The sequence below is a fragment of the Eubacterium multiforme genome, assembly GCF_030813415.1.
GTDB classification, from domain to species: domain Bacteria; phylum Bacillota; class Clostridia; order Clostridiales; family Clostridiaceae; genus Clostridium; species Clostridium multiforme.
The window spans coordinates 1-85,075 of record NZ_JAUSUF010000014.1 but is presented as its reverse complement, the minus strand read 5'-3'; the positions used below and the strand labels follow the sequence as shown (position 1 = coordinate 85,075).

The window sequence follows — 85,075 nt, the reverse complement described above, 5'->3', positions numbered from 1 at the left end:
TTCCTCCTCATTATCTAAACACACATATATATAATTTAATTTTTTCATTTTTATTAAAATTAAAAGGTTTTGAAATTTTTATTTCTTTTCCCTTTAACAGTTATTATTATATAATAGTAATTATCCGTTGTAAAGTCTTTTACAGAAATTTTTTTAAATAAAACTATATTCTAATTAAATATTGATTTTTAATTAATGCTATATTTTAAAATTAATATTATCCCAAAACATAACCTAAAAAAGCTGCTACACTATTTTTTCAGTGTAACAGCTCTATAGTTATTTTTGAAATTCTATATTCCTATATAATTTTTAAACTTCTCTTGTATAAAACTTTAACCATTCTCTTTCTTCATCAGTTAAGTGAGGAGCAATCTTTTTATAAACAAGTTTATGATAATTATTTAAATATAATTTTTCATCACGGTTAAGATCTTCTGGTTCTATAGCATCTAAGTCAATTGGTGCATATGTTACAGGATCAAAATACATGAACTGTCCAAATTCATTTTTGTTTCCTTTTCTAACAATAAGTTCATTTTCTGTACGAATTCCATATTCACCATCTAGATAAATACCTGGCTCATCAGTTATAACCATTCCTTCTTCAAATTGATGTGTTTCATGTTTAGATGGTACAATATACCACCTAAATCCAGTTGGTGCTTCATGGATATTTAATAAGTAACCAACACCATGACCAGTTCCACACTTAAAGTCTGTTTCAATATTCCACATAGGTTCTCTAGCTAAAACGTCTAGATTATAACCTTTACATCCATATAAGAATTTAGCTTTTGCTAAATTCATCATTGATCTAGCCACAGCTGTAAAGTGATGTTTAAGTTTTTCATCTACTTCCCCAAGGGCTATTGTCCTTGTAATATCTGTTGATCCTTCAAAATAATTTCCCCCAGTATCCATTAAAATGAAGCTTCCTTCTTTAAGTTCTACATCTGTTTCTGGTGTAGAAGTATAATGCATCATAGCTGCATGTTCTCCAAAGGCACAAATTGGATCAAAACTTTGCCATAAATAATTATCTTGCATTTTTCTAAATTCTTCTAGCTTATTACAAGCACTAATTTCTGTAATTTTTATTTTTCCTATATTTTTCTTTAGCCAATACATAAGTTTTGTAATGGCAACACCATCTTTTACATGGGCTTTTTCAATATTTTCAAGTTCTATAGGATTTTTAATAGCTTTAAATAATACAGTTGGATTATCCATTTGAATTTTCTTTGTATGTTCTGGAATATCTTTATATAATGCATAATTTATACGATCTGGATCTATAAGCACTACATCTTCAGCTTTAAATCCTTTAACATATTCATAAATATCATTATAAGGTCTTAAAACTACATTATTATTAGCTAAATTTTCTTTAACTTTTTCATCAAGTTTACTCTCTTCAATAAATAAATCTACTTTATCCATAGAAACAATTGCATAACAAAGAATTAATGGTGAATATCTAACATCATTTCCACGAATATTTAAAAGCCATGCTACATCATCTAATGTTGCAATAACATGATAATTAGCTCCTACTTCTTTCATTACATTCCTTACTCTTTCAAGTTTTGATGCTGTACTTTCACCAGAGTATTTTTCTTCGAGAAGAAAAACAGGTTCATTTGCTAATTTAGGACGATTCTCCCATACCTTATCTACAAGATCACAATCATATTTAACTGTAACATTTTTACTTGCAAGCTTTTGAACTAACTCTTCTCCTTCTTGCATTGCAATAAGACGTCCATCAAATCCTAATGTTCCTCCATTTGGCATATTTTCTTCTAAATACTCTAATATAGTAGGAACACCTTCATTACCCATTTTAAAAAGTTTAATTGTACTTCCTTCAAGTTGATAAGTTGCTTGTAAGAAGAATCTACCATCAGTCCAAAGTCCTGCTTCATCCTGTGTAATTACAACAGTTCCAGCATCTCCTGTAAATCCTGATACATAAGCTCTTGCCTTAAAAAATTCTCCTACATACTCACTTTGATGATTATCTGAAGAAGGTATAATATAAGCGTCTAAACCTTTTTCTTTCATAATCTCTCTAAGCTTTGAAACTATTTCTTTTTTACTTTTACTCATGTTAATTCCTCTCCTTCATAATTTATCGTTAAAGCTAATTAATTTACTAAAAAATTACTTAACATTGGCAACAAAAACTTTTTTAGTTTTTGTTGCCAAGAGGTTTTATCAAAGATTAATAGTTACATAACTACAATAAAATATTAATCATTTTCATTAAGCCATTCATTAAGAACCTTTATATATTTCTCATTTTCTTCCACAAAGGCCATATGACGACTAAATTCAAATAATTCCCATTTTGAATTTGGAATTTTATCATACATTGTCTTTGCAATAAGTGGTGAACAAAGATCAAGTAAACCACTAATAATTAAGCAAGGTTCTTTAATATTTTTAATTTCTTCTATGAAATCAAAGTTTTTCAATGTTCCAGATGGAGTAAATTCATTTTCTCCCCAAGCAGTTACATAAGCCTCTGTTCCTGAAACCTTTGGACGTCTTAAACATTCTGGCGAATTTTCATCTACAGGTCCTGCACAGTAGCGAAGCATAAATTCATCTTCAGCTTCCTGGTATTCTTTTGATGAATAATCATTGTTTTCTTCTGCTTTTTTAATAGCTTCTTGCATTTCTTTTGGAAGATATTTAATTCTTCTTCGCTGTTCTTTTTCCCACAATGAAGCAGCTGGTAAAGTGCTAGATAAAATATAACTTTTAATTCCCTTTGGTTTGTACTCACATGCATATTCAATTGCTTGCATTCCTCCCCAAGATTGTCCTAATAAATGAATTTCATCTAGTCCTAAATATTTGCGAAGTTCAATTAATTCTTCAATCCATGTTTTTGCACACCATAAATCAGGACGAGATGGAGTACTTGATAAACCACATCCTAATTGATCATACATAATAACAGAACGTCCATCTTCTGCAACTTTATCTAGTACTTCAAAATAATTATGAGTGGAACCTGGTCCCCCATGTAATAAAAGCAATGGCTTTTTATTTCCTATACATTCTCCAACTATACGATAATAGGTTTTATATCCTAAATATGGCATATAACCTTCAGTAATTTTCATAGATAAAATCTTCTCCTCTCTATTTACATTCAGGAACAACAATTATATCCTTTGTATATTTATTTAATACTTCACAACCATCTTCAGTTGTAATAACAAGATCTTCAATACGAACTCCTATACCTTCTTCTGTAAGATAAATTCCAGGTTCTACTGAAAAACATTGTCCTGGTTTTATAATATCTGTATTTACAGAAGATACATCACCAAACTCATGATCTTCTAAACCACAAGAATGACCTGTTCTATGTGTAAAGTATTTTCCATATCCCTTTTCTTCAATATAATTTCTTGCAGCTAAATCTACATCACACATTCTATTTCCTGGTTTTGCAGCTGCAATTCCTCTTAAATTTGCCTCTAAAACAATATCATAAATTTCTTTTTGTCTTTCAGAAACTTCTCCAATAAATACAGTTCTTGTCATATCAGAAGCATAATTTTTATATAATCCTCCAATATCTAAAATAACACAATCTCCATATTTTCCTTTTGAATCATCTGTTACATGGTGTGGATCTGCTGCCCCTTTAGCATAAGCTGTAATTGGATCAAAGGATACTTCATCAATTCCATGTTTTTTATAAATTTCACGTGTTTTTTCATTTAATTCCTTTTCAGTTAGACCTTTTACTACCCATGGAATTAACTCATCCATTACAATATCATTTAATCTTGAAGATTCCTTTAAAAGAGCAATTTCTTCCTCATCCTTAATCATTCTTACGTAGTCAACTATTAAAGAACCATTTACAAATTTACTTCCTCCACCAAGTTCTTGTAATCTAAGTAAGAATTTTGATGGCCATGTCTTATCTATACCCATAACTTTATCTTTTTCTACAAATTTAGATAAAATTTCAACTCCATCTTCAATATCGTTGTACCATACTATTTCTACTCCAAGATCTTTTTCTTGTGGAAACAACTCATTAATAATCATTTTGTGATTTCCATTAACATTTAAATATAATGCTAATAATCTTTCTCCTGGATAAATCCATTTTCCTGTTAAATAAAAAATAGATGTGGGATCAGAAATAATCATTTGTGGAATTTTATGTTCTTCCATTGATTTAAGTATTCTATTTAGCCTTTTTGTATTCATACTTATTCCTCCTAATTTAATTATTAAATAACAATATAATATTTTTTAAATATTAAAACTAAAGTATTTTCCACTGAACTTATTGTTATTGATTTTTATTTTCATTTTGTGATTCTTCATCAGGAATAACCAAACTATTAAGTTTCTTATCTAATAGCCAAAGAATAATACCAGCTACAATAGCAATAGCTGCAATTACAGAATATACAGTTGAAAAATCAAATTTTAATGTAAATTCATATATCCATCCATAAGATTTTCCTGCACAGAATATAGCAAGTATCCAAACGCTCATCATTGTTGCTAATAATCTAGGTGGTGAAAATTTACTAATAAATGAATTTCCAAGTGGTGAGAATACCATTTCACCTAAAGATAATACTATACCAAAAGCAATAATCCACCAAAGTGATGCAAGATGTTCACCTCTTGTATTATTTGCAACTACAAATATTATATAAGAAAAGCCTAATAATAACATACCTAAAGAAGTTTTCTTAAACATACTTAAATCCCCTTGAGGTCTCTTAGCTAATTTCATCCATAACTTACCAAGTACTGGTCCTAATATAATACAAACTAATGCATTTAATGAATCAAACCAGGATGTTGGCACTTGGAAACTACCTATCATCCAATTAGCAGCTGCATGATCTCCACCCCAGTAGAAATATACAGGCATAGATGCTAAATACCAAAATACCCAAAATATTATTGAGAAGAAAGATACTATAATAATAGCAACTACTCTCTTTTTTTCTATTGTTGTAAGTGGTTTCTTTTCTTCTTTTTCTTTCTCTTCCTTGCCTTCTTCTACTTTAAAAGGTTTCTTACCTGCTTCTCCTAAATATCGCCATCCAAAAATAAACCAGATAGCATCAATAAACATTATTATAGCGCAAATTAAAAAACAGAAAGAATATCCTCTATGTGCTGCAAGTACACCAATAATTGTTGTACCAATAAAAGAACCAACATTAACAAAGGAATATTGAACAGAGAATGCGGAATCTAATTGTTTGGGATCATGGAAAAGTCTACCTGTGATAGCATTTGTTTGACATTTAAATAAACCTGTTCCTATAGAAACCAAGACAATCATTAAATTCATCATAGCAGCACTTGAAGCCTGCCATCCAACTAAATAACCAACTCCCATTAAAGATAGACCAACAGGAATAAGATATCTAGCACCTATGAAACGATCTGAGATAATTCCACCAATTAAAGGTGCAAAATAAGTAAATGCAACTAAATTTGCAGACATTTTTGCTGCATCAGCTGTAGTAAGACCAAGCCCACCCTTTACTATGGCAGTTGCTACGAATATTGTAAGTAACCACTTTGATGAGTAGAATGCAAACCTTTCCAGTGTGAAAGCAAGTGAACATACGTAAAAGCCAAAAGGTCTTTTCTGTGTATTTTCCATTTTTCATCCCTCCTGTAAAAATTTAAATAATAAATATATATTAAAAACATATATTACCATTTCACTGAATTTAGTGTAATTGTTTACAAAGGTAAGTTAGCTTATTTCTACAAATTTATAATTTCATCATTAGGGTAATTACAAATTTTGCATTTTTATAGATTAAATAGAAATATTTATTGATTAAATTATATCACTTTCAAAAAAATTAACAAATTTTTCAATTATTTTAAATTTAAATTTATTTAGCTTAAATTTTATAAAAAATTAAAAAAGTGCTAAAATACCTATACATATTTAACATATTAGTAAATATAATGTATTAAATTCATTTTTTAATAATTTTAATATTTTATATTAATTTTCAATTAAAAATATTAATCAATAAAAAAATAAGCATAGAATCTATAAAAATATTAATAGATTCTATGCTTCATTTATATAAACTTTATTTAAAATTCTTTTATAATATTAATAAAATAAATTTTCTGTTGGATATTCTGGGTCACAAGTTATATCTATTCCAAGTTTTCTAAATGTTTGCTCGTCATTATTACTAATTATTGTAGTTGAGTGAGCTTGTGCTCCATTTAGCATTGGAAGCTTTTCTAGTGCAACTTGAGCCATTGGATTTGTAGCTGCACAAATACTTAATGCCATAAGAACTTCATCACAAGAAAGAGCAGGTCTTTTTGATGCTAAAGTTTCTCTTTTTAAGTTTATTATAGGGTTTAATATTACTGGAGAAATTAAATGAATACTATCATCTATATTTGCAAAATGCTTTATTGCATTAATTATAACAGCTGCTGTTCCTTCCATAACTTCTGAAGTTTTTCCTGTTAAAATCATTCCATCATCAAGTTCAATTGCAACTGATGGACAAATTTCTTTATCACTTTGAATCTTTTTAAGATGTTCAGATTTTTCTCTAGCCTTTATAACAACTTTTCTGTCATCTTCCTTTAAGTCTAATTCGCTCATTATTAATGAAACTCTTTGGAATGTTTCTTTATCAACATATCCCTTTTTGTATTCACAAGCTGTTTTAAAATATCTTCTTATAATTTCTTGTTTTGAAGCTTCCTTTACAACCTCGTCATCTGTAATTCCAAATCCAACTCTATTAACACCCATATCAGTTGGTGATTTATATACTGATTCTTCACCAGTAATCTTCTCAATTATTCTCTTAAGAACTGGGAAACTTTCAATATCTCTATTATAATTTACAGCAACTTTATTATAAGCATCAAAATGGAATGAATCTATCATATTAACATCTCTTAAATCAGCAGTTGCAGCTTCATAAGCAATATTAAGAGGATGTTTTAATGGAACATTCCATACTGGGAATGTTTCAAATTTTGAATATCCAGCAACATTTCCTCTCTTGTTTTCATGATAAAGTTGGCTTAAACATGTTGCAAGCTTTCCGCTTCCTGGTCCTGGTGCAGTAACTACAACAATTGGTTTACTTGTTTCTATATAAGGATTTTTTCCATATCCTTCATCACTTACTATAGTATCAACATCTGTTGGGTATCCTTTAGTTGATCTATGTTTATATACTTTAATTCCTCTTCTTTCAAGTTTATTTATAAATATTTTAGTAGCAGGTTGATCATCATATCTTGTTATAACAACGCTATTAACATCTAAATCATATGCTCTTAATTCATCAATTAATCTTAAAACATCAGCATCATATGTAATACCAAAGTCTCCTCTTATTTTGTTTCTTTCTATATCACCTGAATAAACACAAATTACGATTTCAGCTTTTTCTCTTAATTTATGTAACAATTTAATTTTGGCATTTTCATCAAAGCCTGGTAATACTCTTTTAGCATGAAGGTCTTGAAGTAATTTCCCTCCAAATTCTAAATATAGCTTATCATAATTATTAACTCTTTCTAATATGTACTTAGATTGTTCTTCTAAATATTTTTTGTGATCAAATCCTATCTTCATAATATCTCCTTTATCTAACTTAAAAATTATATATTATTTTATTTAACTTTAATTATATATTCTTTTATAACAAATTATATTATTGCACAAATCAATTCTAATGTAAATTTGTATATTATTAAAAATATCTTTTAATTTTTTTACAAACTGATAAAAGGAGCAAAATAACTTTATTTTACCCCCTTTTTTTGTTATTTTCTTTTTTTATTTACACTTCTTATATATAGGACTATTCTCATAAAAATACATAAACCAAAGAAGATTTACGAAAAAAATGTAATATATAGGTTCACCTGCCGTAAAGCCTTTTAAACCTATTAGAGATAAAAGTCCTAGAAGTCCTATATACTTGTGTTTATGATAATCCATAACACTCACCCCAAACTAAATATTTAATTATATTATATACATATTTAGGGATTTTTTCTATCTTTTATTAATTTTGTTTAAAAGTATATTTATACTCTGGGCGTCCAATATTTCCGTAATCTATTGTTACTAAAGCTTCATCTATACTCTCTAAATAATCTATATATTTTTTTATTGTTACATTACTTACTCCAGTTAATTTAGATATCTGTCTTATTGTCCAAAATTCTTTATTATCATTTCTTATAACATCATATATTTTATTTAGTGTATTCCTATTAATCCCCTTTGGTAATTCATTTCTTTTGCTATCAGAATTAATATCATTATACAGTCTATCTAAAGCACTTTGATCTAATTTATCTTCTCCAAGAAGTTCCCTCTTTTTATTATATTTATCAATTGCTTTTTTGAATCTATCAAATTCAAAAGGTTTTATAAGATAATCTATTGCACCATAGGCAAAAGCTGTCTTTATTTCTTCAGAATTATCTGCTGCAGTCATCATAATTACTTCAGTTAATATACCAATATCTCTAATATACTTTAAAATTTGTATTCCACTTTCCTTTGGTAAATAAACATCCATTAGAATTAAAGATACATCCTTTTCCTTTAAGATTTTTACAAGGTCTTCTTTATTAGAAACTGTTCCAACTACTCTAAAGCCATCAAGCATTTCAACATACTTTTTATTTATAAGAGCTACCATTGGATCATCTTCAACAATAACAACTTGCTTCATCTTATCACTTCCTTTTTATTATAATCTTAAATTTCTTATGTTTTCTATATTCCTTAATTTCTATACTTCCTTCATATAAGTCTACCCTTCCCTTAACAGTTGATAAACCTATACCACGCCCTTTTCCTTTAGAGCTTACTCCATTTTCAAATAGCCTATCTTTAATGTACTTGTTTATTTTATTACCATTGTCACTTACTTCTATTTCTATTTCTTTATCATTTTCATCTATAAATACCCTTACAGTACTTTCTTCTTCATTTTCACCACAGGCATCAAAGGCATTTTCTATAAGGTTTCCAAGTATAGTTATTAAGTCAATAGATGAAATATTACCATGTTTTTCTTCCATATAAGAACTTTTATCAATTATAAAATCTATATTTCTTTCCTTAGCAATTAACTTCTTACTAAGAAGCATTGCACTTATTAAATTATCCTTTATATTTGCTACAGTAGTTGAATTTTCTAAAACTTCCTTCTGACAATCTCCAATATACTTTTTAGCCTCATCATATTCTTCTAAATTTATTAATCCAAGTATTACATGAAGTTTATTTTTAAATTCATGAACATTTGCTCTAACATTTTTTAATACTCCATCAATACCTGTTATTTCCCTTGCTATTCTATTAATATTTTCACTTTTCACTAAAGTTATTACAGCCCCTAAATATTTCCCATTTTCCTTTATAAAACTTAAACTTGTAAAGACTTTTTCTCCTGATAAAGTTATCTCTTTCATCTTTACTGTCTTATGTTTATCTATATATGGAGATAATTTATTTATAAGTTCATCTATATTTAAATTATCAAACATTTTAAGACAATTATCATTTATCTCTAAAAGTTTATTTTCAGTATCTATTGCAATAACACCTTCTTCTATTGAATTTAGTATTATTTTCTTCTCGCTATAAAGTCTTGCAATTTCATCAGGTTCCATTCCAAACATTTCTTTTTTTATTTTCCTTGCAAAACTTTCTGAAAGAAAAATAGTTATAATCATTACTACAATAAACAGTAATAATGCAATAAGAAGAACCTTTCTAGTTACAGCCTGAACATCCTTTAAATACTTTCCAACCATTACAAAGCCAACTTGATGTCCATTATAATAAACAGGTTCAAAATATCTAACTGTAACACCCATAGACCCCTTCATAGTGGAATAATAACTACTTCCATATTTTATTACATCTTTATTATCTGGATTTACAAACTTTTTACCTATTTGATTTTTATCAAGATGTGAATACTTTTCTCCAGACATATCTCCAACAACAATAATATCTATATTGTCAAAGTTATTCACATAATTTTCTATATACTTTTCAATTGAAAGATCATTTTCTTTTTTGTATAGTTTTTTTTCTACTAAAGGAGTATTTGACACAACATAAGCAATTTCTTTTAAATCTTTTTTTATTTGACTATTTATATCTTCAACTCTAAGTTTCATAAAAAAAGCAAAGGTTAATACTAGTGGTATTGCAGCTATTAATATACTTCGCTTTCTAACTCTTGTTTTAAAACTCATGTTTACTCCTCCTTAAATATTATTTTGCATATTAGATTATACATATTAATATTAATTTCTACAAATAATTTTAAATAAAAATAGTCTCACTTAGTTAATTATTAACAAGTGAGACTACCTATTATACTATGCTATTGCATTTTTGCATTTATTTTCTGTTAAATATTCATTCATATTGTCATATGAAATACTAATCATATTTGTTAGGGCCTCATCTGTATATGATCCCATATGAGGAGTAAGTAATACTTTAGGGAACATTCCTATAAGTTTTTCTACATTCTTATCTTCGATTTCTTGTCCATTAAGATTCTTAAAGAATACTTTGCTTTCTCCTTCAAGTACGTCTGATCCAAATCCACCGATTTTTCCACTTTCAATACCTTTAACTATTGCTCCTAAATCTTGAAGTTCTCCTCTTGCTGTATTTATAAGAATTGCTCCATCTTTCATCTTTGAAATGAATTCATCATTTACAAAATGATAGTTAACATCCTTAATATATGGCATATGAATTGATATAACATCTGATCTTTCTAATAATTCATCTTCGCTTACAAATTCAACAACTTCCTTTGCTGCATCACTTTGGAATACATCATAAGCTATAACTTTAGCTCCTAAGCCTTTAAAAAGCTTAGCAGTTGTAAGACCAATTCTTCCAGCTCCTATTACTCCTACTGTACAATTTCTAATTTCTTTACTAAACATAGTAGCATCAATTGTAAAGTCTTTATCTTTAGTTCTATTAACTGTATATGCAGTATGTCTTAAAAGCATCATTGCAAGTGTTACAGCAAGTTCTCCTATTGCATTTGGTGAATATCCAGGAACTCTTGCAGATTTTAATCCAAGCTCCTTAACTGCTTCTAAATCTACATGATCAAATCCAACAGTTCTTGTAAGTACATATTTTAAACCATGCTTACTTAATAATTCTAAGTTTTGTCTATCAGCCATACAGTTACCTCTAACCATAATAGCTTCAGCTCCTATTGCTTCTTTTACATTTTCATGATTTAATCCCTTATTTACAAGTTTTAAGTCATATCCATATTTATTTAATTTTTTGAAAAATTCTACTTCTGTTTCCCTAACTCCGAAACAAACTAATTTAATTGACATATAAGTCATCTCCTTTTATATATTAAACAAATAATCCTAAGTTTTTAATAACTTCTAATACAACTATCCAACATGGCATTGCAAATACTGCAACTATTGTTGATAGTAATGAACAGTTTGATGAAAGAAGTGATTCTTTATCAAAGCTTATAGCATAAGCTGCTGCAACTGTAGCAGTTGGTGCTGCCATCATAATTACGATTGTAGCTAGTCCTACATATGAAACTGGTAATATTCCTGTTACATTTAAGATGTATAGTAATACGATATTTATTAATGGTACTATTATTACTTTTTGTATACTGTATAACCATGAATCCTTTGAAGACATTGCTTCTTTAAATGGAATAGTTGCAAGTTTAGCTCCTATTGCAAGCCAAGCAAGTGGTGAACATAATGCACTTAAATAAGTTAATGGTTTATAAAGCCATGGTAATGTTTGGTCAATTCTTAAGAAAGCATAGTTTTTAACTCCTGCCTTTGTAGCTACTGCAACTTGTGGTAGTGACTCTTGGAATAACCAAATAAATAATCCTAAAAATGTTGCAATAATAACTGGATTTAAGAACATAGTTTTTAAATTTTTCTTCATATTGTTCTTGTCCATTTTTACTCCAGACATTTTGATATATCCATATGAATAAAGGAATACTCTGTATGCTATGTTAAATATTGATGAGTACATAACTCCTATTGGTCCATAAACAGCTTGTACTATTGGTGTTCCAAAAAATGTTGTTGAACCAAATACTGTTAATACTCTTAATGCGTCTTGTTTATCACCTTTATATTTTGAGTAAATTAATTTAGTAACAATTATAAGTAATATATAAATTACAAATCCCCATATTAAAATGTTAATTCCTTCTTGCATGCTCTTCTTGTTTATATCTACAAGGAATGATTTTAATGCAAGGGCAGGGATTGCTACTGATAAAACTACCTTTGTTAATATTTTTGATGCTCCATCATTTATTATGTTTTTCTTTCTTAAATAAAATCCTAAGAAAATAATTGCTATTGATGAAAAAATTGCTCCAATAATTGCGTTGTCTGTTAACGTCTTTCCTAAAATGCTTAAGATATCCATTAATAAATTCCTCCTTTTGTTCTTATATAAATTTTAAATTTGTTTTGTTATTAATTTCACACTTATGTTATAACATTAACAATTAAACAACAATCATATTTAATTTTCTAAAGAGTTATTTAACTTAATTAAGTAAATCAATTGATATTTTCCACTTAATTAAGTTAAATAATTAATTTTTTCGTTAATTTATCATCAATATATGTTTTTTAAATAAAAAAAAGAGCTCTTATTGAACTCCTAATATATTTACTATAAAATTTTCTTCTAATTCTTTTAAAACTATATTTTTAATTTTAAATTTAGCTTTAGCATTTGTATATTCTAGTATTGGATCCGTTATATATGAAAGATCATCAAGATATAATTTTCTTCCACTAAAAATATTAATTACTACTTCCTTTTGCGAGTACAATGTTTTTAATTCACTTAAAATTTTATAAACTCCAATACCACAATCTTTAATAGGATTTTTTAAAGATAAATATACTAACCCATTAAAATTTTCAGAAGTTTTAACTAAAGATTCAATAAAAAACTTTAATGTTTCAATTAATAATATTTTTTCTTCTAAATCATTATTTCTATTAATTAATTCGTTATCTATAATTACATTTATATATTTATTTTTTTCACTAATTAAATTATTTATAAATTTGCCCCTAAATATGTCAGAAATTATAATTAAATTATCTTCTTCCTTTATTTCTTTATTGAAAATCTCTACTAAAAACTCTTCATTAATATTTGATATATCTATTATTTCTAAATTATATTTTTGAAAATTAACCTTAATTAAATTATAAAAACATATTACATTATCTTTTAATATTATCTTTTTTTTATAATTATTGTTTTTAATAGTATAATTCTTTATATTAAATTTACTTTTAAAATTATATAATATTTTTATATTATTCATAATAAGCCCCTTTTTATTTCATAAAAATATTTTACCATAAATTAGTTTTTTTAACACTTACTTTAAGGTAATGAATACTATAAATTACGTTACAATTACACTAAAAATATTTAGTTTTATTTAATCTAAAAGAAAAGATGTACAAGTAGGGAAATACTTGTACATCTTTATTAATCAAGGCATTTTATTTATTTTTATAGGTTTTAATTACTTTCTTTTCTTTCTTAAGAACATTCCACCAATAGCTGCAAGTCCAGCTCCTAAAGATAATCCTATACCTTCAAATCCTGTTTTAGGTAATTCATTATTAGAATCTTCTATTGAAGCATTATTTTTACTTTCCTTTGATTCTACATCATTAGTTACTTCATTATTATCTAATTTTTCTTCTTTAGCATTTTTGGCTTTATTTTCTTCTGACTTTACTTTATGATTTTCTACATTTTTCTTATTAATTTCTTCTGTATTATTTGATTTTTCTTCTTTATTATTTACCTCTTTACTATTAGTTTCCTTTGGATCTACTTTATTATCTTCATTATTAGGTTTAACATTAAGATTAGTATCTTTTTCTAAATCCTTCTTTGCTTCTTCTTTCTTTAATGCTATAGCATTTGCTGTATTTCTAAAGGCAAAATCTTTAATTATACCTCCATTTGATGTATATAATGTTTTAACAATTCTATATTCGTCTCCATTTTTCATATTTTTATCTTCATATGTACCATTTTTATCTGGCTTTTCTTCAATTGAAGTAACCATTAAAGTTATATATTTTCCATTTTTATCTTTCTTTTGTAGTTCTGTTTTTATAGTCCAATCAAATGATCTTTTATCTAAAACATCTTCTACCTTTTTCCCATTTAAAAACTTTTTGTATTCTTCAACATTATTTGGAGTTTTTTCTCTATCTGGTAATCTAAACCAAGCTAAAAGATCTAATATTGATAAATCGTCATTCCATGTTATAACATTATCCTTTGCTGTTACTTTTAGATTTGAAAATACTTTTTGTGGATTTTTATATAAAGCATTATTTTTATCCCATTCTTTTGATATATTTGGAAGCTTATTTATTTTATTTAAAGCTATCTCTAAACCTGTTAGCTTAGGATGACTTTCAATAATATTTTCTGGTATTTCAGTAAGTTCATTATCATTTAAATTTACTCTTTCTAAATTCTTAAGTGAATCATAAACTTCACTTGGTATTTCTTTTATGTAGTTTCCTGATAAATCTAAACTTCTTAAAAGCTTTAATTCTTTAAGTTCTGAAGGTACACTTTCTATTGAATTTTTAGCTAAATAAAGCCCTTCTAATTTCTTTAAATTGCCTATACTTTTTGGTAATTTCTTTATTTTATTTTCATATAAATATAATCCATTTAATGAATTTGTGTCCTTAAATATGTTTTCTGGAAGACTTTCAATCTCATTATTTGTTATTCCTATAGATTTCAATTTAGTTAATCCATCAAATATTCCTTCTGGTAATTCTTTTATATTATTAGTAGATGCACTAAATTCTGTCATATTTTTTAAATTTTTAAGTAGTCCTTTAGGTAAAGTCACAAGCCTATTAGCACATAAATTTAATCTCTCTAAATTTGTTAATTTATCAAATATTCCTTTTGGAAGTTCTTTTATGTTATTTCCATTTAAATATAGTTTTGTTACTCCACTACCTAAATTAGCTAATCTTGAAATATCTGTGATTTTTTTTCCTGATAAATCTATTTCGCCTGTGGCTTTGCTTAATTCCTCATCTGTAACAATTCCATTTTTATCTAAATCTAAATGATTATCAATTAAGGCATCATTTAAAACTTTTTCATCATCTACCTTAGTTTTATTATTTAAAAAACCTTTCCATCCTTTTTTAACTTCATTATTAAATACGAAGTCTAGTTTAGTATATTTATCAAAGTTTCCTATATCGCTTGCTTGTCCTCCCATAGCACTAACTAGTACTCCTGCTTTATGAGGCTTTAAATTATCTATTTCAATTTCAAAAAGTTTTTTAGTAGGTATTCCATCTTTATCTAACTCGCCATATGGAGTCATTATATTTTTTGTATACTTATTATTTATTCCAATAGTAAAATCATATAAATATTCTGATAATGCAATATTTAACAGACTTAATTTATATTTTCCATTTTTAACTGTAAGCTTAACATTTTTGTCAAAAGCTCCTTGAAGCATAGATGTTTCTGTTTTATTATTTTCTTTATATGCTTTAAATCCTAATGTATATTCTCCATCTTCTAATTTATCATTAATTGTAAGATTGATCTCTTTTTCCAAAGCATTACTATTGTTATTATTTTCTGAAGGCTTTACTTCCGGATTTGCTGCATCTTCCTTTTCAACTTTAGTTTCTAAAGATTTTTCACTTATAAGCTCACCAGTTTTTTTTATTTTTAAAAGAACATCTTTACAACCTTTTGATTTTATAATTACTTCATTCTCTTCCTTTGTCATCATTTCAGGATCTATTCCTATTCCATAATAATGTTTTCCCATAAAATCCTTTCCTAAAATTTTCTTATCATTTATAATTATTTCTTTCATATCCTTCAAATAATCATTCATATATTTTTTTGACTCTTCATTAGAAATATCATAACTTATTCTATATTCTACTGTTCCATATGCATCTTTTAATTCAGTACCTGTAATTTTTGGTGCATTGCTTAACTCGACATGGTTTACCTCTGTATTATTTCTATCCATTGGTGCTGCATAAGCACTTACACTTACTAAACTCCCACTTACTGCTGACACAACTAGTGCCATTGCTATTGTTTTCTTTAACATTTATATTCCCCCTTGTTTTTTTCCTATTTATATAAGCCTTTTGGCATAAAATAAATCTCATTTGTTTCTTTATTTTTATTTAATATTCCTTGTACTTTATAAACAGATTTTATTAAATCTTCATCTATTATTTCATCTGTTTTTCCACTTCTTATTATTTGTCCATCTTTCATTACCACTATATTATTACTATATTTTATTGCTTGATTTATATCATGAAGAACCATAACTACTGTTAATTTGTTCTTTTTGTTTAATTCTTTAATAGTTTCTAATATTTCAATTTGATGAAATATATCCAAATAAGTTGTAGGTTCATCTAAGAACAATATATTAGGCTTTTGAGCTAGAGCCATTGCAATAAAAGTCCTTTGCCTTTCACCACCTGACAAACTCATAACCATATTTTCTTTTTTATCTAAAAGTCCTGATTTTAAAATTGCCCAATTTATAATTTTAAAATCTTCTTCATTTAAACCTTCAAAATATCCCTTATGTGGCAATCTTCCATAACTAACAAGTTTTTCTACTGTAATATCATTTGGCACAGAATTATGTTGATAAACTGTAGCTATTTTTCTTGCAATTTCTTTATTATTTAACTTACTAAGATTTTTACCTTCTAAAAAAATTTCTCCACATTTTGGTTTATTCAAATTACAAAGTATACTTAGTAAAGTTGATTTACCACTTCCATTTGGACCTATTATTGTAGTAATTTCTCCTTTTTTTATTTGTAGACTTACATTTTTAAGTATTTCTTTATTACCTTCATAACAAAAACTTATGTTATTAGCTCTGATCATTTTAAATATCACTCCTTTTTAGAAGATATAGAAAAAATGGAGCTCCAATTACAGCCATTACTATTCCAACTGGTATTTCATAAGGTTTAATTATACTTCGCCCTAAAGTATCAGCTAAAAGTAATAATACTGAACCTAAAACTCCACTAAAGGGAATTAAATATTTATGATCTGAGCCTATAATAATTCTACAAATATGTGGTACTACAAGTCCTACAAAAGATATTATTCCTGCTATAGCAGTTGATATTCCAGCTAAAAAAACTGCTACAGTTGTTATAAGTATAATTTGAAAGGTTGAATTATATCCTAAGCTACTTGCATTTTTATTTCCTAATACTATAACGTTACAAGATTTGCTTAAAAGTATAGAAACTATTATTCCAACAACCGAATATCCAATTAATATTTTAAAATCTAGCCAAGATATTTTGGCTAAACTTCCTGCAAGCCACATTTGCATACTAGAAGCCCCTGGTCCTGCACATAATGTTACAATTACAGTTAATCCTCCAAGTAATGCATTTACAGCAGCTCCAGCTAAAACAATTCTAATTGGTGATAATCCATTTTTATAAGCCATTCCATATACAATTAAGCAGGAAATTGCTCCTCCTAAAAGACCAAATATAGGTCCAAGCTTAATTAATTTTGGTGCAAAAACTATTACTGAAACTACAACTAATGATGCACCTGAAGAAATTCCTGTTATATATGGATCTGCTAGCGGATTTTTTATTACTGATTGTAAAAGTACACCTGATATAGCTAAATTTGCTCCAACTAATACAGCTACAAAAACTCTTGGCATTCTAAGATCCTTAATTATTTCAACATTTCCACTTGGATTATCAGAAAATAATCCAAAAATAAGTTCTCTATAACTAATCTTTATACTTCCAATTTTTAAAGATATTAATACAGCTAAAGCTAGAAGTATTATGGCTATTGAAATATATATAAGTTTTGTTCTATTTTTAACTAATCTCATTTTATTTGTTCTCTCCATATAATATTTTGCCAAGAGTATTTAATGCTTCCATTACATTTAAATTTGCACTCATTCCAAAATATTCACTATCTAAATAAGTAACTTTTCCATTTTTTATAGCCTTTATATTTTTCCATGTTGGATCATTTTTAAATTTTTCTTTTGCAGAGTTTTTAGCCTCTTCTGGATTTCCATGAGTCATAACTAACACTAAATCTGGTTTAAGTTTTGTAATTTCTTCATTGTTATAAGTATAAAATGGTAACTTGTCTTCCTTAACTACATTTTCTCCACCTGAAATTTTTACTAAGTCACCTACATAGGACTTTGGACTTGCAACCATCATACTTCCTGGTGCTGAAAATACTATCATTACCTTCTTTTTACTTTTACTATCGCCTAATTTTTTCATTTCCTTTTCTTTATTTTCTAAATCTTTTAATATCTTTTCGCCTTCAGCTTTTTTAGAAAATCTATCACTTAGCTTAGTTATGCTATTTTTTAATCCATCTAAACTAGTTAAAGTTACAAATTCACTAGGTATATTATTATCCTTAAAAATATTTTTATAATCCTCTCCTAATGTATCAACAGATACAACAACACTAGGCTTTAATGATTTTATTACTTCTAAATCTGGATTCATTGGATTACCAACTTTAACAGCATCCTTCGTACTTTTTGGTAATTTATAACTAGTAGTTGGAACTCCCTTTAACTTTACTCCTAGTTTATCTAGTATTTGAGTTACAGCAACAGATGTTGCTACTACATTTTCACTATTATCCTTATCTTTTCCTTTGCTATCTTTAGCATCCCCTGAACAACCTACAAAGGCACAGGTCATTATTATTACTAAAGATAATAAAAAATATTTTTTTATTTTCATAAGTTATTTCCCCTTAACCTTTAAATGTTATTTTCTAAACTTCCTTATAACTATTCCCCCTATAATTCCAGCAATTATAACCCCTCCAAAAACAGCTCCATATTTAACTTTATTATTTGATTCATTAGCTTTTGGATCTTCACTTTTTGCTGCTTCATTTTTATTCATATTATCTTCTACCTTTTTTTCTTCCTTCTTTTCATTGCTATCTGCTTTATTTTCAGACTCTTTTTTTTCTTCCTTAGCCTTGTTTTTATCTGTTTCATTGTCTTTCTTTTTATTATCACTTGATTCTTTCTTATCTTCCTTTGAATCCTTTTTATTATCCTTTGATTTTGGTTCATCTATTTTTTTTATTAATTTCATTGTTTTCAAATTAGGAACAACTCCAAATCTAACATCTCTTCCCATAGGTTCAACATAGATTTTAGCTTCAATTTTAGAATTTATATCAGGTCCTTGAACTTTTAATGTTACTGTATTATTCTTTTTATCTCTTTTCATACTCTTTATAGAAGCTTCTTTTCCATTTATAAGAATTCTAAAATTTTTCATGTATTCAGCCCCTGAAAATCCTATAGTAAAATCTACTTTGTCTTTATAAACTTCTACCTTCATTTTTTTATTTGTATAAGTTCTTGCCATGGACATTCCAACCTCTGAATCATGTTTTACATTATTTTCGCATTCATAAATTCCAGAAGATATATTTTTATTAGCTGCATTAGCAACAGTAAAGCCGCTAATGCCTCCTATAAAGGAAAATGTAAATACTAAAAATCCTACAATTAATTGTTTTATATTCTTCACAAAAAATTCTCCTTTTATATTTTTATTTTCTCTTTGAAATAATAGATAATGCACCTAATCCTATAGCTCCTAACCCAGCTAATGCATTTCCTACAAAATCCATTCCAGTAGCAGGTAATTTATTGCTTATTCCAGATTCATTCTTTAATTCATTACCATTTACTTTATATTCTTTTTCAAACTTTAATGTATCCTTTAATAACTCAACTCCAAATTCAACATTTCTACCCATTGGTATTACAAAGCACTTTACTTTCATCTTTGAATCTAAATTTGGAATTTCAAATCTTACCTTTGTTATGTTTCCATTTCTATAAGTAATTTTATGATTAACTTTATTGCCATTTACATATATTTCATAATCCTTCATATATTGACCTCCTGTAAATGTTAAAGTTAAATAAGTTTTCCCATTTACTTCTTCAATTTGTGAAGTACTATCTAAATTTTTTCTTGCCATATCTATTCCTGTTTGGCTCTTATGAGTTACTTTATTTTTTATAGTATATAGTTTTCCTTTTATAACCTCTTCTCTTTTATCATTTCCCTTATCTGCTTTAGTTGAAGATGATTTATTTTCTGTTTTGTTATTTTGTTTATTTTCATTTTTTGAAGTGTTGTCCTTATTTTCTTCTGGCTTATTTGTAGAACCTTCTGATGAATTTATTTTTTTCAATGTATCTTCTTTTAATATTGTTTGGAAACTAACATCTTTATTCATAGCTGTTACAAAGGCTGATACAACAATTTTTGAATTTAAACTAGGTACTTCAAATTTTATCTTTCTATTATTTTCAGTAAAGTTTACATTTTTTCCGTTTACATTTATTTTTATATTCTTTAAAAATCCGTATTGAACTTTATCAAATTCTAATGTTGTATAAATTTTGCCATTTTTTATATTAACTTCACTAGTTTCCTTTAAAACTCTTCTCGCCATGCTATTTCCTATTTCAGCATTTCCGTTTCCTATGTATTTAACATCATTTTGTATTGAGTAATCCCCATCTTTTTCATTTTTATTATCTTTATTACCTTCTGATTTATCCTTTACAGTAACCTTTATATCTTTAGTTGAAACAAGTCCACCTTTATCTTCGGCTCTATAGGTAACTTTATATGTTCCACTCTTTACTGCTACTCCATCTTTTATAAAGCTTGTATCTCCTAAAACTTTAACTTTAATCTTTCCATCTTCCTTATCTAACGCTGTTGCATTAGATAATAAATCTATCTTATCTCCCTTTGAAACAGTTATGTCTTTTGCATTTATTATTGGCATTTCATTTATTGTTTTTAAGGTACTCATATCATTAACTACAAACATTTCAACATCTCTTCCCATTGCAGTTATAAACATTCCTATATGAATTTTAGATTCTGGTGATGGAACTTCAAACTCTATACTTTTATCATCCTTATTTTCTTTTATTTTTATATCTTTTCCATCAATGCTTACCTTGATATTTTGCATAAAAGAATATAATGCTTTATTGAAATTTAATTTCATATATGTTTTTCCATTTTTTATTGTTAATTTTGTAGTTTTTTCTAAAGCTCTTCTAGCCATACTTTCTCCAGTTTCGTTTCCTGGAGTTATATAGGATGTCTTATTCTCTACTTCATAAATACCACCTTTAAGTTGCTCCACTATCTCCTTGTTATGATTTAGTTCTGAAGCAAATGCACGTACTCCTGTTCCGCCACCTATAAATACTGATGTAACTAATGCAACTGCAATTAACATACTTGTTTTTCTTTTTATCATAAAAATAAATCCCCCTATCGTTTTTTCTTATTTGACATATCAGGAATAATAGTCAATAATATTCTTGATAATGATAATCATTTATGTTTTTATGTTAACACATTATTTATTTTTAGTTTTTATCTATATATAGTTTTTTTTAACTATATTTTATTTTTTTAAATAAATTTTAAAATTTTATTGAAAGGAGTTTCTATGGTTTTTATAAATTCTCTAATAAATGATTTTTATAGTTGCTGTTACTTACCTATATGTGTATTAGATGAAAATCTTAATACTCTTTGCAAATGTGGATATACTGGTGAATTAGAAGATATTCTTAAAGAAATTAATATGATAAAAAAATTAAAAAATTTTAATTTTGATTCTTTAAAAAATGCTGATGATATTACTTTTTTAGATTATCCTAAAGAAATAAAATTTGTAGTAACACCTTATTTTAAACATAATGATAAATCTATATGTTTTTTATTAGGCCCCTTTACATTTAAAGAAAATTATTGTAAATGTAAAATATCAACTAAAAATTTAACCTGTATAAAATATATATATGAATTACTAAATTTGATATTTAAAGAAACTATTAAAGTAACTACTAAAAAAACCTATTCCCCATATGTAAGAAGATCTTTAAGTTATATAAATGAAAACTATCAAAATCCAATAACAATAGATTCTATTTGTAATAACTTTAATATAAACAAAAGTTACTTTTGTAATATCTTTAAGAAAGAAACTAATTATACATTTACTAATTATTTAAATTATTTTCGGATTGAAAAAAGTAAAGAACTTCTTTTAAATACAGATTTATCTATATTAGATATTGCTTTAATGGTAGGCTATACAAATCAAAGCTATTATAGTACTATGTTTAAAAAATTTACTACAATAACTCCTATATATTATAGAAATAGCTCATTACATATTATATAAAATTTAATTAATTGAAACTACATAAATAAAAAAAGACAAAATAATAGACTTTATTAAAGCTATAAAACTTTATTAAAGTCTATTATTTTGCCTATATATTAAATATTTTCTTTATATCTTCTTCATTATAGTTAACTATTAATTCCTCTGGAAAATCTAATTCTTTTACTAGCTTTATACAGTTATCAAACTTTCCGATGTCATAACATATATGAGAATCACTTCCAAAAATAATTTTTGCCTTCATTTTTCTACATACATTTAACATTTCAATATCATTTTTTAAAGCACCAACTCTTGCTCCATTAGGCTTTAATGATGAATTATTAAGTTCTAATAAAACCCCATTTTCTTTAGCTTTTTTAACTACCATTTCATAATTTACAGGATACCTTGCATCATCTAAATGTCCTATTATTTTAACTTTATTATTATTCATTGCATTTATTACAGCCATAGTATTTTCTTCCCTATTACCTGGATTTATACAAGGAATATGAAGACTTGCTATTGCATAATCTAATTTATTTAAATCATATTCAGATAAATCTAAATTTCCTTGAAAATCTAAAATATTAACCTCAGCACCAACTAATATCCTAACTCCATTTACTTCCTTTGGTATAACCTTTAAATTATGAAAATGAAATATATGTGGACTTCCTGGCATCTTTGGTCCATGATCTGAAATACCTAAATATTTTAATTTTTTTAAACTTGCACTATCTATATTTTCCTTTACTGTGCTATATGCATGCCCACTTGAAATAGTATGAGTATGCAAATCTATTAACTCTCTCACTTAAAATTCCTCCTATGCTTCTATGTAAATATATTTTACCACAAAAAGTAATTTCAATAACAAAAGAGTTTTAAACTTTTATTTAATTAACTTTCTTCTAAAATTTTATTTTCATTGTTTACTGATAAACTTTTTTTATAAAATCTTATAAAAAATATTCCAGTAATAGTCGCTGCTAAAACATCTGCAAAGGGCTCTGCAAGTAGTACTCCCTTTAATTTATCTTGAACAATCATTGGTAATGTAAGTGCTAATGGTATAAGTAATATTATTTTTCTAAGAAGAGCTAAAAATAATGATATCTTTGCTTGTCCAAGAGCTAAAAATGTTTGCTGACATGCCACTTGTATTCCAAACATTAAAATTCCTGCAAAATATATTTTTATACTCCATGATGTTATCTTTATAAGATCTTCATTATTATTAAATATCATTACAAAAAATTGAGGTACTGTTAAAAGTAAAATCCACATAATACCTACATAACATAAACAACTTTTTATTAAAATTTTAAATGCACTTTTAACCCTATCTAACTTTTCTGCTCCATAATTATAACTCATAATAGGCTGTGCTCCCTGTGAAAGTCCAAGTAGTGGTAATAATACTATTTGCATTATACTACTCATTATAGTCATTGCTCCAATTGCAAGGTCTCCACCAAATTTTAAAAGCTGATTATTCATTATAATTATTACTAAACTTTCTGTAGCCTGCATAATAAATGGAGATACTCCAAGTGCCATAACTGGCAATAATATTTTTAATTTAGGCATTATATATTGTTTTTTTATTTTTAAAACACTTGTTTTTCCAAATAAAAATTTTAAAACCCATAATGCAGAAATAAATTGACCAAAAACTGTTGCAAGGGCTGCTCCTTTAACTCCCATATTAAAACCAAATATAAATATTGGATCTAATATTATATTTATTACTGCTCCCACCATAACTGTTACCATACCAATCTTAGCAAAGCCTTGAGTATTTATAAATGGATTCATTCCTAAAGCAATTTGAACAAATATCGTTCCTATTAAGTAAAATCCTAAATATTCACTAGCATATCCTATTGTAGCCCTGCTAGCTCCAAATGCCCAAAGCATAGGTTCTTTAAAAATTAAAAATCCTACAGTCATTAAAACTCCAATAATTATTAAAGCTCCAAAACTGTTACCCATTATTTTTTCAGCTTCTTTATTATTTGACTCTCCCATTTTTATAGCTGCAAGAGGTGCACCACCAACACCTATTAATGCACTAAAAGCTGAAACAATCATTATAATTGGAAAAGCTACTCCAACTCCTGCCATAGCTATTTCCCCATTTGGAATTCTTCCAATAAATATTCTATCAACAATATTGTATAGAACATTTACAATCTGAGCCATAATTGCTGGAAAAGCTAATTTAAATAATAGTTTTTTTACATTTCCCTCTCCTAAATCCTTAACCACATTCCCCATAAATTCTCATCCCTTTATAATTATTTTTTATATTTGTAAACGAATTTTGTTATTCTCTTTACAGCCTCCATTAAATCTTCCATAGATGCAGCATAACATGCTCTTATAAAACCTTCTCCACAATCTCCAAAAGCATTTCCTGGAACTACTAAAACTTTCTCTTCCATTAAAAGTTTTTCACAAAATTCATCTGAAGTCATACCTGTTTGCTTAATACATGGAAAAACATAAAGAGCTCCTAAAGGTTCAAAACAATCTAAACCCATTTTTCTAAACCCATTAACTAAAACCCTTCTTCTTCTATTATAATCATTTGCCATTTCTTTTACACTATCATCTCCATGTTTAAGTGCTTCAATTGCAGCATATTGAGCTGTAGTTGGTGAACACATAATTCCATATTGATGAATTTTTTTCATAGCATCTATTAAAACTTTATTTCCGCAAGCATATCCAAGTCTCCAACCTGTCATTGCATAAGCTTTAGAAAATCCATTTATTATAAGGGTTTTATCTTTAACCTCTTCAAATTCTGCTATTGATACATGTTCCTTATCATAAGATAATTCTGAATATATTTCATCAGACAGAATAACTATATCCTTATCCTTTAATACATCAACTATTTTTGATAGTTCTTCCTTTGTCATTATTGCTCCTGTTGGATTATTAGGAAAAGGCAGTATTACAACTTTAGTTTTTTCTGTAATTGCATTTTCAAGCATTTCTGGTTTAAGTTTAAAATCATCCTCTGCTTTTAAATTAATTACCTTTGATGTTGCTCCAGTAAAAGCAGTACATCCTTTATAAGCTACAAAGCTTGGTTCTGGTATTATAACTTCATCTCCAGGACCAACTAAAGCTCTAAGGGCTAAATCTATTCCTTCACTTCCACCAACAGTTACTAAAATTTCATCTTCTGCTCTATATGAAACTCCTATTTTTCTCTTCATATAATTTGAAATTTCTTCTCTAAGTTCAATAAATCCAGCATTTGAAGAATAATGAGTATGCCCCTTTTCTAAAGAATAAATTCCAGCTTCTACTACATTCCAAGGTGTTACAAAATCTGGCTCACCAACTCCTAAAGATATAACATCTTCCATTTCATTTATCATATCAAAATATTTTCTTATGCCTGAAGGGGGCATATTTTTTACATTATCTAAAATCATATTTTCCATTATCATATAAATATAGCCTCCCTATCTTCTATCTTCTTATCCTTAAATATTGTTCCATGGTCTTTATATTTTTTAAGAACAAAATGTGTTGCTGTTCCTTGAACATATTCTTGTACAGCAAGTTTTTCTGATACAAACATTGCAACTTCCTTCATAGTTTTTCCTTCAACAATTACTGTTAAATCAAAACCTCCTGAACTCATTAAATAACATGCATTAACATTTTTAAATTTATATATTCTTTCAGCAACTTTATCAAAACCTTGCCCTCTTTGTGGAGTTATTTTAACTTCTATTAGTGCTGTAACTGTTTCTTTACCTGTATTTTCCCAATTAATTAAAGTAGTATATCCTGCAATTATATTTTTTTCTTCATAATCTCTTATAGCATCTCTAACTTCTTCAACTGTTTTACCAGTCATTATAGCTATTTCTTCATCACTATATCTACTATTTTTTTCTAATACCTCTAGAATTTCTTCCATTTTCATTCCTCCTATATTAAATATATTTTTAAATAAAAAAAATCCTCATCCCCAAAAAGGGACGAAGATTATTAACAATTTCGCGGTACCACCCTAATAAGTAACTATATCACTATAAATACTCACTTAGTAAGAATACAAACATATTCTTCCCTCGTTAACGGGAGGTTACGGCTCTACTTAATTAAGTATATTTAAAATACTTAGTTCTCAATAGGCAATTCCAAGGCTGCTTCCATAAGGGATACTTACTAAAGTTACAGCAAAATCTTTAGCTCTCTTAAAGTATCTTTCTAATGTACTCTTCCTCTTCACAATTTTTTTACATTTATTATTTTCTATATTATATGACTATATTTTTATAAATTCAATAGTTTTTTTATTATTTTTATCCAATACCCCCTAAAATAATTCCTAAAATTATTATTATTATTGTTATTGAAACAAATCCGTATTTTGCAAAATAATAAAATTTATCTCCTAATTTCTTACTTCCTCCATTATTTATTTCAGCTAAAACATCCTTTTTATTTAATACATAATAAAATACTATCATTGTAATTAATGCTCCAATAGGAGAAAGTATTATAGTTATAAAATTAGTAAAATTATTAAAAACATTCATTTCTAAATCTAATGGAATTGATAATATAAATCCTATAATTGCAACTAAAGTTACACATTTTTTTCTGCTTATTTTTATTTGTGACATTAAAGCTTCACAAGGTCCTTCAAGCATTGCTATTGAAGAGCTTATTGCAGCTAAGAATACACTAAAAAAGAAAAATGCAGCTAATATTTGTCCTCCTGGTATTTTTGAAAATATAGTTGGAACTGTAATAAATAAAAGTGGTGGACCTGCTAATGGATCAAGTCCACAAGCAAATACTGCTGGCATTATTACAAATCCTGAAAGAAGTGCTGCAAGTGTATCAAAAATTGCTGTATAAATAGCAGTTCTTGGTATATTAAAGTTTTTTGGAGTATAACTTCCATAAACCACCAAACAACATCCAGTTAAAGAAACTGTAAAGAATGCTTGTCCTAATGCATTTACCCAAGTTTCTAATCTTAATAAATATTCCCATTTTGGTACTAATAAAAATTTAACTCCTTCAATGGCACCTGGTAAAGTTAAAGATCTAATAGCTAAAAGCAATAATATTATAAACATCATAGGCATAATTATTTTATTTATTTTTTCTATTCCTTTTACAACTCCAAAACAAACAATTAGTACTGTTATAAAAACAGCTAAACCATTCCATATAATTGTTTCAGGACTTCCAGCAAAACCTTCAAAATATTTAGGTAAATCAACATTTTTGAATTCTCCTGATGCACTAATAAAGAAATATTTTAATATCCACCCTACTACTACATTGTAAAACATAAATATTCCAAATAAGCCAAGTACAGGTATAATACCAATTAATTTTCCTCCAACTAATCCTTTTTTCTTAAAAGCTATTTTTGTACTTTCTAAATTTCCTCTTCCAAACATTCTCCCAAAAGAAAATTCAGTTATAAGCCCTGTTGTTCCAAGTACTAATACAAAGAAAAGATATGGTATTAAAAATACTGCTCCACCATTGCTACCCATCCTATAAGGAAACATCCATATGTTACCTAAACCTATTGCTGCACCTACACAGGATAAAATAAATCCTCTACTACTTTTAAAATTTTCTCTTTTACTCATTCTAATCCCCCCAAAATACAAAAATGCCACATAGATTATTCTATGTGGCAAAACAAAAGCCACATAGTATTCCTATGTGGCTTAATTATTACTTAATTTAGAAACTTAGCCACCATAGATACATCTCCCTTATGTTAAGGTCTGTATCTATGATGATTCACAAATACAAACCCTATCTAAAGTAGCTAAAGAAATTTATGTTATTTAATTTTGCTATATTTTTAGATATTGTATTCATAATCATCCTCCTAAGTTTTTTATGATTATATCATTTAAAACGTTAAATGTCTATACAAATAATATAATTTAATTCTATTTTTTAATATTTTTTCATTTTTAAGGATTTATTTTATTATTTTTAACTTAATAATATTTTATACAAAACTAAAGACTATAAAGCAAAAAACTTTATAGTCTTTATAATAGATAAATGATCAATTATCTACAGTTCCAAAAATCACTGCAATCCCAATCATCCCTGTCATCATCTCTATGACATTCTATTGTTTTGTCACAAACACAATTAGTTTTTTCTAACATTTCTCTAAGTTTTCTAATTAAACATTCAACTTCCTTAGTTCTTTCTTCAACTTGTTCATCTAAAAATTCAGCTTTTTCTTTAAACTTTTCAGATTCTTCTTGAAGACAAATTATTTCTCTTATCTTTTTGATAATGCAGTCTACTAATTTTAAATCTCTTTCTGACATTTCATCTAAGCATTTTTCTAATTTTTCACACTTATTTTTCTTTTTAGGTTCACAGCAACACTTATTACTTCCTAAATTACATCTATTGCTTCCAGAACAACATCTACTATTTCTAGCCATAACACAATCTCCTCTCTTTTGTATACCTAATTTTTATCCCTAATACAATATATGAGTGACTATTATTATTGTTACAGCTTAAATATTTAGCTATATTTTATGATAATTTAAATTTTAGATAAAACTATAAGACTATCTTATTAAGCAATCTAAAGTTTCATTAGCTATTATTTTAACCTTTCCATTGTATACTCCTATTACATCTTTATTGTTACTTATATAATCAGAAACTATATTAACTACTTCCTTTGTTATTATTTCTCCTGGAGAAACTAAAGGAATACCTGGTGGATAAGGTACTATACTCTCCTTTGCTATACATCCAATTGAATCTTCTATTTTTAAAGTTTTCTCTTTCTTTTTAAATACCTCATAAGGTTCAAAAACTTTTTCAGGAGTTATTTTTGAAAATTTTGAATATGTTTTTTCCTTTAACTCTTCCATATTTAAATTTTCTATAACAGAGTATATTTTTTCAAAATCTGAATCTTTATTAAAAGTTGAAAAAATTAAAACTTCCCCTCTTGAAAAACTCATCTCCCCTTGAATTTTTTTACTTCTTAAATAATCATGAAGTTTATGTCCACTATATCCCTTTGGAAGTAATATTAAATATCTACTTAAATCTATTTCATAACCTTCTTTTAAATCCTCTGGTAAAAGTATATGAACCTTTCCTAAAGAATTAATTTTATCTCTCCATATTTTAGCTCTATTAATTAATTTATTATAATCAGTTTCTCCATAATTATCCAAATAATATCTTCCATAATCTAAAGATGCCATTAATAAATAAGATGGGGATGTTGTTAAAAATGCATTAAAGTAAAATTCCACATCACTTTCTAAATCATTTACTATTAAATATCCTCCTTGAGTTAAAGAAGGTATTGTTTTATGTGCACTTAAAATTGTGTAATCTGCTATATCTGTTACCCTTTTAGGTAATTTTTCACTTATACTAAAGTGTGCTCCATGTGCTCCATCAATTATTATTTTAAGTCCCTTTTTCTTTAAATCTTTAATTATATTTTCAATATTATAGCTTATTCCAAAATAATTAGGATAAGTTAATATTACTCCCTTTGGATTTTTAGAAGCTTTAATTGCTTCATAAATATTTTTTTCATCTGGTGGAAGAAATATCTCTCTATCTTCATCTATTACAGGCTCTATATAAGTTACTTTAAGTTTTCTTAATATAAGTCCATTATAAATAGATTTATGGCAGTTTCTTTCAACTATTACTTCATCACCTTCATTGAAAGCACTAAAAATTGAAATAAGATTACCACCAGAACTTCCATTAACCATAAAAAAAGCCTTTTTCCCTCCATAGGTTTTTGCTAAAAGCTCCTGACTCTCTTTAATTACTCCCTCTGGATGATGGAGATTATCTAAAGGATCATTTTCTGTAATATCTAAAAATCCCATATTATTTGCAAATTCTTTTCCTAAATCATCTTTTAAAAATCCAATACCACATTTATTTCCAGGCATTGAAAGTATTAAATTTTCTTCTTTATGATATTTTAATAAAGCTTCAAGTAATGGTGCTTTTTTCATAATATTTTCTCCTTAATACAAAATAAGTAATTTCAATTATTTATATATAAATTCCATATAAAATTGCAATTTAACTATTTTATTATACATTATTTTTTAAAACTGTATTTTAGATGAATATTAAAATTAATCCTTTATTTAGTTTTTAAGTTTTTTAACTATATAAAAATTCATAAAAGATACTAATAAAACAAAAATACCAATTATAAAGAATGAACACCTTAAATTAAAATTCTCACCTATAACCCCAGCTAATGGGAAAAATACTATCATACCTATTGAAAACATCATACTATCAATTGATATTATAGTTGCTCTTTGTTTTGAAGGTATTATTGAATTTACTTTATTTGAACTTATGGGGTAAAGCATAGCTGTAAATATGCCCAAAAGCCAAAACATCAAAACAGATAATACTACTTCTAAGCAGGAAAATAATATTATAGAAATTCCTATACCTAAAGGAATAAACATATATCTATTTCCCTTTAAAAACTTTTCAAATCTATCGCTTATTAATGCTCCTAAAGCTGAAAATACTCCATTTATTAAAAATATTATTGAAATTAAAATTTTGCTTAAACCTAAATCCCTAAAATACTGCTGAGCATAAAAATATATGGTTGAAGAAAACGTAAATATTAATGGAAAATAAATTAAAAGTCTAAGTAACAACTTATTATTTTTTAATATTTTAAAGCTAATTTTAAAATGATCTATTATATTAACTTTATCAATCCTTTCTTTCTTCTCAATTATCCCTATTTCCTTAAATTTTAATGATATTCCTAAAGAACATAATCCAACTAATATAGCAACAATATAACTTATTGAAAAGTTAATTTCTGATAAAATACCCCCAATAAAAACAGCTAGTCCTTGTGCTATTTCTATTATTAAATTTAATCTTCCCGCTATTTTTGTATAATTCTTTTCATCTCCTATTTCCTTTAAACTATCATAAACTAAAGCTTCTTCAGAACCTGAATTTAAATTATAACTAATAGCTTGCGTAATAAAACTAGCTGCAAAGCCTAGAAAACTATTTGAAAATAGCATTATAATACAGGATATTAAAAATCCAATTCTTCCAAATATAATTACTTTTTTTCTTCCAAGTAAATCTGCAAAAGCTCCTGTTGGTATTTCAAATATTAATCCAGTTATATGAAATATACTTTCTAAAAGTCCTATTTCTATTAAATTCATTCCTTTATATCCTAAGTAAAGTATCCAAATTGCAGCAGTTATATCGAAACTTGCAAAAAATCTATAAAAATAATCTACTGTAATATTTTTCTTTATTTTATTCATTATTTTCACTCCAATTTTATTTTTTCCATAAAAAATAGACCATCATAAATTGATTGGTCTTAATTGAAGTTACTGCTTTATGAAAGATTTAGTAAATAAAACTATGTAAATTTCCTAAAAATCTGCGCAGTAACCCAATTTTCATAAAAAGCATATGTTTTTGATAAACAACTGCTTGATAAAATTTCAAATCCTGCATCTTCAGAAAAATTTATCATAATTTTCACCTCTCTTAATTTTAATATATTATACCATGTAAATTTTTTCTAATCAACTAAATTTTATTTTAAAATAATTCTATTAAATTCCTTATAATTTTTAATTAAGTAAAAATAACTCTCCTTTTTCAAAACATAAAATAATAAAAAAGGCTGCCTTAAAGTTTATTAAGACAACCTATATATTATTTAATTATTTCTATTAAAGGTTTTTGTAATACTTTTTTAGCTGTTTTTAAAATGAATTCTAAATTAATATCATTTAAATCCTCTGTTTCAGAAACATATATTTTATAATCTTTAAACATAGTATCATAAGTTGATAATTCTTTAGCTAAAACTATACTTTGCTCTTCTCTAAATAATCTTTTAAGTTTAAAACTCTTTTTCCATGTTAAAACATCATCTTCCTTAAGAGTTTCCTTTAAATTTTCTATATCAGAAATACATTTATCTATTAAATTTAAAGCTTTATAAATATTATCCTTTGAAGTACTAAGAGTTACCTTATAAAATTTAATTCCATTTTCATGACAAACTCTAGTTAAAACATCATAAACTAAGCCATTTTGAGTTCTTAAAACATCAAAAAGTCTTGAATTAATTCCTTCTCCAAAGTATTCATTAAATATTCTAAGTCCTTGTACTTCTTTTTCTGTTAATTTATTAATTGGATACATAATCTGAATTTTAGAAGTTTTAATATCTTCCCTTAAATCTTCAAAAGTTCCACTTACTTCATCTTCATAATAAACTTCATCTATAATATTTTTTTCCTTATTCCAATTACCAAAATATTTTTCAATAATATTTACTAAACTTTCAAATTCTAGTGAAGTAACAATAGCAATTGAAGTATTACTTGGGAAATATACTTTATTATAAAATTCTTTTATATCCTCTAAAGTTAATGATTTTAATGAATGGAATGTTCCTATTATAGGATATTTTATTCTCCTTTTATTAAAGGCATTTAAAAATAATTTATCCTCTAAATATTGTTCTATATCCTCGTCCCATTCCTTAAGTTCTTCAACTATTACATCCATCTCTTCTTTAAATCCCTCTTTAGGAAATGTTGGATTTATAATAATATCTGAAAAAACATCTATTCCTTTTTCAAAATCCTCCCCTAAAAGAGTTCCATAATATATTACATAAGGATAGTTTGTCATGGCATTATGAAAACCAAAAATTCCACTTAACTCCTTATTAATATCCCCTTCACTTCTTTTATTAGTTCCTTTAAAAACCATATGTTCAGTGGCATGGGCTACTCCATATTTTTCCCCTTCACTTAATGCTCCTCCCTCTAGAGAAACACATATTGAAGTAAGGTCTGAAGTACTTTTTTTGTATATTAATTTAACTCCATTTTTTAAAATATAATCCTTCAAAGCTATTCAACTCCAAAATTTTTCTAATATTTAAAATTTATTCTGCTGCCTTTAATGCAATTGCACATTCAATTCTCTTCTTTTGCATTTTACATCCTATTTCATAAGGAATAGTTATATCATTATTAAAGTTTAAGTTGTTTGCTTGACAGCCTCCACTACAATAGAATCTAGCCCAGCAATCTCTACATTTTGGCTTATTGTATATATGTGCCTTCTTAAACTTTTTAGCTAATTCTGTATTATAAGTATCATCATATATTGTTCCAAGTTTATATTCTTCCTTACCAACAAATTGATGACATGGGTAAACTTCTCCTTGAGGAGTTATTGCAACATATTCAAAACCTGCTCCACAACCAGAAATTCTCTTATATACACAAGGTCCTCCATTTAGATCTATATTAAAGTGATAGAATCTAAATTCATCCCCCTCTTTCTTTCTTCTAACCATTTCATCATATAACTTGTCATAGTTATTAAATATTGTAGGTAAATCCTCTTCTCTTAATGAAAGTGGATGTTCATCTGGTAATACAACTGGTTCTATTGATATTTCTCTAAAACCTTCATTTGCCATAGCCATAACATCTTCATAAAAATCTGTATTAGCTCTTGTAAATGTTCCTCTTACATAGAACATTTTATCCTTATTTCTCTTTTCAACCATCTTTTTAATATTTGGAAGAATATCATCATATGAACCTGAACCATCAACTTTAATTCTTACATTATCATTTACTTCTTTTCTTCCGTCTAATGAAAGAATTATATTTCCCATTTCTTTATCCATGTAATCCATCATTTCTTCATTTAAAAGAGTGGCATTTGTTGTCATTGTAAATCTTATATTTTTGTTCCACTTCTTTTCATTTTCTCTTGCATATTTAATTATTTCTTTAATAGTGTCCATTATAAGAGTTGGTTCTCCACCAAAAAGGTCTATTTCTATATTTTTTCTAGGACCACTTCTCTTAATAACATAATCAATTGCTTTTTTTGCAGTTTCTATATCCATAACACCTTTGTGTCCATGATATTCTCCCTCATCTGCAAAACAATATTTACATCGTAAATTACAACCATGAATTATATTTAAACATACTGCCTTTATATAATCCCTATCATCCATTGAACTATGAGCTATATCTTCATACATATCTTTTGTATAAAGCATTCCCTCATCTACTAACTCTTTTATTTCATCATAAGCTTCACTAACTTCAGCTTCATCATACTTATTTTTTAATTCATTTATAACTAAATTTTTATCTCTTAAACCATTATCATCAACTAAATCATATACTAGTTCATCAACAACGTGAACTGCTCCAGTATTTACATCCAAAACAAAATAATTTTCACCTTGTTTAAATTTATGTATTAATGCCATTTTAAACTCCTCCTGAAATTACATTAATAATTAAGCAGTAACTTAATAATTAAGTTACTGCTTATTTATTAGTTTTCGCACTCTAAGTTTGCAACTGTGCATGAAGTCTTACATGCTGATTGGCATGAGTTTGCACATTCTTTGCATCCTGGTTTCTTTAAACTATTTTTGATATTTGTTTTATTGATTGTCTTTATATGTTTCATATACATACTCCTCCACTACTAACGAATAACATACAAATTATATCACAATTAGTCATTATCTTCTATAATAATTACAATTATCCTAATTAGTTTTTATAATTCTCTATATATTTTTTAATAATTTGTTCATTTTCATAGTAATATTTTACTTTATTAAGGTCCTCTAAAGTTTCACAACCTAAAGATCCCATAAGAATTTTTGTGCTTTCCTTTAAATTTTTTATATATTCTCCTACTTTATCTATTCCACCTTCTAAGTACATTTGAAGTATAGGTCCTGCAATTGCTGTAACCTTACTACCTAAAATTAATGATTTAATTATGTGACTCCCTTTATTAATTCCTCCAGATGATATTATATTCATATTTTTGCTAGCTAATTTACAAAAAATTATAGATTCAGGTGTTGGTATTTCTATTTCTTCTATATCCTCTAAAAATTTATTTTTACTTCTTAAAGCTTCAATTTTAATAAAACTTGTTCCACCTTTTCCACCTACATCTATATATTTTGCACCTACACTTTCAAGTTTCTTGCAGGTTTCAAAACTTATTCCACTTCCAACTTCTTTTAAAATAACAGGAACATCTATATTCTTAATTATATTTTCTATATTTTTTAATATTCCCTTAAAATTTCTATCTCCCTCTCTCATAACTAATTCTTGAGAGGAATTTAAATGAAGTTGTATTCCATCTGCTTCTATTACATCTATTGCTCTTTTTACCTTTTCTAATGAACTTAAAGCACTTAAATTAGAAAGAATAACTCCATCTTTATTATTTTCTCTAACTATTTTGAAAGTTTTTTCTAAAGTTTTATCTTTAAACATTATAGACTGAGAACCTACAGCCATTGGTATATTAAATTCTTTTGATAATTTACTTAAATCCCTATTTATATTAAAACTTAAGTCACAGCCTCCAGTCATTGCATTAATCATTATTGGCATATCTATTTCTTTTCCTAAGAAATTGGTTTTAAGGGATATGTCTTCATAATTTATTTCAGGCAAAGAGTTATTAAAAATTCTTATATCTTTAAAATAATCCTTATTTAAATATGCTTCCTTTGCAAACTTTATATGATCAACTTTCCTATCTTTACTCTTTTTTAAATCATCCATATAATCTCCTTTTAAATAACCTTAAAGTTATTTTCTTTAATCAATACTTATTATATTATAACTAACAATATGTCTTTTAAAATACAATTCTAAAAACTTATTGTAAACCCTATTATATTACCTTACCTATTATATTAAAATTTAATCAAAATAAAATTTAATAATGGAGGTTTACAAAATAATGAATAAACTATCAGTTCTAACATTAAAATTTAATTATAATAATTTTACAAATATAGTCCATCCTGTTGTAGTAAGTGATGATACTAATACTATTTTAATTGATTGCGGTTATCCAAACTCTCTTAAAGAATTAAAGATGGCTCTTAAAGAAAATAATATAGATTTTTATAAATTATCAAAGGTAATTATAACTCATCACGACCATGATCATATGGGAAACTTAGCTGAAATAAAAAAAGAACTACCTAATATTGAAATTATCTCATCTGTTATAGAAAAGCCTTATATAGATGGGAGAAAAAAATCTTTAAGATTAAAACAAGCAGAAGAAAATTATAAATCACTACCTGAAGAAAAGAAGCCTGATGCCTATAAATTTATTGAATTAGTTTCCTCCCTTAAACATGTAAATGTAGATTTTACAGTAAAAGATGGAGATAAATTTTCTTGGTGTGGTGGTATTGAAATTATTGGAACACCTGGTCATATGCCTGGACATATTTCAATATATTTAAAAGCTTTTAAAACATTAGTTGCAGGTGATGAGTTAACAGTAGTAAATGGTAAACTTCAAATGGCTAATCCACAGTATACACTAGATATGAAAGAAGCTATAAAATCTTCTAAAAAGTTTTTAAAATATGATATAGAAGATATTGTCTGCTACCATGGTGGAAAATACAAAAACAATCCTAATGAAGCTTTAATTAATTTAGAAAAAGAATTTAATTAAATTATCTATATAAAGAGATTTAAAAAAACTCTCTCTCTCTCTGCTTATTACACAAATTTATATACATCATAAAAAGGGATTCCCTAAATAGAAATCCCTTTTATTTTACATATTAAAATTTATTTTTTTCTCTTTTATACTTTAATCTTATAGTGCCTTAAGTGCTACTGAATTTAATAAGCTCCAAGGTTTATTAAAGTGTGGTTGGAAGAAGAAATCTGTCATTGCAAGTTCTTCAACTGTCATATCATTTTGAATTACTACTGATAAAGTATTCATAAATTGTGTTAAATCAACTTTTGAAATAATTTGTCCACCTAAAACTCTTCTTGTATCTTTATCAAATACTATTTTAACCATTGCCTTTTCATATGTTGGCATAAATTCTGGTCTATAATTTTCTTCAATAGTAGAACTTCCTACATTTATTCCTTTAACAAGTTTTGCTCCTTCTTCAGTTAAACCTGTTGAAGCTATAGAATTTTCATATATTTTAATACCTGATGTACCTTGAGTACCCATATATTTAATTGTAGGTCCATTAATATTTCTTGCAACTAAAGTTCCCATTCTTACTGCATTTGTAGCAAGTGGAATATATCTATCCTCTTTAGTTGGATTGAATTTAACAACGCAACAATCTCCTGCTGCAAAAACATCTTCTCTGCTTGTTCTCATATATTCATCTATTATTATAGCTCCATTTGGAAGAGTATCTAACTTTCCATTTACTAAAGCTGTACTTGGTCTAAATCCTATACATAATACAACTAAGTCTCCTTCATAAGATCCATTTTCAGTTACAACCTTTTTAACTTTTCCATTTTCTCCTTCAAAGTGTTCAACCTTTTCTCCAAGAACTAGATTTACTCCATGTTCTCTAAATGAAGCTTCTGCAATATCTGTAAATTCTTTATCTAAATATTTTGCCATAATTCTTTCTTCTGCATCAATTAAAGTAACCTTTTTGCCTAGCATTTCAAAGGCTTCTGCAAGTTCAACACCAATATATCCAGCTCCAATTATAACTACATTTTCAGCATTCTTTCCCTTTTCAGTTATATCCTTTGCTTGATTATAATTTTTGCAAAGAACTATATTTTCTAAGTCTCCACCTTCAAATTTTGGAACTATTGGCCATGATCCAACTGTTAAAACTAACTTATCATAACTGTCCTCAAAAATTTCTTCTGTAACTAAATTTTTAACCTTAACCTTTTTATTATCAAAATCTATATCTAAAACATCATGTTTCATATTTGTCTTAACACCAAGTTTAGCTAAGCCTTCTGGTGAATTATAAAACATATCATTTAAATCCTTAACAACATTTCCAACATGAAGTGCTATACCACATGATAAAAATGAAATATTATCATTTCTTTCATAAACTGTAACTTCTGATTCTGGATATAACTCCTTTAAATTTACTACTGTTGCAGTACCTGCATGTGTACATCCTATAACAATAACTTTCATAATTTAATTCCTCCTAAAATCATATAATATTTATTACTATCTAATAATCTTTATCAATATCTTTGATTAAATAATACTTCTTTGAAGCTCATTTGTAAATAGTTTTTTGTTAAAATTTATACAAACATATTAATATACCCATAAAAAAAAGAGATACATAAAAATAATGTATCCTTTTTAAACAAATTTTATTATATTATTAAATAATTGATTATTAATTTATACTTGTAATTGTTCTACTACACCTTTATTTTTTTCCTTAACCTTTTTATTTACTAAAAATGCACTTACTATTATACAAACACTTCCTAAAAATTGTAGACTATTAATTTTTTGTCCAAGTAAAATACAAGCTGCTATAACTCCAACTACAGGTTGAAAATTAACATAAGTTGTAATAACAGTTGGTCCAAGTTTTTGAAGACATCTTATATATAAAACAAAGGCTATTATTGTACAAAATATTGAAAGATATACAATATTAAATATTGTTAATGGTGAAACCATTTTAGGTCTATCTAATAAAAGGGTTGGTGATAAAAATAATGCTCCCCATAATGATTGGTAAGCTGTTATAGTTATTGCACTATATGTTCCCTTAAGTTTACCTATAACTATATTATAAACAATCCAGCTAAATACAGCACAAATTGTCATAACATCCCCAATTGAACCTTCTGAGAAAAGACTTACCTTTCCTCTTGATGCAACTATTAAAAATATTCCAAAAACACTAATTATAACTCCACTGCTTTTATATATATTAAGTTTTTCCTTAAAAAATATTCTTTGAACTAATAATGTAAATACAGGAGTAATTGCTATTAAAACTGAAACATTTAAAGAAGAGGTATAATATACTGCAAAATTTTGAAGAGAAAAATATAGGGCTACTCCAAATACCCCACCTAAAATTAAATATTTCATATCTCCCTTTATAATCTTGTCTCTTTTAAATTTCCATTTTTTTATTAAATATAAAACTCCACCAGCTATTAAAAATCTATAAAAAGCTAATAGTGATGGAGGAACTTCTCTCATTGCTATTTCAGAACTTAAATATGATAATCCCCAAACTATCATTGTTAATAATGCAAGAATATGAAACATTAATTTCTTTTCTTTCATATATATGTCCCCTTTCTCTATTTAAAATACAGATTTCAGTTTAACATAAATTTTTACTTTGTCTACACAAATTTAAATATTTTAAAAAAATATATTTTTTTAAAATTAAAGTATTGTTTCTACATTAAATTCCTCTCTGTAAATTTTTTATTAATTCATTAACATTGTATTATTTTGTTAACATTTACATAAAGTTTAGTGGTATTATTAATAATGTTTATTTAAATATATTTTAAATAATTACTAAAAAGATAAAATTAAATTTTTTATTTTAATTATTTATTTTACTATAAAAAATAATTATGCTTATTTTTTAATGAATTTATATAAAAGAAATACTTTCGCAATAAATTCGTTGACAATATGTATTAAAATAAAAGAGAGGGTGGATTAACTAAGGAGGAACTATGGGTAATTTTGAAAAAAAATTAGATAAAGCTAATAAATATTTTAAAAATAAAAATTATAAGGAAGCTTTAAAAATCTGCGACAAAATTTTGACTAAAGATTATAACAATGAAAAAGCCTTAGAACTTGAAGGTGAGATTTTATTTAAATTAGACAGAATTGATGAAGCAATATTAAATTGGAAAATTAATTCTGAATATAATAATAATCCTACTGCTAAAATGCGTCTTGCAGATATGGACAAAGAAACTAAAGAAAAAGCTTTAAGTTATGATAATTTAAACACTATAAGTAGTATACCAGAAGGTGAAATAGAGGATGTCGTAAATCCTAATGAAGCATCAAAAGAAGGGTCTCCTTCAGCAAACGAAGAAACTCCTAATGCTCCTGATGAAATATGTGAAGAAAGTAATAAAATTAAAGAAGAGCCTACCCTTTCAGAGGATAACATAAAGAAACCAACTGAAAATTTGACTGAAGAGTCAACTAAAGAAAATACTGAAGAAACAGTTACTAATCAAAATGAAAAAGCAACTGAAATACTAGCAGAAGAAATAACTGAACAATCAGCGAAAAACATAGATGAACCTTCCGAAGATGTAAATTTAAATACATCTTCTATTAATGAAGAAAAAAATTCATTTGAAGAAGAAAGTTCAAATGAAAATAATGATAATAATTCACCCAAAACAGAAGAAAACAATAATGATACCTCTAATACTGAGGAAACTTCTAAAAATACTAAAACTTCATTAAGTAAAGGAAAAAAATCTGCAATAATTGCTGTTTGTGCAATTATAATAGTTGCAGCTTCTTATGCCGCAGTAAAACACTTTAATAATACTCCTTCTACAAATAATACTGAGCAAAGTCAAGCTGTTAAAGAAGAAAAAGCAGAGGAAAATCTTAAGGCTAATCTTGATAAAGCAATGAAAGATAAAGATATGAATGCTATTTATACTTTATTAACTGAAGTGCCTAAAGATAAGGTTCCATCTGATGCTAAAGAAACTTATGATCAAGCTACTGATATGATGAAGAAAGATGGAGTAGAAAAATTCTACAATGAAGGTTTAGATAGTTACAAAGATAAAAAATATGATGTAGCCCTAGAAAATCTTTCAAAGGCTTATAAGTTCTGTGATGGAAGTTATTTAGAACCTCATATATTATACTTTATGGGTTCAACATATAATGCATTAGATAAAAAAGATGATGCAGTTAAATATTTTGAAGACTATTTAAAGAAATATCCACATTCAGATTTATATACAGCTGAAGTATTATATAATTTATGCTTGTATTACAATGATAAAGGTGATAAGTCTCAAGCAAAAAAATATGCTCAACAATTAGAAGATTCTTATCCAAGTTCACCATATTATAATGATACATCAAGGAAAATATTATATAACTAAAAAAATAAGGCAAGAATTAAATTCTTGCCTTATTTTTATTTATTATTATTTGTTGAACTTCCTGTTGAATTATTGTTTGCTGGCTTATTACCTGAAGTATTATTAGATTTTTCAAAATAACTCATTGGAGCATTTTTTATTACTTTAAATTTATATCCATTATCTTTAAACATTTTTATTACTTGTGGTAATGCCTTTACTGTTGACTTCTTAGCTGCTGCATCATGCATTAATAAAACTACATGATCTTCTCTTTCCATATAAAATTTAGCTTTAGAAACTAAATGTTCTACTGAATAAGTATTTGATTCTGCATCTCCAGTTTCTGCATCCCAATCAATAGATATTATTCCTTCTTTTCTAAATGCTTCATTTAATTGTTTTAAATGAGGATCATGATAATATGCTCTTGACATATATCCACCTGGCATTCTTAAAACTCTTGAATCAAAATTTGGTCCTAAAATATTTTTCATTTGCTCATTATTTTCATTTATTTCATTCATAAATACTTTTACATTAACACTATTTCCTGGATATAATTTGCGATACTCATGACTAAATGTATGATTAGCTATTGCATTTCCACTATCAATTTCATCCTTTAATAATTTTTGGTTTTCAGGATTATTTTTAAGTTGTGAACCTAATACAAAGAAAGTAGCATGTACATTTTCTTCCTTTAATATTTTTAAAATATTACTTGTATTTTCACTTGGTCCATCATCAAAAGTTAAAAATACTTCCTTTTCATTGTTTATAGGCTTTTTAGATTGCATCATTTTTAAAACATCATTTGCAGGTACAGCATAACTATTAGCTGAATTTATTATATTTTGGCCTTTCATTATATCTGTTGGCTTTGGCTGTTCCTCAGCTGCACTAGTACCATTTTCTCCTGTTTTTCCTTTAGCCTTTTGTTCTGTAACTTGTGAATTACTACTATTTTTGTGATGAGCATAAGCATAAATTCCAACTCCAGACACTAATAGTACAACTAGTATAACACCAGTTATAATTCTCCTTTTTTTAGCTTTTCTTCTTTTTTCAGATCTTCTGTTGTTTTTACCGTTCATTTCCATTTAAATCGTTCCCCTACTTTTTATCTTTTGCATAAGATTTATTTATAATTTCTAATTATAGTATATGTATATATACTACTCTTTATATAAGTAAAAAAAATTAACATTTGGAAACAAAATGATTAATTAATAAAAGGTTAATAATTTTTCTATATTATTATATCTAGTGGAGATAATCTACTTATATGATATCTAATAGGCTAATTTTATATATTTTACTATTTTCATAATTACAATTTTGGGTTATACTACTAGATAGAGAGAAATATATGTAATAGCATCTACTTCTCAAAAAAAATTATATAAATATATGGAGGTTTTGCACATGTTAGTTTCAGCAAAAGAAATGCTAAATAAAGCTAGAGAATGCAAATACGCAGTTGGACAATTCAACATCAACAATTTAGAATGGACTAAAGCTATATTATTGACTGCAGAAGAAAACAGATCACCAGTAATACTAGGAGTATCAGAAGGTGCTGCAAAATATATGTGTGGTTACAGAACAATAGTTGGAATGGTTAACGGAATGTTAGATGAGTTAAACATATCAGTTCCTGTTGCTCTACACTTAGACCACGGTAGCTATGAAGGAGCTCATAAGGCTATTGAAGCTGGATTCTCATCAATTATGTTTGATGGATCACACTATCCATTAGCTGAAAATATAGAAAAAACTTCAGAATTAGTTAAATTAACTTCAGGAAAAGGCTTATCATTAGAAGCTGAAGTTGGTTCAATTGGTGGAGAAGAAGACGGAGTTATTGGAGCTGGAGAAATCGCAGATCCTCAAGAATGTAAACAAATAGCTGATTTAGGTGTTACAATGTTAGCAGCTGGAATCGGAAACATCCACGGAAAATACCCAGCAAACTGGAAGGGACTTAATTTTGAAGCTTTAGCTGCTATAGAAGAAGCTACTGCTCCAATGCCATTAGTTCTTCACGGTGGTACAGGAATTCCTGATGATATGATCAAAAAAGCTATCTCACTTGGAGTTTCAAAAATTAACGTTAATACAGAATGTCAATTAGTATTCCAAGAAGCTACTAGAAAGTACATTGAAGCTGGAAAGGACTTAGAAGGAAAGGGATTTGACCCAAGAAAACTTCTTGCTCCTGGATTTGAAGCTATAAAAGTTTTAGTAAAAGAAAAAATGGAAATGTTCGGTTCAGTTAACAGAGCTTAATATTTATAAAAACCACCTTTTTAGGTGGTTTTTTTATTTACTATACATTAAATTTACTCCTATGCAATTATAACAGTTGTTCCATCTGGTATATTATCATATATCCATTTTGCATTATTTACTTTTAGCCTTATACACCCATGACTTAATGCCATCCCAAGTCTTCCATCAATTACATACTTCCCTGTTTTATCGTAAAGAACTGAATGGTAATAATATCTTCCAATAATTCTAGTGGCATATTTAACACTATATAATTCAGTCCCAAATCCTGGTTTTCTTCCTGTTATATTAAATATACCTTTTATAGTTGGTGTTGATGCTTTACCAACTGTACATATCCATTTATATAGCTGAACCCACATCTCTCCATTCCTTTTAAAAATATAGGTATACTTATTTTCTAATGATGTTGTTATTAAATAGTCTGTTCCACTATTTAATTTATTTTCATTAACAAATTCTGTCATATCAATATTGAAATTTTTATAATTTAAAGAATTATGATACTCATTTGAATCCATATATATTTTATTCCTTATTTAAATTACTATATTTATATTAATATGTTCTTATAAGTAAATTTATAAAAAAAATAAAGAAACATTATTAATAAATTTATTTATTAATTGTGTTTCCTTACTGTATTTATATTATAATTTATTTCATTTTAAGAATTTCTAATCCATTATCAAAATACTCACCAATAGATGAATCAATTAAAAGGCTGTTTATTTCTGTTTCTTTATCTTTCCATCCTCTTAATATATCAAAGGAATTCATAGTTTTTTTGTATAACTCATGTGGAGTATGTATACAATTATTGTTTTCATTTTTTCCTATATGTAAAATAACTTTTATAGCTTTAATTAATTGCATATCTAAATTATTTAAATAATTTATAACATTGTTACTGTTATTACTTAGTCCTTCTTCTCCAGTGCAGTATTCATTAAAAACTTGTGAAATATTTTTAAAATCTACGTAATAATCATTTAACATTAAATGCTTCCCCCTTAATTATCTTTCGTAATAATATGATTATACTATCAAAAAAAATAATTACAATATATTTTAAAATTTAATTTTTTTGTATTCCTTTACTTTTAAAATTTTATTTTATACTATATTTTAGAATCGTCACAAAACTTATTTATTCGCCATAATATGATTGTAAAGCATTGTTTTTGAAGGGACGATTTTTTAATGCACAAATATGATTATGAAAGTTTAATTTGCGACTTAGACATTTTTGATGATTGTAAATCAAAAAAATACTGTTATGCAAAATCATTCATTTTGCCTCAAAAATACGAACATTTATTTCCTCTTGATGAGGCTCTAAAAAAAGGAACAATTTTCAAAGACCTTTATCAGCCATATTATGAAGATGAAAAATGTTAAAAATTTAAGAGGTGATATTTATGTATGAAAAAGATTTGCTAAAGGATATTAGAAAATACCTATTTTATGCTGTAGAACTTAATTTATACCTTGATAACTTTCCTAATAATAAGAAAGCTACAGAAGATTACGAGGAAGTATCTGCTAATTTAAGCTGTTTAGTTAGTGAATATGAAAAAAAATATGGACCACTAACAAACTTTGGTTCCGCTTTTGTAGAAAACCCCAAAAATTGGGTAAATAGCCCATGGCCTTGGGAAAATTGTTAATTAGGAGGATTTTTATATGTGGTATTACACAAAAACATTAGAATATCCAATAAATCTTAAATCTAAAGATCTTAAAATGGCAAAATTTCTTGTATCACAATATGGTGGACCAGATGGCGAATTAAGTGCTGCTCTTAGATATTTAAATCAACGCTATACAATGCCAACTGGAAAATCTAAAGGATTATTAACTGATATAGGAACTGAAGAACTTGCCCATGTTGAAATGATTGCAACTATGATATATCAACTTATGGAAAATGCAACTGTTGATGAACTAAAAAAAGCTGGTCTTGGTGGACATTATACAGACCATGGTAAAGCATTATACTATACTGATGCAACAGGAAACCCATGGACAGCAACTTATATACAAGCTAAAGGTGATGTAATTGCTGATCTTCATGAAGATATGGCAGCAGAACAAAAGGCTAGAGCTACTTATCAATGGTTAATAAACTTAACTGATGACTATGAAATTAAAGAAATTTTAAAATTTTTAAGGGAAAGAGAAATAGTTCATTTCCAAAGATTTGGAGAGGCTTTAATGGATGTTCAAGAGCATATTTGTAAAAAATAATTTTGATTAATTCTTTTACAAATAAAATACCGTAAAATTCTTAATTAAGAGTTTTACGGTATTTTATTTGAATACTATTTTTTAGATACATCTTTTGTATTCAATATTATTCATTCTTCTATAAACTGTTTTATATACCCAAAGTGAATTTAATAAAAGTAATCCACTTGTTATAAAGAATATATATTTTATACCAAATGCTGCAGATATTTGTCCACCTAAAACAGAACCACAAAATGTTCCTAAATATAATGCAGACATATTAAATCCAAAGGCTCTACCTACAATAGCATCAGGAGTTATCTTTTTAATAATTGTATTTATTGAAGGTGTAAGTCCTGCTGCTGCTAATCCTAATATAAAACGAAGTCCCATTAACTGCCAAGGATTCTTTACAAAGGCTTGTGGAATAAATACAATTCCAGCAACTATAAGTGCCACTAGCATAACTTTATGTGCACCAATCCTATCAGATAATCTTCCAAGTCTTCTTGCTGCTAATATATTAGCTAAACCAGAAGTTGAAAAAACTAATCCTGAAATAAAAGCAACATTTGTTGCATTTTTAGATAGGCTTGTTACATACACAGTTATAATAGGTTCTATTGAATAGAATGCTAATTGTAACATAAATGATGTTATAAACATAGAAATTACTAATACTTTATCCGGAATAAGTTCCCAAACCTCTTTAAAATTAAGTACCTTTACTTCTGAAGGTTTAAAATCCTCTTTTACAAAAATTAAAGATGCTATAAATGTAATAAACAATAAAGTACCTATTATGAAAAATTCATTTCTAATTCCTACAACCTGTTCCAAATACCCACCAATTACCGGTCCAAATAATGATCCTGCTATTCCAGCAGTTGATAATGTACCAAGTGCTACTCCAGCATGTTCTCTATTAGTTTGGGTAGCTATTAAAGTTGTACACGCTGTACTATAGCCTGATATAGTTCCTTGTAAAAGTCTAAGAATTATAAGAAATTTTACACTATGTGCAAATCCCATAGAAATTACTACAATTGCCATTCCAAGACTTGCTCTTAAAAGCATTGGCTTTCTTCCATATTTATCTGCAAGCTTTCCCCATATTGGAGAAAATATAGCTGAAGCTACAAAGGTAGCACCAAAAGCTATTCCTGAAATTTGTTCAACTAATTTTATACTTGAAACTCCAAGATCCTTTACATAAATAGGTAAAATAGGTGCTATTTGGCTCATTCCAATCATAGTAACAAAAGTTCCAAACCAACACACAATTAAGTTTCTCTTCCATTTCTCCATAAGCATCTCTCCTATTTTATAATATTAAAACTTATATAATTTTAATATTTTTTAAATATCAATGTGCATTTTTACTATTTAAAACATAATGATTACATTATACCACACTAAATTTTTCTATTTATTAAGTATAAGGATTACACCTATTAAAATTCTCTATAAATTAACAATAAAGTTTTCTTTATTTTATTGATATATCATTAATTTAAAGCCTTTATTTTAATAATTTAATATTTTTATGTCATATTTTCTCTCATTTATTGATAAATTAAAAATTTCAAACTAATATTCCTCTTGCTTTTCTTTCTAAAAAAGGTTATATATAGATTGTAGATTAACAAAGGAGTGATATTTATGTGTTTTTTTGGTAAGAGTAAAAAATTTAATTTTGAGGACATTCAAAAATTAGAAGAAGTGAAATTATATAAGGATGAGCCATACGACTATAGGGAAATTAGAAACGAAAGTGCCCCTTCATTAATACTCAAGTCAAAAGCCATAAATATATAATCTTAAAATTGAATTTAATAACTAATTAAAGTAAAGAGGTGAATATAATTTATATTCACCTCTTATTTTTAACTATATAAGTTTTGAAACCTCATCTACAGTAGCATTTATCTTAAACATTAAATCTTCATCTATTCTTAATTTACATTCCTCATCATTTATTTTTATTGTATCAATATTTAAATTTCTAGGACGTAATTCCTTATATCTTGTTGATGATAAATCTATATTAAACTTTGAGTTTTTTGCTCCTGTAATTTTAATAGGAGTTCCCTCTTCATTATTACCTTTAACTCTTATAGTTATAATATTATTCCCTTTACTTTTACAAGCACCTTCCACTGGTGTTCCTTCAATAAGAGCTTCTCCATTAAGTGTCATCCATCCACCACTTAATTTTATCTTAGCTAATAAGTCTAATTTATATTGTTCTCCTAATTTTTTTAGAAGTTCACCTAATTCATTTATAGTTAATTCAAATTTCATATTAAAATTACCTTTATAACCTTTCTTATTAAATTTCTTTATATATTAATTATACAATTTATATTTAATAAATCCATACTATTATTACATAAACAATAATAAACTTATTGCCATAACAGCCATACCTGCAACTAATCCATAAATAGACAGATGATGTTCTCCATATTTTCTTGCAGTTGGTAATAATTCATCTATAGATATAAATACCATAATACCTGCAACTGCTGCAAGAAGTACTCCTAATGTTACGTCATTAAAAATATTTCTAAGTAAAAGATATCCAATTATTGCACCTACAGGTTCAGACATTCCTGAAAGAAATGAATATATAAATGCCTTTTTCTTATCCCCTGTTGCATAATAAATAGGAACTGAAACTGATATCCCTTCTGGTATATTATGAATAGCTATTGCTATAGTTATTGGTATTGCTACACTTGCATTATCTAAAGCTGATACAAAGGTAGCTAGTCCCTCTGGAAAATTGTGTATTGCTATTGCTAGAGCTGTAAATATTCCAGTTCTTAAAAGATGTTTATTTTTCTTAACCTCTTCATCATTTACATCCTCCATTGACTTTACTTCATGAGGATTTTCTTTATTTGGCACTAATTTATCTATAATAGCTATAACTGCTATTCCACCAAAAAATGAAAGAACAGTTATAAAACTTCCAAGCTTCAATCCCATTGCACCTACTAATGATTCTTTTGCTTCTTGAAATATTTCTATCATAGAAACATAAATCATTACTCCAGCTGAAAAACCTAAGCTTACAGAAAGAAATTTTGTATTAGTTTTCTTAGCAAAAAATGCTATACAACTACCTATTCCAGTTGCTAATCCTGCAAGCAAAGTTAATAAAAATGCTGTTGTTACATTACTCATACCGATCTCCTTTCAACTGATAATTATTTTCATTTAATTATAAGTTATTTACTCGGATTTGTCTATAGCAAAAATTAATACTTGGAAAACACTTCTAAAAATATAAAACTGATTTATGTTTGTCACAAAAATCAGCTTTATATTTTTAATTTTAATCTATATTTTTAATTAGCTCTTATTCACTAACATTATCTATATTTACATTTTTCTCTAAAGACTTTTCTTTAATAAATTTTAAAGATAATCCTAATATAAAACCTACAATTGATGGAATAACCCATCCAAGTCCCTGTGAATAAAGAGGTAATTTGTGTACTAAATTATTTATGAAACTTAAAGAAATTCCTGTATCACTTAATGCATAAATAACACTTATAACTCCTGTAAAAACAATTGTAAAAGAATATACAATTGAACTACTATTTAAAAATTTATCAAGAATAGCTAATAATATAAGAACTATAGCAATTGGATAAATTGCATTTAATACTGGAACAGATACTGCAAGAATTTTTGTAAGTCCCATATTGGCTAAAACCATACTTGAAAGAGTAAGTACTCTTACAAAAGTTTTATAACCTACCTTTGGCATTAAAGTTTCAAAATATTGACTACATGAAGTTATAAGTCCAACAGATGTTGTTAAACAGGCAAGGGTAAATGTAAATGCAAGTAAAACAACTCCAGGTTTTCCGAAAATATATAACATTATATTAGCTAAAGTTTGAGCCCCATTTGCTGTTTCTCCAAATCTTCCACCACTTGCTGCTCCTAAATGAGAAAGAATAGAATAAATAACTATTAATAAAGTCCCTGCTATTAATCCTGCTTTAATTGAATTTGAAACAACTTGTTTTTCCTCTTTAACACCTTTTGCTTTTATAGCTAGCGAAATTACTATTCCAAAATTTAATGCTGCAATTGTATCCATAGTTAAATATCCATCTAAAAATCCTTTAACAAAGGGTGAAGTTATATATTCCCCTGTTGCTTTTCCATATTCTCCAACTGGCTTAATTAAACTTGCAATAAAAATACTTGATATTAAAATCAATAATGTTGGTGTTAAAACTTTTCCCATACGATTTACTAACTTAGATGGTGTTAAACATAACCAATAAGCTACTGAGAAAAATATTAAAGTATATATAAATAATGCCCATGTATTTGAAATTAATCCCTTTGGAAGAAATGGTGCTACTGCCATTTCAAAAGGAAGACTTCCTGCCCTTGGTATTCCAAGGCAAGGTCCTATTGAAAGATAAATTAAAACTGTAAATATAATTGCGAAGGTAGGATTTACTCTCTTTGCTAAAGATTGAAGTCCTCCTGATTTTGCTACAGCAATTACTCCAAGCACTGGAAATCCAACTGCTGTAATAAAAAAGCCTCCCATAGCAACCCAAGTTGATCCACCAGCCTGTTGCCCTAAAAATGGTGGAAATATTAAATTACCAGCCCCAAAAAATAATGAAAAAAGCATTAAGCTTACAAGTAATAAATCTTTTTTTGATAAATTGTTCATTTTAGTCGCCCCCAATTTTTTATTTAACTTTTTCAATTCATAATAATGTCTCCTTCTATGTCCATAAAAATTCCCCCTTAAATATAAAAATACCCCGTCCCTAAAATAAGGGACGAGGTTTAATCGCGTTACCACCCTAATTCTATAAAAATATAACAAAATATAAATATATCTTTATAGCTCTTAAGTTACGTACTAAATAATACGCTTTTCTTTTAACGGTGAAATGTCCGATAAAGCTTACTAAAACTTTCAGCCTTACTTCTCAGAGATGATTTTCAAATATATATTGAACATTGGCTTTCAGCAAAATGCCAACTCTCTTTGGAACAATATTATAATTTACTTTTTCTCTTCACAGAATTTATTTAAAAAATTTATTTATCTAATATTATATTATTTAGAATTATTTGTCAACACAAATTTTAATTTTTATTATCTTCATTGCCTTTTTCATTATCTTTGTTATCTTTTTCTATCATTACCCTAAATGGCCACCAATTTGCTTTACCAAATATTCTTACCATAGCTGGAATAAATAAAGGTAATATAACTACAACATAAAGTAATATACCAGCTAAAACAACCATTGCTATTTCAACTAAAGATAATACTCCTGATGGGATTAATGCTGCAAATGTTCCACTTAATATAATTACAGCTGATAATATTACTCCTCCCATTAATCTCATTGTTGTTATTATACGTTCTTTTATATCACTGTTATCATCTTGATTAAATCTTGTCATTATAAATATTGAATAATCTATTCCAAGGGCCATAAGTACCACAAATCCAAAGAATGATGTTATCCATGATATACCTGGATAGCCCATTACTTTTTCAACTATAATTTGAATTATACTTAATGATGTAAAGTAACTTAATATAAGTGATGCCATTAAATATATTGGCATTACTAAAGATCTTAATATTATAACTAAAGTTATTGATACTCCAATTATTACAAAAATCAATGCCTTATTATAATCCTTTTGTGCCATCATTTTAGTTTCATAGGTTGTACTTGCAATTCCTCCAACTCCAATATTTGCATTTTCTAAATTAGTTCCTTTTATACTGTTATTTACTACATTCTCCATTTGTGGAATTTCATTTACAGCCTCATTAGAGTATGGATTCTTATCAGTTATTACATTAATAACTGCAAGCTTACCATCTGGACTTATATATTGATTTAATGATTGTTGGAATTCACTATTATTAAATACTTCTATTGGAACACAAATTCCTGAAACATTATAAGAAAGGTTAGACCAATCATTAATAAAACCATTAGCATATTTAAGTCCATGTTGTATTTCTTGAATACCATTAGAACCTGATTTTAATCCTTCTGATAATTCATTTACCTCTCCTGAAAATTGTTTAAATCCATTTTCTATCTGCTCTTGTCCATTAGCTATTTTAGATAAAGCACTTGAAATCTCAGGTACTTTTCCAAGTATTTCTGCTCCACCTTTTGAAGACTTACCAAGTCCTGAATCCAAAGCATTTAATCCACTTTCAACTGTTGAAATTCCTGAATTAAACTTATTTAAATCATTCATTATTTGATCTTTTTTATTATTTAATTCTTTCATTGAATTATTTAAAAATCCAATATCTCCATTTAAATCTTTTATTTGATTAAATATATCTTTATTTAGTTTTCCTTGTATATTATTTGTGTTGTTTGCTAAAGTATCTATATCATTAACAAACTTTTGAAAATTCTTATCTTTAGCTGCTTCAGGATGCATTGCTAAATATGCATTTAAGTCTTTTTTAACTGATGATAAAACATCTTTAAATTGACTGCTATCAATATTTACAATTCCTGAACTATTAGCTATATTGTTAAATTTATTTACCTTATCTAATATACTACTTACCTTACCAGTTATCTCATTATAAGCATTTTCAATTTCACTTTTACTTAATTTTAATTTATCTAATTTCTTTTGTGCCTTATCTACGCCGTCCTTTAATTCAGTTGCACCATTATGTTCTAAATTAATACTATTTTCTAATTCTTTTAAGGCATCTTGAAGTTCATTTACACCATTTTTAGTTTTCAATGTACCATTTTGCAGTGTTTCTGTTCCCTTCTCTGCTCCCTTTAATTTTGATTTAGAACTATTTATTTTATTTCCTGCTTTATTTAATCCACCTTTAATTTCATTTAAACCACCATTTGCTTTTTTTACTCCTTTATAAACATCTCCAGCTTGATTATTTACATATATTTCATCTAACCTAGTTCCTGTTGGTCTTGTAACACTTAAAACAGAATTAATGTTTTTATTAGAATTTTGTAAATCATTTGATATTTTCTCTATTAAAGCTATATACTCTGGCTTTTTCATATTTTCACCATTTTGAATATATATAGATACTGGTGAAGCTTTTCCAATTCCAAAATCATCTGCTACAATATTGAATCCCTTTTTAGATGAATAATTATCACCTATTTCATTTAAATTATTAAAGGATTCATTCCAATTATTAAATAGTATTGGAACTATAAGTATTACTACTATAATAATCAAAGTTTGTACTGGCTTACTAAAAGCAAAGTTTCCAAGTTTTCCCCATAATTTATTTTCCTCAACTGAAATTTTCTTTTTAACAGGCCAAAAAATATTTTTGCCAAGAAGCAGCATAACTGATGGAAATATTGTAAATAATGCACCTATTAAAAATACTATACCTATAGCAACAGCTACTGCACTTCTATATAAATTAAATCCTATAAAATTTAATGAAGCAAATACTACAAATACAGAAGTTGCACTAGATAATACTGTCTTACCTGCGGTTTTATATGTTGTCTTTACAGCTTCAAATCTATCTGCCCCACCTGCAAGCTCCCTTTTAAACCTATTTAAAAGTAAAATAGAATAATCTGTTCCTATTCCAAACATTATACATATCATAAATATTTGAGTATAATTTGAAAGAGGAAAATTATATTTACCAGCTAAAATTGCTACTACTGATTGTGCTGCAAGATAGCTGATTCCTACAGTTAATAAAGGTATAAATGGAGTTACTATTGATTTAAATAATAATATTAATACAATAAATATAAATACCACTGTTATACTTTGTGTCTTATTAAGTCCTCTCTGTGCTGCTAAATTAACATCAGATTCTATTAGCTTTTCTCCTGTAAGATATGTTTCCACTCCAGGTGTTTTTAACTTACTATCTATTGCCTTCTTTACAGTATTAGTTTGTGCACCATTTGGGTTTATTGTAATTAGTGCCATTATTGTTTTATTATTACCTGATACTAATTGAGATTTTAATTGTGGAGTATCAAAGCTGTTAACTATACTGTCTATATAAATACTTGATTTATCTTTCTTTAAGTTTTCAATAGTCTTTTTAATATTTTCTTTATCATTTTCATTTAATCCATTGTTAGAATGGAATACAGCTATGTAACTATCATTGCTATTAAACTTATTGTTTTCATTTAAAATACTAGAGATTTTCGATGAATAATCATTAGGTAATTGTATTCCTCCCTTTTTAGTAACTAGCTTACTAAGAGATGGAGAATTAAATAATAATATTAAAACTACTACACACCATAAAATTAATGTTCCAAAGCTAAAGACTTTCTTTAATCTTTTCTTACTTTTATTTTCTTCCATATATAATACCCCCTTTTCATTTTATTATTAACTACATAAAAAAATATATCACTTTAGAGAAATTTTTTAAAAATGAAACTAAGTTTTAAACTTAATTTTATTAAAATAATTTATAATTTAATTATTTTGTATATAGATTCTTAATATATTTTAATAATACATCAAAGGTTTTTATTTAAATTTATATGTAAATACCCTTATTTTTAAATAAATCCTTCTCACTTTATAAAACTTATATTATTTTATGGAAATTTTTGATTAAAACACCAAATTTATAATTATATTTCCCATTAATAATATAATTTACTGTAAATATATTATTAATATTTTTTTGTGCAAAAAAAGCTGTAGTTTGTCTACAGCTTTTTAATACTTTAGAAATTCTTTTTTCTTTTATCAATTAATTATTAATATTATTTCTCTTCACTATTTGCAAATTGACTATTATAAAGTTTCTCATAAAAGCCACCCTTTGCCATAAGCTCTTCATGGTTTCCTTGTTCTATAATACTTCCTTCATTCATAACTAAAATCAAATCTGCATTACGAATTGTTGAAAGTCTATGAGCTATAACAAAACTTGTTCTGCCCTTCATTATATTTTGCATAGCCTTTTGAAGTAATATTTCAAGCCTTGTATCTACAGAGCTAGTTGCTTCATCTAATATAAGAATTGAAGGATCTGAAATTATAGCTCTTGCTATAGTTAATAATTGTTTTTCTCCCTGTGATATATTAGATGCCTCTTCATTTAAAAACATATTATAACCATCTGGAAGAGTTTTAATAAAGTGATGTACATTTGCTATTTTAGCAGCTTTAATAATTTCTTCTTTTGATGCTCCAAATCTACCATATTCAATATTTTCATAAATTGTTCCATTAAATAGCCATGTATCTTGAAGAACCATTCCAAACATTGAACGTAAATCCTCACGTTTCATATCTCTAGTATCTACTCCATCTATTTTTATTGAACCACCTTTAATATCATAAAATCTCATTAATAAATTAATTAAGGTTGTCTTTCCAGCTCCAGTTGGTCCAACAATTGCAACCCTCTGACCACTTTTAACTTCTGCACTTAAATCTTCTATAAGAATTTTATCATCATTATATCCAAATTTAACATGTTCAAATGTAACATCTCCACGTAATTTTTTTATTTTAATTGGATGCTCTGGATCCTTACTCTCTTCCTTTTCATCTAATATTTCAAATACACGCTCTATTGCTGCAAAGGCTGCCTGTATACTTGAAGATAACTGAGTTATTTGAGAAAGAGGTTGATTAATTTGCCATATATATCTAATAAAAGCTTGAAGATTACCAACTGTAATTATTCCCTTTATAGCATATATAGGTCCTATAATTGCCATAACTGCTATTCCTAAATATGTTACAAGGGAAACTAAAGGTGACATCATACTAGATACAAACTGCGCCTTAAATCCATTAGTACAAAGTTCATTATTAATTTCTTTAAACTCTCTTATTGAATCTTCTTCTTTTCCATATAACTTTATTTCATTAAATCCAGTATACATTTCTTGAACTTTACCATTTAATTTGCCTAAAGCATTTTGCTGTCCTTCAAATAATTTTTGTGATTTATTTACAATAAATTTTGAAACAAAATAACTTATAGGAATTATAAGTATTGCTATAAGTGTCATAGTTATATTAATTGTAAACATCATTGAAACTGCAAGTACAACAGCTAATATAGAATTAATTACTTGGCTAAAACTTTGTTGAAATGCATTAGATATGGTATCAACATCATTAGATATTCTACTTAATACATCCCCATAACTGTTACTATCAAAATAACTTATAGGAAGTTTTCTAATTTTATTTTGAACAGCATTTCTTAAATCTCTCATAGTATTTTGAATTGCATTTGTTAATAAAAATGTTGCAGCATATGTGAAAAGTGTATATGAAATATAAAAGCAAGCTAATATAACAAGTATTTTAAAAATATAATTAAAATTTACAGTAACTCCAGGTATTCCTTTTGCTATTTCAATTACATCATCTGTAAGTCTAGTAATTATAAGACCTTCAACCTTTGGAGAAATTGCACTTATTATAGCTGCTATAACTATAAATAAAATAGCAGATAAAAATCCTCTTTTGTATCTTTTAACATAAGGAGAAAGCTTTTTTAAATTAGTTTTTATTTTTTCAAATCTATTCATTATGCTAGTTCCTCCTTTGTAAGCTGAGATGTAGCAATTTCATAATAAATATTGCAATTTTTAAGAAGTTCCTTATGGGTACCAATTCCTACAACTTCACCTTCATTAAGGACTATAATTTTATCTGCATTTAAAATTGAACTAATTCTTTGAGCAACTATTAAAACTACTGATTCCTTTGTTTCTGCCTTTAATTTTTCTCTAACCATTGCATCTGTTTTAAAATCTAAGGCTGAAAAACTATCATCAAAAATATATATTTCAGGTTTTCTAACTACAGCCCTTGCTATAGATAATCTCTGCTTTTGACCACCAGAAACATTTGATCCACCCTCACTTATCTCTTCATCAAATTTATGAGGTTTCCTTGAAATAAATTCATAAGCCTCAGCAACTTTAGCTGAATGTTCAACTTCTCCTGTTTTGGCATTCTTCTTACCAAATTTAATATTTTTCTTTATACTTCCTGTAAATAATAATGTCTTTTGAGGTATAAATCCAATTTTTCTTCTTAAAGCTTTTAAGTCATAATCTCTAACATCTACCCCATCTATTTTAATACTGCCTTCTGTAACATCATAAAATCTTGGAATTAAATTAATTAATGTACTTTTTCCACTACCAGTACTTCCTATAAAAGCTATCGTTTCTCCTTTTTTTGCTTTAAATGATATATTTTTAAGTACAGGTTCCTCTCCATAAGGATAAGTAAAGGTAACATTTTCAAACTCTATATATCCTTTTTCCTTTGTATCTTTAACTCCATTTTTAGGATTCTTAATAAGAGGTGTTTCATCTAATAATTCCTGAATTCTATTAGCTGAAACTTCTGCCCTTGGATACATTACAAAAACTAAAGAAAATAACATAATAGAAAACATTGCATGAAATAAATACTCTATAAATGCAACTAATTGACCAACTTCTAACGTTCCTGAATTTATCATTTTACTTGAAATCCAAAAGATTGCAATTATAGCTAAATTTAATAATAAGAAAAAGGTAGGTTGAGTAATTGACATAAGTTTATTTAATCTTTTAGAAATATTTGCATAACTTTCATTAGTATCTTTAAATCGTTCTTCTTCATGATGGTCATTTCCAAAAGCTCTAATAACTCTTATTCCTGTTAAATTTTCTCTAGATATACGATTTAACTTATCTAGTCCCTTTTGTTGACTAATTGACATTGGATGAGATACTTTAGCTACAATTACTACTCCTGCCACTATAAATGGAATTGTTATAGCTAAAACTAATGATAATGATAAACTTGTTTTAACTATCATAAATAAACTTATAGTAAACATTACTGGTGTTATAAATGCTACTCTTAAAACTGTATTAACAAACTGTTGTAATTGAAAAGCATCATTTGTAGTTCTAGTAATCATAGAAGAAATTCCAAATTTATCATACTCACTATGTGAAAATTCCTGTGACTTTTCAAATATATCATTTCTAATATCCCTAGTCATACTAGTAGAAATTCTTGAAGAACAATATCCAAGTAATATAGTTCCAAGAACTCCTATTATAGAAATTATTATAATTACAGTTCCCATTTTTTTAATATAGGGAATATCATTATGAACTATACCAACATCAATAATCTTTGCTATTATTGTAGGTATTCCAAGTTCAACTAAAGCAAACCCAAATACCGACAGAACATCTAATGCAATTAATGCTTTATATCTTTTTAAATAATTTAAAATTAATTTCATTACTGCTTCTCCTCCTTCTTTAACTATATTTTAAATAAATGTTTACTTACTATTTTACACAATTAATATAATTTTTTCTAATACTTTTTTATAAAATTTGTAATGAATTTTAAAGACTGCTTAAGAGATTTTTATTTCTTAAACAGTCTTTTATTATATCTAGTAAAATACATATTTACATTACTTTATAATATAAAACAATCTCAAAAAAAGTCACTATATTTATAGTGACTTTTTAATAATTTAGCTAAATCTATAAAATTTAATTACAATAATATAATTTTACATATAATCTTTAGTATCAACCTTTAATCCCTTTTTCTTTAATTTATCCTCTACAATTTCTTTAATTATAGAGTAAATAATTGCAAATAAAGGAACTCCTATAATCATTCCTACTACTCCAAGGAATTTTCCAGCTACTAATATTGAAAATAAAATCCAAAAAGCTGATATACCAATTGAATCTCCAAGTATTTTAGGTCCTATAATATTTCCATCTATTTGTTGAATTATAAATATTATAATTATAAGCCAAAATGCTTTAACTGGTGAAACAAATAAAACTATTATAACTGATGGTATTGCTCCAATAAATGGACCAAAGAAAGGAATTATATTTGTTATACCTATTATTACTGATAATAAAAGTGAATATGGCATTCTAACAACTGTTAATGTTAAAAATGTTATTATACCAATAATAAAGGAATCTAATATTTTTCCAATTAAAAACTTTCCAAAAGTATCATTACTTCTATGAGTTAACTCTATAGTTTTATCAGCTGCTCTTTTAGGTAATATTGCATAAGTCATTTTTTTATTTAAAGCAAAAAACTTTTCTTTTTCTATTAAAAGATAAATAGAAATTATAAGTCCTAACATTATGTTCCAAATACTTGATAAAAGATTTGTTAAGATTGCTCCAAACATAGGAATTAAATTTGTTGATGCCTTAATAATATAATCTATTAATCCATTAAACTTTTCATTTATTAATGTTAAATAATGTTCTTGTACATCAAGACTACCTATAGTTTCATTAATAAAATTATTTGCATCCTTTATATATACAGGTACATCATTAACAAGTCCAACAATACTATCAATTAATTGTGGAAGTACAAACTGTATAAACAATCCAATAAATAATAACGCAGTAACATATGTAAATAATAATCCTAGTCCTCTTTTTGATTTTATCTTAACCTTTTTAAAAGCGGACATTTCAAATACTTTATTTTCATAAAACTTTAAAACGAAATTTAAAATATAAGCCATGGCAAAACCTAAAATAAATGGCTTAAGTATAGCTATTATATTCCCTATTTTACTCATAAGAGAACCCATCTGTGATATTGCTAAATAAAAAACAATACTTGCACAAATTACAATAAATGTATAAACAGCTATAGTATTATATTTTTTGTTCCAATCGATCTTCATTTTTCACCTCTTGTTTTACTTTGTAAGACACATTTATTTTTATTCTTATTGGTAATTTTTTTTATATTTCTACCCTTTTAATTATAGCATATATTTCATAAAAATTTAAAATTCTTTTAACTTTATATAATATTAAAACTATACTTTTTAAAGGATTTATTTTCTATAAAAATCTAGTTTTAGGTAATTTAAAATAGTTATTTTACTTAATGAATACATTTATTGTTATAATGGCAAAATAAATATTGATTATAAGTTTTAATTAGGAGGTTTATACAAATGAAAGATGAAAATAAATCAGTAAATGATATTGCCAAGGAAATGATAATTGCTGGAGAAACCTTTGATGTAATTATGGAAAAAACCCATTTAAGATTAAAAGATTTAAAAAGAATTCAAAGGGAAGAAATAAATCCTCATTTCTAATAAAAAATATAAAATAAATACTGAACTAAAGCTTATCCTTTAATTATTGACATAAAAATTTTAATGGATTACCATTTAAATATAGAAAAATTTACAAATATTAATAATTAAAGGTGATGTTAAAATGAAAAAAGTAATATTATTAAGTGGAAGTCCAAATGCTAATGGAAATACTGTAACTACTTTAGAAAAATGTGCAGATGTTATAAGAAAAAACGGAGTAGAAGCTGAAGTTGTTTCTATAGCAGGATTAGATGTAAAAGATTGTATGAGTAGCAGCGATAAATCTACTGATGGATTTGATGAAATAATTGAAAAAATTAAAAATGCTCAAGGTCTTATAGTTGGTGGTCCTGTATACTGGGGAACTGTAAGAGGTGAACTTATGGTTGCACTTCAAAGAATAGCAATGGCCTCTAAAGATAATGGAAGATTCTTGTCAAGAATGGTTGGAGGACCAATAGCAGTTGCTAGACGTGGAGGACTTACATCTTCTATTGAAGAAATGATGATGTTCTACCTTACAAATGATATGATAGTTCCAGGTTCAACTTATTGGAATATTGTATTTGCAGGAAAAGAAGGTACTGCTTTAGAAGATGAAGAAGGTATTTCTACTGTTGAAAGATTTTCTGAAAATGTAGCTTTCTTAGTAAACAAAATTAACGACTAATTTTATTTATTAAAGTATTTTTTTATTCTTTTCTAGAAATACTAAGTTTAATACTTAGTGGAGGTGAAAATATGACAAAAGATAGTCAGCCAGATAATAAAAGTGCTAGAATGGAAAAATGTAATTATCAAACTCCAATAACTAGTGAAGAAGGAAAAAATCATAATAGAACTAATAAAAAACATTCAATTAAACGTAAAGGCTTCCAAAGCGAACATATAAATTAAACACAAAAAGGTTCTACTTTACTAAAAGCAGAACCTTTTTTTATTTAATAATTTATAATACCTATACTAAAAATAACAAATAACAGGAGTACCTTCCTCAATATTATTAAATATTATTTGTGCTACATTATATGGAGTATTTATACATCCATGAGATCCATTTGTTCTGTAAATGCTGCCTCCAAAAGATCCTCTCCAAACAGCATCGTGAATTCCTATACCTCCATTAAAAGGCATCCAAAAACTAACAGGTGTTTCATAATTTTCTCCTCTTAAAGTTGCATTTCTTTGTTTGTAAGTTAATCTATAAATTCCAGCTGGAGTTCCATAATTTTTACTTACATCTCCAGTAACTATTTGTCCATTAGTCATAAGCTTACCATCTTTATAAAACCACATATGTTGTTTTGTTAAATTTATTTCCACATAAGTATTTCCAATATCGTTAACATTAGTTGATAGAGCTGTTTGCAAATAATTAGGCTCTTTACTTATAGTTTCTCCCTTTTTAATATTTTCTATTAAATCTTTAACCTCTTCTGAAGTATCAATTGCAAAACCATAATTTCCTCCAGTAACTTGTACAGTTGTGCCTAATGAAGTTTTAAAATCTCTAGTTTTTCCAAAAGTATTATATTTTCTTGCAAGAGAATCTACATAATTTTTAATCTCTTTATCATCAAATTTTATTTTTAAATTTTTATCTACCTTAAGCCACTTATTTATTGTATCTCCATTTAAAACTTCTTTATTATTGGGAACTATATAAGTAACTTCAGTTGATACATATTTATTAAGATTTTCTTTAACCTTCTTAACTTCATCAGATCCTGAAGTATATTTTGGATTTTCATAACAATTTTTTTCTTCTAAATTTAATTTTTTATCACCATTAATAATTGCGTTAGATACATTTTTATATAATATATCTTTATTGACTTTATTTCCAATAACTTCATCTATAACTTCATAACTTTTATCCTTATACTTAAATTTAGGGTTTTCTGGCTTAACTACATTATCTTCATTAAAAAAGCTTAAGTTGTTTAATGATTTTTTCAATAGATTTTCATCATAAGAAACTACTTTTGATAATTTATAATCTTTTGAAGTGAAAACTTTAATTATCCAAGCAAAAGGATTTTCATTATCCTTTAACTTGTAGAGCTCCTCATTTAAGTCATACTTTAAATTAATATTAGAGGCATTAATTTCTCCTTTCATATTTTCTCTTCCTTCTAATTCTAGCTTATACAAACTAGCTTCTGATAGCATCTTCTCTTTTGCCTCTTCCACAGTTTTACCTGATACACTAATAGAATTTATTTTAGTTCCAAAATAAAAATGACTTTTAAAATATATGGACATACCAAAATATATAACAATTAAAATGCAAAAGGAAACTATAACTCCTATCATAACTTTTCTAGTCCTATTCTTTTTTCTCATAATGATTAATCCCCCTGAACACACATATAAAAATTTCTCTAACAGATTATTCCATATATAACTTATTTTATCATACATTTAAGTATAAATGCCAATACATTTTATAATATGTTTTACCTATTAAATTTAGTAATAATATTTATAAAAATAAGAGATTGCAAATCTTACAATCTCCTTATATATTTATCCTTTATAAAATTTTTATTTCATATAAATTCCTACTAGTTTCATATCCTTATCATAAGATAATGTAAATTGAACCTTTCCATTTTCATATTTAGCTATTGCTATAACTACAGCAACACCATCCTTTTCTTGAAAGGACATCTTTTCTATACTTTCATACTTACCAACTTTATTTTTTACTCCTTCAAAGGCTTCCTTTAGTTTTGCCTCTGGTAATTGTTTCCTTAATTCATCACTACCAGTATTAATTACATCTTTATATTTTCCATTATTTAAATTAGTTATTACCTCTTCTGATGCTGATTTTAACTTGTCTTCGCTATAATTAGAACTTAACTTTGAAGCACCACACCCTACAAATAGACTTACACAAAAAATTATTGCTAAAATAGATACAAATTTTTTCATTATTAATACACCCCTTTAATATTCATTTAAGGCTATCTAAACTCAATACTGCTCTAAAGCATAGCCTTATTTAAAATTTTATATAAAATAACAGTTTTTTAAAACATTTTTAAATTTTTAAATAACTTTCTAGACTTAATTGTAAAAATTAATAGACCTAAAGCAAAAGTTCCAATGAAAAGTTCACTAAATACTATATTCATTCCACTCATTACAAATATTCCTGACATAAAGTCTATAGCACCATGTATTATTATTGCTAATATTAAATATCTAATTTGCTTTTTATTAATTCCATATAAAACTATAAGTGTTAATCCTATATGAATTATAATTGCTGATATTCTTTCAATTCCTCCAAATAATACATTTATATTGCTTAATTCTAAATATAATGATTTTAAACTTTCAGCATTTCCCCCTAAATAAGTTCCATTATTTAAAGATATTAATGTAATTAAATTTTTTATACTAGATAATCCAACAATAAGTATAGCTTCTATTCCTCCATGTCCAAATCCAAAAGCAATTCCATCTATCCATCTTCTATTATTTTTTAAAGCTATTTTAAATCCTAAATATCTACCACCTTCTTCAAAAACCCCTGCTGTAATACCTAAAAATAAAGCATATAAAACAGGATAAAAAACGGATAAATTATTATACCAATCCATATTTACTAAAACATTTTGAAGTAGTGGTATTCTTAAAAATACTTGTGTAATTAAAAATACTATCATCCCTACAATAAATGGCTTTATACACCTTTTCCTCTTTACTATAAAATATATAAATGCACCTATAGGAATTCCAAAACTTATAATTATATTTATAAAAAAACATATCATTAAAGCTGTAAATTTCATAATATTAAACTCCTAATTATTAATTGGAATAATTATATTTACTTTAAACTTATCTTCATCATAATTAATTCTCATATTACCTTCATACTTCTCTAATGTAATACTTACATTTTCAAGTCCAAATCCTTTGTGATCTTTTTTAGTTGTCTTAAAAAACTTCTTTCCTTTTATAGGTTTACTATTTAATGAATTAATTAAATTAATTACAATAAACTCATTAAACTTATCTATTTTTAATGTTATGTTCTTACTATCTTTTATTTCTTTAGTTTCATCTATAGCATTATCTAAAAGGTTTGCAAAAATTGTAGTTAAATCTATATCATTTATAAAATCTAAATTTACATTACCTATTTTACAAATAAATTCTATATTATAATCCTTAGCCTTTAAAAACTTGTCATTTATAATAACATTTAAAACTTTATTATTTGTATATTTCTTTTGGGAAAACTTTTCTAAAAGTAAATACATATCTTTTGTATATTCTTTCCCCTTTTCATATTCATTTGTCCTATACAAATCCTCTATTGTTTGTAAATGATTTTTTATATCATGAATTGTTTTTCTAGAACTTCTATACTTACTTTCTAGTGAATTATAGTATTCATATTGCATTTTAGACTGCTCTTCATATAACATTATTTTATTTTTAAGTTCATTATTCTTTGATATAGATTCAAAAATATTAGTAATAAAAAGATTTAAAACTACAATAGATAAAATATTTATTAATAATAAAATCAAATCCTCTATAGACATATAAGTTTGAATGTACATCATTAAAGTACTAATATAAATTATGCTAAACAAAGGTAGTACAAAGAAATTTAAGTATTGTATTTTTGTTATTCTTTTTATATTTTTATTCTTAAAACATATTATAAAAAACCTTGAAACACTTAAATAAGTAAATTGAGTTATTATAGAAAGTGTAATTCCATAAATCTCTATGTTATAAAAATTAATATTAAAATAATAACAAGCTATATTAAAAACTACAGACACTATAATTTGGAAGGAAAATAAAACCATTACATATATGCTGTAATATAAAATATATATTTTTTCATTATTATAAAGAAAATGTCCTATTATAACTGTTCCTAATAAACTTAAAATTAAATTTATTGTTCCAGTAAAAAATATATTACTTATAAAAAGAATTGCTGTAAATATTATATAAGCTAGTATGTAAACATACCTTTTATGATATATATTTCTTTTAAATCTTTTCATAAAATCAAATATTATATAAGTAGAAAAGAATCCTAATAAAATAGCTATTATTTGTCCTAAAATTTGTATAGAATTATTTAACATAAATTTACCCTACCTTTAAAGCAAAATACAATTTTCTAAAAATATATTTAGTTTTTCTCTAAACTCTACTGACTTCTTTTGAGATAGTGGAATTATACTTCCATCCATCATAAAAATATCATAGCCTTTTATGGATTTTACATAAAATAAGTTAACAGTGAAACTTTTATGAGGCATTAAAAAATTGTATTTACTCATAGTTTCTGCAATCTTTGTTATCCTTTCTTTTAAAACATAAACTTTATCCTTTGTTTTAATATTTACTTTTCTATTTATATATTCAAAATAATATATATCCTTTGGTCTTAATCTTAAAATGCCTTCTGTAGTAACAAACTCAATAAATTCTTCCTCTTTCTTTTCACTTAAATAAGAAATAACTTCATCTAATTGCTTATGTATATCCTTTTCATTAATAGGTTTATTTAAATATCCAAAAGCATGTACTCCAAAGGCTAAATTAACATATTCAGTAAAACTTGTTACATAAATTATTTTTACATTTTTATCATATTCCCTTATAAATTTTGCTGTTTCAAGACCATTTATCTTAGGCATATCAATATCTAAAAATATTACATCAAAAAACCTTTTTTCCTTTAAAAGCTCTTCTCCACTATTATAAGTAATTATATTAAATGTTTTATCTTTATAATTATTTATATAGCTTTCTATTCTATCTATAATATTTTTTTCATCATCACATATTCCAATTTTTATCATTTATACTCTCCACCAGTGTAATTTCTAAATTTTGTATCCTAGGTTATTTAAATTATATAATTTAAAATTTTTAATTACAATATAGATTGCATAAGGTATAGTTTTTCTTACATAAAATACAGAAAAAAAAGAATTATACATTTCACTGTATAATTCTTTTTAATATTTAAGCCATATGGTCAAACATTTTTCCTAGTTTGCAAATTAAATCATCTCTATCCATTTCCATGTTCTGTTTTTGTTTTTCTCTGTTTAATTCACCTACTAAATAAGACATTTTAACTCCAAGCATATCAAAGCCTTCCTTAGCAACTTCTTCTGGATACATAGCTGCTGCAACCTCCTTTGGATCTGATGGTTTATTTTTTAGCCATGTTGGAGTTATTGTAGATCCTGCTGTAAGTAATAATACATCTACATTTGTATTTTTAAGTTCATAAGCTACACCTTCTGTTAGTGTCATCATATATGCTTTTTGAGCTGCATATTCAGCACAGTATGGAAGAGATGTCCAACCACAAAGAGAACCTGTTGTTATAAAAGCTCCTCTATCTCTTTCTTTAAATAAACCTGTAAAGTGATGTAATAACTTTGAGAATGTTCTTATATTAACTCTATACATTTGCTCATATTTGCTATAATCAACACTTGAATAAACACCCATAGAATGTAAACATGCAACATAATCAATTAATCCCATATCTAAATCTTTAGTTTCTGCAATTATTTTTTCTGCTGCATCCTCTTCAGATAAATCTTGTCTTAAAACTTTTATTTCTCTACCTGTTTCATTATTAATTTCTTCAGCTAATTTTTTTAAAGCTTCTTCTCTTCTTCCCACTAAAATTACATCCATGCCTCTTCTTGCAAGTTCAAATGCACCTGCCTTGCCGATGCCTTCTGTAGCCCCTAAAACAATTCCCCACTGTCCATATTTTTCTCTAAAATTCATAATTATCTCCTCCCATTTTGTAAATATATTTTTTTTAATTTTTAATTAAAGTAATAATTACTAAAATTAAATATGTATAAATTACTTAGAAGATAATTATTTTTAAAATTTTATTCACTTTATGTAAACATTTAAATTTGCTTAATACTACAATTATATCAAACTTTTTTATTTTTTAAATGCTTTTTTTCATCTTTTCTAAAAATTCTTCTTCATTTAAGAACTTTATATCTTGTCCACTTTTTCTTAAATCAGTAGCTCTTCTTAATTTGTTACTCATTTCATCTCTATCTAAACTTTCTATATCTTTCATATTTGTTACTAAACAAGTTGTTTTTCTAGTTACTGAACTTCCAGTATTCCCTCCAAGTTTTCTAACTATCATCATTGCCTTATCTCTTGTCATAGAAGATAGTCCACCTGTAAATACAACAACCTCCCCTTTAAAAGCTTCATAATTTAAATTTTCAAATAAACTTTCCTTACTTATTAACGCTTTTCTATCTGATACTTTTAAAATCCTTCCTCTAGTTGAAGAAGGTCTGTACCCTTCACTATTAACATTTCCAATTGTTACACCTAAATTTTTTGATATTTCTTTAATATTATAACTTTTTAATTCCTCTGCTATATTAATAAGTATGTTGCTACAAGCTAAAGCATCAGCTAGAGCATCATGGTGATTAAACTTATATCCTAAAAAATCATTTACTGTATTTAATTTAGCATTTTCAAGATTTTTATAAAAATTTCTTGCAAGCTTCATTGTGCATATATAATCAAAGTTTGGCATAGTAATTCCATAAAGATTTAAAGTATTTCTAAGAACAGATATATCAAAGGATGCATTATGGGCTATTACTAAACTTTTATCAAAATATCCTTTTATCTCTTTCCATATTTCATCAAACTCTGGCTCACTTTCAACCATTTTAGGTCTTATTCCATGAATACCAATATTAATTGGCATAAACCTCATTTCTTTAGGCTTTATTAAATAATGGATTTCTTTAATTATTTCCCCATTTTCTACAACAGCAATACCAATGGAACATGGACTATTTCTTTTCTCATTTGCTGTCTCAAAATCTATTGCAATAAAATTCAAATTTTCTTTATTATTCAAACTATTAGTCTCCTATTCTGTCTTATGTAAATTTATATAACTATATTATAATACTATTATTTTTTAAAAAAGGCATTGTTAAACTAATTATTTTTAGTTAACAATGCCCTTATTATTTATTTTATATAAACCTTTTTAATCTTAATTTTAGTATTCAAATTGACGGTAGTAACGACGTATATCTAAGTCATGTCCTGTATTATCTTCAAAATGGAATGCTAAACGATCTACTAAAAGTGTTGATGAAATAGTTGGTGCTAATATCCAACGGAATTTATCATCTATTCCTTCTAATTCATAATCTTTAGTATCTATAACTGTAAGCTTATTAGTGTACTTTTCAACAAATCTTTCAACTCTATCATCAATTTCACGGCATTTTCCCTCACCTTTAAGTAAAAATACACATACATCTTCTTCTACTAACTCTAAAGTTCCATGGAAAAATTCTGATGATGTAACTGACTTAGTTTTAAGCCATTGCATTTCTTCTAATAAGCACATTGAGAAAAGATATGTTTCTCCCCACATTTCTCCTCCACCTATCCACATCATATATGGTTCTTTGTGATACTTCTTACCAATTTCAGCTGCTATTGGGTCAAATTTTTCTTTAGCCTTTATTAAATTTTCTGGTAACTTTTCAAGTTGATTTGCAAAGTCATCATATTCTTCAAAATCTCCTCTATTTTTTAATAATCTAAAGAAGAACCAGTATAATAGCATGTACTCATATTCAACACCATTTTCATGTCTCATTGGTATTACATAATCGCTGCTTGAAGCTAGTGGAGATTCTGGATTCTTTGTAAGACAAACTACTGTTATCCCTTGCTCCTTGCACCATTTAGCTATTGCAACTGTCTCTTTTGTATCTCCTGATTTAGACATTGTAACTACAATTGAATCCTTGTCTAAACTCTTATTACCTCTTATTAATAATTCAGCTGCCTGTTCTACAAATACTGGTAGTGTTGTTACTTGCTTTGCTATTTCTCCTATTGCCATCATTGGAGCTAAACTTCCTCCAACTGCTGTAAAAAATATATTTTTATACCCTCTCTTTGTTAACTCATCAGCTGCTCTTTCAGCTTCTGGTCTTGCCTCGCATATAAGTTTCATACTTGTTCTATATTCTTTTTCATTAAATTTTAACATAATAGTCTTCCCCCTTAAAATTCCCTTTAATTTTTTATATTTTACTTTTTAACTTGTCATCAAAGTCTTCAAAAGTTTTTTTATTTAATTTATTTCCTTTATCCTCTGCAATAACATAAGATAATATTTGTATAGGTATTACAAATAGAAGTGGACTTATTAGTTCATCTATTTTTATACCTAAAGTTAAATCATGCTTATTTTCACTAAATTCTTTATAAGTAATTTTATAAGTATGCTTTGTATATTTATCTAAATACTTTCTTAAAGCTTCTTGCCTAAACTGTAACTTACTTTCAGTTTCTATAAATATAATGTGATCTTTATTAGATAATGCTAAATATGGTCCATGCATATATTCTTCAAGTTCATGTCCATTCATAGGCGTTCTAATAGTTTCAGTTATTTTTGTATCTGCTTCCCTTACCACTCCATAGCCTGGTCCATATCCTATTGCTAGAAATCTTTCTCCACTAACTAATTCTTCTTTATTGTCTTTATACCACTTAAAGGTTTTTTCTATAATTTTTTCAGTATTTTTAATAGCTTCTTTTATTTTTATTAATTCACTATTATACTTTTCTTCATTAATTATTTTATTTTTATAAGAAAGTTCTAATCCCATAAGTATAAAAGTTAAAACTGTTGCACTAAAACCCTTTGTAACATATCCAACTTTTTCTTCACCACATCCAATATTGACTATACTTTTGCTTTCCATGCAAACTGGACTATTTAAATCAGCTGTCATAGTTACAACATTACAGTTATTTTTAATAACTTTCTTTAATGCTTCAATTGTTGAAAAACTTTTACCACTTTGTGTAACTACTATATATAGTGCATTTTCATCTATTCTATTTTCATAATTACTAAATACAAAAGGCATTTTTATTTCAATATTTATATTTAATATATTTTCTACATAATATTTAGCACATTCAATGGCATTTGCAGAGGATCCTGTAGCTAACACAATCCATCTATCATATTTCTTTCCCTTAAAACAACTAATAAATTCCTTTAAGTTTTCTTTTCTATTCTCAAGTAAACTTTTATTTGTTACATATTCCTCGTTTATATAGGTTAACATTGTTTCCTTCATAACTTATTCTCCACTATGCTAAGAATCCAAAGAAGGCTCCAACAATACCTATTGCTGCTATCAAAATTAATATAGTTGTTGTTTTAAAATTTTTGCTTAATAGCATATAAATAAATCCTGTAAATCCTAATGACATTATACCTGGAACAATTCCATTTATTATATCAGCAACTTTCATGGCACTATCACCTTCACCTATTGTAAGTGGTATATTTACAGCAACCATTTCAGCTGTCATTCCTCCAATTACCATAAGTCCAAGTATTGCAGCTCCATATGTTAAAGCTTCCATTAATCCTGACTTTTGTATTTTATCTAACACTCCAGCTCCTAACTTATAGCCGCCCATCATAGCAAAATATCTTATTAATATATGTGGCACATTAAAAACTAATAGAAATAATATAGGTCCTAAAATATTTCCTTGTAATGCTAATGAAGTTCCTATACCAGTAGCTATTACCCTTAAAGTTCCCCAAAAGAATGAATCTCCTATTCCTGCTAAAGGTCCCATTAAACCTACTTTAACGTTATTTATTGATGAAGTATCAAAATCCTCTGACTTTGCATTACTCTCTTCCATAGCAGTTGAAATACCTAATATTAAAGTTGCAATGTGTGGAGTTGTATTAAAAAACTCTAGGTGTCTTTTTAATGCTTCTGCTCTTTTTTCATCAGTTTTATATAATTTTTTAATAATTGGCATAATACTATATGCATAGGACATGTTAGCTTGTCTTTCATAATTCCATGACCATTCCATAGTAAAGGATCTCCAAAATACCTTTCTTAAATCCTTTTTAGTTATATTCATATCATTGTCTTTAGAAGTCATCATCATCATTCCCTCCTTCTACAACAACTTGATTTGGTTTATTTAAACCTACTAAAATAATAGCTGTTATTACTCCAAATATTGCTATTCCTGTTATAGGTATTTTTAAATAAACTGATAATGCAAATCCTAAGAAATAAAATACTGCAACCTTTTTATTTATAATCATCTTAACTAATAATGCGAATCCTAAAGCTGGTAATAAACCTGTTGCAATAGCTAATCCATTTTGTATAAATTCAGGTATAACATTTAATATTGATTCCATTACTGGTGCTCCTAAGAAATAAGAGAAAAATACTATTAATCCTATTGGTAAATTAACTGAGAAAAATCCACCAAGTAAATGCATTCTTTCAACACCACTACAGTCACCTTTTTCTGCATATTTATCTGCTTTATGCACAAACAATGGTAATATAAATATCATACAGGCATTTTTTATTACTAATGCTAATGCTGCTATTGGAACTCCTAATGCTAGAGCAACTTCTGGCCCTTGATTTGTTGAAATTGCAAAAGCTGTTCCTAAAATTCCTCCTGAAATTATTTCTGGTGGAATTACTGCACCTACTGAAAATGCTCCAATAAATGCAAGTTCTAATGTTGCTCCTAAAATAATTCCAGCCTTTAAGTCTCCTAGTACTAAACCTGTTAGTACCCCAGTTATAATTGGTCTTGATAACAATGATGTACCAAGCAAATATTCAGCATTAGCAATCATTGCTACTATTCCAAGTAAAATAGCTGTTCCCATAATAACCCTCCCTTTTTATATTTAACCCTTTAATTACTTTAATACATTTTCTGCTAGTATCTTTTGATCATTTGGTATTTGTCTTATCTCAACTATAATCCCATCTTCAATTAACATTTTTAAAATCTTTTCTTCTTCCTTTGTAACATTAATTGCTTTAGAAATATTTCTAGTTCCTTCTCTAGATTTAATACCTCCAAGATTAATTTCTTTAAATTTATTTGTACCTTTTACTAATTTGTAAGCATCCTCTATAGATTCAACTACAACAAATAATTTATATTTATCTGTAACCCCACTATTTATTGCATTTATTGAATCTTGAATATTTTTCATTACTACTTTTACCCCTTGAGGCTTAGCTAACTTAATAGTTGTTTTACGTAATTCATCAGTCATTAATCCATCATTAGCTATTAATATACAATCCACTCCCAAAAACTGCGTCCATGAAAAGGCTACTTGACCATGTAATAATCTGTGATCTACTCTTAATAATTTAATCATTTTCAAAACCCCTTATAAATCTAAAATCCTTCTTCTTCTATATACATTGATTCAATAATAGGATTGCAATATTTAATGCTATCCTTTGAATTTTCTAAAGCACTCTTTATCATACCTTCTATATCATCTTCATTTTGAATTGTAATTAACTCCATTACTAAAGGTAAATTTAATCCTGATATCAAATAGAAATTTTTACTTTGTAAATTATTCATAAATTCATTATTTACACTTCCACCAAATATATCTGTTATAACTATTAACTTATCTTCCTTTTGTAAATTAATTAATATATTTGATATTTCTTTTTGCAAATCAAACTCTTCTTCTTTGTATGCACATAAAGTTGATATATTATTTTGCTCTCCCACTATTATTTTTAAGGAACTATAAATTCCATCTGCCAAGTCCCCATGGGAAGCAAGTAAGAGTTTTATCATCTGTCTCTCCCCCTTTCTTTTTTTCTTGTTATGCCTATATAAATAGCAATAAGCGTGCCAAATTAGTGGCACGCTTATACTTATTTATTTTAAAATCCTTATAAAGCCTATATTTTAGCTGATAAAATATCATATATATATCCTATTTCTTCAATATTAATTTTGACATTATATATCTCTTCTATCCCACTAAAAGCTTTTTTAATATTATTTATTATATTTTCTTGACACTGTATAAAATTTTCTAAGTTGTTATAATTTTCTATAAGAACTCTACGAATTAATCTTTCTATAAGACAACTAATGTGAATATATAATGTTACTTTTTTATTATTAGGTATTCTTTCTCCTATAAACATTTCTAAATTATTTAAACATATTTCTATATTTTCTAAAATTTTATTAGTATCTAATATAGTAACAGAACTTACTATACTCTCTAAAGAAAAATTACGAATTAAATTATTATTTATTATTCTTATAGTTTCGCTATCTGTTACTTTTTCAAATATTTTGTGCATCTTATCTTCACCCTTGCCTGAAATTAAATCTTCTAAAGATATATAATTAATATCCTTAACTTCAGCATCAAGAGTACTTATTATTCCTATTACATCATAAATTTGAAATATAGAGTCTACCATTCCATATTTTTTTAATCTTTCATAATCATGAACTAAAATATTTATTCCTAATTCTTTTGGAATACTTTTTTTAAGTAATCTTTGAATCTGCTTAGCAGTTCCTATACCAGTTATACATGATGTTATAATGGCTTTTTCCTTAATTTTTTCTGGATATATTATTTTATATTCAGTTTTATTAAATTCTCTTATTTTCTCAACTAATTCTTCTAAATAGATATCCTCTTTTAATAAATCTCCAATAAATAAGGCCATTTGAGTAGATACATTATTTATTATTGCTATAGGTGCATTTATATAATCTTTTATTTCATTATATATATCCCTTAATGAACCCATATCCACTAATATTACAAGTCCCTTTGATACATCATTTTTATTTATATATTCTATTAACTTTTTACCAATTTCTTTTACTGAAATATCTATGGGCATATCAAAGGCTTCATATATATTTTTTTCTAACATACGATTGACAACACTACTTATACTGCTTGCAGTAGAATATCCATGAGCTAAAACTACTGATTTTATAGACTTTTTATTTTCTATAATCCCTAAACTTTTTAAATAAAAAGAAATAAATATTTCATCTTCAGCTAATAAATTAACATCCATTTTGCTGGCTATTAAATTAGATAGTTTTGAAGCTAAATTAATTTCATACTTATTATTTTCTAATACATACGAATATAATCTATCTTTTAATTTTTTATCATCTTTGCTCCATTTAATAACTTCTTGTCCCTTTGAATAAATAAAATATGCAATTATATAAATACTATTTCCATTTAACTTTATACTATAGCTATATTCTATATACTTAAAAACATCCTGAAGGGAAGAAATAATAAACTGGAACATAATATTTTCGTTATTCTTTTCCTTTTTAAATATAAGTTTATCTATTAAAGAATTAATCTCTAAAAATATTTTTCTTTCAAACTCTTCTTTATCCTCTAACTCATTATATTTTTTATAAAAATCGAAAATATTTTTATAACAAGTTTTAATATCTTCAGTTGACCTTTCTTCTTTAAAAAATAATTCATTATAATTAGTTTTAGGAGTTATTAATATATCCTTATTTTTCTGTATTTTTGATTCTTTAATATACATTGCCTCTTTAATAAGTTTTTCTGGCAAATCCTTAAGCTTTATTGTTACAATATCTGAAGTAATATCTCTTGAATAAGCTTTAGCACATATATATTTTATTGTATTTTTAAGTTCTCCTACATTTCCCTTGTATTTATGTAACACTAAAACATCTAAAGCCCTTCTTGATATTAAAATATTTTTATTAAAGGTATTTGACTCTCTTATTAAGAAATCATATATAAATTGTATCTTTTCTAAATTATCTCTCTCATCTAATCCTTTAATATTAACTACTATAGGAACTCTTCTTAAAAATGTTTCCAAAAAATTATCTAAAATATTTTCTGTGGTAGCAAATATTAAACGTGCATCTACCTTATGCCAGCCTTCACTTTCTCCCATACGTCTTACTAAGCCTTTATCCATAAAGGTAAATAACTTTTCTTGGCCTTCATTATTTAATCTATGAACCTCATCTAAAAATAATATTCCCCCATTTGCTTCTTCAATCATACCAGCTTTACTTTTATCTGCTCCTGTAAATGCTCCCTTAGTATAACCAAATAAATTACTTGATAATAATTCTGGATTATTATAATATTGAGCACAATTAAATACTATAAAAGGTGCATTCTTTGGTAAAACGCCCTTTTCTATACTATATTTATGAATAAGATCTGCCATAAAACTTTTACCTACCCCGGTAGGTCCATTTAACATAATTGGAAGTCCATTTTTAGTGGGGTATAATATAGATGTTTTAATCTTTTCTATAGACTCCTTTAAACTTCCCTTATACCCTATTAATTCTTTAAATAAATCCTCATTTTTCTTATATTCTACTTTTTCTTCAAATAATTCTTCTATACTTGCAAATATATTTTTTGAAACTTTAAAAAACTTCTTTTCAAAAGCTTCTTTATGAAAAAAGTAAACTGGTCTAGTGTTTACTTTTATAACTTGTCCATCATTAATTTCTTGATTTATATAATGGCTTATAGTATTCCTTTTCACATTAAAAATAGTTGAAATACTTTTAGCTGTATACACATCATTATTTTCATTTTTTATATATTCACTTGTTTTCTCATGTAAATATTTTAATATATCCTCTCTTAACATAACCCCACTCCTTTATCTTATATGTAAACGTCCATACATTTTATTTACACTTTATTAATAAATTAATTTTATTATATTTTAAGATTCCACATTATTCTACTATTTTTTTAATTTTTAATAACAAAAAAATAAACCTACATTTTACTGCAAGTTTATTTATAATACTTTAAATTCAATTTTTACTATCTTTTCTCTACCTTAAATACATCCTTCTTATTAACTATCTTTACTTTTAAGGCATTAAGTAATTTTTCCATACTCTTAACCTGATTTATATATTTAATATGATTTTTAGAAACTAACTTTTCAATCATTTCTATTATATCTTTCTTTTCTTCATTGGATAACTTAAGGTTATTCTTTAATACTTCCCTATTTATATAAGTTAAAGTAGTCCATATTTGCTCTTCTTTTATATTATTAATATCCATAAGAACCCATGTAAAAGATTTTCTTCTCTCTCCATTTGGATATGCTTCCTTAAAGAACTTAATGAAATTACTTTCTTTTTTAGGATCTTTATCATTAACTAATTTACCTAATTGTCCTTTAAGTTGATTTTTTAAATGCATCATTGTATTTGGCTTAATTGTACTTCCAATAGCTTCAATACTATTATAAATAAAATTATAAGTTTCTTGAATTTTATTAGGGAATACATTTTCACCTTTAAGAATCTTTGTAAGTTCTATATATTCTAATATAGTCTTTTTTGAGTTTAACTTTTTGCCATATAACTTTTCTAAAAGTTCCTCTGCACTTAAATTATTTACATCTATTGTATTTTCTAATTGTTTATCCATTCTTTTCTCTCTTTCTTATATAATCTTTATAAATTATATCATTTTATAAGTGAATATAATACAGAAAGCTTAATCTCTATATTAACTAATATTCACTTTAACTATAACTTTCACTCCATATTAATAAATAACTAAATTAAATATAAAATATAATAGACTAAAAAGTTTTCTCAAAAGCTATTCTTTTGCTATTATCCTCTAAGTAAATTACACCGCAGTACTTAAAATCATTTTTATTAAGTAACTTTTGCATAGGTATATTTTCTTCATGAGTATCTATTTTAATGCTATGAATATTATTATCTAAACAAATATCATATACTTTTTGTAAAATATAAGAGGCTATACCTGTACCCTTATATTCATTATCTATAGCAATTCTATGAATAACAGCATACTTTCCATGACTTAGCCAATTTCCATCATAAATAACATCATAAGTTTTCTCTCCATCAAAGGAAATTGCTAAAGTAGCTACAATATTATTATCCTTTAATACTACATAACTATTATTATTTAAAATATCATTTTCTATTGTTTCATTATTAGGATATCCATCCTGCCATTGGTCTACACCATTTTCTTTTAAAAATTCTTTAGCCTTATTAATAATTTTCATTATATCTTTAATATCTTCCTTTGAGGATTTTCTAATTATCATATCATTCTCCCTTTTAAATATTTTTATTGCTCCTAATTATTTTATACCAGATTTTATTACTTCTTGGAAACTCTTTTCTTTGAAGTTCCTTTAATATTTTTTTAACCTCTTTATACTCAATATCCAAAAACTTTTTCTTTTCAAACCCATCTTCTATTATATTATAAGTCTTCCCAAGCTTTTCAATCTCCACTTTTCTATCTTTTTTAAAGGTCTTAAAGCTAACTTTATCATTTACATCAATGCTCTTTAAAGTATACATAGCCACATTAATCATATCAGTATTATTTATCATGCCTTAACAACTCCTTTAACCTTAGATACTAATCTTGTATATAGATTTTTTCTTATTGTGTTAGATATGAAAAAAACTAATATTTTATCATCTATATAAATATAAGCTACTCTACAGGCTAAATCTTTTCCTAAAGGAATTTTGTATTCATATATAGTTTTACCTTTATATTTATAACCTCTTACAGTTTTTATTTTATGTGGTCTTTCATTTATAAGAATTAATATATTATTATATATTTCTTTTTTTATATATCTTTCATGCTTTTCATTTTCAGCAAAATATTTTTCTAAACTATGATTTTCTTCTATACAAACTTCTTTGCATATTTCATTATTTTCCATAATATCATCCCTTTAATTATATTTTCCTTTGTTTATTAAACCTTTTATTTAAACTATCTTTTATATAATTATATACTTTTAAAATCTAGATAAATATACAGTTTTCTTATTGTTCTCATATTTAATTACTTATATTATTTTTAAATAAATAGTTAATAAAATCTATATTCCAATAAAATTTCAAGTTTTATTATGAAAAATTTGTAAAAATAAATTTCTTATATGATATAATTAATTTATAAAGAATTATTAGATATATTACGAGGTAAATTATGGGTGATAGTATTGATAATAAAATTTTTAAAGTCATAAAAATAATTACAATTATTGTAACTTTTCTTATTGTAATGGCAAATATTTTTTTATTCATAAAAACTTATAACTATATTTATCTTTTAACCATGATTCTTTGTCTTATAGGAATGTTGTTCAATTACTATTTATTAAAAAAGAGTATTTAATAAAATAAAAATATACTACTTAAAACAATAAAGTAGTATATTTTTTATGTTTTATTTTTATTTATAAATGTTAAATATTATAGTAATTTTTATACTTGTTATACCAATTTATACTCCATCCTTTAGTTAAACAAAGATTATAAAGTTCTACTTCATCACAAACACATTTATTAGTTATAATTTTATGTGTTTCTTTGTTTACTATTAGTCTATTTTCTATATCAGTTCCAATTTCAGTATATATAGCAAAACTTCTAATATGAGAAAATTCTGCTGTTTTTTTAATTAACTCTTCACCTGTTAATTCATCACTATTAATATTATATTTTTTAATTCTCTTATACTTTAATCTTTTTTTACCATCTTCTAAACTTTCATTGTGCCTTGTTCTTAAGACTTCAGCAGTATCACAATCTCTTATTGCCATATATATTTTCTCTGAATACTTTAAATAATCTTTTCTTTTGCATGTTTTTTCATTTTGAATAAATTTATCAATTATATTTCTTATTTCATAAGCTCTAATATATATTTTCTTCCCACTTCTTAAAATATTTTTATCGTCAATATTTACAATTGTATGTTTAGCTATAGCTTTACTTGTTCTTAATATATCAGAAAGTCTCTCTGCATCTACCCAAATAATACCATCATCATCCATATGAGAAAAGTTTACCCAAGCATTTTTTACTCTTGTGCATGTACCTTTATGAGTATTTTCTGGTCTATCTGGTATTTCAAAATTCATATCTATAACATGATTTTTAAATAATACTATTTCTTTTGAGTCACTATTATTATCTGTTTTACTCATTATTTACCATATCCTCATATAATTGGTTTAACTTAGATATAGCTTTATCTGCCTTTTTAAGTTTACATTTATCTGGATGAATAACTTTAGCAATAGAATCTCTCCATAATTTTGCTTCTTTTTTATTTGAATAATGTTTTAATTGTATATTTAATTTATCAGCTCTAGATTTTCCACTTAACTCTAACAAATAAAAAATATATTCTGATGCCTTATCATTAAAATATTCATTACATTTATTTTTATTGTCTATATTTTTATCTTTCAAAATAACATTATAATCTACATAAGAAATTACTTCTCTTAATGCTACTATTTTCTCATAGAGGCTTGTCCAGCTTCTACTTTTTATAACAATCATTGATACTATGTTCTTTTCTTTACATTTTTTATCTTTAAATAGTTTTTCTATATCTTTTTTTATTAAAGACATAACACTTTTCATTTTTCCAAATTTTTTTAACTCATCAACGGAATTTACTTTTAACCAATCCATATATTAACCTCTTATAATTATTTACATATTAATATATGATATAAATTACTATTTTCATAACTTTAATTTTATAGTTTTTATAAAAAATCTTATTTTATGGTATTAATCTATTTCTATCTCTTGTTATTAAAGTTGCTTCTCTAACATTTTCTAAATTTAAAAATCTACTAGTTATTCTTTCTAATCCTATTGCTAAACCTCCATGTTTTGGCATTCCATATTTAAATACTTCAGTATAACTTTTATAATTTTCTGGATTTAATCCTTTATACTTTATATTTTCAATTAACATATTATAATTATGAATTCTTTGTCCTCCAGTAGTTATTTCAATTCCTCTAAATAATAAGTCAAAACTACGAGTTTCATTTTCTCCATAAGGCATTGTATACATTGGTCTTTTCTTTCTTGGATAATGAGTTAAAAATATAAATTCACAATTTAATTTTTCTTTAGCATATTTACAAATTAATTTTTCAGCCTCTGGGTCTAAGTCTCCCTCCAAGTCATTTTTGTTATATTCTCTATTTAATATTTCTAATGCTTCACTAAATTTTATTCTTGGAATACTTCCATTTATTTTAGGAATTTCTGCTCCTAATAATTTAAAATATTCTTCTCCATAAGTTTCTAATTTATTTATAATAAACTTTAGTAAATTTTCCTCAAGATTCATAATTTCCTCTTCATTATCAACAAATCCTACTTCAAGGTCCATACTTATATATTCATTTAAATGTCTATTAGTATTATGTTCCTCTGCTCTATACACATGCCCAATTTCAAATACCCTTTCAAAACCTGCTGAAACCATCATTTCTTTATAAAATTGAGGACTTTGAGCAAGATAGGCTTTATTTTCAAAGTATTTAACCTGAAAAATTTCAGTTCCTCCTTCTGCACCTTCTTTAACAAGCTTTGGTGTATAAATTTCAGTGAATCCATCATTTACAAGATATTCTCTAAAGGCATTAACAATAATATTTTGTACCTTAAAAATTGAATTTACTCTCTCATGTCTTAAACTTAAAACTCTGTTATTTAACATAGTATCTAAATTTATATTTAAATTTTCTTTATTTATTTCAATTGGCAAATCTTTAATGCAACTATTTATAACTTCAACTTCTAAAGCTTCTATTTCAAAGTTATTTATCTTATTATTACTTTCTTTAACCTCTCCAATTATAGCTACAATTGATTCTAATTTTATTTTTGATGTATCAAATAAAGTATTAGAAATAACACATTGAACTAAAGAAGTTCTATCTCTAATTATTACAAATGTTATTGTTTTTAAAACTCTTATTCTATGAACCCAACCTTCTACTTTAACTTTTTTATTTATATAATCATTTAACTTATTTATCATTATTCTTTCCATAAAAATATCCTCCTTTTTTTAACTCTAAAAAGCCCCTTGGAATAAAAATTCCAAGGGGCAAATATTTTTGCGGTACCACCCTTTTTTAACTTTTATATAAAAACTTACTAAAATAAAATAGCAAATTAGAACTGGCCAGATTCTAATAAAAAAAGCTTTCACTTCATTATAGAAGTGAAAGCTATATATTCACGGTGCCATTCTATTTAACTAAGTCTAAATAAACTTAAGTTATCTCTATTACTTTATAACGGAGTAACCCGACTTATCCTACTATATTTTTCAAATAAGCTTCTCTTGGATGTCCTTCAATATTATCTTTCTCATGGAGATTCCACCATCCTCCACTCTCTTTTGGATACTTAATTAATATTTACTCTTCCAATCAATGAATTTTTATATTTTTAATTATAATATTCCTTTATCCTAAATTTGTCAATACTTTTATTATATTTATTAAGTTATTTTAACTGTATTTCTAAAATTATGTAATTAAACTTTCTATTACTTAACCTTATAAAATTTTAAATAAACTCTCCTTTGTTGTCATCTCTCATTTTATTATATATACTTTATATATATTGATATATTATATTTAAGGGAGATTTTGCTTTATGAATAATAAATTAACAGAAGAAAACATAAAAAAATTAAGGGAAGAGTTAGAATATAGACTAACTGTAAAAAGAGCAGAAATTGCAAAGGAAAAATTAGTTGCAGCTGCCCATGGCGATAGATCAGAAAATGCAGAATATAAAGAAGCTTGTGCAAATTATAGAGAAAATGACAATAGAATACAATATTTAATGACTATGATTTCTACAGCTACTATAATAGATGAAGATACTATAGATAAATCAGTTCTTGGAATTAATAGTAAAGCTAGAATTAAATTTGTTGAAGAGGATGATGAAGTTACTGTAACTCTTGTAACTACAATGGATTTAGATCCTGAAAATATGCTTATAAGTATAGAATCAGACCTTGGAAAAGCCTTATCTGGCAAAAAAGCTGGAGATGTAGTTGAAGTTAATGCACCTGGTGAAAATTATAATGTTGAAATTTTAGAGATACTATAATTTTTTTAATTTTATATCTACAAAAAATTTCTGTAACCTAAAATAAAATTAACTCCCTATTCTAATATTTAAAACAATTATCAGAATAGGGGGTTTTTATGTATCATTTTTATTAAATTTTCTTTAAAATAAAAAAATTCAATCTAGTTACTAAAAAACTAAAACCATCTTAAAAATAGGAATTTTAAAGTTTTTTATCTAAATTCAAAAGAATATATTCTGCTCTAGAAATAGCTTCAGTAAGCTCTTCTTTAGTTTCGCACCATTTTTCTGCTATAGTCATCCAATTTCCATCTGCAAACTTTGTCTTAGAAAAAGGCTCATCCACTAATAATGGTTTTAAATTATTCCAAACATAATTTCTTATATCTCTTCTTACTTCTTTATCATAACATTCTACTTTTAAAACTACTCTAGTAGGAATTTTAGGATATGCTTCTATTTGAATATATATATAATACTGTTTTAAATTATTTTCTAAAATACTATATTCTTTATTTTTAAAATTCCACCAAAAACCTAAAAAGCCACCTGAGCTATTTGAAACAAATCCCCAGCACTTATTTTTTATTTTCTTTTTTCTTTGTAATTCATCAAAATACCCTTCAAAACCCCATGTCCATTTATCTAATTTATCTTCAAGTTTATAACTATTAAATAATTCTTCTTTGTCTTCTAAATACTCTATATATTCTTTTATAATATCATTATTTATTACATCTTTATAATTATTTAATACATTCAAAAGCATCTTTCTTGATATATATAAATATTGATTATTTTTTAATTTATCTTTTCCTTCATAACAAATATTAAGACTTTGATACTGGCTTTCATTTCCAATTTTTAAATATACATAATTTTTATTTCTAAATCTAATATCATCATTATTATCATCTTCTATTGCTTTAATATATCTATTTAATTGATCACTATGTTGTCCTGTATTTACTTTATCTTCTATTATTATTAGCTCATCATCATTTACTTTTATTAAAATATCTATCTTTTTATATTGTCTTATAATATCAATACTTTTTATGTTTTCAATTCTTTTTTTAGTAAATAAATTTATTATATCTTTTCCTAAGTTTTTATACTCTATTCTTTCATCTATTGATAAATTAACAAGATAACAAATCATTGCATCATTTGTTAATTCACTAGTTGCAAATTTAAATAAATTATTTTTTTCAATCATAACATTCACCCTTTAATTAAATTTATTAAAATCTATAATTATATTATTTAATTATAAGACTTCATTAATTTTTATACAGAAAAAAGCCTCGGCTTTAGCCAAGGCAAAGTAATTATTTAAATATAACTTATATTATTTTATTTATTATTAAATAATCCAGCCCCTTTTATAATTTTCTCTTCTGCAAAAAGATTTGAAACAGCTTGATTATATTCAATTAAATTTTTAGATTTTTTAATATTTTTAGCGTGCTTTTTATTATCTGAAAATATATAAATCATATATCCCCATAATTCTTTCATTCTAAACATTGCATTTCTATCTTCATTAAATACTTCTCTATATTCATTGAAAAGTTCATCATGAAATTCTTTTAAAACTTTTTTATCTATAAATTTATCCTCTTTAATCTCATTCATTAATCCAGGATTAGCTAATATTCCTCTGCCAATCATTATTTTATCTACTTCTTTAAAATCCTTTATTAAATTATCATTATCTTCTTTAGTAAAAATATCCCCATTGTAACATACTGAATTTTTACTTAAAGATAATGCATCCTTAAATACTTCTAAATTAGGTTTGTTGCCATAAAAGTCTTGTCTTGTTCTTGGGTGAATTATTAATTCTTCTAAAGGATATTTATTATAAATTTTTATAAGCTCATAAAACTCCTCAGGATCATCTTTTCCTATTCTAGTTTTTATAGAAATTTTCATATCATCTATTTTAAATATTTCCTCTAAAAATATATCAAGTTCTTCTCTTTTAGCCAAGAATCCTGAACCTCTATTTTTTGAAACAACTGTTCCAGATGGACAACCTAAATTTAAATTAATTTCATTATATCCTAATTGTTGTAACTTTCTAGATGTAGTAATGAATCCTTCTGAATCATTTGTAAGTATTTGAGGTACTATATTAATATCTTTATTGTTTTCTGGTAGTATGTCTCTTAATTCTTTTGTTTTAAGACTTCTACTTTTATTTGGAATAATAAATGGCGCAAAATATTTATCAATGTTACCAAAAAACTTTTTATAATAATTTCTATATATATGTCCTGTAATCCCTTCCATTGGTGCTAAATAGTATTTCATCTAATGTCTCCTTTGTACATATTCTAAAAAATATTATATCAGTGTTTTTTATTGCTATCTAGATTAAATTATCTAATAATTCTTCCTTATAATCAAAAGTTTTTATTAATCCCATAATTGCCTCTTTTATAACTCAGTATATTTTTTACTTGTACCTTTACACTTTTCAACTGGATATTTCTTTTCATTTTTATCCATTTTTTTATTTATTATATCCTCTATATTTACGCCTAAAGAATCTGCCATGTGTATACAATAAATAATTACATCTGCTAATTCATCACAAACTTCATCTTTATTAAAATTATTATCCCACAAAAAATGTTCTAATAATTCTCCAGATTCTATACTTATTGCCTTAGATAAGTTTTCTGGTGTATGAAACTTTGACCAATCTCTATCATTTCTAAACTTTCTTATTCTTTCTATTGTTTTATCCATATATATAATCCTCACCTATATTTCCTTTTATTTGTATATCAATCAAATATTAGTGTTATTTCTAAATATAATTATATTACAATTAAAAACTTTATCCAAATTATATTTCCATAATCATGACCACCCGTAAAACGGGTGGTTTGCTCTAGCCCTATAAGGGCATGTTACTGGCTGTGCTACTCGCACATCGAAACGGTTTGCCAACCG

77 protein-coding genes and 3 other annotated features are annotated in these 85,075 nt (G+C 26.1%); of the genes, 12 read left to right on the top strand and 65 right to left on the bottom strand.

What is annotated here, in order from left to right; all coding sequences use genetic code 11:
- Window positions 1–312: 312 nt before the first annotated feature.
- From J2S18_RS14460 to J2S18_RS14385, 16 genes are all read right to left on the bottom strand, one after another.
- Window positions 313–2,112 (bottom strand): aminopeptidase P family protein, encoded by a 1,800-nt coding sequence (locus tag J2S18_RS14460; protein WP_307487853.1) that lies wholly within the window; start codon window positions 2,110–2,112, stop codon window positions 313–315.
- 143 nt (window positions 2,113–2,255) lie between these two features.
- On the bottom strand, window positions 2,256–3,137 hold the full coding sequence (gene pepI, locus J2S18_RS14455; RefSeq protein ID WP_307487852.1) for a proline iminopeptidase: 882 nt from the start codon (window positions 3,135–3,137) through the stop codon (window positions 2,256–2,258).
- A 19-nt stretch (window positions 3,138–3,156) separates the two neighbouring features.
- A complete protein-coding gene (locus J2S18_RS14450; RefSeq protein ID WP_307487851.1) occupies window positions 3,157–4,245 on the bottom strand; it encodes a M24 family metallopeptidase in 1,089 nt (362 codons plus the stop codon).
- 85 nt (window positions 4,246–4,330) lie between these two features.
- Window positions 4,331–5,674 (bottom strand): peptide MFS transporter, encoded by a 1,344-nt coding sequence (locus J2S18_RS14445; protein WP_307487849.1) that lies wholly within the window; start codon window positions 5,672–5,674, stop codon window positions 4,331–4,333.
- 471 nt (window positions 5,675–6,145) lie between these two features.
- Window positions 6,146–7,648, bottom strand: coding sequence for a DUF1846 domain-containing protein (locus J2S18_RS14440; RefSeq protein ID WP_307487847.1), 1,503 nt, complete (start codon window positions 7,646–7,648; stop codon window positions 6,146–6,148).
- A gap of 436 nt (window positions 7,649–8,084) precedes the next feature.
- Complete coding sequence (locus J2S18_RS14435) at window positions 8,085–8,762, bottom strand: response regulator (RefSeq protein ID WP_307487845.1); 678 nt, start codon at window positions 8,760–8,762, stop codon at window positions 8,085–8,087.
- Between the two features lie 4 nt (window positions 8,763–8,766).
- Window positions 8,767–10,302 (bottom strand): ATP-binding protein, encoded by a 1,536-nt coding sequence (locus tag J2S18_RS14430; RefSeq protein ID WP_307487843.1) that lies wholly within the window; start codon window positions 10,300–10,302, stop codon window positions 8,767–8,769.
- A 126-nt stretch (window positions 10,303–10,428) separates the two neighbouring features.
- Complete coding sequence (locus tag J2S18_RS14425) at window positions 10,429–11,427, bottom strand: 2-hydroxyacid dehydrogenase (RefSeq protein WP_307487842.1); 999 nt, start codon at window positions 11,425–11,427, stop codon at window positions 10,429–10,431.
- A gap of 22 nt (window positions 11,428–11,449) precedes the next feature.
- Window positions 11,450–12,517 (bottom strand): AEC family transporter, encoded by a 1,068-nt coding sequence (locus J2S18_RS14420; protein WP_307487840.1) that lies wholly within the window; start codon window positions 12,515–12,517, stop codon window positions 11,450–11,452.
- A gap of 229 nt (window positions 12,518–12,746) precedes the next feature.
- On the bottom strand, window positions 12,747–13,439 hold the full coding sequence (locus J2S18_RS14415; RefSeq protein WP_307487838.1) for a hypothetical protein: 693 nt from the start codon (window positions 13,437–13,439) through the stop codon (window positions 12,747–12,749).
- A 207-nt stretch (window positions 13,440–13,646) separates the two neighbouring features.
- Complete coding sequence (locus J2S18_RS14410; RefSeq protein WP_307487836.1) at window positions 13,647–16,259, bottom strand: NEAT domain-containing protein; 2,613 nt, start codon at window positions 16,257–16,259, stop codon at window positions 13,647–13,649.
- Window positions 16,260–16,282: 23 nt separating this feature from the next.
- Window positions 16,283–17,065: an ABC transporter ATP-binding protein gene (locus J2S18_RS14405; RefSeq protein ID WP_307487835.1), complete on the bottom strand. Its 783-nt coding sequence runs from the start codon at window positions 17,063–17,065 to the stop codon at window positions 16,283–16,285.
- 1 nt (window position 17,066) lies between these two features.
- Window positions 17,067–18,056 (bottom strand): FecCD family ABC transporter permease, encoded by a 990-nt coding sequence (locus J2S18_RS14400; RefSeq protein ID WP_307487833.1) that lies wholly within the window; start codon window positions 18,054–18,056, stop codon window positions 17,067–17,069.
- Window position 18,057: 1 nt separating this feature from the next.
- Window positions 18,058–18,945 carry a heme ABC transporter substrate-binding protein IsdE gene (gene isdE / locus J2S18_RS14395; RefSeq protein ID WP_307487832.1) on the bottom strand — a complete coding sequence of 296 codons (888 nt, stop codon included), beginning with the start codon at window positions 18,943–18,945 and terminating at the stop codon, window positions 18,058–18,060.
- Window positions 18,946–18,972: 27 nt separating this feature from the next.
- Window positions 18,973–19,755 (bottom strand): NEAT domain-containing protein, encoded by a 783-nt coding sequence (locus J2S18_RS14390; RefSeq protein ID WP_307487831.1) that lies wholly within the window; start codon window positions 19,753–19,755, stop codon window positions 18,973–18,975.
- Window positions 19,756–19,777: 22 nt separating this feature from the next.
- Window positions 19,778–21,523, bottom strand: a complete 1,746-nt coding sequence (locus tag J2S18_RS14385; RefSeq protein ID WP_307487830.1) for an NEAT domain-containing protein — start codon at window positions 21,521–21,523, stop codon at window positions 19,778–19,780.
- A 195-nt stretch (window positions 21,524–21,718) separates the two neighbouring features.
- Between J2S18_RS14385 and J2S18_RS14380 the strand changes: the two genes are divergently transcribed.
- Window positions 21,719–22,459, top strand: coding sequence for a helix-turn-helix domain-containing protein (locus tag J2S18_RS14380; protein ID WP_307487829.1), 741 nt, complete (start codon window positions 21,719–21,721; stop codon window positions 22,457–22,459).
- A gap of 91 nt (window positions 22,460–22,550) precedes the next feature.
- Here J2S18_RS14380 and J2S18_RS14375 read toward each other — a convergent pair whose 3' ends face one another.
- The 12 genes from J2S18_RS14375 to fni form a co-directional block, all read right to left on the bottom strand.
- The gene (locus J2S18_RS14375; RefSeq protein ID WP_307487827.1) at window positions 22,551–23,261 is read right to left on the bottom strand and encodes a phosphatase; all 711 of its coding nucleotides are present in this window, start codon (window positions 23,259–23,261) and stop codon (window positions 22,551–22,553) included.
- Between the two features lie 86 nt (window positions 23,262–23,347).
- Window positions 23,348–24,727: an MATE family efflux transporter gene (locus tag J2S18_RS14370; protein ID WP_307487826.1), complete on the bottom strand. Its 1,380-nt coding sequence runs from the start codon at window positions 24,725–24,727 to the stop codon at window positions 23,348–23,350.
- Between the two features lie 20 nt (window positions 24,728–24,747).
- A complete protein-coding gene (locus tag J2S18_RS14365; protein ID WP_307487824.1) occupies window positions 24,748–25,917 on the bottom strand; it encodes an aminotransferase class I/II-fold pyridoxal phosphate-dependent enzyme in 1,170 nt (389 codons plus the stop codon).
- Window positions 25,914–26,396 carry an Lrp/AsnC family transcriptional regulator gene (locus tag J2S18_RS14360; protein ID WP_209796083.1) on the bottom strand — a complete coding sequence of 161 codons (483 nt, stop codon included), beginning with the start codon at window positions 26,394–26,396 and terminating at the stop codon, window positions 25,914–25,916. Before J2S18_RS14360 ends, J2S18_RS14365 begins: the two co-directional genes overlap by 4 nt.
- Window positions 26,397–26,450: 54 nt before the next feature.
- Window positions 26,451–26,720, bottom strand: a binding site (T-box leader).
- Between the two features lie 64 nt (window positions 26,721–26,784).
- Complete coding sequence (locus J2S18_RS14355; RefSeq protein WP_307487822.1) at window positions 26,785–28,098, bottom strand: sodium-dependent transporter; 1,314 nt, start codon at window positions 28,096–28,098, stop codon at window positions 26,785–26,787.
- Between the two features lie 438 nt (window positions 28,099–28,536).
- Entirely contained in the window at window positions 28,537–28,926 is a 390-nt protein-coding gene (locus J2S18_RS14350; protein ID WP_307487821.1) for a hypothetical protein, read from the bottom strand.
- 132 nt (window positions 28,927–29,058) lie between these two features.
- Window positions 29,059–30,492, bottom strand: a complete 1,434-nt coding sequence (locus tag J2S18_RS14345; RefSeq protein WP_307487820.1) for an aminotransferase class I/II-fold pyridoxal phosphate-dependent enzyme — start codon at window positions 30,490–30,492, stop codon at window positions 29,059–29,061.
- A 138-nt stretch (window positions 30,493–30,630) separates the two neighbouring features.
- A complete protein-coding gene (locus J2S18_RS14340) occupies window positions 30,631–31,806 on the bottom strand; it encodes an MFS transporter (protein ID WP_307487818.1) in 1,176 nt (391 codons plus the stop codon).
- A gap of 403 nt (window positions 31,807–32,209) precedes the next feature.
- On the bottom strand, window positions 32,210–33,421 hold the full coding sequence (locus J2S18_RS14335) for a M16 family metallopeptidase (RefSeq protein WP_307487816.1): 1,212 nt from the start codon (window positions 33,419–33,421) through the stop codon (window positions 32,210–32,212).
- A gap of 37 nt (window positions 33,422–33,458) precedes the next feature.
- On the bottom strand, window positions 33,459–34,814 hold the full coding sequence (scfB, locus tag J2S18_RS14330) for a thioether cross-link-forming SCIFF peptide maturase (protein ID WP_307487815.1): 1,356 nt from the start codon (window positions 34,812–34,814) through the stop codon (window positions 33,459–33,461).
- Window positions 34,815–34,882: 68 nt separating this feature from the next.
- The gene (gene scfA, locus J2S18_RS14325) at window positions 34,883–35,020 is read right to left on the bottom strand and encodes a six-cysteine ranthipeptide SCIFF (protein WP_035279055.1); all 138 of its coding nucleotides are present in this window, start codon (window positions 35,018–35,020) and stop codon (window positions 34,883–34,885) included.
- Between the two features lie 86 nt (window positions 35,021–35,106).
- Window positions 35,107–36,147 (bottom strand): type 2 isopentenyl-diphosphate Delta-isomerase, encoded by a 1,041-nt coding sequence (gene fni, locus J2S18_RS14320; RefSeq protein WP_307487810.1) that lies wholly within the window; start codon window positions 36,145–36,147, stop codon window positions 35,107–35,109.
- A 181-nt stretch (window positions 36,148–36,328) separates the two neighbouring features.
- Here fni and J2S18_RS14315 point away from each other — a divergent pair, with 181 nt between their 5' ends.
- On the top strand, window positions 36,329–37,063 hold the full coding sequence (locus J2S18_RS14315) for an MBL fold metallo-hydrolase (RefSeq protein WP_307487808.1): 735 nt from the start codon (window positions 36,329–36,331) through the stop codon (window positions 37,061–37,063).
- 147 nt (window positions 37,064–37,210) lie between these two features.
- Here the strand turns inward: J2S18_RS14315 and J2S18_RS14310 are convergent, their stop codons facing one another.
- Complete coding sequence (locus J2S18_RS14310) at window positions 37,211–38,542, bottom strand: FAD-dependent oxidoreductase (protein ID WP_307487806.1); 1,332 nt, start codon at window positions 38,540–38,542, stop codon at window positions 37,211–37,213.
- Between the two features lie 219 nt (window positions 38,543–38,761).
- Window positions 38,762–39,670: a DMT family transporter gene (locus J2S18_RS14305; protein ID WP_307487804.1), complete on the bottom strand. Its 909-nt coding sequence runs from the start codon at window positions 39,668–39,670 to the stop codon at window positions 38,762–38,764.
- Between the two features lie 407 nt (window positions 39,671–40,077).
- On the opposite strand from J2S18_RS14305, the gene J2S18_RS14300 reads away from it, so the two are divergent.
- Window positions 40,078–41,496 carry a tetratricopeptide repeat protein gene (locus J2S18_RS14300; RefSeq protein WP_307487802.1) on the top strand — a complete coding sequence of 473 codons (1,419 nt, stop codon included), beginning with the start codon at window positions 40,078–40,080 and terminating at the stop codon, window positions 41,494–41,496.
- A 35-nt stretch (window positions 41,497–41,531) separates the two neighbouring features.
- Here J2S18_RS14300 and J2S18_RS14295 read toward each other — a convergent pair whose 3' ends face one another.
- The gene (locus J2S18_RS14295) at window positions 41,532–42,578 is read right to left on the bottom strand and encodes a polysaccharide deacetylase family protein (RefSeq protein WP_307487801.1); all 1,047 of its coding nucleotides are present in this window, start codon (window positions 42,576–42,578) and stop codon (window positions 41,532–41,534) included.
- Window positions 42,579–42,903: 325 nt separating this feature from the next.
- On the opposite strand from J2S18_RS14295, the gene fba reads away from it, so the two are divergent.
- Window positions 42,904–43,767 carry a class II fructose-1,6-bisphosphate aldolase gene (gene fba / locus J2S18_RS14290; protein WP_307487799.1) on the top strand — a complete coding sequence of 288 codons (864 nt, stop codon included), beginning with the start codon at window positions 42,904–42,906 and terminating at the stop codon, window positions 43,765–43,767.
- A 59-nt stretch (window positions 43,768–43,826) separates the two neighbouring features.
- Here fba and J2S18_RS14285 read toward each other — a convergent pair whose 3' ends face one another.
- Both J2S18_RS14285 and J2S18_RS14280 read right to left on the bottom strand, forming a co-directional pair.
- The gene (locus J2S18_RS14285; protein WP_307487797.1) at window positions 43,827–44,291 is read right to left on the bottom strand and encodes a L,D-transpeptidase; all 465 of its coding nucleotides are present in this window, start codon (window positions 44,289–44,291) and stop codon (window positions 43,827–43,829) included.
- 136 nt (window positions 44,292–44,427) lie between these two features.
- Window positions 44,428–44,769, bottom strand: a complete 342-nt coding sequence (locus J2S18_RS14280; protein ID WP_307487795.1) for a hypothetical protein — start codon at window positions 44,767–44,769, stop codon at window positions 44,428–44,430.
- Between the two features lie 204 nt (window positions 44,770–44,973).
- Between J2S18_RS14280 and J2S18_RS14275 the strand changes: the two genes are divergently transcribed.
- Genes J2S18_RS14275 through J2S18_RS14265 form a run of 3 tightly spaced genes read left to right on the top strand, consistent with a single transcriptional unit; the run spans window position 44,974 to window position 46,020 of the window.
- On the top strand, window positions 44,974–45,171 hold the full coding sequence (locus J2S18_RS14275; protein ID WP_307487793.1) for a spore coat associated protein CotJA: 198 nt from the start codon (window positions 44,974–44,976) through the stop codon (window positions 45,169–45,171).
- 20 nt (window positions 45,172–45,191) lie between these two features.
- Complete coding sequence (locus tag J2S18_RS14270; protein WP_307487791.1) at window positions 45,192–45,440, top strand: spore coat protein CotJB; 249 nt, start codon at window positions 45,192–45,194, stop codon at window positions 45,438–45,440.
- Window positions 45,441–45,456: 16 nt separating this feature from the next.
- Window positions 45,457–46,020, top strand: coding sequence for a manganese catalase family protein (locus J2S18_RS14265; protein WP_307487789.1), 564 nt, complete (start codon window positions 45,457–45,459; stop codon window positions 46,018–46,020).
- Between the two features lie 81 nt (window positions 46,021–46,101).
- On the opposite strand, the gene J2S18_RS14260 is transcribed toward J2S18_RS14265, so the two are convergent.
- Complete coding sequence (locus J2S18_RS14260; RefSeq protein WP_307487787.1) at window positions 46,102–47,310, bottom strand: multidrug efflux MFS transporter; 1,209 nt, start codon at window positions 47,308–47,310, stop codon at window positions 46,102–46,104.
- 354 nt (window positions 47,311–47,664) lie between these two features.
- Here J2S18_RS14260 and J2S18_RS14255 point away from each other — a divergent pair, with 354 nt between their 5' ends.
- Complete coding sequence (locus J2S18_RS14255) at window positions 47,665–47,820, top strand: hypothetical protein (RefSeq protein ID WP_307487786.1); 156 nt, start codon at window positions 47,665–47,667, stop codon at window positions 47,818–47,820.
- A gap of 72 nt (window positions 47,821–47,892) precedes the next feature.
- Here J2S18_RS14255 and J2S18_RS14250 read toward each other — a convergent pair whose 3' ends face one another.
- From J2S18_RS14250 to J2S18_RS14220, 7 genes are all read right to left on the bottom strand, one after another.
- On the bottom strand, window positions 47,893–48,306 hold the full coding sequence (locus tag J2S18_RS14250; protein ID WP_307487784.1) for a UDP-N-acetylglucosamine pyrophosphorylase: 414 nt from the start codon (window positions 48,304–48,306) through the stop codon (window positions 47,893–47,895).
- 84 nt (window positions 48,307–48,390) lie between these two features.
- The gene (zupT, locus tag J2S18_RS14245) at window positions 48,391–49,194 is read right to left on the bottom strand and encodes a zinc transporter ZupT (protein WP_307487783.1); all 804 of its coding nucleotides are present in this window, start codon (window positions 49,192–49,194) and stop codon (window positions 48,391–48,393) included.
- 175 nt (window positions 49,195–49,369) lie between these two features.
- On the bottom strand, window positions 49,370–50,719 hold the full coding sequence (gene brnQ, locus J2S18_RS14240; RefSeq protein ID WP_307487782.1) for a branched-chain amino acid transport system II carrier protein: 1,350 nt from the start codon (window positions 50,717–50,719) through the stop codon (window positions 49,370–49,372).
- A gap of 105 nt (window positions 50,720–50,824) precedes the next feature.
- Window positions 50,825–51,087 (bottom strand) — a binding site (T-box leader).
- Window positions 51,088–51,144: 57 nt separating this feature from the next.
- Complete coding sequence (locus J2S18_RS14235; RefSeq protein WP_307487781.1) at window positions 51,145–54,384, bottom strand: MMPL family transporter; 3,240 nt, start codon at window positions 54,382–54,384, stop codon at window positions 51,145–51,147.
- Between the two features lie 413 nt (window positions 54,385–54,797).
- Window positions 54,798–56,588, bottom strand: a complete 1,791-nt coding sequence (locus tag J2S18_RS14230) for an ABC transporter ATP-binding protein (protein WP_307487779.1) — start codon at window positions 56,586–56,588, stop codon at window positions 54,798–54,800.
- Window positions 56,588–58,315 carry an ABC transporter ATP-binding protein gene (locus tag J2S18_RS14225; RefSeq protein ID WP_307487778.1) on the bottom strand — a complete coding sequence of 576 codons (1,728 nt, stop codon included), beginning with the start codon at window positions 58,313–58,315 and terminating at the stop codon, window positions 56,588–56,590. Before J2S18_RS14225 ends, J2S18_RS14230 begins: the two co-directional genes overlap by 1 nt.
- Before the next feature lie 282 nt (window positions 58,316–58,597).
- Window positions 58,598–59,761, bottom strand: a complete 1,164-nt coding sequence (locus J2S18_RS14220) for an AI-2E family transporter (RefSeq protein WP_307487777.1) — start codon at window positions 59,759–59,761, stop codon at window positions 58,598–58,600.
- A 279-nt stretch (window positions 59,762–60,040) separates the two neighbouring features.
- Between J2S18_RS14220 and J2S18_RS14215 the strand changes: the two genes are divergently transcribed.
- The 3 genes from J2S18_RS14215 (at window position 60,041) to J2S18_RS14205 (ending at window position 61,087) form a co-directional block, all read left to right on the top strand.
- Window positions 60,041–60,187: a hypothetical protein gene (locus J2S18_RS14215; RefSeq protein ID WP_307487776.1), complete on the top strand. Its 147-nt coding sequence runs from the start codon at window positions 60,041–60,043 to the stop codon at window positions 60,185–60,187.
- Between the two features lie 124 nt (window positions 60,188–60,311).
- Window positions 60,312–60,860, top strand: a complete 549-nt coding sequence (locus tag J2S18_RS14210) for a flavodoxin family protein (protein WP_307487775.1) — start codon at window positions 60,312–60,314, stop codon at window positions 60,858–60,860.
- A 71-nt stretch (window positions 60,861–60,931) separates the two neighbouring features.
- A complete protein-coding gene (locus J2S18_RS14205) occupies window positions 60,932–61,087 on the top strand; it encodes a hypothetical protein (protein WP_307487773.1) in 156 nt (51 codons plus the stop codon).
- 66 nt (window positions 61,088–61,153) lie between these two features.
- Here the strand turns inward: J2S18_RS14205 and J2S18_RS14200 are convergent, their stop codons facing one another.
- The 21 genes from J2S18_RS14200 to aspS form a co-directional block, all read right to left on the bottom strand.
- The gene (locus J2S18_RS14200; protein ID WP_307487771.1) at window positions 61,154–62,536 is read right to left on the bottom strand and encodes a L,D-transpeptidase family protein; all 1,383 of its coding nucleotides are present in this window, start codon (window positions 62,534–62,536) and stop codon (window positions 61,154–61,156) included.
- Window positions 62,537–62,737: 201 nt separating this feature from the next.
- Window positions 62,738–63,130, bottom strand: a complete 393-nt coding sequence (locus J2S18_RS14195) for a DUF3887 domain-containing protein (protein ID WP_307487769.1) — start codon at window positions 63,128–63,130, stop codon at window positions 62,738–62,740.
- 98 nt (window positions 63,131–63,228) lie between these two features.
- Window positions 63,229–63,996, bottom strand: coding sequence for a YhfC family intramembrane metalloprotease (locus J2S18_RS14190; RefSeq protein ID WP_307487768.1), 768 nt, complete (start codon window positions 63,994–63,996; stop codon window positions 63,229–63,231).
- Between the two features lie 12 nt (window positions 63,997–64,008).
- On the bottom strand, window positions 64,009–65,319 hold the full coding sequence (locus tag J2S18_RS14185; RefSeq protein WP_307487766.1) for a sensor histidine kinase: 1,311 nt from the start codon (window positions 65,317–65,319) through the stop codon (window positions 64,009–64,011).
- 15 nt (window positions 65,320–65,334) lie between these two features.
- Entirely contained in the window at window positions 65,335–66,042 is a 708-nt protein-coding gene (locus tag J2S18_RS14180) for a LytR/AlgR family response regulator transcription factor (protein WP_307487764.1), read from the bottom strand.
- A gap of 166 nt (window positions 66,043–66,208) precedes the next feature.
- Window positions 66,209–66,994, bottom strand: coding sequence for a 7beta-hydroxysteroid dehydrogenase (gene hdhB / locus J2S18_RS14175; RefSeq protein ID WP_307487763.1), 786 nt, complete (start codon window positions 66,992–66,994; stop codon window positions 66,209–66,211).
- Between the two features lie 175 nt (window positions 66,995–67,169).
- Window positions 67,170–68,102, bottom strand: a complete 933-nt coding sequence (locus J2S18_RS14170) for an exonuclease domain-containing protein (protein ID WP_307487855.1) — start codon at window positions 68,100–68,102, stop codon at window positions 67,170–67,172.
- A gap of 165 nt (window positions 68,103–68,267) precedes the next feature.
- On the bottom strand, window positions 68,268–69,278 hold the full coding sequence (locus tag J2S18_RS14165; RefSeq protein ID WP_307487761.1) for an SIS domain-containing protein: 1,011 nt from the start codon (window positions 69,276–69,278) through the stop codon (window positions 68,268–68,270).
- 34 nt (window positions 69,279–69,312) lie between these two features.
- Entirely contained in the window at window positions 69,313–70,383 is a 1,071-nt protein-coding gene (locus J2S18_RS14160) for an SIS domain-containing protein (RefSeq protein ID WP_307487759.1), read from the bottom strand.
- 13 nt (window positions 70,384–70,396) lie between these two features.
- Complete coding sequence (locus J2S18_RS14155; RefSeq protein ID WP_307487758.1) at window positions 70,397–71,224, bottom strand: PTS system mannose/fructose/sorbose family transporter subunit IID; 828 nt, start codon at window positions 71,222–71,224, stop codon at window positions 70,397–70,399.
- Window positions 71,208–71,975 carry a PTS mannose/fructose/sorbose/N-acetylgalactosamine transporter subunit IIC gene (locus J2S18_RS14150; RefSeq protein WP_307487757.1) on the bottom strand — a complete coding sequence of 256 codons (768 nt, stop codon included), beginning with the start codon at window positions 71,973–71,975 and terminating at the stop codon, window positions 71,208–71,210. Before J2S18_RS14150 ends, J2S18_RS14155 begins: the two co-directional genes overlap by 17 nt.
- A gap of 33 nt (window positions 71,976–72,008) precedes the next feature.
- Window positions 72,009–72,482, bottom strand: a complete 474-nt coding sequence (locus J2S18_RS14145) for a PTS sugar transporter subunit IIB (RefSeq protein ID WP_307487756.1) — start codon at window positions 72,480–72,482, stop codon at window positions 72,009–72,011.
- 20 nt (window positions 72,483–72,502) lie between these two features.
- A complete protein-coding gene (locus J2S18_RS14140) occupies window positions 72,503–72,922 on the bottom strand; it encodes a PTS sugar transporter subunit IIA (protein WP_307487754.1) in 420 nt (139 codons plus the stop codon).
- 107 nt (window positions 72,923–73,029) lie between these two features.
- On the bottom strand, window positions 73,030–75,789 hold the full coding sequence (locus J2S18_RS14135) for a sigma-54-dependent transcriptional regulator (RefSeq protein ID WP_307487753.1): 2,760 nt from the start codon (window positions 75,787–75,789) through the stop codon (window positions 73,030–73,032).
- A 182-nt stretch (window positions 75,790–75,971) separates the two neighbouring features.
- Window positions 75,972–76,592 carry a hypothetical protein gene (locus J2S18_RS14130; protein ID WP_307487751.1) on the bottom strand — a complete coding sequence of 207 codons (621 nt, stop codon included), beginning with the start codon at window positions 76,590–76,592 and terminating at the stop codon, window positions 75,972–75,974.
- A 157-nt stretch (window positions 76,593–76,749) separates the two neighbouring features.
- Window positions 76,750–77,253 (bottom strand): GNAT family N-acetyltransferase, encoded by a 504-nt coding sequence (locus tag J2S18_RS14125; RefSeq protein WP_307487749.1) that lies wholly within the window; start codon window positions 77,251–77,253, stop codon window positions 76,750–76,752.
- Window positions 77,254–77,266: 13 nt separating this feature from the next.
- Complete coding sequence (locus tag J2S18_RS14120; RefSeq protein WP_307487748.1) at window positions 77,267–77,548, bottom strand: hypothetical protein; 282 nt, start codon at window positions 77,546–77,548, stop codon at window positions 77,267–77,269.
- Window positions 77,545–77,892 carry a hypothetical protein gene (locus J2S18_RS14115; RefSeq protein WP_307487746.1) on the bottom strand — a complete coding sequence of 116 codons (348 nt, stop codon included), beginning with the start codon at window positions 77,890–77,892 and terminating at the stop codon, window positions 77,545–77,547. The genes J2S18_RS14120 and J2S18_RS14115 overlap by 4 nt, the downstream gene beginning before the upstream one ends.
- A 531-nt stretch (window positions 77,893–78,423) precedes the next feature.
- Window positions 78,424–79,167 (bottom strand): hypothetical protein, encoded by a 744-nt coding sequence (locus J2S18_RS14110; protein WP_307487744.1) that lies wholly within the window; start codon window positions 79,165–79,167, stop codon window positions 78,424–78,426.
- On the bottom strand, window positions 79,160–79,663 hold the full coding sequence (locus J2S18_RS14105) for a hypothetical protein (RefSeq protein WP_307487742.1): 504 nt from the start codon (window positions 79,661–79,663) through the stop codon (window positions 79,160–79,162). The genes J2S18_RS14110 and J2S18_RS14105 overlap by 8 nt, the downstream gene beginning before the upstream one ends.
- A gap of 94 nt (window positions 79,664–79,757) precedes the next feature.
- Window positions 79,758–81,047 carry an aspartate--tRNA(Asn) ligase gene (gene aspS, locus J2S18_RS14100; protein WP_307487741.1) on the bottom strand — a complete coding sequence of 430 codons (1,290 nt, stop codon included), beginning with the start codon at window positions 81,045–81,047 and terminating at the stop codon, window positions 79,758–79,760.
- A gap of 167 nt (window positions 81,048–81,214) precedes the next feature.
- Window positions 81,215–81,445 (bottom strand) — a binding site (T-box leader).
- 216 nt (window positions 81,446–81,661) lie between these two features.
- Here aspS and J2S18_RS14095 point away from each other — a divergent pair.
- Complete coding sequence (locus J2S18_RS14095; protein WP_307487739.1) at window positions 81,662–82,126, top strand: GreA/GreB family elongation factor; 465 nt, start codon at window positions 81,662–81,664, stop codon at window positions 82,124–82,126.
- A 184-nt stretch (window positions 82,127–82,310) separates the two neighbouring features.
- Here J2S18_RS14095 and J2S18_RS14090 read toward each other — a convergent pair whose 3' ends face one another.
- From J2S18_RS14090 to J2S18_RS14080, 3 genes are all read right to left on the bottom strand, one after another.
- Window positions 82,311–83,327 carry a PD-(D/E)XK nuclease family protein gene (locus tag J2S18_RS14090; RefSeq protein WP_307487738.1) on the bottom strand — a complete coding sequence of 339 codons (1,017 nt, stop codon included), beginning with the start codon at window positions 83,325–83,327 and terminating at the stop codon, window positions 82,311–82,313.
- A 137-nt stretch (window positions 83,328–83,464) separates the two neighbouring features.
- A complete protein-coding gene (locus tag J2S18_RS14085; protein ID WP_307487737.1) occupies window positions 83,465–84,427 on the bottom strand; it encodes a tRNA dihydrouridine synthase in 963 nt (320 codons plus the stop codon).
- Window positions 84,428–84,553: 126 nt separating this feature from the next.
- Window positions 84,554–84,868, bottom strand: a complete 315-nt coding sequence (locus J2S18_RS14080; RefSeq protein WP_307487735.1) for a nucleotide pyrophosphohydrolase — start codon at window positions 84,866–84,868, stop codon at window positions 84,554–84,556.
- Between the last annotated feature and the right edge of the window lie 207 nt (window positions 84,869–85,075).

Coding starts and splice junctions, on each gene's coding strand:
- J2S18_RS14210 (WP_307487775.1), top strand. CDS start 60,312: ATGAAAAAAGTAATATTATTAAGTGGAAGTCCAAATGCTAATGGAAAT.
- J2S18_RS14130 (WP_307487751.1), bottom strand. CDS start 76,592: ATGGATAAACAATTAGAAAATACAATAGATGTAAATAATTTAAGTGCA.
- J2S18_RS14205 (WP_307487773.1), top strand. CDS start 60,932: ATGACAAAAGATAGTCAGCCAGATAATAAAAGTGCTAGAATGGAAAAA.
- J2S18_RS14415 (WP_307487838.1), bottom strand. CDS start 13,439: ATGAATAATATAAAAATATTATATAATTTTAAAAGTAAATTTAATATA.
- J2S18_RS14220 (WP_307487777.1), bottom strand. CDS start 59,761: ATGAAGATCGATTGGAACAAAAAATATAATACTATAGCTGTTTATACA.
- J2S18_RS14380 (WP_307487829.1), top strand. CDS start 21,719: ATGGTTTTTATAAATTCTCTAATAAATGATTTTTATAGTTGCTGTTAC.
- J2S18_RS14125 (WP_307487749.1), bottom strand. CDS start 77,253: ATGATAATTAGAAAATCCTCAAAGGAAGATATTAAAGATATAATGAAA.
- J2S18_RS14280 (WP_307487795.1), bottom strand. CDS start 44,769: ATGTTAAATGATTATTACGTAGATTTTAAAAATATTTCACAAGTTTTT.
- J2S18_RS14355 (WP_307487822.1), bottom strand. CDS start 28,098: ATGAGTAAAAGAGAAAATTTTAAAAGTAGTAGAGGATTTATTTTATCC.
- hdhB (WP_307487763.1), bottom strand. CDS start 66,994: ATGAATTTTAGAGAAAAATATGGACAGTGGGGAATTGTTTTAGGGGCT.
- J2S18_RS14420 (WP_307487840.1), bottom strand. CDS start 12,517: ATGGATATCTTAAGCATTTTAGGAAAGACGTTAACAGACAACGCAATT.
- J2S18_RS14145 (WP_307487756.1), bottom strand. CDS start 72,482: ATGATTAAATTATTAAGAGTAGATCACAGATTATTACATGGTCAAGTA.
- pepI (WP_307487852.1), bottom strand. CDS start 3,137: ATGAAAATTACTGAAGGTTATATGCCATATTTAGGATATAAAACCTAT.
- J2S18_RS14135 (WP_307487753.1), bottom strand. CDS start 75,789: ATGTTAAGAGAGGATATATTAAAATATTTACATGAGAAAACAAGTGAA.
- J2S18_RS14180 (WP_307487764.1), bottom strand. CDS start 66,042: ATGATAAAAATTGGAATATGTGATGATGAAAAAAATATTATAGATAGA.
- J2S18_RS14090 (WP_307487738.1), bottom strand. CDS start 83,327: ATGATTGAAAAAAATAATTTATTTAAATTTGCAACTAGTGAATTAACA.
- J2S18_RS14190 (WP_307487768.1), bottom strand. CDS start 63,996: ATGAAATTTACAGCTTTAATGATATGTTTTTTTATAAATATAATTATA.
- J2S18_RS14085 (WP_307487737.1), bottom strand. CDS start 84,427: ATGAAATACTATTTAGCACCAATGGAAGGGATTACAGGACATATATAT.
- J2S18_RS14250 (WP_307487784.1), bottom strand. CDS start 48,306: ATGAAATTTGAATTAACTATAAATGAATTAGGTGAACTTCTAAAAAAA.
- J2S18_RS14270 (WP_307487791.1), top strand. CDS start 45,192: ATGTATGAAAAAGATTTGCTAAAGGATATTAGAAAATACCTATTTTAT.
- J2S18_RS14360 (WP_209796083.1), bottom strand. CDS start 26,396: ATGGAAGAAATTCTAGAGGTATTAGAAAAAAATAGTAGATATAGTGAT.
- J2S18_RS14095 (WP_307487739.1), top strand. CDS start 81,662: ATGAATAATAAATTAACAGAAGAAAACATAAAAAAATTAAGGGAAGAG.
- J2S18_RS14385 (WP_307487830.1), bottom strand. CDS start 21,523: ATGATAAAAAGAAAAACAAGTATGTTAATTGCAGTTGCATTAGTTACA.
- J2S18_RS14110 (WP_307487744.1), bottom strand. CDS start 79,167: ATGAGTAAAACAGATAATAATAGTGACTCAAAAGAAATAGTATTATTT.
- J2S18_RS14165 (WP_307487761.1), bottom strand. CDS start 69,278: ATGTTAAAATTTAATGAAAAAGAATATAGAACAAGTATGAAACTTATA.
- J2S18_RS14400 (WP_307487833.1), bottom strand. CDS start 18,056: ATGAGATTAGTTAAAAATAGAACAAAACTTATATATATTTCAATAGCC.
- J2S18_RS14155 (WP_307487758.1), bottom strand. CDS start 71,224: ATGATGATGACTTCTAAAGACAATGATATGAATATAACTAAAAAGGAT.
- brnQ (WP_307487782.1), bottom strand. CDS start 50,719: ATGAACAATTTATCAAAAAAAGATTTATTACTTGTAAGCTTAATGCTT.
- J2S18_RS14450 (WP_307487851.1), bottom strand. CDS start 4,245: ATGAATACAAAAAGGCTAAATAGAATACTTAAATCAATGGAAGAACAT.
- J2S18_RS14440 (WP_307487847.1), bottom strand. CDS start 7,648: ATGAAGATAGGATTTGATCACAAAAAATATTTAGAAGAACAATCTAAG.
- J2S18_RS14370 (WP_307487826.1), bottom strand. CDS start 24,727: ATGGGGAATGTGGTTAAGGATTTAGGAGAGGGAAATGTAAAAAAACTA.
- J2S18_RS14185 (WP_307487766.1), bottom strand. CDS start 65,319: ATGTTAAATAATTCTATACAAATTTTAGGACAAATAATAGCTATTTTA.
- J2S18_RS14445 (WP_307487849.1), bottom strand. CDS start 5,674: ATGGAAAATACACAGAAAAGACCTTTTGGCTTTTACGTATGTTCACTT.
- J2S18_RS14215 (WP_307487776.1), top strand. CDS start 60,041: ATGAAAGATGAAAATAAATCAGTAAATGATATTGCCAAGGAAATGATA.
- J2S18_RS14225 (WP_307487778.1), bottom strand. CDS start 58,315: ATGAAATTAATTTTAAATTATTTAAAAAGATATAAAGCATTAATTGCA.
- scfA (WP_035279055.1), bottom strand. CDS start 35,020: ATGAAACATATAAAGACAATCAATAAAACAAATATCAAAAATAGTTTA.
- J2S18_RS14365 (WP_307487824.1), bottom strand. CDS start 25,917: ATGATAATGGAAAATATGATTTTAGATAATGTAAAAAATATGCCCCCT.
- J2S18_RS14425 (WP_307487842.1), bottom strand. CDS start 11,427: ATGTCAATTAAATTAGTTTGTTTCGGAGTTAGGGAAACAGAAGTAGAA.
- J2S18_RS14285 (WP_307487797.1), bottom strand. CDS start 44,291: ATGGATTCAAATGAGTATCATAATTCTTTAAATTATAAAAATTTCAAT.
- J2S18_RS14435 (WP_307487845.1), bottom strand. CDS start 8,762: ATGAAGCAAGTTGTTATTGTTGAAGATGATCCAATGGTAGCTCTTATA.
- J2S18_RS14260 (WP_307487787.1), bottom strand. CDS start 47,310: ATGGAGAAATGGAAGAGAAACTTAATTGTGTGTTGGTTTGGAACTTTT.
- J2S18_RS14235 (WP_307487781.1), bottom strand. CDS start 54,384: ATGGAAGAAAATAAAAGTAAGAAAAGATTAAAGAAAGTCTTTAGCTTT.
- J2S18_RS14305 (WP_307487804.1), bottom strand. CDS start 39,670: ATGAAAGAAAAGAAATTAATGTTTCATATTCTTGCATTATTAACAATG.
- isdE (WP_307487832.1), bottom strand. CDS start 18,945: ATGAAAATAAAAAAATATTTTTTATTATCTTTAGTAATAATAATGACC.
- J2S18_RS14310 (WP_307487806.1), bottom strand. CDS start 38,542: ATGAAAGTTATTGTTATAGGATGTACACATGCAGGTACTGCAACAGTA.
- J2S18_RS14080 (WP_307487735.1), bottom strand. CDS start 84,868: ATGGATAAAACAATAGAAAGAATAAGAAAGTTTAGAAATGATAGAGAT.
- J2S18_RS14200 (WP_307487771.1), bottom strand. CDS start 62,536: ATGAGAAAAAAGAATAGGACTAGAAAAGTTATGATAGGAGTTATAGTT.
- aspS (WP_307487741.1), bottom strand. CDS start 81,047: ATGGAAAGAATAATGATAAATAAGTTAAATGATTATATAAATAAAAAA.
- zupT (WP_307487783.1), bottom strand. CDS start 49,194: ATGAGTAATGTAACAACAGCATTTTTATTAACTTTGCTTGCAGGATTA.
- J2S18_RS14315 (WP_307487808.1), top strand. CDS start 36,329: ATGAATAAACTATCAGTTCTAACATTAAAATTTAATTATAATAATTTT.
- scfB (WP_307487815.1), bottom strand. CDS start 34,814: ATGGCATTAATACATAAATTTAAACAAGGTGAAAATTATTTTGTTTTG.
- J2S18_RS14300 (WP_307487802.1), top strand. CDS start 40,078: ATGGGTAATTTTGAAAAAAAATTAGATAAAGCTAATAAATATTTTAAA.
- J2S18_RS14350 (WP_307487821.1), bottom strand. CDS start 28,926: ATGGCTAGAAATAGTAGATGTTGTTCTGGAAGCAATAGATGTAATTTA.
- J2S18_RS14255 (WP_307487786.1), top strand. CDS start 47,665: ATGTGTTTTTTTGGTAAGAGTAAAAAATTTAATTTTGAGGACATTCAA.
- J2S18_RS14230 (WP_307487779.1), bottom strand. CDS start 56,588: ATGAATAGATTTGAAAAAATAAAAACTAATTTAAAAAAGCTTTCTCCT.
- J2S18_RS14195 (WP_307487769.1), bottom strand. CDS start 63,130: ATGAAAAAATTTGTATCTATTTTAGCAATAATTTTTTGTGTAAGTCTA.
- J2S18_RS14150 (WP_307487757.1), bottom strand. CDS start 71,975: ATGGGAACAGCTATTTTACTTGGAATAGTAGCAATGATTGCTAATGCT.
- J2S18_RS14340 (WP_307487818.1), bottom strand. CDS start 31,806: ATGAATAAAATAAAGAAAAATATTACAGTAGATTATTTTTATAGATTT.
- J2S18_RS14105 (WP_307487742.1), bottom strand. CDS start 79,663: ATGGATTGGTTAAAAGTAAATTCCGTTGATGAGTTAAAAAAATTTGGA.
- J2S18_RS14410 (WP_307487836.1), bottom strand. CDS start 16,259: ATGTTAAAGAAAACAATAGCAATGGCACTAGTTGTGTCAGCAGTAAGT.
- J2S18_RS14405 (WP_307487835.1), bottom strand. CDS start 17,065: ATGATCAGAGCTAATAACATAAGTTTTTGTTATGAAGGTAATAAAGAA.
- J2S18_RS14140 (WP_307487754.1), bottom strand. CDS start 72,922: ATGATAAAACTCTTACTTGCTTCCCATGGGGACTTGGCAGATGGAATT.
- J2S18_RS14265 (WP_307487789.1), top strand. CDS start 45,457: ATGTGGTATTACACAAAAACATTAGAATATCCAATAAATCTTAAATCT.
- J2S18_RS14115 (WP_307487746.1), bottom strand. CDS start 77,892: ATGGAAAATAATGAAATATGCAAAGAAGTTTGTATAGAAGAAAATCAT.
- fba (WP_307487799.1), top strand. CDS start 42,904: ATGTTAGTTTCAGCAAAAGAAATGCTAAATAAAGCTAGAGAATGCAAA.
- J2S18_RS14120 (WP_307487748.1), bottom strand. CDS start 77,548: ATGATAAATAATACTGATATGATTAATGTGGCTATGTATACTTTAAAG.
- J2S18_RS14160 (WP_307487759.1), bottom strand. CDS start 70,383: ATGAAGGAAACAATGTTAACCTATATAAACGAGGAATATGTAACAAAT.
- J2S18_RS14275 (WP_307487793.1), top strand. CDS start 44,974: ATGCACAAATATGATTATGAAAGTTTAATTTGCGACTTAGACATTTTT.
- fni (WP_307487810.1), bottom strand. CDS start 36,147: ATGGATGATTTAAAAAAGAGTAAAGATAGGAAAGTTGATCATATAAAG.
- J2S18_RS14430 (WP_307487843.1), bottom strand. CDS start 10,302: ATGAGTTTTAAAACAAGAGTTAGAAAGCGAAGTATATTAATAGCTGCA.
- J2S18_RS14345 (WP_307487820.1), bottom strand. CDS start 30,492: ATGAAAAAAGCACCATTACTTGAAGCTTTATTAAAATATCATAAAGAA.
- J2S18_RS14295 (WP_307487801.1), bottom strand. CDS start 42,578: ATGGAAATGAACGGTAAAAACAACAGAAGATCTGAAAAAAGAAGAAAA.
- J2S18_RS14460 (WP_307487853.1), bottom strand. CDS start 2,112: ATGAGTAAAAGTAAAAAAGAAATAGTTTCAAAGCTTAGAGAGATTATG.